The organism is Streptomyces paludis, assembly GCF_003344965.1.
GTDB classification, from domain to species: domain Bacteria; phylum Actinomycetota; class Actinomycetes; order Streptomycetales; family Streptomycetaceae; genus Streptomyces; species Streptomyces paludis.
In genome coordinates, this window is record NZ_CP031194.1 from 171,312 (window position 1) to 286,654 (window position 115,343).

The following is a 115,343-nucleotide window of genomic DNA, read 5'->3' on the forward strand; positions in this document are numbered from 1 at the left end:
GCGGCCCTTGGCGCGCAGCTTCAGGAAGATCGGGATGGCGTACGCGGGGGTGATGCCGATGACGTTGATCGCCGTCACCGCGCCGTACGCGGTCGCGGAGTAGAGCGAGGGAACGGCCAGGACCGCCGCGACGGCGACCGAGAGCCACACGGCGGGGACGGGCGTCTGCGTACGGCCGCTGACGCGCCGCCACACGGCCGAGCCGGGCAGGGCGTTGTCACGGCTGAAGGCGAACACCATCCGGCTGGCCGCCGCGACCTCCGCGTTGCCGCAGAAGAGCTGGGCCACGATCACCAGGAGCAGCAGCGCGGTGGCGCCGCTCGTGCCGAGCGCGTCGATCAGGATCTGCGCGGGCGGCACACCGGTGGCGCTGTCCTGGGCTCCCTTGTAGTCCTGGATGGCAAAGGTCAGCCCGGCGAGCAGGGCGAAACCGGCTATCCAGGAGACCCAGATGGCGCGGACGATACCGCGGGCGGCGGTGACGGACGCGTTGGAGGTCTCCTCGGAGAGGTGCGCGGACGCGTCGTATCCGCAGAAGGTGTACTGCGCGAGCAGCAGACCGATGGCGGCCACATAGAGCGGGTTCTGCCAGCCGGTGTCGTTGACGAACTCGGTGAAGACGAAGGACGCCGACTGGTGGCGGTCGGGGACGATCGCCAGGACGCCGACGATGATGGCCACACCGATCAGGTGCCACCAGACACTGATCGAGTTGAGCACACTGACGAGCTTCACACCGAAGAGGTTCAGCACGGCGTGCAGCAGCAGGATGCAGAGGAAGATCGCGAAGGTGGAGCCGGGGGTGGGCACGAAGCCGAACTGGAGGTTCAGGAAGGCCCCGGTGAAGAGCGCGGCGCCGTAGTCGATGCCGGCTATCGCGCCCAGCAGTCCGAGCAGGTTGAGCCAGCCGGTGTACCAGCCCCACTTGCGGCCGCCGAGCCGGTCGGCCATGTAGTAGAGCGCGCCCGAGGTGGGGTACGCGCTGGTGACCTCGGCCAGGGCCATGCCGACGCAGAGCACGAACAGGCCGACGCCCGCCCAGCCCCAGAGCATCACCGCGGGACCGCCGGTGCCCATGCCGAATCCGTACAGCGTCATGCAGCCGGAGAGGACGGAGATGACGGAGAAGCTGATGGCGAAGTTTCCGAAGCCGCCCATACGGCGCGCGAGAACCGGCTGATAGCCCAGTTCGCGCAGCCGCTGCTCTTCGTCCAACTGTGGCGCCGGCTCGGTCTTCGACCAAGTCGGAGGGGACGCGGACATGGAAATACCTCCGGTGCGGAAATGCAGGTGGGGGACGGGGATATGACGGATGTGGCGAATGCGACGGGCGGAACGGGTGCGGTCGGCGGGACCGGTGTGACTGGCAGGGCAAAAGTGACTGGTGGGGCAAAAGTGACTGGAGAGACAGATGTGACTGGCAGAGCGGGTGTGAATGGCGGGGCTGATGTGACTGGCGAGACGGGAGAGGTGGACGAGAGCATAAGGGGACGGACAGCGGTAACTTCACGGACGTATACGTACGGTGCGGCCGTCGCGGTTCAGCCGGACGGGCCGCCCCGCGCGTCACGGACCGCGCTGAGGCAGCGGCTCCGGGCGCGGACGAACACCTCCTCGGCCTGGGTGGCGTCGTTCTGACTGCGCGTACGGTACGCCCACGGGAGCGTGACGTAGTACGGGCCCAGCGCCTCGAAGACCCGGGCCGCCTCGTCGAACTTGAGGGCGCCCCAGAGGGCGTGCGCGAGATGGCTGAGGTCGAGCAGGGACGCCTCGGCGGGCGGTGTGTGGTCGAACCAGAGGGTCAGCGCGCGCAGCGCGTCCCTGGTGGCGTCCTCGGTGACCCAGTGGAGGTCGAGCGCCTTCTCGTGGCCGTTCTCGCGGCGGTAGCGCTCCACCCGTACGAACAGGGGCATGGCGTGCAGCGCGGAGCCCTCGGGCGCCGAGGAGGCGGCCCACTGGACGAAGTTGACCGCCTCGGACAGCGATCCGTCGGAGCGGCGCGCGTACACGAACTGGAGCATGCGGTGGTACGCCTCGCGGTTGTACGGATCGCGCTTGTCCGCCTCGGCGAGCAGGGCCCAGGGGCCGGGGAAGAGCATCGGGCCCGGCGGGGCGAGCCGGTGTTCCTCCAGCCGCTGCCGGCCGTCCAGTTGGGACAGCGCCAGCAGACACACCCAGGGCACCGGGTCGGCCGGGGAGCGGCGCGCGGCGGTGCCGCACGCCTCCCACGCCTGCTGCCACAGCTCCTGCGTGCGCGCATGTCCCTCCCGGTGGGCGCGGATGGCGCGTTCGACGGAGACCCGGGTGTGCATCACGGTCGCCGCGGCGCTGCCGGGCTCCTCCGCCAGCCACGCCTGCACGGTGTCGGAGCCGGCGGCGACGGCGGCCAGCACCTGGGTGCGCTGGGTCCACAGCGCCCAGCCCTCGGTGCCGGCCAGCAGGTCCCGCATCGACACCCAGCGGCCGGTGCGCAGTTCCTGGACGGCGGCGCGCAACGCGTTGTCGTGGCCCGCCGGGTGGTAGACGGGGCGGAAGTTGTCGTGCGCCATCAGTTCCACTCCCTTTGTCGCGCGCGGGGGGACGGCCGGGCGGCCGAGGCGGCTGCGGCCACTGAGGCGGCTGAAGCTAGCACCAGTCCTCCGCTCCCGGCCGCGACCGCTCCGCGTTCCCTCGCCCCACGGGAGTGCCCACGGGCCCGGACTGCGCGCGAGCCGTACATGTCCGGGCGCGGCCGAGGAGGCGCCCGGATGAAGTGGTCGTCGTCATTGGTCCTCTGGTGACGTGGGGGGTGGAGCGGTCCGGCGTTTACTGCGGAGGCATGGACCTGCCATGCCCGCGGCCGGGGGCCCGGTCGGTCCACCCTGCCGCTGCGGCGATCAGTGTAGGGGGCGTGGAGCGCGACTCGAACACGTTGCTGATCTTTCGCAACTCTCTGTTGATCATGGGGGGTTGTGAGTCACTCGGTGTGTGTGACGCGTAGATTTCGCAGGGACGGGGTCAAGTTGCCGCAAATCGGCCCACTCTGTCGTCCGGTCAGCGAACACTCCGGAGCGGATATGGCCAGAGGGGCTCGCCGTCGGTCAAGAACGTAACCGAACCGGTATCTCTCGAATACGCAGCGCTCACAGCGCCGTTCCCCACGCACGGCCAGGGACGAGGTCGCGGCCGGGCGCGGCAGGTCGCGGACACCATGACGGACCCCATGACGGACACCGTTGCGGGCGCACACACTGACCTATGCCACCGGCACGGAGCGGGGCCCCACCGGCGAAGGGGGAAACGCCGGTGGGGCCGGGCAGGCTCGTACGGCCGGAGGGGGTAAGGCCGCGAGCGTGGCTCCAGAAAGGCGTGTGCCCCCTCCCGCGCGACGTATGCGCCCCCGCCCCGGCGGGCTTCCGGAACCACTCCCTCCGGGCGCGCCCTTCCCGCCGCGGTGAACGGGGAGTGACCGGACCGCGTCCACCGGCCAAGGGGCGGGCGACGGTTCGCCACCCCGGCCGGAACCCGGTGATCCCTGTGCGGTGATGGGCGCGGACCGTTGGAACGTCGTTCATACGCAGGCCACGCCGGATCCCGACCATCGAAGTGCAGCCGGCGGACCGTCCCCGGCGCCCTCAGCGATGTGCCGGCACCCGGGAGACCGCACCATGTCACGTATACGCTCCGCAGTCACCGCCGTCGACCGCCGCTCCTTCCTCGCCGCGACCGGAGTGGCCGGGGTCTCGGCGGGTATCGGGCTGGCGCTGGGCCCGCGCGGCGGTTCCGGTACGGCCGCCGCGGCGCCGGAGGCCGTACCGGCGGGCGTTCCCGCCGCCCGTACCCCCGCCGTCACCCGTCCTGCGCCCACCCGCACCGCGCCCGCCCGGACCACACTGGACTCGGTCGCCGCGCCGCGTGACACCGCGGCGCCGTTCCGGCGGCTCGACGACGGCCCCGGCTGGCGCCGGGTCGTCCGGGAGCAGCTCGCCGCGCCGCGGGCCGGGCGCGCCGGACGCCGTACGGTGCTCAGCTCGTTCGTGCAGCTCACCGATCTGCACCTGGTGGACGTCCAGCACCCGGTGCGCACCGAGTATCTGCGCGCGCGGCAGATCTCCGGGTGGCGGCCGCAGGAGGCGCTGACAGTGCCGGGGGCGGTGTCACTGATCGAGCAGATCAACGCGCTCAAGGAGGGGCCCGCGACGGGGACCCCGCTGTCGTTCGCCGTGACGACCGGTGACAACACGGACAACAACTCGCGGGCGGAGCTGGACTGGTTCCTCACCGTGATGAGCGGGGGCCGGGTCACTCCCAACACGGGTGACGGGCGGCGCTACGAGGGGGTGCAGAACTCGGCGGCGCGGCTGTTCTGGCACCCGGAGGACGAGCTGCGTGACACCGACAAGCGGCTCGGCTTCCCCCGGATCGACGGCTTCCTCGCCGCCGCGATCCGCTCCGTGGACAGCCCCGGCCTGCGGATCCCGTGGTACTCGACCGTGGGCAACCACGACGGTCTGGCCAGTGGCGCCATGGCGGACCGCACGGGCTTCCTGGCGGACTTCGCCGTCGGTTCGAAGAAGCTGTACGGGATCCCCGACGCCGACGCCCAGGAGCTGCTGAAGCTCCTGTCCAAGGGCGGCGACCCCACCGGCGCGAAGCTGATCGAGCTGCTGCGCCGCTCGAAGCGGCTGATGCGCTCGATCACCCCGGACCCCCGCCGGGCGCCGTTCACCCCGCACGACTATCTGGCCGCGCATCTCGACCCGGCGTACACCGGCGCGGGTCCGGCGGGCCACGGCTACACGAAGGCGCACCTCGACAGCGACACGCTCTACTACACGTTCCCGATGGGGGAGAACATCACGGGCGTCAGTCTCGACACCACCGACCGCGGCGGCCACTACACCGGCTCGCTCGGCACCACCCAGCTGAACTGGCTGAAGCGGACCCTCAAGGAGCACCGGGACGGGTACGTCGTCGTCTTCAGCCACCACAACAGCTGGACGATGACCAACACCCACCCCGACCCCGCGCACCCCGGCGAGGCCAGGCACCACGGCGGCGAGGTCGTGGAGCTGCTCCAGCGCAGCCCCAATGTGCTGGCCTGGGTCAACGGGCACAGCCACCGCAACTCGATCCTTCCGCACGGCGGCTTCTGGGAGATCTCGACGGCGTCGCACATCGACTTCCCGCAGCTCGCCCGGGTCATCGAGATCACCGACAACAAGGACGGCACACTGTCGCTGTTCACCACCCTGATCGAGTCGGCCGCGCCGCACCGGACCGACTTCCGGGATCTCTCCCAGACCGGTCTCGCCGCGCTCTACCGGGAGCTGTCGCACAACGCGCCGGGCTCGACGACCGCCCCGGCGGGCAAGCCGGTGGACCGTAACACCGAGCTGCTGGTCAGCCGGTGACCCAGCGGCCGCGCGGGCGTCCCCGGCGGGTGGGCAGGCTGTACACCCCGGTCCTGCCGTCGGGCCACTCCGTACGACCCGGCACACTGTCCCTGGCGGTACCACGTCCGGCCCCGCCCGACGACACCGCCGTGGGAGGCACGATGGCGCTCCAGATCAGCGCGACCAACCCCGAGCAGCCCGCTGTGCTGCTGGACCTGCCGTGGCACACACCGCTCGACGCGTGGCCGGAGGAGTGTCTTGTCGCGCTGCCGCGCGGTATCTCCCGCCATGTGGTGCGCTTCGCGTCCGCCGGGCCCGAGGTGATGGCGGTCAAGGAGATCTCGGAGCGGGGCGCGGTCCGGGAGTTCGGGCTGCTGCGGGATCTGCACCGGCTGGGCATCCCCGCCGTCGACCCGGTGGCGGTGGTGACCGGCCGGCAGGGACCGGACGGCGAGCCGCTGGAGCCCGCGCTGATCACCCGGCATCTGAAGGGGTCGCTGCCGTACCGCGCGATGTTCGAGTCGACGATGCGTCCGAGCACGGTCAAGCGGCTCATGGACGCGCTGGCCGTGCTGCTGGTCCGGCTGCATCTGGCCGGGTTCGCCTGGGGCGACTGCTCGCTGTCGAACGTCCTGTTCCGGCGGGACGCGGGGGCGTACGCCGCCTATCTGGTGGACGCCGAGACGGGCCAGCTCCAGCAGAACCTGAGCACCGGCCAGCGGGACTACGACATCGAGCTGGCGCGGGTGAACATCGCCGGTGAGCTGATGGACCTGGAGGCGTCGGGCGCGCTGCACCCGTCGGTCGACCCGGTGCCGTTCGGCACGGCGATCGTCAAGCGGTACGAGGATCTCTGGCACGAGGTGACGCGCGAGTCGGTGTACCCGGTGGGCAAGCGGCACTACATCGACCGGCGGATCCGGCGGCTCAACGATCTGGGGTTCGACGTGGCGGAGATGCAGATCAAGCGCTCGCCGCAGGGGGACACGGTCACCTTTCTGCCGAAGGTCGTGGACGCCGGCCACCACCAGCGCCAGCTGCTGCGGCTGACGGGGCTGGACGCCGAGGAGAACCAGGCGCGGCGGCTGCTGAACGACCTGGAGAGCTGGATGGCCGGCGAGGACGACTACGCGCCGGGCGATCCGCTGGGCGCCCGGCCGGAGGTGCTGGCGCACCGCTGGGTCCGCGATGTGTTCCGGCCGACCGTACGGGCCGTACCGCTGGAGCTGCGCGGCGACATGGACACGGCGCAGATCTACCACGAGGTGCTGGAGCACCGCTGGTACCTGTCGGAGGCGATGGGGTACGACGTGGGGCTGGAGGCGACGGTCGGGGACTACATCGTGAACGTGCTGCCGCGCACGGTGGCCGCGATGGAGCCGAAGGCGGCGGGCACGACGGACGAGGCGGCGGATCTGTCGCCTTGAGCGCGGGCGCCCGGGCGCGCGTCGTCCCGGGCCGCGCCGGCGGCGCTCGCCAGGGGCAGCCACCGCCTCCGCCACCGAGCCGCGCCGCGGCGTCTGGCACCTGTCACTGAAGCGCGTGTACGGCCGCGCTGAAGAGTGTCGGCAGCCGGGCCGCCGCCGGGACGATCAGGCGGGCGCTCGTCCGGTGGCCGCCGAGCCTGACCAGCACCTCGGTCAGCAGCCGGTGGCGCCGGGACAGCGCGCGCCAGGCGCGTTCGTACTCCTGCGGCCGGCCCGCGCGCAGGCACCGTACGGCCGCCTCCGCCGACGCCAGCGCGAGCGCGACGCCCTCGCCGGTGAGCGCGTCGACATAGCCCGCCGCGTCGCCCACGAGCAGCACCCGCCCCGCCGTTCTGCGGCGCACCCGCCGGCGCAGGGGTCCGGCGCCGCGTACGGCGGTGGCGGGCTCGCCGGCCAGCCGGGCGCGCAGCTCCGGGAAGGCGGCGAGATGGTCGTCGTAGCCGCGCCGGACGGTGCTCAGCACGGCGACGCCGACCAGATCGTCGGCCACCGGAGTCACATACGCCTCCCCCGCCCCGCCCGTCGGCGACCAGTGCACCTCGACGAAGTCGGTCCAGGGCGGCACCCGGTAGTGCCGCCGCTGGCCGTAGCGCCGGGGCCGGTGGTCCGGCAGCTCCAGGCCGAGCCCGCGCCGTACGGGCGAGTGGAGCCCGTCCGCCGCCACCAGCCAGCGCGCCCGCAGCCCGCCCGCCGTGACGGAGTCCGCGCCCTGCTCGACGGCGCCGACCCGGCCGGTGACCGTCCGTACGCCGGACTCCTCGGCCCGGCGCGCCAGCGCGGCGTGCAGTTCCGTACGCCGGATACCGAGCCCCGTACCGCCGTCGAAGGGTGCCTCCGGGCGGTGCGGGCCCTGTACGTAGCGGATGCCGCGCAGCTCGCGGCCGAGGGGGACGCCGACGCCGAGCGCGCGCAGCGCCCGTACGCCGCTGGGCATCACGCCCTCGCCGCACGCCTTGTCCACGGGGGTGGCGCGTGGCTCGATCACGACGGTCTCCAGGCCGGCCCGCGCGGCGTGCACGGCGGTGGCGAGCCCGGCCGGCCCGCCGCCCACGACGAGCAGGTCGATCACGGGGAGAGGCCCGGCGGTACGGCGCCGGCGGCCGTCGGGCCGGGGCCCGGTCCTGGACCTGCCGCGCCCAGCGCGCGGTTCTCGCACCGTACGCGGACGGTCAGCACGACCGCGTTGAGGAGGGTGAACACCAGCGCGGTCAGCCAGGCGCCGTGGACCAGCGGCAGCGCCACCCCCTCGGCGACCACCGCCACGTAGTTGGGGTGCCGCAGCAGCCGGTACGGGCCGCCCTCGACCAGCGGCAGTCCCGGTACGACGAGCACCTTGGTGTTCCAGCGCGGGCCGAGCGTACGGACGCACCACCAGCGCAGCGCCTGCGCGGCCACGACGACGGCGAGCATCGTCCAGCCGAGCGCCGGCGTGAACGGCCGGTCGGCCAGCCGTACTTCCGCCAGAGCGCCCAGCAGCAGCACGGTGTGCAGGGCCACCATCGCGGGGTAGTGCCCGCGGCCGTGCTCGACGGCGCCGCGCGCCAGGCTCCAGCGGGCGTTGCGCCGGGCGACGGCCAGTTCGGCGACGCGTTCGGCACCGACGGCCAGGACCAGCGCGGTGTACCAGATCATGACTGACTCTCCAGAGGTCGCCAAGAGGTCGCTATAGATCGCCACAGGTCGCTACCAGCGGAGCAGGACCAGCTCCGCGCAGAAGCCCGGCCCCATGGCGAGCAGCAGCCCCGCGCTCCCGGCGGGCGGCGGCCGTTCGGCCAGGGTGTCGCGCAGGACGTGCAGGACGGACGACGACGACAGATTGCCGACCGCCGCCAGGGAGCGCCAGGTGAAGTCGAGGGCACCGTCGGGCAGTTCGAGGACCTCCTCGACGGCCTCCAGGACCTTCGGGCCGCCCGGGTGGCAGACCCAGGCGGTGATGTCGGCGCGGGTCAGCCCGTGGTCGGCGAGGAAGCCGTCCACGTCCGCGGCGAGGTTCTTGCGGACGAGGTCGGGGACGCCCGCGTCCAGCACGATCCGGAAGCCGGAGCCGGTGATGTCCCAGCCCATCGCCCGCTCGGTGTCCGGGTAGAGCCGGCTGCGGGTGTCGACGACGACGGGGCCCGGACGCCCGGGGCCGCCGGTGGTGGCGGGCCGCCGGGAGCCGCACGCCACGACGGCGGCGGCGCCGTCCCCGAAGAGGGCGGAGGCGACGAGATTGGCCGTCGAGGAGTCGCCGCGCTGGAAGGTGAGCGAGCACAGCTCGACCGAGAGAAGGACGGCCACGTCGTCGGGGCGCCCCAGCAGATAGTCGTGGAGCCGCCCGATCCCGGCCGCTCCCGCGACACATCCGAGCCCGAAGACCGGCACCCGCCGTACATCGGGGCGCAGGCCCAGCCGGCCGACGAGGCGCGCGTCCACGGACGGCGCGGCGATGCCCGTCACCGAGGTGAAGATCAGCAGGTCAATGTCGCGCGGAGAGAGCCCCGCCGTGTCCAGCGCCCCGGCGACGGCCTCGGCGCCGAGCGGTACGGCGGTGGCGATGAACGCGTCGTTGACCTCGCCGAAGTCCTCCAGACCGCCGTACCGGTCCAGCGGGAGGGCCGTATGACGTGTCGTCACCCGCGCCCCGCGGTGCAGCCGGTCGAGCACACGGCGGTCGGCGCCCGGCGGCAGACAGGTCCTGGCGACCATGTCCGTGATGGTGTGCTGGCTGTGGCGGTGGGGAGCCAGGGCTCCATGGACGGCTGCGATGCGGGTCATCTGCGGTCCGGGGTCGAAGGACGAACGGACGTGCCATCCCTGCCCACGCGACGCGCCGCCACACACGAAGTCGCCTGTACGGCCCCGTCCGGCGGTGGCGCCGCCCTACGATGAGCCGCGTGGACGCCTCCGAGCAGCCGGTGCCAGCGCTGTGGCCGCGCGGGGCCGCGGCCCTGCTGGGCTCGTGTCACCCCGGGCCGACGGCCGCGGTGACGCTGCTGGTCGCCGGGCTCGCCGTGGCGGCCGGGCGGAGCGGGCCGGGCACCGCCCTCGCCGTCGCCGCCGTACTGACCGGTCAGCTGTCCGTCGGCTGGAGCAACGACGCCGTGGACGCGGCGCGCGACACCGCGGCGGGCCGGACCGCCAAGCCCGTGGTGGGCGGGGCGGTCGGCGTACGGACGGTGTGGACCGCCGCGCTGGCCGCGCTGGCGCTCTGCGTCCCGCTCTCCCTCGGGTGCGGGCCGCTCGCGGGCGCGGTGCATCTGGCGGGCGTGGCCGCGGCCTGGGCGTACAACCTCCGGCTCAAGCGGACCGTCCTGTCCTGGCTGCCGTACGCGGTCGGGTTCGCGTCACTGCCCGCGTTCGTGACGCTCGGTCTGCCGGGGCGGCCGTGGCCGCCGTGGTGGGTGACCGCCGCCGCCGCGCTGGTGGGGGTCGGCGCGCATCTGGGGAACGTCCTGCCGGACATCGCGTCCGACCTGGCCCTCGGGGTACGCGGCTGGCCGCAGCGCCTGGGGCCCGACACCGTACGGCTGCTGCTGCCGGTCCCGCTGGTGGCGGCGACGGTACTGCTCGCCCTCGGCCGGCCGGACGCGCTCGGCGCCGCCGCCGTGGCGCTGGCGCTGGGGGCGGCCGTCGGCGGGGCGCTGAGGGGGCGTCACCGGCCGGGGGCGGCGTTCCTCGCGGCGGTCGTCGTGGCGGGCGTGGACGTGGCGCTGCTGCTGGCGCAGGGCGCGGTACGCGGCTGAGCGGGCGCGGTACGAGGATAGGTACCGGGCCGGATTCGGGGCCGCTTCCCGGGCTGAATCAGGCCGTTCCGCCGGGACGGGCACGCGGCGGCGGGTTCGGACGTTGACCGTGGTGTCCTGTGTGACACCTGAGGAGAGATGACGGAATGGCCCTGTGGGACCGGTTCAAGGAATCCGCCGCGACGATGCAGACGCAGCTCGTGGCGAAGAAGAACGACCTCAAGAGCGGTGCCTTCCGCGACGCGAGCATGGCCATGTGTGCCCTGGTCGCCGCGGCGGACGGCTCGGTCGACCCGTCGGAGCGGCAGCGCGTCGCCGCGCTGATCGCCGGCAATGAGGTGCTCCAGAATTTCCCGGCCGAAGACCTCCAGCGACGCTTCGACGACTATCTGAACAAGCTGGCCGCCGACTTCGCGTTCGGCAAGGTCGGTCTGCTCCAGGAGGTCGCCAAGGCCAAGAAGAAGCCCGCGGAGGCGCGGGCGGTCATCCAGATCGGCATCGTCATCGGCGGCGCCGACGGCGACTTCGACAAGACCGAGCAGGCCGTGGTCCGCGAGGCGTGCTACGCGCTGGACCTGCCGCCGCACGAGTTCGACCTCTGATCCGTTCCGGGCCGCGCGGGACGGCGGTGGCGCACCGCCGCCGCCCCGCGTCCCGGTCGGGTCAGCCGCGGTCCTTGCGGAACGCCCAGGCCATCTCGGGCTCCAGGGCGAAGCGGAAGACCCGCCGGACCGGTGGCGTGCAGAGCAGCGTGACGGCCGCGGCGGCCAGGACGGACACCAGGACGGCGCCGGCGGGCTCGCGCACCGGGCCCGCGCCGTACCAGTCCCAGGTGGACGCGCTCTGCGCGAGGAAGCCGTGCAGCAGATAGCCGCAGAGCGTGCCCGCGCCGAGCGGCGTGAACCACGTCCGGCGGCCGGGCACCCAGGCCAGGAAGCAGACGGTCAGGACCAGTGAGCAGCAGAGGAGCGCGAGTGTCATCAGCACCCCGGCCCACCAGGGGGCGCCCAGCTCCTGCGCGCTGTCCCGGTGGAAGAACCACGCCATGTTCATCCGGGTGACCGCCCAGTAGGCGAACACGACGGCGGCGGCGAGGACCGGCACGGCCGCCAGCCGCACCTCCCGGCGCCGTACGAGCCGGAAGTGCTCCGGCCGCAGCAGCAGCCCGAGCACGAAGAACGGCAGGAACTGAAGGACCCGCTGGAGGTCGAGATCGTCCCCGATGTCGGGCGACACGACCGCCAGCACGGCGATCGCCACCGCCAGCGGGAACGGCCACCGGACCAGGCGCCAGATGGGCGCCGTCAGCCGCCAGATGAAGAGCGCGACGAGGAACCAGGTCAGGTACCACGGGTCCAGCAGGGTGATCTCCATGTCCGGATCGTCGTCGGTCCACCGGTGGAAGAGGCTGTAGGCGATCTCGAACACGACGTACGGGACGGCGATTCCGGTGATCAGCCGGCGCACCTGGCCGGGCCGGAGGTCGAAACTCCGCGAGAAGTAGCCGGAGATGACGATGAACGCCGGCATGTGGAAGCTGTAGACGACGATGTAGAGCGCGGAGACCGCCCGGCTGTCGTCGCGCAGCGGCTCCCAGGAGTGTCCGACGGCGACCAGCACGATCGCCAGGTACTTCGCGTTGTCGAAGAACGCGTCACGCGTCCTGGCCGGAGCGCCGGTTCCGGTTCCGGTTCCGCTTCCGCTTCGGGTTCCGGGCTCCGTTCCGGTTCCGGTTCCGGGCTCCGTTCCGGTTCCGGTTCCGGCCTCGGCACGGACGGTGCGTTGATCAGTGATCTGCGTCATATTGCCGCCCAAAGGGAACCTTTGAACGGGACAGCGCCTCTTAGCAAGTTCGTGGGGGAAAACCGCTCAGTACACATTCCCCGCACCCTAACGAAGCGCCCGGCGTCCCCCGCCACCCGGGCGACCGGCACCGCCCGATCCGGCCAGCACCCGATCCGGCCACCCGCCGTCAGAGCCGGAGCAGCTCCGCCGCGAGGCGTTCGATCCTGTTCCGCCACGCGATCGAGAGGGCGTCCGTGACGGATTCCGCCGGGCCGGTCTGGGTGAGCACGAGCCGGGCGCCGTGCCCCGTACCGTCACGCAGTTCCCAGACGACCGTGGTGTCCGGCTCGGCGCGGTACGTGAGGGAGTGCGGCGCCCGCACCTCCGTGACCGGGCCGGCCGTGACCCCGTCGGCGGTGAAGCCCTCCGGGACGGGCAGTCCGGCCACCGGCTCGATGCCCGCCGACAGCGCCGCCCAGACGGTCCCGGCCGGCCGGACGAGCTGCCGCTCGAAGCGGATCCGCCGCTCGCCCGTCTCCCCCAGGGTCTCGACGGTGCCCCGGTCGAGGCCGAAGCGGTGGAGGTACGCCTCGTGCAGCGCGCCCGTGTCCCGGCCGGCCGGGACGGGCTCGCCGTCGAGCGACCGCGCCAGCGCGGCGACGCACAGGTGCCAGCCCGAGGCGAAACTGGCGGCGCCGGGGAGATCCCCGAAGGTGTGGACGAGGGTGAGCAGCGCGCCCCCGCCCTTGGGGGCGACGCTCCAGCGCAGTTCGTCGCCGCCCCAGGTGAAGGCGAGGAGGCGCGGCTCGTCGACCGCCATGACGATGCCCTTGGTCCTCGGGTCGCCGTCCTCGGCGCCGGGAAAGCGGAAGACGATCCGGCCGCCGGGGGCGAGGTCGAGGGTAACCTCGGCGGGGAACCACCGCCCCAGGGCGGCGGGGTCGGTGAGCGCGGTCCAGACCCGCTCGGGCGGGTGGGCGAGCGCGCGCTCGATCCGCAGCGTGGCCCGGCCGTCGGCCGTGGTCAGGGTGGCGTCGTACGGATCCGGCGAAGGGCCGGTGGTGTCGTTCGTGCCGGGGGTGCTGTTCATGGTGTGTCGTCCTCGGTCGCGTGCGAGTGGTGCGTGGGGGGCAGTGTGTGGGGGGGCAGTGTGTTGGGGGGCGGTGTGTTGGGGGCGGTGTGCGCGGAGGTGTTGTGTTCGGGGTGATGTGCGGGGGACCCTGGGGCCCGGGATCCACTCGTACCACCGGCGCGGCGCGTCCCGCCGTACCCGTGCGGCGCGGGGCTCTCGTGTTTCGGCCATCCGGCCCGGCGGCCGGGGGCCGAGACTGGCTGGAACCGGCTGGTGACAGTTGGTCAGCGCTACCCGCATAGTTGGAAGTTCGGGCACTCGGAGGCCGCGCCCCGCCGCATGGCGGGCTGGACCTGCGCGTTCACCCCGCGACCGCGCGACGTCACTGCAAAGCACTGCGGCCCAGGCCACCAGGCACCACAGAACGGCGCAAGGAGAGCGGCCGTGCATGACGAATTCCTGTGCCATGTCACCGCGTACGGCATCTGCGGCGGACAGCGCATCGGCGTACCCCTGGGCACCTACCGCGCCCCGACTCTCGCACTCGCCCTGTGGTGGTTACGGGACCGCGCGACCTGGATCGCGGAGCGGCTCGACCCCAGCCCCGAGAGCAGCCGTATCCCGGTCCGGGCGCTGGCGCCGGTGGCGGAGAACGTACCGGACGTACCGGCCGCGTTACGGGCCTGGCGGGACGATGTGGCCCACCAGGACATGATCGCGGAGCATCTGGCGGCCGGCCGTCTCGTCCGGATCGCCACCCAGGACGACACCACGGAGTACGAGCTGCTCGCGGAGTCCGTGGACGCGCTGCGCATGAACCGGGCGCTGCCGGTCCTGATCACGCCCATGCTCCCCGAGCCGCCGCCGTGGGAGCGCTCCCTCGCCACCTCGTCCCCGCACGCCACGTACGAGTATCCGGCGTGGGGGGACGCAGGGTAGCGGGTCCCGGGCAGCCGGTCGAAGCGTGCCCCGTCGGCACGAGTCCCGCGTCAGCGCGGGGCCGGGGCCGCCTCCGTGTCGCCCTGGGCGATCTCGATGTGGGTGTGGAGTTCGTTCGCGGCCTGGAGCGCCGCGCTGCCGGAGACCGTGAGACAGAGCAGCAGCGCGCCCGCGACGAGCCGGCCGGTGCGCGGCAGGACGGGCCGCCCGGCCTGGCCGCCGTCCAGCAGCGCGGCGACCCGGCGGGGCACGGGGCCCGCGGTCGCCGCGAGGACCGTGGCCGGTCTGCCGGGCAGCGGCGCCTTCGTGGCCAGCGCGGCGCGGGCGATCGCGCGGGCGGCCAGCCGCCGGTCGCCGACGTCCGCCGCGGCGGCCTCGTCGGCGGCGCGCTCCAGGGCGTAGGCGAGCGGGTCGCGCAGGGCGCGCAGGGCGGGGTGGCACAGGGCGGCGAGTTCGGCCGCGACGAGCAGCAGGTGGTGACGGCCGCGCAGATGCGCGCGTTCGTGGGCGAAGAGGGCCTCGCGCTCGGCGGGTTCCAGGGCGCGCAGCATGCCGGTGGTGACGACGATCCGGCCGGGGCGGCCGGGCAGCGCGTACGCGTCGGGCCGGTCGTCGCGGAGCACGGCCAGTTCGTCCGCCGTCCCGCCGGTGGCGGCCCTGGCCCGGCGCAGCTCGGCCCGGTCGCGCAGCGCGGTGGCGACGAGCAGGGGCGTTCGCCAGAGCAGCAGCCCCCCGGCGGCCAGCGCGAGCCCGACCGTGACGGCGGGCGGCCCCACCGTCAGCGGCTCGGCGAGATCACCGAGGACGGCGACGAAGGGCAGGTACGAGGCGCCCGGCACGACGAGCAGCGCGAGCGCGGCGGAGCTGGTGGCGGCCAGCGCGAGCGCGACGGCGGCGAGCAGCCAGGCGGCGTGCCGGGGCGCGAGGGCGGCGGCGACCCGGCGGGCGGCGGGCACCGCGAGGAACGGCATCAGGAGCGGCACCCAGACCAGCGGCGTCCAGAGGAACAGCGTCACCGGATCTCACCGCCGTCCAGCAGGGAGCGCAGCAGCGCCTCGTCCTCGTCGTTGAGCTGGGAGACGAAGCGGGCCAGGACGGCGCCGCGGTCCTCGTCCTTGGCCAGTTCGGAGTGCATCCGGCGGGCGGTGAGCCCGGGGGCGTCCTCGGTGGGCGAGTAGGCGTAGCCCCGGCCGGCCCTGACCCGGCTCACGCTGCCCTTCTCGTACAGCCGGGACAGGATGGTGGTGACCGTGGTGCGGGCGAGCGACACGCCGAGCGCGCGCTGGACCTGGCCGGGTGTGAGCGGCTCGGCCGCCGCCCACAGAGCCGCCAGCACACCGGCTTCCAGCTCCCCCGCCGGCCGCCGCTCCGCGCTCTCGTCCCTCATGGGAACGTCCCTCCCGTTTCCGTCGTCTACAGTGACGTAGACCGTCTACAGATCTGTAGTCAATCGAGTCCATCAGATCGTCAGGCAGATTTCCCCTGCCACCATTATGGGAGCAGCCCTCATATGGCCGTATCCGCGCTCGCCGTGCCGACGCTGCCGCTCGCCGTGAACCTCGCCGTGAATCCCCTCGACGCCGGATCGCTGCTCTCCTCGTTCGGCGCCCTGGGCATCGCCGTGGTCCTCTTCGCCGAGACGGGCCTGCTGATCGGCTTCTTCCTCCCCGGCGACTCCCTGCTCTTCACCGCCGGGCTGCTGTGCGTCCCGGGCATCCGGGGCGCGGTGCATCTCTCGCTCCCGCAGGTCCTGCTCGCCTCGCTGGCCGGTGCCCTGCTGGGGGCGCAGACCGGCTTCTGGATCGGGCGGCGCGGCGGCCGGGCGCTGCTGGCGCGCGGGCGCTCGCGCAAGCTCAAGGAGGGCGCGGCCCGCGCGGAGGAGCTTCTCGAACGGTACGGGCACGGCAGGGCCGTCGTGCTCGCCCGCTTCGTCCCCGTCGTCCGTACGGTGCTCAACCCGCTGGCCGGGGCGCTGAACGTGCCGGCCAGGGTCTTCACGTTCTGGCAGATCGCCGGCGGCGCGCTCTGGACGGTCGGGCTCGTGCTCGCCGGGTACGGGCTGGGCTCCTCCGTACCGAACGTGGACCGCTATCTGCTGCCCCTCGTCGCGCTGGTCGTGATCGTCTCGCTGATCCCCCTGGCGCTGGAGCTGCTGCGCTCGCGCCGGGCCACCGAAGGAGGCACCCGCTGATGACGGGCATGACGGGCGGCATGACGGACCGCTGGTTCGACGACGGCCTGTACACCTCGGTCACCGGGCTGGCCCACCGCTCCCCCGGCTGGCTGGACACGGCCGTCTCCCTCTGGTCGACGTACGGTCTCGGCCTGTTCGGGGCGCTGCTGCTGGCGGCGTGGTGGCGCGCCCGGCACCCCGGTCCGGCCGTACGGGAGGCCCCCGGCGCCCCGCCGGACGTCCGGGCGCCGGCCCTTCTCGCGCTGGCCGCGCCGCTGGTGGTGCTCCTCGCGTTCGCCGTCAGCACGGGGCTCAAGTCGCTGATGCGCGAGCAGCGCCCCTGCCGGACCCTGCACACGGTCACCGTGGAGGCGTGTCCGCCGCTCGGCGACTGGTCACTGCCCTCCAACCACGCCGTCATCGCGGCCGCCGCGGCCGTCACGCTGCTGTTCACCGACCGCCGGCTGGCGGCCCTGGCGCTGCCGGCGGCGCTGCTGATGGCCGCGTCGCGGGTGTGGGTCGGGGCGCACTATCCGCACGATGTGGCCCTGGGCCTGGCCGTGGGGGCCCTGGTCGCGGGTGCCCTGATGACCGCCGCGCGCCGGGCCGCGCCCCTGGCCGTCCGGCCGCGGGAAACCGGGCCGCGACCGCTGGCGGCCGGGCGGTGAGCGGCTTCCCGTCCCCGGAGCGCGGGACCGGCCGGATATCCCGTACGCCCGCACCCGCGCCCCGGCGCGGCCTGCGGACCCCGCCGGCCGCCGTCACGGTGCTCTGCGCGGGGGCCTTCGTACTGCTGGCCGTGCTGGTGACCGGCCGGCACGGAACGCCCTTCCCGCTGGACCGCGACGCGCTCGACTGGTCGTTGCGGCACCGCCCGGACCGCTGGGCGGGCGTGGCCCGCGCCGTCACGGACACGGGCACCGGCGTCTTCCCGTACGCGTGCGCCGTGCTGGCCGGCCTGCTGGCGGCCCGGCACGGCACCCGGCGGCAGGCGCTGGGCGCGGCGGCCGGCGCCCTGGCGTTCCTCCTGGCGGGCCAGGCGCTGCGGTACGGGGTGATGAGCGCCCTCGCCCGCCCCCGGCCGCCGGTGGCCGACTGGGCGACGCACGCCTCCGCCTTCTCCTTCCCCTCCGGCCACGCCTCGACCTCGGCGCTGATGGCGGGTCTGCTGATCTGGGCCGTGGCGCGGCGGGGCCGTACGGCGGCGGTGTACGCGCTCTGCGCGCTCATCGCCTGCTGGGCCGTGGCGGTGGGCCTGACCCGGATCTATCTCGGGGTGCACTGGGCCACGGACGTGCTCGGCGGCTGGCTGTTCGCCGGGGCCTGGATCGGGCTCGGCGCGGTCCTGATCCCGGCGGGACGGCTGCTGCCGCCACCGCGACGGAGGGCGGGCGGCCGGTGAGGGGCCGCCGGCCGGACTGTTGCCCTACTACCGCCGTGCCGTGCTGCCGCCGTGCCGTATTGCCGCTGTGCCGTCAGAGCTTCAAGTGCAGGATGCACAGGCCGACATAGCCCTCGGTGGGGTGGCGGAAGCCCTCGGGAAGGACTCCGATGACCTCGAAACCGAGCGACTCGTACAGCTTCAGCGCGTTCGTGTTGGTCTCCACGACCGCGTTGAACTGCATCGCCCGGTATCCCGCCGTGCGCGCCCAGTCGATCGAGTACTCGCAGAGGGCCCGGCCCACGCCGCGTCCCGATCGCGCCGGGTCGACCATGTAACTGGCGCCGGCGATGTGCGAGCCGTTGCCCTGGTGGTTCCGGTTCATCTTGGCCGTGCCCAGCACCGTCCCCGCGTCGTCGACCGCGACGACCGTACGGTCCGGCGCGGTCTGCGTCCACAGGTCCCGGGCGGCGCTCTCGCTCAGCCCCGACGGATAGGTGAAGGTCTCCCCGTCGTTGACGATCTGTTGGAAGAAGGGCCAGATGGCGGGCCAGTCACCGGGGGTGGCTTCTCTGATCAGCATCGGACCAGAATGACCGTACGGACCCGGCGCCGCCAGTGGTTTTCCCGTCCGTGGAGCGCCTTCCGGGGACCGCGCCGCCCGCCGGGTACTGTCCGGGCAAATACCAGCGAAGTGGACGAAGAGGCGGACAGCGCATGTTCGAGGCCGAGGACATCCGGGAGTGGCGGGGCCACGATGTGGTCGACACCGCGAAGAAGAAGATCGGTTCGCTGGAGTCCGTGTACGTCGATACGGCGACGGACTCGCCCTCGTTCGCGACGGTGACCGTCGGGCTGCCCACCCAGCGCCGGCTGATCTTCGTACCGCTGGGCGACGCCACCGTGGGACCGGGCTATCTGAAGGTCGTCTGGGACAAGAGCCTGGTGAAGGACGCCCCGTCGATCGCCCTTGACGGAGAGCTGCTCGCCACGGACGAACCGGCGGTCTTCGCGCACTACGGCCTGCCCTACGCGACCGGCGCGAACGGTGAACGGCGGCTGGGGCGACGCTGACCGGAGGGGCCGTACCGCGCATGGCCGAAAACCGTCTTCCGCCAATCCGCCGCCCGTCGCCGCCCGCGCCCGTGATCGCGCCCGCTCCGGGGCCGTCCGTATGACCCTGACCCGAAGGCGTTCCGGTGTACGGCGCCGGATCCACCAGGCCGTGGTCCCGTCCGCCGCCCTTCTCTGGACCCGGGGGCGGCGGATGGAGCTGATGCACCGGGCCATGAGCTTCGCGGCGCTCGGCTTCCTCACCCTGGTGCCGCTGCTGATCCTCGTCGCCGCGGCGGACCCGGCCAGCGGCCAGGGCTTCGCCCGCTGGCTGGGGCAGGGGCTCGGTGTCTCCGGCTCGTCGCAGCAGGAGATCCAGCAGCTGTTCGGCAGACCGGGTACGGCGTTGCAGCGGACCACGGCGTTCGGTCTCGCCGCGCTGGCCGCGTTCGGGCTGACGTTCGGGGGCGCGGTGCAGACCGGGTACGAGCGGGTGTGGGAGCTGCCGACGGCCCGCTGGCACACCATGTGGCGGCATGTGCTGTGGCTGGCGGTCCTGGTCGCCTTTCTGGTGATCTTCGTGAACACACCGGTGACCTCGCACTCCACGATCGTGGTGGTGCTCGGCACGGTGGGCGATCTGATCCTGACGTTCCTCTTCTTCTGGTGGTCCCAGCGGCTGCTGCTGGGGGGCCGGGTCCGCTGGGGCGCGCTGCTGCCGGGCGCGGTCGCGATCGCGCTGGGGCTGCTCGGGCTGCGGGTGTTCTCGCGGGTCGTGTTCTCCCCGCTGATCGCGTCGAACGCCGTCACCTACGGCCCGTTCGGCACGGTGCTGGTCCTCCAGTCCTGGCTGGTCGGGGTGGGGTTCGTGGTGTACGGCGGGGCGCTGGTGGGCCGTCAGTGCCACGAGTGGCGCACCCGGCTGCGGCTGCGCCACCAACTCGCCGAGGAGACCGGCACCGGCCCGGACGGCGGGGCCGGGGACCACTGAGCGACGGTCCACCGGCGTCGGCCCGTACATCCGCATTCCCGGACGGGGCGCATATCCGCTTCCCGGGCGGGACGCATATCCGCTTCCCGGACGGGGCGTCCGCGGGTACGGTGATCGCTCCCCGCGCGAGCCGTCGCCGTCTCCGCCGCCCGTGCCCCTCGCGCCCGCTGGAGACCGTCCCCGATGTCGTCGCTCGCCGCCCCGCCCTCCGTACCCCTGCCCGCGCCGCGCCGGGCCTGGCTCACCGATCTGCCGGTCCTGCTGGTCGCGGTGGCCTGGGGCGCCAGCTATCTGACCGCGAAGGGCATCACCACGGGCTCCACGGTGCTCGCCGTGCTCGTGCTGCGCTTCGCGGTGGTGCTGCCCGTGCTGGTGGTCGCCGGGTGGCGCGGGCTGCGGGCGCTGAGCGCGGCGCAGTGGCGGGGCGCCGGGCTGCTCGGGCTGGTGCTGAGCGGGATCTTCCTGCTGGAGACGTACGGTGTCGTGCACACCTCCGCGACCAATGCCGGGCTGATCATCAGCCTGACCATGATCTTCACCCCGCTCGCGGAGGCCGCCGTCACCCGGGTCAGACCGCCCGCGTCATTCGTCGCGGCGGCCGGGCTGTCGGTGGCCGGGGTGGTGCTGCTGACCCAGAGCGGCGGATTCACCGCGCCCTCGGTGGGCGATCTGCTGATGCTGCTGGCCGCGCTGGCCCGTACCGCGCACGTACTGCTGATGTCCCGGAGCCGGGCCGTGCGGGGCGCGGACTCGCTGTCGCTGACGACCGTGCAACTCGGCGGCGCCGTCGCGGTGTTCGCGGTACTGGCCGCGCTGCCGGGCGGCGGACCGGCGCCCTGGACCGTGGCCGCCGGGTTCGGGGTCCGGGAGTGGGCGGCGCTGCTCTTCCTGTCGGTGTTCTGCACCCTGGCCGCGTTCGCCGTCCAGATGTGGGCGGTCCGCCGCACCTCGCCGTCCCGGGTCAGTCTGCTGCTGGGTACGGAACCGCTGTGGGCGGCGGCGGCCGGAATCGCGATCGGCGGTGAACGGCTGGGCGTGGCCGGGCTGTTCGGTGCGGCGCTCGTCCTGGCCGGCACCTCCTGGGGCCGGCGCGCCGCCGACCGCTGACCGCTGCCCCCTGGCCCCTAGCCCCTGGCCCAACGAAAAGGGCCGCCCGGCCGGTGGCCAGACAGCCCCTCCACAGGATTTCCGCCGGTCAGAGGTCGAACTCGGTCGGCGCGATCCCGACCGCGAAGCACGCCTCACGGACGACCGCGCGCTCGTCCGCGTCGAAGTCGCCGTCGGCGCCGCCGATGACGATGCCGATCTGGATGACCGCGCGCGCCTCGGTGGGCTTCTTGGCGACCTTGCCGATGGTCTGGAGAATGGCGACCTTGCCGAAGTCGAAGTCGGCCGTCAGCTTCTGGCAGTAGTCGTTGAACCGCGTCTGAAGATCCTCCGCGGGGAAGTTCTGGAGCACGTCGTTCGTCATGATCAGCGCGGCGACGCGCTGCCGCTCCGACGCGTCGATGGACCCGTCGGCGGCGGCGACGAGCGCGCACATGGCCATGCTCGCGTCCCGGAACGCACCGCTCTTGAGGTCGTTCTTCTTCGCGTTGAGCTGCGTCTGCATCGACGTAGCCGAATCCTTGATGCGGTCCCACAGGGCCACGTGAAGTCTCCTGAATCTGGTGGGGCACCGGCCGGAACCGGCCGGCAGGTCGGGAAAACCGGGACAGAAAATCCGGGACGGCGAAGTCCGGGACAGAAGTCCGGAATCAGACGTCCGGGGTCAGAGGTGCGGGGTGACCGCGGGCATCAGGTCCTGGAAGGTACGTCCCTCGGCCGGTACGCCGATGGCCGCCATCTGCCAGCCGCCGCCCTCGCCGCGGAACACCTTGGCCATGATCTGGGCGGTGTACGCGCCGCCGCCGGTGAGGGTGTGGCGGGCCAGCTCCTCGCCGGTGGTCTCGTCGACCAGCCGGCAGAACGCGTTCTCGATGTCCTCGAAGGTCTGGCCGGTGAACGAGTTCACGGTGAAGACGATCTGGTCGACATGGACGGGCACCCGGGTGAGGTCCACCACGATCGACTCGTCGTCACCGCCCTCGCCCGCGCCGCCGACCCGGTTGTCCCCGGTGTGCTGCACGGAACCGTCGTCGCTGGTCAGATGCTGGAAGAAGACCACGTCCACGGCCTCCTTGCCGGCGAAGAGCAGCGCCGAGGCATCCAGATCGATCTCCGCCGGCGCGGTCAGCCGGGCGAAGAACCCCTTGCGTACGGCCTGCTTCCAGCCCAGTCCCATCCGGACGACGGTGAGTTCACCCCCGCCGGTCTTGGTCAGGCTGATCCGCTGGCCCTTGGCGAGATTGACGCTCATCGTTCGCTCCTGAAGGTGGTGACGGGTCTCAGACGTTCACACCGTAGTCGGACGCGATCCCCGCGAGTCCGGACGCGTAACCCTGGCCGATGGCGCGGAACTTCCACTCGGCGCCGTTGCGGTACAGCTCGCCGAAGACCATCGCGGTCTCGGTGGAGGCGTCCTCGCTGAGGTCGTAGCGCGCGAGTTCGGCGCCGCCGGCCTGGTTGACGACGCGGATGTACGCGTTGCGGACCTGGCCGAAGCTCTGGCCGCGGGACTCGGCGTCGTGGATCGAGACCGGGAAGACGATCTTGGCGATGTCCGCGGGGACGGCGGAGAGGTCGACCTTGACGGTCTCGTCGTCGCCCTCGCCCTCACCCGTCAGGTTGTCGCCGGTGTGCTCCACCGAACCGTCCGGGCTGCGGAGGTTGTTGTAGAAGACGAAGTGCTGGTCCGAGACGACCTTGCCGGAGCCGTCGCACAGCAGGGCGCTGGCGTCCAGGTCGTGGTCCGCCCCGGTGGTGGTCCGGACGTCCCAGCCGAGCGCGACCAGAACGGCGGTCAGGCCGGGGGCCTCCTTGCTCAGCGAGACATTGCCGCCCTTGGCGAGGCTCACACCCATGTTGTTTCCTTCCGTCCGTCCCGAGCCGGACACGCCGGACGCCCGGCGTGCGCGGGATGCCTGACGACATCGGCTCAAATCTACAACACTGTAGAAATTGGCTGTCGTGAAGGTGCGAAGCGGCCACGGCATCGCCCGAAATGCGCCGCGCCCGCGCCTGGTTAGGATGCCCCGGCGCCAGGGCGGCTGGGGCGGCAGTGTGGGAGGAGGCCACTTTCGTGGTCGGGAACAGAGAAGACCGGGACCGGACGTCCCCTGCCCGCAGACGCGGCCAGGGCCAGCTGGAGTCCCAGGTGCTGGCGATCCTGGGGTCGGCGACCGCGCCCGTGGCCGCGACCTGGGTGCAGGAGCGGCTCGACGGGAAGCTGGCGTACACCACGGTGATCACGATCCTGACCCGGCTGCTCGACAAGCAGGCCGTGACCCGCAGCCGTTCGGGCCGTTCCTTCCTGTGGACCCCGGTGGCGGACGAGGCGGGTCTGACGGCGCTGCGGATGCGCCGGCTGCTCGACGAGCGGGACGACCGCGACGCGGTGCTGTCCAGCTTCGTGTCCGCGCTGTCGCCGCACGACGAGCAGGTGCTCCGCGCGCTGCTCAAGGACGCCGGTCCGGCCACCGACGCGGAGAGTTGACCATGGGCGTCTTCGTCTTCCTGCCGCTGGTCCTCCCGCTCACCGCGCTGCCGATCGCCCGGCTGGCGGAGCAGCATCTCCATCCGCGCGGCGCCGCCCTGCTGCTGACGTTCGTCAGCGCGGTGCTGGCCGCGTGCAGCACGTTCTGTCTCGGCTTACTGATGGTGGTGGGCACCGCGCAGCTGCCCGGCAACCCGCTGCCGGACAGCTGGTCCGACCCGGAGGTACGGGACGCCGTGCCGTACGACGAGGTGGCGGGCAAGACGGCGATCGTGGCGCTGGTCGCGGTCGTCCTGGCGTGCGCGCACACCGTACGGCGGCATGTCCGCTTCCGCTCCCGCGCCCATCGCGCGCTGGCCGGGCTGCCGCCGGACGAGGTGGCCGTGCTGGACGACGGACTGCCGTACGCGTACGCGCTGCCCGGGTCGCCCGGCCGGATCGTGGTCTCGGCGGGGATGCTGTCGTGTCTGAACGCGGGTGAGCGCGAGGCCCTGCTCGCCCATGAACGGGCCCATCTGACCGGCCGTCACCATCTGCTGCTGCTCGCCGCGCGGCTGGCCGGGTGCGCGAACCCGTTTCTGCTGCCGCTGCGGGCCGCGGTGGCCTACTCCACCGAGCGCTGGGCCGACGAGGCGGCGGCGCAGGCCACCGGTGACCGGCGGACGACGGCGCGCGCGGTGGGCAAGGCCGCGCTCTTCGCGCGCCCGGCGCCGCCGCCGGGGATGGCCGCCTTCGCCTCGGCGGGGCCGGTGCCGCGCCGGGTGGCCGCGCTGCTCGGTCCCGTACCGCCGCGCAGGAACTGGCCGCCCGCGCTCACCCGGGCGGGGATCGCCGCCTATGTGGCGGCGGCCGGTACGGCCGCGTCGACCATGTCCGCGCTGAACTCCGCCGCCGCGCTGTTCCTGGTCCTCGAAGCGGCGACGCCGCTCTAGGCTTCCCGGCCCGCGCTCCGGCGCGACTTCTACAGGTCTGTAGAAGCAGTAGAGTGCACGGATCGCATCCAGGCGATGCAGGTCACGGAGGAACAGCGTGGGCAGGGAATCCAGGGGACGGCGCGGCCTCGCGTCCGGTACGAGTCACCGCGCGGACCGCCGGGCGGCCCGGGCGGGCGGGGCGCGGCTGACCCGGCGCGGCCGAATAGCCATCTGGACGGGCGGCGCGCTGGCCGTCGTACTGATCGGGGTGTCGGGGGCCGCCGCGTGGGTCTACCAGAGCCTCGACGGCAATATCCACGCGGCGGACGTCGACGGCAAGATCGGCGGCGACCGGCCGGTCAATTCGAGTCCGGGCTCCAAGAACATCCTCGTCGTCGGCTCCGACTCGCGCGACGGCGACAACGGCAAGTACGGCAAGGGCCTGACCACCATGCAGTCGGACACGCTGATGGTGCTGCATCTGGCCGCCGACCGGAAATGGGCCACGGTCGTCTCGCTCCCCCGCGACTCGTGGGTCAACATCCCGTCCTGCGACCGGGGGAACGGCACCACGTCCGACCCGCACCACTTCAAGATCAACGAGGCGTTCGCCATCGGCGGTACGGGCGGCGAGGTCTCCGGCGCCGCCGCCTGCACGATCCGGACGGTCGAGCGGAACACCGGGCTGCGGATCGACCACTTCATGTCGGTCGACTTCCAGGGCTTCAAGGGCATGGTGAACGCGCTGGACGGCATCGAGGTCTGTCCGGAGCAGGCGATCCACGACACCAAGGCCCATCTCGATCTGGAGGCCGGCTGCCAGACGGTCAAGGACGAGAAGGCGCTCGGGTACGTACGGACGCGCTACAGCCTCGGCGACGGCTCGGACCTGGGACGCATCGGCCGCCAGCAGGAGTTCATGGAGGCGCTGGCCGCCAAGGCGCAGCAGAAGCTGACCAGCCCGAGTGCGCTGTACGGCTTTCTGGACTCCGCGACGAAGTCGCTGACCACGGACAGCGAGATCGCCGGGATCAAGCCGCTGACGGCCCTCGCGAACGAGATCAAGAGCGTGCCGGGCGACCGGCTGACGTTCCTGACCGTGCCGAACTATCCGCGCGAGGCCGATGTGCCGACCGACAAGGCGAACATCGTCTGGCAGTACCCGCAGGCGTCCGAGCTGTTCGCCGCGCTGGCGCAGGACAGGGAAGTCGACAAGGAGGCGCTGGAGGCCGACGCCGAGAATCCGGTGTACGCGCACACCGTACGGGTGCGGGTGCTGAACGGGACCGGGGTCTCGGGGCGGGCGGCGAAGGTCGCGGACGAGCTGAAGACGGCCGGGTTCACCGTCACGGAGGTCGGCAACGCGCCGGAGAACACCCAGCGGACCACGGTCGGCTATCCGCAGGGCCAGGAGGAGCCCGCCGAGGTGCTGGCCACCCGGCTGCCGGACAGCACCTCGCGGCCGGACGCGACGGCGACACCGGGCGTGGTGACGCTGACCGTCGGCCCGGACTACGAAGGGGTCCGCTGAGGCCGCGCCTCCGGGGGGCGCGTACCTGCCTGGAGGCACGCCGCGACCGGCCTCCCGGGGGCCGGTTTCCGTCACCCCATTGCACTGCTTTGCGATTCCTTTACTATTGATGGACGGGGCACCCGCCCCGTCCTGAACATCCGACCCAGGAATCCCCCGAACGAGAAGGAGCTGCTCCCGCAATGGGTGAGCCTCCCAGTACGAGCCGTGCCGTCCCCGTCCCGTCGAGTCATGGGCCGGAGGTGGCACGGTGACCGAAGTGCTGCTGCTGCTCGTCGCCCTCGCGCTCACCCTCGCCTGCGCGGTGTTCGTCGCGGCCGAGTTCGCCCTCACCACCGTCGAGCGCGGCGCGCTGGAGCGGGCCGCGGCGGCCGGTGAGCGGGGCGCGGCCGGCGCGCTGGAGGCGGCCAAGCGGCTGACCTTCCAGCTCTCCGGCGCGCAGCTGGGCATCACGGTGACCTCGCTGGTCATCGGCATGCTCGCCGAGCCGTCCTTCGCCGTCCTGCTGCGCGGCCCGCTGACGGCCACCGGACTGCCGGACGGCGCGGTCTCCCCGCTCGCCACCCTGCTCGGTGTCGCGCTCTCCACCGTGGTGCTGATGGTGGTCGGCGAGCTGGTCCCCAAGAACTGGGCGATCTCCAGCCCGCTCGCGGTCGCCAAGGTCGTGGCCGGGCCCCAGCGCGCCTTCACCGCCGCGTTCGGCCCGCTGATCCGCCATCTGAACAACACGGCGAACCGGCTGCTCCGGCGCTTCGGGCTGGAGCCCGCCGAGGAGCTGGCCTCCGCCCGTACCCCCGAGGAGCTGGTCGCGCTGGCGCGGCACTCCGCGCGGGAGGGCGCCATCGAGGCGGACTCCGCCGAGCTGTTCGTCCGGACCCTGCACCTGGCCGAGCTGACCGCGGAGAACGTGATGACCCCGCGGGTGGACGTACGGGCCCTGGAGGCCCATGCCACGGCCGCCGACGCGGCCGTGCTGACGCTGGCCACGGGCCTGTCCCGCTTCCCGGTCTACCGGGACAGCCTGGACGAGGTCATCGGCACGGTCCACATCCGTGACGTACTGGCCCTGGACGAGTCCCGGCGGGCCCTCACCCCCGTCACGGAGCTGATCACGAGCCCGCTGCTCGTGCCCGACTCGCTGCCGGTGGACCGGCTGCTGCGGCGGCTGCGGGACGCGCGGACGATGGCCGTGGTCATCGACGAGTACGGCGGCACGGCCGGGGTCGCGACGATGGAGGACATCGTCGAGGAGGTCGTCGGCGAGGTCCGCGACGAGCACGACCCGGACGAGATCCCCGGGCTGGCCCCGGGCGAGCCCGCCGCGGACGGCCGCCGTGTCTGGGAGGCCGACGGCTCGCTCCGGCTCGACCAGCTGGAGGAGATCGGCTTCGAAGCGCCGGAGGGTCCGTACGAGACGCTCGCGGGGCTGCTCGCGACCCGGCTGGAGCGGCTGCCCGTGCGGGACGACTCCCTGGAGATCGAGGGCTGGCGGTTCGCCGTCCTGCGGATCGACCACCACCGGGCCGACCGGGTCGGTATCACCGCGCCCGCCCCGGCCGCCCAGCTCACCGAGGACGCCCGATGACCGGTCTTCAGCTCGCCATCGGCGTGCTCACCCTGTTCACCAACGCGTTCTTCGTCGGCGCCGAGTTCGCCCTGATCTCGGTACGGCGCAGCCAGATCGAGCCGCTGGCGGCCAAGGGCAGCCGGCGCGCGAAGAGCACCCTGTGGGGGCTGCGCCATCTGTCGGCGGCCATGGCCACGGCGCAGCTCGGTATCACCATCTCCTCGCTGGTGCTGGGTGCCGTCGCCGAGCCGGCGATCGCGCATCTGCTGGAGCCGCCGTTCGAGGCGATCGGGGTGCCCGAGGCGCTGATTCACCCGATCGCGTTCGTCATCGCGCTGACCCTGGCGACGTATCTGCACATGCTCATCGGCGAGATGGTGCCGAAGAACATCGCGCTGGCCGCGCCCGCGCCCACGGCGCTGGCGCTGGCGCCCGCGCTGGTCGCGCTGACCCGGGCGCTGCGTCCGGTGATCTTCGGGATCAACGCGTTCGCCAACGCGATCCTGCGGCTGCTGAAGGTCGAGCCCAAGGACGAGGTCGCCTCGGTGTTCACCGATGACGAACTGGTCCGGCTGGTCGCGGACTCCAGCGAGGCGGGGCTGCTGGACCCGGCGGACGGGGAGCGGCTGCGGGACGCCCTGGAGCTGGGCACCCGCCCGGCGGGCGAGGTGATGGTGCCGCTCGCCCGGACGGTCACGGTCGGCCATACGACCACCCCGGAGCAGCTGGAGCGGGCGGCGGTGTCGTCCGGTTTCTCGCGGCTGCCGGTCACCGGCCCCGACGACACGATCCTGGGCTATCTGCACATCAAGGACGCGCTCGGCGCCACCGACCGGACGCGGCCCTTCCCGCGCGGCGCGCTCCACACGGTCATCCGGGTGGAGATCGACACCCCGCTCGACGACACGATGACGGCGATGCGCGCCGCCGGTACGCATCTGGCCGCCGTCACCGGCGACCGGGGGACGGTCATCGGGTTCGTCACCATGGAGGACGTCCTGGAGGAGCTGGTGGGCCCCGCCGCCGACGCGTCGGCCAGGACATAGCGGTACGGAAGCAACCCGCCGGCGGGTACGGACGTATTCGCCGGCCGGCGGCCGGTGCCCCGCCCCGGGCACCGGCCGCTCATTCCGCTCCTCCTTGTCGTGATGTACACGTAATCTTCACGAGTACACGCAGGTCCGCGAGAAAAACAGGTTCAGCACATGCCCAACGGGACGAGTCCATTACGCTCATCGGCCTTGGCCGGGCGCAGCCGGCGCGTCGTGGAGTCCGACGGTTTCAACATCGCGGTGTTCTGCCTGATCGTCGGCAACGCCGGGCTGCTGGGGGTCGAGACGTACACCGGTGCGGTCGGCCAGTGGCGCGATGAGCTGAAGACCGCCGAGCATCTGTTCCTGGCCGCGTTCACCGCGGAGATCCTGCTGCGCGCCGCCGCCTGCGCGGACCGGCCCCGGGAGTTCTTCCGCGATCCGTGGAACGTCTTCGACCTGGTGGTCGTCGTACTGGCCCTGACGCCGTTCGCGCGCGAGAACACCACCATGCTGCGGCTGTTGCGGCTCGCCCGGGTGCTGCGGGCGGCCCGCTTCCTGCCGCAGCTGCGCATCGTGATCGTCGCGGTCGGCAAGAGCCTGCCGGGGACGGTGAGTTTCGTCCTGGTGGGGGCGCTGCTGCTGTATGTGTACGCGATGGTGGGCTGGGTGTTCTTCGGCCGCGAGGACCCGGAGCACTACGGCTCGCTGGGCCGCGCGGTGCTGACGCTCTTTCTGCTGATGACGCTGGACGGGCTCGGGGACGCGGTCCGCGGCGGGCTGGAGATATCCCGCTGGAGCATCGTCTACTTCGCGTCGTTCGTGCTGCTGGGATCGTTCGTGCTGGTCAATCTGCTGGTCGGGGTGGTCATCACCTCCCTGGAGGAGGCGCGTGAGCTGGAGGACGACCGGGCGAGGGACATCGCGCTGACCGGGCCCGGCGCCGCGGACCCCTCGGCGCTGCTGCTGGCGCGGATCGAGACGGCCCGCCGCGCGCTGGACGAGGTCGAGGCCGCCCTGGCCGCCGCGCGCCCGCGTCCGCGCACCGGCGCGCCGGACGAGCGGCGGGCGGTGGGCGCGCCCGACCGGTGAGGGGCGGCCCACCGGTGAGGGGTGGCGGCCGGTCCGGTCAGGGTTTGCGGGCCACGCCCGCGTAGCTGGACGCCTCCGCGGCCGTCAGGTGCTCGCTGCCGTCGCCGCGGTCGGGGCGCCACCGGTGGGAGCAGACGACTCCGGGGGCGAGCAGCTCCCAGCCGGTGAAGAAGCGCTCGATCTCCGCGCGCTCGCGCGGTCGCACCACCGTCCCCGCGGCGCGGTACGTGGCGACGACACGCGCCATGCCCTCGGGGTCGAACTCGGCCGTGCCGTGCGCGATCGCGAGCGTGGAGCCCGACGGCAGCGCGTCCTTGAGGTGTCCGACGACGGCGTGGGCGGCATCGTCGTCCGGTACGAAGTGCAGCAGCGCGTTGAGGCTGAGGGCGATGGGGCGGGTGAAGTCGAGCGTGGCCCGGACCTGGTCCGCCGCGAGCAGCGCCTCGGGTGCGGTGATATCGCCGTGCACATACGCGGTGCGTCCCTCGGGGCCGCTGCGGAGCAGCGCGCGGGCGTGGGCCAGCACGATCGGGTCGTTGTCGGAGTAGACCACGCGGGCGTGCGGTACCTCCCGCTGGGCGATCTCGTGGAGGTTCGGCGAGGTGGGGATGCCGGTCCCGATGTCGAGGAACTGGGTCAGCCCGGCCGCGGCGAGACGGCGGACGGAGCGGTGCATGAAGCGGCGGTTGATCCGGGCGGCGGTCGGCGCGTGAGGGAAGGCGGCGACGGTACGGTCCCCGGCCTCCCGGTCGGCGGGGAAGTTGGTCGTCCCGCCCAGGTAGTAGTCGTACATCCGCGCGGAGTGTGCCCGGTCCAGCTCCAGATCCACCGCGCCGTCATCCATGGTCCGCCCCCGTTCTCCGCCCCGGCCGCCCCCGGGTAACTGCCCACGGCGCTGTCCGGACAATCGTGCGAGGCGTCAATCCCCTTTACAGGCAGGCCCCATGGGGAGTGAGGTGGAAGAGAGGGGAGCAACACACCTCACCCTCGACTCAGTAGTCGTATCATCACTATCGGCAAGGTACCCCGGGCGTGCCGTGCGTATCGAGGGCGCGTATCGGGTTGGCTGACAGGTGAGAGGACAGCACCTCTCGCGCCGGCGCTCTCCGCCGTGGAGCGGCGCGGCGCCCAGGGAACGGGGCCTCCGTGCAGGTTGATCCGAGCGTCACGGCGGCCCGGGGCTCCGCCCCCGCGGCGGCCCCCGGCGATGTCCCTCCCGGCGACGCGCCGGCCGGCTGTCCCGGCCGGCCCGGCCAACTCCCCGCGCGCCGCCTGGCGTTGACCTTCGACGCCTTCGACGCGCACCACCACACCCTCTGGCTGCGCTACGCGCACACCCAGGTCGGCGGCCGGGCCGACGCCGAGAGCGTGGTGGACGCCACCTGCGCCCGGCTGCTGGAACACTGGCCCCATGTCCTGACCCGGGAATCGGTCGCCCAGTACGCCTGGGCCGTCCTCAAGGAGGAGGTGGCCCAGTGGCTGGAGGAGCGCGGACGCGAACCGGCGCTGGTCGGCACCGCCGCCTTCCGGGCCGCGATCCGCAAGCTCCTGCGGGCCGGTGCGCGCGACCGGTTCACCGTGCTCCAGGGCGAGATCGGGCTGTACGCGGCGATCTCCCGGCTCCCCGAGCGGCAGTACGACGCGATCGTGCTGCGCCATGTCCTGCGGGTGCCGGACGAGACCGTCGCCGAGTATCTGGGCGTCGAACTCGCCACCGTACGCTCCCAGGTACGGCACGCGCGCCGGCGGCTGGCCAGAGAGCTGGACTTACCGGAGACCGGGAACGAGACGGAGGAGTAACACCGTGCGCCGCACCGACGACCCCACCCCCGGTGCCCCCATCGATCTGCTGCTGGACGACGCGGAGGTCCTGCGCGACACCTACGACGAGCGCGACACCGAAGCCGCCCGCGCCCGCCGGGCCGCACACCGCGGGGACCGTACGGACCGTACCGACGGGACGGACACGGCGGACGGTACGGCGGTGCCCCACCGCTTTCCCTCGGCCCATGAGCAGGCCGCCCACGATCTCAGCCTCGCCGTCGCCCTCGTCCTGAACGCCCCCGAGGCGGCCGGCGCGCTGACCCGGCTGGTCGACCACGACCGTATCGACCCGGAGGGCGCCGTCGTCTTCGCGGCGCTGCTCCAGCTGACCGGGCACCACGAGGCGGCGCAGTTCTGGTGGCAGTTCGCCGCCGGCGGGGGCAACCGGACGGCCGCGTTCTGTCTCTTCCTCACCCATCGCCGCAGGGCCGAGTTCAAGGACGCCGCCTACTGGCGCGCGCAGTCCCGCCGACTGCCGGGCCGTCCCGTACCGCCCGGACCACCCGGACCCGGCGCGGCGGCGCCGACGCTCTCGGCGCTGCTGCCCGAGGCCGTCCGGCACGAGCTGCTCGGCCAGTGCCACCGGGGGCGGCACCCGAGTCTGCCCGCCCCGCTGGAGGCCGTGATCAACCGGCTGCGCGTGGACGGCGACGACGAGGACTTCGGCGAGGTTCCGCAGCCCGGCGCGGGGCTGGCGGCCGAGCTGTCCGGCCGCTGAGCGGGCCCGGATCCGCCCGCCCGGCCCGTGCCCCTTACGCCGGTCCCGGCTGGTGCGGCGGCGCGGGGTACGCGTTGATGGGGAGAGGCGTGGCGGAACGTTCCGCCCAGGACCGAGGGGGCCGGCTGCCCGATGCGGGACGAGACGGAGCACGACCGCGCCGGCCGGTGGCGGCCGGGATATCCGGCGGCCGCCGCCGTCTTCGCCGTCGGCATGGCCGGGACGACCCTGCCCACCCCGCTGTACGGGCTCTACCGGGAGCAGCTCGGCTTCTCGGAGCTGATGGTGACGGTGGTGTTCGCCGTCTACGCCCTCGGGGTGATCGCGACCCTGCTGCTGGCCGGGAACGTCTCCGACGAGGTGGGCCGGCGGCCGGTGCTGCTGTGCGCGCTGGGGCTGTCGGCGGCGAGCGCCCTGTGCTTCCTCTTCGAGGGCGGGCTGCCCGCGCTCTTCGCGGGCCGGCTGCTCTCCGGCTTCGCCGCCGGACTGCTGAGCGGCGCCGCGACCGTCACCGTACTGGAGCTGGCGCCGCCCGGCCGGCGGGCGCGCGCGGGGCTGGCCGCGACGGCGGCGAACATGGGCGGTCTGGGGTGCGGGCCACTGCTGGCCGGGCTGCTCGCGCAGTACGCGCCCTGGCCGCTGCGGCTGCCGTTCCTGGCCCATCTGGCGTTGGTGGCGGGCGCGGCCGTACTGACCTGGTCGCTGCCGGAGACGGTCGCGCAGCGGGTGCGCCGGCCCCGGCTCCGGGCGCCGGGGCTGACGGTGCCGCCCGAGGTGCGCGGGGTGTTCGTACCGTCGGCGCTCGCGGCGTTCGGCGGGTTCGCGCTGCTGGGGCTCTTCACGGCGGTGGCGCCGTCCTTCGTCGCGCAGACGCTCGGGGTGCGGAATCTGGCGGTCTCGGGCGCGCTCGTGTTCTCCGTCTTCCTGGCCTCGACCGCCGGGCAGGCGCTGATGGGGCGGGTGGGGGTACGGGCGGGGCTGCCGGCCGGGTGTCTGGTGCTGGTGGCCGGGCTGGTGCTGGTGGGCGCCTCGCTGCTCGTCGAATCGATGGCGCTGCTGGTGGCGGGGGCGCTGTGCGGCGGGCTCGGCCAGGGGCTCGCCTTCCGGGCCGGGCTGACGGCGGTCAGCGGGGCCGCGCCGCCCGAGCGCCGGGGCGGCACGGTGTCGGCGTTCTTCGTGATCGCGTATCTGGGCATCTCCGTGCCGGTCGTCGGCGTGGGCGCGCTGACGCTGTGGCTGGGGCTGCGCGGGGCGGGGCTGGTCTTCACGGCCGTGGTGACCGTCCTGGTCGCGGCCATCGGGCTTTATCTGCTGCGCCGGCCGGCGGCAGAGGACTGACCGGGCCGGACCGCGCATCTGCTTGGCGCGTACGTACGTAGTACGTACGCGTAACGACGCGCCCGGGCCCGCGCGCCGTGGGACGCGCGGGCCCGGGCCCGGTGTCAGCTGACGTTGACCGCGGTCCAGGTGGCCGCGACCGCCTTGTACTCGGCGCTGGTCGTGCCGTACAGGGCGCCCGCCGCGCTCAGGGTCGCGGTGCGCGCCCCGGCGTACTTGGTGGTGGACGTCATGTACGTGGTGAGGGCCTTGTACCAGATCGCGACGGCCTTGTCCCGGCCGATGCCGGCGAGCGTGGAGCCGTCGTACGTCGGGCTGTTGTAGCTGACGCCGTTGATGGTCTTGGCGCCGCTGCCCTCGGCGAGCAGGTAGAAGAAGTGGTTGGCGGGGCCGGACGAGTAGTGGACGTCCACGCTGCCGAGCGTGGAGGACCAGTAGTCGCGGGACGCGCCGTCCTTGCTGGGCTTGTCCTGGTAGCGCAGCGGCGTGCCGTTGCCGTTGATGTTGATCTGCTCGCCGATCAGGTAGTTGCCCGGCGCGGCGGAGTTGGCGGCGTAGAACTCGACGGCGGTGGCGAGGATGTCCGAGGTGGCCTCGTTGAGACCGCCGGACTCACCGCTGTAGGTGAGGTTGGCGGTGGCGGCGGTGACCCCGTGGGTCATCTCGTGGGCGGCCACGTCGATCGAGGTCAGCGGGCGGCTGTTGCTCGCGCCGTCGCCGTACGTCATGCAGAAGCAGCTGTCGCTCCAGAACGCGTTGACGTAGTTGTTGCCGTAGTGGGCGCGGGAGTAGGAGGCGACACCGTTGTTCTTGATGCCGTTGCGGCCGAGGACGTTCTTGTAGAAGTCCCAGGTCTTGCCGGCGCCGTAGTGGACGTCGACACCGGCGGTCAGCCGGCCGCCCGACCACACGTCGCTGGAGTTGGTGAAGAGGGTGCCGGTGCCGGAGGTGCCCTGGTTGAGGTCGTAGGTCTTGTGACTGCCGCGGGTGCCGTCGGTCAGGCTGTACGTGCTGCCGCTCAGGGTCGTGCCGATGGTGACCGTGCCGTTGTACTTGCCGGTGCCGGTGCCGGTCTCGATGGCCTCGTCCCGGAAGAGTTCCGCACCGGTGGCCGCGTCGGTGACGACATGCAGCTCGCTCGGCGTGCCGTCGGGCTGGAAGCCCTCGACTACGGTCTCGTAGGCGAGGACGGGCTTGCCGTCGGCGGCCCAGATCACCTTGCGGGGCGCGTCCTCGGCGGCGGCCTCGGTGGTCTGCTCGGCGGCGGCGGCCTTGAGCGCGGTCGTCCTCGCGGCCTTCGGGGCCAGCTCGGGCGTGGTCGTGGGCACGGATATCCGGGCCGCGACGGCCTTGGTGACGGTGTCCTTGCCGTTGGGGGCGGCGTGGACGACGAGGTCGCCGCCGAGGACGGGGAGTCCGGCGTACGTCCGCTCGTACCGGGTGTGGACCGTGCCGTCGACGTCCTCGATGACGTCCCGGACGACCAGCTTCTCCTGGGCGCCGAGGCCGAGGGACGCGGCCTGGCCGGGGGCGTCCGCCTGGGCCTCCTTGAGGGCCGTCACCCGCTGGGCGGGCGTCAGTTCCAGCGCGGTGGCGCCGATCGCGCGGGCCGTCGCGGCCTCGTCGGGCTGGGCGGTGGCGGTGCCCGACTGCACGCCGACGACGACCATGGCGGCCGACGCGACGAGCGCCGAGACGCGCAGGGTGGTCCTGCGGCGGGTGGTGCTGCGGGGGGTGGAAGCTACGAGTCTCACTCAGTCTCCAAGAGTGCCGGGCCGTTCGATGGGCGGCCCTGTGTGGGGAAGCGGTGGCCTGAGGGTGAGGCCGCCGCCCGTTGGGACATGAATGTGCGGATACCACGGAGCGGCCCGCCGCCCGGTCTACGCGCGGTGAGCCGTCCAGAGAGTGGCATCGAATCGACTCGTTCGGACAGATACGAAACGAGAATTTGACCGTGCCTTGTCAATTCCAGGTGGTGAAAATACATCAAACAGACGTAAAGCAGGGGTACTTGAGGAGTACGTGCGGGGTCCTCGAAACGGCCGGACATGGAGACGGAGGGCCCCGGCGGGCGACAGCCGGGACCCTCCGCGTCAAGGGGCGCGGTTCCTCGCCGCCGCGCTACTCGAAGAGATCCGCGTACGAGCCGAGCGCGAGCGCGATGTCCGCCTGTGCCCAGAAGCGGTGGTAGGTGAAGGTCGGCGCGGCGCCGCCCCTCAGATACGCCTCGACCTTGGACCAGGCCGGGTCGTTCTTGTAGAAGGAGCGGATGGACGCGAAGGTGGAGGCCGAGTTGACCGCGTCACCGTTCGGCATGACGCCGGTCCAGCCGCTCGGCACGTACACCGGCTCGTTGAAGCGGCTGTAGTCGGACCGGGTCTCGGGGACCGCGATGCCCAGGGCGTCCCGGTGGTGGTCCCACATGCCGTCGAGCAGCGCCTTGGCCGTGGTCCTGGCAGCGGTGTTGCCGGACTTCGCCGCGTAGTAGGAGAGGGTCTTGGCGTACGCGGCGGCCACGCCGACGTCGTTCGTGTAGTCGGCGACGGTGACATGCAGTCCGGTGTTGGCGCCCGGCGTCGTCGCGTTCCAGGTGTCGGGCCGGCCGGACCACTGGAGGGTCGAGGGGATCCGGTACGTACCGTCCGGGTTGATGGTGGTCTTGGACAGCGCCCAGCTCACCCACTTGTCCAGCACGGTCTTGGCCGCGCTGTCACCGGTCTGGTGGTAGTACTCCGCGACGCGCTCCATGGACCACGCCTGGAAGCCGAACCACTGGTTGGACGGCGGGTCGTGGTAGACGGGGGCCTCGTCGTAGTACATGCCGTAGAACGTCGGGGTGCCCGCCGGGGGCTGGGCGTGCCGGCCCTGCCAGCTGTTGGTGGCGCCGCCCGCGATACCGCCCTCGGACGACTGGAGCCAGCGGTAGAACTCCACCTGGCGCTTGAGACTGGTGGTCCAGTCCTGCTGGCCGGTGGCCGACTTGGGCTTGAGATCGGCGTACGAGCTGAGTGCCCAGGCCGCCATCGGGTTCTGGTAGCCGCCGTGGGCGTGGCTGGAGCCGATACGCCAGGCCCAGCCGGCCGAGGTGTCGGTGGCGCCGCCCCAGGCGTAGTACCAGGAGAGGAGGTAGTGGGAGCTGTTCTTGCCGCTGCCGGCGGGGCAGGCGGTCTCCCCCACACAGTTGCCGATCCTCTTGAAGTACTTGTCGTACATGGCATAGCGGAGGTAGTCGCCCATCTTGGCGGCCTTGGCGACATTGGCCGCGATCTGGCTGCCCTTGCCCTGTTCCTTGGCCCACTCGGAGGCCCAGTAGGCGGCCTGCACCACACGGGCGTCGGCGTCGGGGGCGTTGGTGAACTTCCACTGCTTGGCGTAGGACGCGTCCTTGGTGAACAGGTCCAGATAGCCGTTCGTGCCGCCGTACTTGAAGGCGTCACAGGTCGGCTGGGTCACGGTCTCCCAGACGCTCTCCTGCGGACCGCGCTGGAAGGTGTTGATGTAGGACGGGCCCTTGTCGGCCGGGCCCGCCTCGCACTTGCCGGGCGAGTTGCCGAAGCCGTAGACGTTGTCGACGTCCTGGATCCAGTGCATGCCGTAGATGTCGTCGGTGCCGTAGGCGCTCTTCAGCTCGGCGGCGATCGGGTCGTTGCCGACCGGGACGTTGCTGTTGAGCTGCGAGGGGTACTGGGAGGGCTGGTCCCACTCGGGCGCGTAGGTGGCCGGCTTCGAGGCGTTGTAGAAGCTGTTGGTCGGCTGGTCGGCGTGGGTGGGGATCATGTACTTCTCCATGATGTCCCAGGCGCCGTTGAACTTGGTCCAGTCGCCGGTCACCTTGCCGTACATGGCCTGGAGCCAGATCAGATAGCTGTACGCCTCCGAGGTCGTCTCGTGGCCGTGGTCGGGCGCCTCGACGATAAGGGTCTCGACCGAGTGGTACGGGACGCCGTCCGGCGAGAAGTAACCGGCGGCCGGGTCGGTGATCTTGCCGTACAGCTCCAGGAACCGCGCGTCATAGGTGCCCGCGGCGGCCAGCTGGGTGACGGTGACATCGGCCTTGGCCTGCCCCGGCGCGGTGGCGGTGAAGGTGGCGGCGCCGGTGCCGGTGGCCGCGGCGGTGATGGTCACCGTCTGCGCGGTGTTCCAGTTGGCGGTGGTGAAGGTGAGGCTCGCGCCACCGGTGACACTGAGGCCGGTGTTGCCCGCGGTGCGGGCGACGGTGACATTCACACTGGCCGTCGGCTGGCTGGAGAGCTTCACCGTGAAGGTGCCCGTCTTCCCCTGCTGCACGCCCAGTTGGGTGGGGGTGGCGACCAGCGAGGGGCCCGCGACGACCCGTACGCCGACCGGGGTCGACTCGGCGGAGGCACCCTGGCCATCGTACGCCTTGGCGTACAAGGAGTGGTCACCCACGGGGACGTTCGTGTAGTCGAAGGTGTACGGCGAGGTGGTGTCGGTGCCCAGGAGCACCGTGTCGCGGTAGAACTCGACCTTGGTGATGCCCGCGCCGTCGGCGGCGGCGGCCGTGGCCGCCAGCGGGATGGTGCCGCCCGCGGTGAACACCGCGCCGGGGGCCGGGCTGGTCAGTACGGCGATGGGCGGCTGATGCGCGCCGGTGCAGGTCACACCGTTGACGGCGAAGACCGTGGGCGCGGCGTTGGCGCCGCTGTAGTTGAAGTTGGCGCCGGTGGTGGCGGCGGCGCCGGGGGCGATCCGGCCGTTGTGCGCGGCGTTCTGGACCGTGACGTTCCGGCCGGACTGGGTCCAGGTGCCGTTCCAGCCGTTGGTGAGCGTCTGGTTGCCGGCATAGGCGTACGTCAGCGTCCAGCCGTCGATGGGGTCCGTACCACGATTGGTGATCGTCAGGTCGGCGGTGAAGCCGGATCCCCAGTCGTTGGTCTTGTAGTCGACGCCGCACTGGACGGCGGCGGCCTGCGCGGGAGTGCTGTTGACCGCGGTGAGACCGAGCGGGAGGGAGAGGGCGGCCGCCAGGGCGGTGAGCAGCCGTCGGGCTCCACGGGGTCGGCGGGGCGTGCGGAAGGGGGCGGGCGAGCCAGGTGGGGAGCCACGTAAACCGAGCATGGAGGGGTCCTCCTCGCGGTCCGGTGCGGGTGGGGGTGGGGATCGAACCAGTGGGAGCGCTCCCAAGCGTTGAGCGGTCCAGTGCACCTGTCAAGACTTTGAACAAGACGCACGTCCAGCCGAGTTCGGCAATAAAAGTATTCAACGGGGCTGTTGACTCACGCCACTTCGGCGCTACCGTCGAACACAACCAGTGGGAGCGCTTCCATCAGTCATACGCCGCGTCAGGCGGCGTATCGGCCCCGAGGAGTCGCTCCATGCGAGCACCACCGCGCACAGTCGCGCTGCTGGCCGCCGCGGCCCTGGCCGTGGCGGGTACCGCCCTGATTCCGCAGGCGGTCGCGTCGGGAACCGCGGCCGCCACCTGCACGGTCGAGTACAGCACCACCAGTCAGTGGAACAACGGCTTTCAGGGCGGCGTCACGCTGACCAACAACGGAGCGCCGGTCCAGAACTGGACCCTCACCTTCGACTTCCCGGGAAGCCAGCAGGTGACCCAGGGATGGAACGGCAAGTGGTCACAGTCGGGCCGGACGGTGACCGTCGTCAACGAGACATGGAACGGCGCGATCCCCACCGGCGGCTCACTCGGCGCCGGCTTCACCGCCACCTGGTCGGGGTCCAACCCCGCCCCGACCGTCTTCAAGCTGAACGGCGCCACCTGCGACGTACCGGGCGGGCCCGGCACCCCCACCGACCCGCCGACCACCCCACCGACGGGCCCGCCGACCGACCCGGCCGGCGTGCCCCCGACGCTCCGGGTCTCCGGCAACAAGCTGGTCGACCAGAACGGCGCCACCCGCCGCATGCTCGGAGTCAACCGCTCCGGCGGCGAGTTCATGTGCATCCAGGGTCACGGATTCTTCGACGGCCCCGTCGACGACGCGTCCGTGAAGGCCATCGCCGACTGGAAGGTGAACACCGTGCGGGTACCCCTCAACGAGGAGTGCTGGCTCGGCCTGTCCCATGTCAACCCGGCGTACTCGGGGGCGAACTACATCGCCGCGGTCAAGGCTTTCGTGGCGAGGCTCAAAGCACACAACATCACTCCGGTGGTCGAACTGCACTGGACCAACGGCACCTACACGGGCGGGGACAGCCACTGCCCGGGCAGTCCGTACGCGACCTGCCAGAAGCCGATGCCCAACGCGCAGTACACACCGGCGTTCTGGACCTCGGTCGCCAACACGTTCAAGGGCGATCCGGCGGTGGTGTTCGATCTGTTCAACGAGCCGTTCCCGGACCGGGCGACCAGCAATCTCACCGCCGCCTGGACCTGCTGGCGCGACGGGGGCAACTGCCCGGGGATCGACTTCCCGGTGGCCGGCATGCAGTCCCTGGTGAACGCGGTACGGGCCACCGGCGCCCAGAACCTGGTCCTGGTGCCGGGGCTGGCGTACGGGAACGACATGCGCCAGTGGCTCCAGTACCGGCCGACCGACCCGGCGGGCAATCTCGCCGCCGCGTGGCACACGTACAACTTCAACACCTGTTCCAACGAGAGCTGCTGGAACGAACAGCTCGCCCCGGTCATCGCGCAAGTGCCCCTGGTGGCGGGCGAGATCGGTGAGAACACCTGCGGGCACTCCTATATCGACCGCGTCATGTCCTGGCTGGACGGCCGGGGCGCCTCGTACCTCGGGTGGACCTGGAACACATGGGACTGTTCCTCGGGCCCCTCTCTGATCAGCGACTACTCCGGCACGCCGACCAACTTCGGCGTGGGACTCCGTGACCATCTGAAGGGAATCTCATGAGCCGCACCACCTCTCCTCCGCGCCGGGCCCGGACGGCGGCCCTGGCCGCGTTCGCCCTGGTCGCCGCGGCGGCCGGCGCCGCGACCGGGATCAGCGGGACCGCCAGCGCCGCGGCGCCGGGCTGCAACGTCGACTACAAGATCCAGAGTTCCTGGTCCGGTGGCTTCGGCGCCGATGTCACGGTGACCAACACCGGTGACGCGATCAGCAGCTGGAAGCTGGAGTGGAGCTTCGCCGGCAACCAGCAGATCACCCAGGGCTGGAGCGCCACGATCACCCAGAGCGGTACGGCGGTCTCCGCCACCAACGCCGCCTGGAACGGCTCCCTGGCCACCGGTGGCACGGCCAACTTCGGCTTCAACGGCAATGTCACCGGGACCAACGCGATTCCCACCACGTTCAAGCTCAACGGTGTGACCTGCAATGTGCCCGGCGGCGGGGGTGGCGGCACCAACCCGCCCACCGGCAACCGGGTCGACAACCCCTATGTGGGCGCCGGGGTGTACGTGAACCCCGACTGGTCCGCGAAGGCGGCGGCGGAGCCGGGCGGCAGCAGGATCTCCAACCAGCCCACCGGCGTGTGGATGGACCGGATCGCGGCCATCACGGGCACCACCGGAGCCCGGGGGCTGCGCGCGCACCTCGACACGGCGCTGGTCCAGGCCGCGGGGAACCCGCTGGTCGTCCAGCTCGTGATCTACAACCTGCCGGGCCGTGACTGCGCCGCGCTCGCCTCCAACGGGGAGCTGGGCCCGACGGAGATCGGCCGCTACCGGACCGAGTACATCGACCCGATCGCCGCGATCCTCGCCGACACCAAGTACGCGAGCCTGCGCATCGTGACGACCGTCGAGATCGACTCGCTGCCCAACCTGGTCACGAATGTCTCGCCGCGGGTCACCGCCACCCCGCAGTGCGACGTGATGAAGGCGAACGGCAACTACATCACGGGCGTCGGCTACGCCCTGAACAAGCTCGGCGCCATCCCCAACGTCTACAACTACGTGGACGCGGGACACCACGGCTGGATCGGCTGGGACGACAACTTCAACGCGTCCGCGCAGATCTTCCGGCAGGCCGCGACCGCGTCGGGCAGCGTCAACAACGTCGCCGGCTTCATCGTCAACACCGCCAACTACGGTGCGACGAAGGAGAACAACTTCACCATCAACGACTCGGTGGCCGGCAAGTCGGTCCGTGAGTCCGCGTGGGTGGACTGGAACCGGTACGTCGACGAGCAGTCGTTCGCCCAGGCGTTCCGCCAGGAACTGATCAGCGTCGGCTTCAACTCGGACATCGGCATGCTGATCGACACCTCGCGCAACGGCTGGGGCGGTTCGGCCCGGCCCGCCGGACCCGGCGCGACCACCACGGTGGACACCTATGTGGACGGCGGACGCTACGACCGCCGGATCCACCTGGGCAACTGGTGCAACCAGTCCGGTGCCGGACTCGGCGAGCGGCCGAGGAGCGCCCCGGCGGCGGGCATCGACGCGTACGTCTGGATGAAGCCCCCGGGCGAGTCCGACGGCTCCAGCTCGCTGATCCCGAACGACCAGGGCAAGGGCTTCGACCGGATGTGCGACCCGACCTACACCGGCAACCCGCGCAACAACAACCACATGTCGGGGGCGCTGGGGGGTGCCCCGATCTCGGGTGCCTGGTTCTCGGCCCAGTTCCGGCAGCTGATGGCGAACGCCTACCCGGCGCTGTAACGCCGTCATGCCGTAACACCGCACCGCTGTCACACCGCACCACCGCGGCGCCGTGAGAACACCGTGAGATCCACGCCGGACCGGCGGGCCCCCTGGGCCCGCCGGTTCCGTGCGTTCCGGGCTCGCGGGACACCCCGGTTACTTGTGCGTAGTCCACGCCGGGGAGGTGACATCGGCGACTGTCCCACCACTCGTCCGAATGAAAACGTTGGCCCTGTCAACAGCCGAGGGGGACCGAGTGAACAAGGGATACGCCGTATTCTGCGACGCGGACCGGCACTTCTACGACGCGCCGCACCGGCTGCCGTCCACCGGTGACGCGGGACACGGAGCCCTGTACGAGGCCGCCCACCGGTCGGCGCCGGAGGGCTGGCAGCGCCACCGCTCCGGGGACTGGCTGGCCTGGCGTCCCGTCGACGCCCAACTCCCCGCGCAGGGCTGGAAGATCCATGTCGCCGCCTGTCTGGACAACGCCGAGTCGGTCCTCGAACGGGTCATGGACTACTGCGTCCCGAGGGGCATCGCCTTCAAGTTCGTGCCGAGCCGGTATCTGCTCCACACCCGTAACGCCAAGTACGCGGACCGCGCCGCCAGCGGGAAGTTCATCACCGTCTACCCGGCCGACGACGAGCGGTGCGGTGCCGTCGCCGAGGAGCTGTCCGTCCTGCTGGCCGGCGAGCCCGGACCGTACATCCTGAGCGATCTGCGCTGGGGCGAGGGCCCGGTCCATCTGCGGTACGGCGGCTTCACCGAGCGGAGCTGTTACGACGCCGAGGGCACACTGCGCCCGGCCGTCGAGGACGCCGCGGGCCGGCTCGTCCCGGACCGGCGCGGACCGGTCTTCCGTATCCCCGCCTGGGTCACACCGCCGGGCTTTCTCCAGCCCCACCTCGACGCGCGGGACGCGACGACCGTCACCGGGCTGCCGTACACCGTCGAGCGGGCGCTGCACTTCTCCAACGGCGGCGGTGTGTATGTCGGCAGGCACCACGGGACCGGCGAGAAGGTGGTGCTGAAGGAGGCCAGACCGCACGCGGGCCTGGCCGCCGACGGGGCCGACGCCGTGACCCGGCTGGCGCGTGAACAGCGGGCGCTGGAAAGGCTGTCGGGGCTCCCGTACACCCCTTCGGTACGGGACAGCCTCACCCTCGGCGGCCACCGTTTCCTGGTGCTGGAGTTCATCGAGGGCAAGCCCCTCAACTCGTTCTTCGCCCGCAGGCATCCGCTGATCGACACCGATCCGGACCCGGCGCGGCTCGCCGAGTACACCGCGTGGGCCCTGCGGATCCACCGGCTGGTGGAGGAGGCCGTCGAGGCCGTCCACGCGCGGGGTGTGGTCTTCAACGATCTGCATCTGTTCAACATCATGGTCTCCGAGGACGAGTCGTCGGTGGTGCTCCTCGACTTCGAGGCGGCGGCCCATGTCGACGACAACAGCCGCCAGACCGTGGCGAATCCGGCCTTCGTCGCCCCGGCCGACCGGCGCGGCTTCGATGTCGACCGCTATGCCCTGGCGTGTCTGCGCATCGCGCTCTTCCTGCCGCTGACCAGCCTCTTCATCGTCGACCGGGCGAAGGCCCGGCATCTGGCGGAGATGGTGGCCGAGCGCTTCCCGGTCGACCGGGCGTTCCTGGACGCGGCGGTGGCCGAGATCCTCCGCGACACAGGCACCGACGCCGACGTCAACACCGGCTCCGAGAGCGACACCGGGAGCGGCTATCTGCCGGTCGGGCCCGCCGACTGGCCGCAGGCCCGGGACTCCATGGTGCGGGCGATCCTCGCCGCCGCCTCACCCGACCGGGAGGATCGATTCTTCCCCGGCGATATCGCCCAGTTCGCCACACCCGGCGGAGGCATGTCCTTCGGCTACGGAACGGCCGGGGTGCTGTACGCGCTCGCCGAGAGCGGCGCCGAGCGCTGTGTCCCGGCCGAGGAGTGGCTGCTCCAGCGGGTGAAGACGCCCGCCTCCGGCACCCCGCTGGGCTTCTACGACGGCCTCGCGGGCATCGCCTGGACCCTGAACCGGCTGGGTCACCCCCAACCCGCCCTGGAAACAGTCGATCTGATCCTGGATCAGCCCTGGGAGTCCCTCCCGCCCGATCTGCACAGCGGAGCCGCCGGGCTCGGCCTCGCGCTCTGCGCGCTGGCGGCGGACACCGGAGACCCCGTGCTGCACGCGGCGGCGGTGCGCTGCGCCGAACTGGCCGCCGCGGCCGTGGCCGGCGGACTGCCCCGCGCGGGCCTGCTGCACGGCGCCTCGGGCGTCGCGCTGCTCCTCGTCCGGCTGTACGAACGCACCGGCGAGGCCGCCCTGCTCGACCTCGCGGCCGACGCCCTGCGCCGTGATCTGGCCCGCTGCAAGCCCGGGATCGGCGGCTCCCTCCAGGTCGACGAGGGCTGGCGCACCATGCCGTACGCCGGCGGGGGCAGTGTGGGGATCGGGATGGTGCTCGACGACTATCTCGCCCACCGGTCCGACGACGGCTTCGAGCGGGCGCGCGCCGGCATCGTACGGGCCGCGCAGTCCCACTTCTACGCGCAGCCGGGGCTCTTCCGGGGCGCCGCCGGCATGGTGCTCCACCTCAGCCGCACCACGGCGACGGGTCCGGGCACCGGTGCCGAGGGCGTACGGCGGCAGATCACCACCCTCGGCTGGCACGCCATGACGTACCGGGGCCAACTGGCCTTCCCCGGCGAGCAGATGATGCGGCTGTCCATGGACCTGTCCACCGGCACCGCCGGTGTGCTGCTGGCCCTGGCCGCCGCCGCGCCCGCCTCGACGGCACACCTGCCGTTCCTCCCGCCGCTCCGGCGGCCCCAGACCGGCTCCAGCCAGGAGCCGTAACCAGCACACCGTCCCCATGAAGGAAAGGAAGAACCATGAACCTTCTCGACCTGCAGTCGATGGAGATCCCGCAGGAGGAGGCCATCGGTGAGACGGCCACCGCGAGCTACGCGAGCCTGCTGCTCTGCTTCGGCAGCGCGCTGAGCCTCCTCACCTGCTGACGTCGCCCCGGCGACCGAGGCCCCGGGCGGTCCGCCGCCCGGGGCCTCACCCCGTCCTCCCCCCTTTTTTTCCGGTCCGCAGGAGGCCCCTCCCCGATGAAGTTCCCTCGTCGTGGAGCCCCTGGCTCACGCGCCGCCGCCCCGACCGGACATGGCCTGCTGCGCGGCGCCGTCCGCCACAGCGCGGGCCGGACCGCCGCCGTCCTCTGCTGCTCGGCCGCGTCGGCGGGCGCCGCCCTCGCAGTGCCCGCCGCACTCGGCCGGGCCCTGGACCTGCTGCTCGACAGCGGCGGCGGCAGTGGCAGCAGCGGCAGTGGCTTCGACGGTGGCAGCGGCTCGGCCCGCTGCTGGCTGCTGGTGTGCGGTGCGCTGATCGTGGCGGTGGTGCTTCTCGACGCGCTGGAGGCCCTGTTGAGCGGGGTGACCAGCGCCAGATCCACGGCCTGGCTGCGCGGGCGTGGCCTGGCCGGGCTGCTCGGCGCGGCGCCGGAGCACGGTGCGCGGCTGCCCCCCGGTGAGCTGGCGACCCGGCTCTCCGCGAACGCGACGGAGGCCGGTACGGCGCCGGTGAGCGCGGCGGCGCTGGCCGCCTCCCTGCTCGCGCCGGCGGGCGCGGTGATCGCGCTCTTCCTCATCGATTTCTGGACGGCCGTGGCGTTCCTCGCCGGGATCCCGGTGCTGCTGCTGGTGCTGCGCGCGTTCGCCCGGGACACCTCCGACAGCGCGGCGCGCTATCAGCGGGTGCAGGCGGACCTCGCGTCCCGGCTGGTGGAGGTGCTGGACGGCGCGCGTACGGTCGCGGCGGCCGGTACGGCGGAGCGCGAGCGCGACCGTATCCTCGCCCCGCTGCCCGAACTCGCCGTGCAGGGACGGCGGATGTGGCGGGTGCACGGCCGGGCCGTGGCCCGTGGCGGGGTGCTGCTGCCCCTGCTGACGACCGGTGTGCTCGCCGTCGGCGGGGTGGCGCTCGCGGCGGGCCGGATCAGCGTGGGCGATCTGCTGGCCGCCTCCCGCTACGCGGCGCTGGCGGCCGGTGTGGGCGCGGGCGCCGGGCTGCTGGGCTCGCTCGTACGCAGCCGGTCGGCCGCCCGCAGGACGGCCGCGCTCGCGGCGCTGCCGCCCCTGGCGTACGGCACCGGACGGCTCCCGGAGGCCGGGCCCGGCGCGCTCGATCTGCGGGGGGTACGGGTCGTACGGGACGGCCGGACCCTGCTCGACGGGGTGGATCTGAGCGTGCCCGGGGGTGTGTCGGTGGCGGTGGTGGGCCGTTCGGGCGCGGGGAAGTCGACGCTGGCCGCCGTCGCGGGACGGCTGACCGACCCGGACGAGGGCCGTGTCCTGCTGGACGGCGTACCGCTGGCGTCGCTGGCGCGCGGGGAGCTGCGCCGCGAGGTCGGGTACGCGTTCGAGCGGCCGGTGCTGTTCGGCGACACGATCGGCGCGGCGCTCGCCGCCGGGGCCGAGCCGGCGTCGGCGGCCCGGGTACGGTCGGCGGCCCGCGCGGCGAGCGCCGACGCGTTCGTCCGGCTGCTCCCCCGGGGGTACGACACCCCGCCCGCCGAGGCCCCGCTGTCCGGCGGTGAACTCCAGCGCCTGGGCCTCGCCCGTGCCTTCGCGCACGCCGGCCGGCTGCTGATCCTCGACGACGCGACCTCCAGCCTCGACACCGTCACCGAACGCCAGGTGGAACGGGCCCTGGCGCGCGACATCACGCCCGGCACCCGGCTGGTCGTCGCGCACCGGCTCTCCTCGGCGGCCCGGGCCGATCTGGTGGTGTGGCTGGAGGAGGGCCGGATCCGGGCGGTCGGTCCGCACCCGGAGCTGTGGCGCGTCCCCGCGTACCGCGCGGTCTTCGCGCCGCCCGGGGAGCACTCCGAGCCCAACGAGCCCACGGAGAAGGGGCGGTGAAGGGCGTGGGAGCGGGGGTGTGGCCCGCCGCGCGGAGGTTTCTCGGGCGGCGGAAGGGCGCGCTGCTCCGGCTCGGCGGCTGGTCGCTGCTGGAGGCCGCGCAGACGTTCCTCGGCGGCTACTGTCTGGCGCGGGCGCTGGACCGGGGTTTTCTGGCCGGGGACACCCGGGCGGGGCTGGGGTGGCTGGCGGTGGCGGCCGGGGCGATCCTGCTGGGCGGGCCGCTGATGCGCGGGGTCTTCGCCCAACTCGCCGAACTGGTCGAGCCGTTGCGGGACGCGCTGGTACGGCGGGCGGTGGACCGGGCGATGGCCGGGGCGCTGGCGGGCCGGGACGGCGGCGGCCGGGACCGCGCTGACGGGCGCGCGGTGTCTCGGCTCACGCACCAGACGGAGATCGTCCGGGACAGCTTCGCCGGACTGGTGCTCACGGCCCGTTCCTTCTTCTTCACGGCGGCGGGCGCGCTGACCGGGCTGCTGGCGCTGGCGCCGGAGCTGCTGGTCGTGGTCGTACCGCCGTTGCTGCTGGGGCTGGCGATGTTCCTGGGGACCCTGGCGCCGATGGCCGCCGCGCAGCGCGCGTTCCTGGACGCCGACGAGGCCCTCACCGACCGGGTCGCCGCCCTCGGCGCCGGGCTGCGCGACATCACGGCGTGCGGTACGGGGGCGGAGGCCGCCGCCCGTACACGCGAGCTGATCGACGCGGCGGCGCGGACCTCGCGCGTGCTGGCGCGATGGGCGGCCGTCCGCACCCTGGCGCTGGGCGTGGCCGGTCAGCTGCCGGTGTTCCTGCTGCTGGCCGCCGCGCCGTGGCTGCTGGACCGGGGGGTCACGGCCGGGGCGCTGATGGGGGCGCTGGCGTATCTGGTCCAGGCGCTGCTGCCCGCCCTGCACACACTGATGACCGCGCTCGGCGCGGCCGGGACGCGGCTGCTCGTGGTGCTGGAGCGCTTCGGGTTCGAGGAACCGGCCGCGCCGGAACCGGGCGCGTCGGAACCGGCCGTACCGGAACCCGCCGTGCGGGAGGCGTCCGTACCCGTACAGCCGGAGCCGCGCACACCGCGCACGCCGCACACACCGTCGCCGCGCGCCGTGCCTCCCGCCGTGGAGCTGCGCTCCGTCACACTGGCGTACGGACCCGGCGCGCCGCCCGTGCTGGAGCGGCTCGACCTGGCCGTCGGGCGGGGCGAGCACATGGCGGTGGTGGGGCCGAGCGGGATCGGCAAGTCGACGCTCACGGGGGTGGTCGCCGGGCTGCTCGCGCCCGACCGGGGATCCGTGCTCCTCGCCGGGGAGCCTGTCGCGGGGCGGGGCGCGCGGGATCTGGCGGCGCTGCGCGTGCTGATCCCGCAGCAGGCGTACGTGTTCACGGGGACGGTCCGGGAGAATCTGCTGCACCTCGCGCCGGACACGTCCGCCCCCGACCTCGTCCGGGCCGTCGACGCGCTCGGCATCGACGCCCTGATCGGCCGGCTCGGGGGACTGGAGGCCCGGGTCGAGCCCGGCACGCTCTCCCAGGGGGAGCGCCAGTCGCTGGCGCTGTGCCGCGCGTATGTCTCCCCCGCCCCGCTGCTGATCCTGGACGAGGCGACCTGCCATCTGGATCCGGTCGCGGAGGCGCGCGCGGAGCTGGCCCTCGCCGAGCGCCCGGGCACCCTGATCGTCGTCGCGCACCGGCTGTCGTCCGCGCGCCGGGCCGGCCGGGTCCTCGTACTGGACGGGACCAGCCCGGCGTACGGGACGCACGACGAGCTGCTCGGCCGGTCCGCGCTCTACCGGGATCTGGTGGGGCACTGGCAGAGCGTCTGACGCGGCGGGTGGGGCGGGGCCGCGGGGTGCGGCCGGGGGGTGAGGAGGGGCCCCGGAGGGCGGCGGTCAGAGCCAGCCCGCGCCCTGCGATATGCGTATCGCGTCCAGCCGGTTGCGCCCGCCGACCTTCCGTATCGCGGCGGCGAGATAGTTCCGTATCGTGCCGTTCGAAAGATGGAGCGAACGTGCGATTTCCTCGATCGGAGCGCCCTCCGCGGCGTGGGCGAGAACACTGAGTTCCCGGGGTGTCAGGGGCATATCCGCGGCCTCAAGGAAATCGAATGCCAGTGCCTCATCGACGAATCTCTCCCCCCGGGCGACTTTGTGGATACCTTCCACCAATCTCCCCGGCTCACCGTCCTTGCTGACGTATCCGAGCGCCCCCGCGTCAAAAGCCCTGCGCAGGGCTCCCGGTTTCCGGGCACCGGCCAGGACCAGCAACGCCGGCTCGTAGCCCAGGTCACCGGGGGTGAGTCCGGCCGGTCCCGCGTACCCGGGTGAGTCAATACAGTCGATGTCCGCCACATAAACATGCGGGGGAACACCGTACGCCCCGCGAAATGCCGTACGCCCCGCGGCGGCCGACACATCGAGCGTCTCCTCGGGCCGCAGTAACGCCACGAGCGCCGAGCGGAACAGACCCATTTTGTGCACCACGAGAACTCGGATCACGCCGTATCTCCTTTTCGCCACATCCGGCCACCGGCCATAGTGGTCATTTACCTACGGCGTGCCGCCCTCAATGCCCGGCGAATACGGTGAGGAACATGACACCGGTAGCACGGGAGGCACTTTCCGGCGCCGCGCGAGCCCCCGCGTACAGCAGTGCGCCACCGTGCGCCCCTGGCGGCGGAGCGTCCGACGCCCTCCCCCGCTTGATCCATATCTTCCGTTTACGCCGTTTCGTGGGAAAAAGAGGAAAATAGCAGCAGAGAGAGCCACAGGAGGCCGAAGATGACGACACGGAACCGCTACACGCCGGACCGCGGTCTGACCACGCGCATGGTCACCACCATGTTCCTGATCGGTCTGCTCTACGTGGTCCTGGTCGGGGTGCTGCTGGCGGTGCTGAACCACGCCTGGCCGATCATCCTGATCGTCGCGGGCGGTCTGTTCATCGCGCAGTTCTGGTTCAGCGACAAGATCGCGGCGTTCAGTATGGGCGCGCGGGAGGTCACTCCGGAGGAGGCGCCCGAGCTGCACGGCGCCGTGGACCGGATCTGCGCGCTGGCCGACATGCCCAAGCCCCGGGTGGCCATCGCCCAGAGCGACATCCCCAACGCGTTCGCGACCGGCCGGAGCGAGCGCAGCTCACTCGTCTGCGCCACCACCGGGCTGCTGCGCCGGCTGGAGCCGGAGGAGCTGGAGGGCGTGCTCGCGCACGAGATGTCCCATGTGGCCCACCGCGATGTCGCCGTCATGACCATCGCCTCGTTCCTGGGGGTGCTGGCGGGTCTGATCACCCGGGTCGCGCTGTACAGCGGGCTGGCCCGCAACAGCCGGAACGCGGGCCCGGCGGGTATCGCGCTCATGCTGATACCGCTGGTCAGCTCGGTCGTCTATGTGATCGGCTTTCTGCTGACCCGGCTGCTCTCGCGCTACCGCGAGCTGTCCGCCGACCGAGCCGCCGCGCTGCTGACCGGCCGTCCCTCGGCACTCGCGTCGGCCCTGACGAAGGTGAGCGGCCAGATGTCGCGGATCCCGACGGAGGATCTGCGCAAGGCGGAGCCGTACAACGCGTTCTTCTTCGTCCCGGCCTTCTCCTCGAAGGAGAGCCTGAGCAGGCTGTTCTCGTCGCACCCGACACTGGAACAGCGGCTGGACCAGCTCGCCCGGATCTCCGCCGACCTGGCCCGCCCGTAACGCCGTACGTCCCGGCGCTCCCGCGTCCCGCGCCCCTGTTCCCCCTCTCACTGTGAGGAGCCGGCCCTGTGGGCCTTCTCGACACCATCCTCGGCCGCAGCAAGCCCGTCCGCCCCAACCTCGACCAGCTGTTCGCCCTGCCGTCCGCGGCCCTCACCCTCCAGGCCGGCGCCGGATACACCCCCACCGGTCTGGGGTCCGTCTGCTTCGCGGGCGTGGAGGGCGGCGGGTTCGCGCGGATCCGGCAGGAGGTACGGGAGCTGCTCGACGCGGACACCGGACGGTCCGGACCGCCCGTCACGTTCAGCCAGGACGGGTACGGCTACACCTGGCTGCTCGCCCAGCGGGCGCCCGACGACCTCGCCGCCCTCGTCAACGACGTACACGCGGTCAACACCCTGCTCCAGGACGGCGGTTTCGGGCCGCAGCTCCTCTGTTCGCTGGTCGGTTTCCGGGACGCGGAGCAGCGCCCGCTCGCGCTCGTCTATCTCTACAAGCGGGGCAGTTTCTATCCGTTCGCCCCGCTGCCCGACGGTACGGAGAAGCGCGACAGCCAGCGGGAGCTGCAGGTCAGGGCGGTGCTCGGGGACGATCTGCGGATCGAGCCGGATCTCGCGCGCTGGTTCCCGGTCTGGGGCGCGCCGGGGCTGTGAGCGGCGGGCGCTCCGGACCGGGTCCGGTTGAACCCGCCGCCGCCCGCCGTCGTCTTCCGCGCTACCCCGCGTACGGCAGCGGGGCGACTCCGCCGATCCCCGGCTCCACGGTGAAGACCGCGCCCGCCGCCGGGTCCTCGCCGTCGGGGAGGTCCTGGCGCGAGGTGGTGATGAACAGCCGCCGGTAGTCGTCGCCGCCGAACGCGCAGGCGCTGACCTGGCGGGCGTCGACCTCGACCACCGCGTCCAGGGCGCCGTCGGCGGCGTAGCGGCGGACCGCCGAGCCGCCCCAGAGCGCGACCCAGACCCCGCCCTCGGCGTCGAGCGTGATGCCGTCGGGGGCGCCGTCGGCCGGATCGATGGTGACCCAGGGTTCGGGCGTCGCGAACCGGCCGGTCCCGGGGTCGACGGTCACCCGGGCGATGGAGTGGGTGGGGGTGTCGACGTAGTAGGCGAAGGTGCCGTCCGGTGCCCAGGCGAGGCCGTTGGAGATGGTCACGCCGGTGTGGGCGACGGAGATGTCGCCGCCGGGGGTGAGGCGGTAGACGGTGCCGGCGCCGGGGCGGATGTCGTAGGCCATCGACCCGCAGTAGAAGTTGCCGGCCGGGTCGCAGCCGCCCTCGTTCATCCGGACCGACTGGTCGCTCCACAGCTCGGCGCCGGTGCTCACCGTGCCGTCCGGGGCGATCAGCGCGAAACCGCGCTCGACGGCCGCCACGAGCCCGCCGGACACGCGGGGCCGCCAGGCCGCGGCGACCTCGCCCACATGGAGCCGCTCGGGCACCCCGGCGCCGTCGAAGGTCAGGATGTCCCCGGCCAGCATGTCGACGGCCCGCAGCCGGCCGATGTGGGGATCCCAGCCGGGCCCCTCACCGTGGTAGGTGACGACCCCGGTCCAGTCCTCCGCGCGCATACCCGTCCCTCTCGCCGTGTCCGCGTGATGATCGACCGCATGCTAAGCACACCGGGCCGCTTGACAGGAACCCATCGATAATCGTTACTATCGATAAGCGATAACAACGAACGTCGATATGCCGATAACGGGGGCACCCATGCGCGTCCTGCGCGAAAACCGACTCATGACACCTCTCCGGAACGCCGGTTGGGACCGGACAGACGGCCGGGCACTGGAGTGGCTGCTCGGCCTGGGGGCGGCCCTGGTGGCCGTGTTCAGTGTGATAATCCCGCTCCTCGGTGTGTTCGGTGTGCTGGACGGCGGGGCCTCCTCCCGGATCGTCGGGCTCCGGTCCGCCACCACCGCCCAGGACACCGGCGGCGCCGACGGGATGACACTCACCGGCACCCACCAGGCGGAACTGTCCTTCGCCCAGCCGGATCTGGCCCAGCGCACCCTGCTCGTGCTGCCCGAGCTGTTCACCGGGGTGATGCTGCTCGTCATCGCGTATCTGCTGTTCTGCACGGTCCGTACCGTGCGGACCGGCGACCCGTTCGTGCCGGCCAACGCGCGGCGGGTGGCGGGCATCGCGGGGGCGGTCCTGGCGATGGGGGTCACCGGCCCGGTGCTCGACATGATCACCACCGCGCAGCTCGTCGGAGGCACGGTCGCCGACCAGCACGTGGTCGCCGAGGGCACGTTCAGCGCGGCGCCGATCCTCCTCGGGCTGCTGATCGCGGCGCTCTCCGAGGTCTTCCGGCGCGGCGCCCGGCTGCGCGCCGACACCGAGGGGCTGGTCTGATGCCGCCGGAGGACGAGCACCGGGTCGCGGTGCATCTGGACCGGCTGCTGGCGGAGCGCGGTATGACGCTGACCGAGCTGGCCGGACGGGTCGGTGTCACCGTCGTCAATCTGTCGATCCTCAAGAACGGGCGGGCCAAGGCGATCCGGTTCTCCACACTGACCGCGATCTGCCAGGCGCTCCAGTGCGGTCCGGGCGATCTGCTGAGCTGTGAGCCGTCGGAGCCGCAGCCCGGTCAGTAGCCGGGGCGGCGGAAACAACAAGGGCCGCCGGTTCGCGGCCGGGCGCCGGGGGGCGGCCCGGCCGCGGACCGGCACAATCTTTACCTGCCCCTCCGATCGGTGGAGAATCCCCGCATGATCCACGACACGACACACGCTTATCTCGCCGGACTGGAAAGCCGGCTGGCGGCCGACGGGTGCGCTCCGCGCCAGGACAACTGGGGAGGCGCCCCCGTGCTGGTCGGGCGGCGCGCGGACTTCCGGCTCCGCTGGATGGCCACCCGGCTGCATCTGTTCACCATCGCGGCGGCGGTCCCGCACATCGACTTCCAGACCATCGCCACCTTCACGAACCAGTCGCTCCAGTACGCCAGGAAGAACAAGGGCGGTCTGCCCGTCGGGCTCCAGACCGGGGTGGCGGTCCTCCCGGTCCTGGTCAGCGAGCGGGTCGATCCGGCGGCGCTCGCATGGGCCCGGGAGAAGCAGCGCAACGAGTTCGCCTGTATCGCCCGGCCCGTCGTGGTGGACTCGGCCAGGGGGGAGATCGCGTTCTTCCGGGGCCACCCGATGATCGGCGGGATCTACTCGTCCCACCTGGTCAAGAAGGGCGACGCCTACCTGGAGTGGCGCGCCTGAGGAGCCGCTGCCCACCCCGCCGGGCAGCGGCTTCCGGTCCCGCTCACGCGGCCGGGGCGGGTGGCGGCGCCGTGCTCTCCCGTACCACCAGCCGGGTGGGGACGAGTGTGGTGCCGTGCTCCTCGGTGTGTTCCCGGATCTGCCGCAGGGCGCCCTCGACACACCGCCGTCCCACCTCGGCGAAGTCCTGGTGGACGGTGGTGAGCGGGGGCAGATACGAGTTGGCGTCGGGGATGTCGTCGAAGCCGACCACACTGACCTGTTCCGGGACCGCTCGGCCCGATTCGTGCAGTGCGCGCAGCAGGCCGAGCGCCATCTGGTCGTTCGCGGCGAAGACCGCCGTGCAGCCGGGCTCCCGGGCGAGCCGCTGCCCGGCGCGGTAGCCCGACTCGGCCGACCAGTCGCCGCGCAGCAGCGGCGGGATCTCGCGGCCGGCCCCGTCCAGGGTGGCGCGCCAGGCGTCGGCGCGGTGCTGCGCCGCGTACGAGGACTCGGGGCCCGCGAGATGCCAGACGGTCCGGTGCCCGAGGTCCAGCAGATGGCGGACCGCCTCGCGGGCGCCGCCCGCCTGGTCGGTGTCGACCACGCTGTAGCGGTCGCCGGCGTTGGAGTCGACCACCACCACACCGACGTTCGGCGGCAGTGCCACGGTGGCCGAGTCCAGCAGATGGACCTCCATGATCACGATGATGGCGTCGACGGCCAGCTCGCCCAACCGCGTGAAGGCGCCGCGTACTTGGTCCTGTGTCGGGACCGCCACCGGGAGCAGTGTGATCGCGTATCCCTGTTGCGCCGCGGAGGCCGCGATGGCCTCCAGTGTGCGGACGTTGCCGGTGGTCGAGAGGGTGAACAGGATGATGCCGATGGTCCGGAACTCGCCGCGCTTGAGCGCGCGGGCCGCGCTGTTGGGCCGGTAGTCCAGCTCCTTCATCGCGGCGAGCACCTGCCGCCGGGTCGCCTCCACCACTCCCGGGTGACCGTTGGAGACCCGGGAGACGGTCTGCGAGGAGACCCCGGCCCGGCGGGCGACATCCGCCATGGACACACCGCGACGGCGGCGCGACGCGGGCGCGGGCGTCTCGGCGGGCGTCCGCGCCGCCCCGGCCGGATCCGCCGTGTGTGACGGTCCGGCCGCCCCAGAGCCCTCCACGATCTTGTCCACCCGTGCTCCCACCATCCAGTCGTCGGTGAGCCCTTCGGCTCAAAACTGACCCCACCGTGAATCTTGACGGCCCACCCAGGCCAATGTAAGCATCCCATCACCAGATGTTTACGTAAACATTTCGCCCCGGGGTAGCCTCCGGCGATGGCCTGTTTACGCGCTTTCCATCCGGCGGCCGGGTGCCGGGTGCCCGAGGACGACCAGCGAGGAACAAAGTCATGACGGCATTGTCACCGCCTTCCACAGCGGGACGACCCGCCCCGCCACGGGGCCCCCGACGCAGGCGGGCCCTGATCGGCTGGGGCTTCATCGGACCGTTCATGGCGGTCTTCGCCCTGGTCTTCCTGGCCCCGATCTGCTACTCGATCTATCTGAGCCTCTTCCGGACCCAGCTGGTCGGCGGCACCTCGTTCGTCGGGTTCGACAACTACCAGCGTGCTCTGGAGGACCCGAACTTCTGGTCCGCGCTGGGCCGGGTGACCCTCTTCCTGGCCGTGCAGGTGCCGGTGATGCTCGGGATCGCGCTGCTGGTCGCGCTGGCCATCGACAGCGGCCGGCTCTACGGCAAGAACTTCTTCCGGATCGCGATCTTCCTCCCCTACGCCGTACCCGCCGTGGTGGCCGCCCTGATGTGGGGCTTCATGTACGGCACCCGCTTCGGCCTGGTCGGCAACATCAACGACGCCTTCGGTGTCACACTGCCCGACCCGCTCTCCTCCGGCCTGGTGCTCGCCTCCATCGGCAACATCGTGACCTGGGAGTTCGTCGGCTACAACATGCTGATCTTCTACGCGGCGCTGCGGGTCATCCCGCACTCGCTGTACGAGGCGGCGGAGATCGACGGCGCCGGGCAGTGGCGCATCATCAGCGCCATCAAGCTCCCCGCGATCCGGGGCGCGCTGGTCATCGCCACGATCTTCTCGATCATCGGAAGCTTCCAGCTCTTCAACGAGCCGAGCATCCTGAAGAACCTGGCACCCAACACGATCACCACGGACTTCACGCCGAACTTCTACACCTACTCGCTGGCCTTCTCCGGCCAGCAGCACAACTACGCGGCCACGGTCGCGATCATCATGGGCATCTTCACCATGATCATCGCCTATGCCGTCCAGCTCCGCGGCATGCGAAAGGAAGCGTGACGATGGGAGCCCCCGCCCCGGCCACCGCCACCCCGGCCGAGGACCGCGCGCCGCGCCCCACCACCGGGCTGCGCACCCCCCGCCCCAAACGACGCGGCGGTGTCAACAGCCCGCGCCGCAGTGTGCTCCTCACCGTGCTGACCGGTCTGATCCTGGTCTACGCGCTGGTGCCACTGGTCTGGCTCGTGATCAACTCGACCAAGACCCAGACCGGTCTGTTCTCCTCCTCCGGGCTCTGGTTCGGCAGCGACTTCGCGTTCTTCAGCAACATCAAGGACACCCTCACCTACAACGACGGTGTGTTCGTCCGCTGGCTGCTGAACACCCTGCTCTACGTGGTGGTGGGGGCCGGGGGCGCGACGTTCCTGGCGGTGCTCGGCGGGTACGCGCTCGCCAAGTTCCAGTTCCCCGGCAAGCGCGGCATCTTCGCGGTGGTGATCGGCGCCGTCGCCGTCCCCGGTACGGCGCTGGCGGTCCCCACCTTCCTGATGTTCAGCAAGATGGGACTGACCGACACCCCCTGGGCGGTCATCATCCCTTCGCTGATCTCGCCGTTCGGCCTCTATCTGATGTGGGTCTTCGCCGCCGAGGCGATCCCCACCGAGCTGCTGGAGGCCGCCCGGATCGACGGCGCCAGCGAGGTCCGTACCTTCTTCACGGTGAGCCTGCCGCTGCTGGCCCCGGGCATTGTGACGGTGCTGCTGTTCACCATGGTCGCGACCTGGAACAACTACTTCCTGCCGCTGATCATGCTGAAGGACCCGGACTGGTACCCGCTCACCCTGGGGCTCAACTCCTGGAACGCCCAGGCACAGACCAACGGTGGCGAAGCCATCTACAACCTGGTGATCACCGGCTCCCTGCTCACCATCGTGCCCCTGATCGCCGCGTTCCTGCTGCTCCAGCGGTACTGGCAGTCCGGCCTGGCCGCCGGAAGCGTCAAGGAGTGAGCCACCCTCGCTCCGTCCACTCCGGGTGATTCCCCCCTGTTTTCCCAGCTGTTCGGCAGTTCTCTGACAACGAAGTGAGATGACTCTGATGTACAACACAACGCGCCGGCGCGGCGTGCGCGGTGCCGGTCTGGCCTCCGTGGTCGCCCTCGCCCTGACCCTGACGGCCTGCGGCGGTTCCTCCGACGACGGCGGCGGCACCGAGTCGGGGAGCGCCGACGACGTCAAGACGGCCCTCGAAAAGGGCGGCAACCTCACGGTCTGGACCTGGGACTCCACCATTCCCAAGGTCGCCAAGGACTTCGAGGCCGCGCACCCCAAGGTGAAGGTCAAGGTCGTCAACGCGGGCACCTCGAAGGACGAGTACACCGCCCTTCAGAACGCGATCTCGGCGGGCAAGGGTGTCCCCGACGTCGCGCAGATCGAGTACTTCGCCCTGGGCCAGTTCTCCCTGGCCAAGTCCGTCGCCGACCTCTCCCAGTACGGCGCGGACAAGCTCGCGGACTCCTACTCGCCCGGCCCGTGGAACGCGGTCACCTCCGGCAAGGCCGTCTACGGTCTGCCGGTCGACTCGGGCCCGATGGCGCTGTACTACAACAAGAAGGTCTTCGACAAGTACAAGATCGCGGTCCCGACCACCTGGGACGAGTACGTGACGGCGGCCGAGAAGCTGCACAAGGCCGACCCGAAGGCGTACATCACCGCCGACACCGGCGAGGCGGGCTTCGCCACCAGTCTGATCTGGCAGGCCGGCGGCCACCCGTACAAGGTCGACGGCACCAACGTCGGCATCGACTTCACCGACGCGGGCAGCGCCACGTACGCCAAGACCTGGCAGAAGCTGATCGACGGCAAGCTGCTGTCGCCGGTCACCTCGTGGACCGACGAGTGGTTCAAGGGACTGGGTGACGGCACGATCGCCACCCTGGCCACCGGCGCCTGGATGCCCACCAACCTCAAGACGGGCGCGCCCGGCGCGGCCGGCGACTGGCGGGTGGCCCCGCTGCCGCAGTGGAAGGCGGGCGAGAAGTCCAGCGCGGAGAGCGGCGGCAGCTCGCTGGCCGTCCCGGCCGCGAGCAAGAACAAGGCGCTCGCCTACGCGTTCACCGAGTACGCCGCCGCCGGCGCGGGCGTCAAGTCCCGTGTGAAGGACGGCGCGTACCCGGCGACCACCGCCGACATGACGTCCAAGGAGTTCCTGGACACGAAGTTCGACTACTTCGGCGGTCAGGAGATCAACAAGGTCTTCGCGCAGTCGGCGTCCGAGGTCGCACCCGACTGGCAGTACCTGCCCTTCCAGGTCTACGCCAACTCCATCTTCAACGACACCGTCGGCAAGGCGTATGTCTCGGGCACCAAGCTGACCGAGGGATTCGCCGCCTGGCAGAAGCAGTCCATCGCCTACGGCACGGAACAGGGCTTCACCGTCAAGTAACGCCGGCCGGCCGGGTGGTGACGGGTGGCGGCGACTGCGCCGCCCGTCACCGCCCGGTGCCCGCGGACCGGTCCCCCGGGGCCGGGCCGCGTATCCACCGGCTCGATTTTTTCCCACGAGGAGCAAGATGACCCGCGTCCCGTCGCCCCGCTGGCTGCGCCGGCCCCACGACGACCCCACACCGCGGTTCGCGTACGGCGCCGACTACAACCCGGAGCAGTGGCCGCGCGAGGTGTGGCCCGAGGACATCCGGCTGATGCGCGAAGCCGGTGTGAACATCGTGTCCCTCGCCATCTTCTCCTGGGCCCGGATCCAGCCCGCCCCCGACACCTGGGACTTCGGCTGGCTGGACGAGATCATGGATCTGCTGCACGAGGGCGGGATCGCGGTGGATCTGGCCACCGCGACCGCCTCCCCGCCGCCGTGGCTGACCACACTCCACCCGGAGATCCTTCCCGTCACCGCGTCCGGCGAGACGGTGTGGCCCGGCGCCCGCCAGCACTGGCGGCCCACCTCACCGGTCTTCCGTACCCACGCGCTGCGGCTCGTGGAGAAGATGGCCGAGCGGTACGGGAACCACCCGGCGCTCACGGCCTGGCACATCTCCAACGAGCTGGGCTGCCACAACATCTACGACTACTCCGACGACGCGGCCCGCGCCTTCCGTACCTGGCTGAGCGACCGCTACGGATCCGTGGAGACCCTCAACCACGCCTGGGGCACGGCCTTCTGGTCCCAGCGCTACACCGAGTGGGACCAGATCCTGCCGCCCCGGCTGGCCGCCTCGCACCCCAATCCCACCCAGCAGCTCGACTTCAAGCGGTTCTCCTCGGACGCCCTCAAGGACTATCTGCGCGCCGAGCGCGACCTGCTGTACCGGCTGACCCCCGACACCCCGGTGACCACCAACTTCATGGTCATGGGCGAGACCAAGGGGATGCACTACGCCGACTGGGCCCGGGAGGTGGACTTCGTCTCCAACGACCACTACACCCTGCCCGGTCCGCAGCGCCTGGACGAGCTGTCGTTCTCCGCGAACCTCACCGGTTCGATCGCGGGCGGACACCCCTGGTTCCTGATGGAGCACTCCACCAGCGCGGTCAACTGGCAGCCCGTGAACCTCGCCAAGCGCGAGCACGACCTGTCGCGCGACTCGCTGCTCCATGTCGCCCACGGCGCGGACGCCGTCTGCTTCTTCCAGTGGCGCCAGTCGGCCGCCGGCGCGGAGAAGTACCACTCGGCGATGGTTCCGCACGCCGGTGAGGACAGCGAGGTCTTCCGCTCGGTGGCCGCGCTCGGCGCGCTGCTGGGCGAGCTGTCCGAGGTCGTCGGCTCCACCGGGCGGCCCGCCCGCGCGGCCGTCCTCTTCGACTGGGAATCGTGGTGGGCCAGCGAGCAGGACTCCCACCCCACCTCCCTACTGCGCTACCGGCAGGAGGCGCTGGACTGGTACTCGGCCTTCCTGGCGCTGGGGGTACGGGCCGATGTCGTCCACACGGGCGCCTCGCTGGACGGCTACGACCTGGTGGTGGCGCCGGTGCTGCATGTGGTGCCGCGCGACCTCGCCAAGGAGCTGACCGGCTATGTGGAGGGCGGGGGCCATCTGGTCACCACCTACTTCTCCGGTGTGGTGGACGAGAACGACCATGCCTGGCTGGGCGGTTACCCCGGCGCGCTGCGGGAGCTGCTCGGTATCCGCGTCGAGGAGTTCGGTCCGCTGCTCGACGGGCGGGACGTCGCCCTCGACAACGGTGCCACGGGCACGCTGTGGACCGACCGGATCACCGTGACGGACGACGCCGTCGAGGTCCTCGCCTCGTACCGTACGGGCGACCAGGCGGGCCGGCCCGCGATCACCCGGCGCCCGGTGGGCGCCGGCAGTGCCGCGTATGTCTCCACCCGGCTGGGCGCGGAGGGGATCCGCGGTGTCCTGGACCGGCTGCTGGCCGGCGCGGGTGTGACCAGCGAGCTGCCCGGGGCCGCGCGCGGCCGGGTGGAGCTGGTGGTCCGCGGCGACGGTGACACCACGTACTGGTTCCTCGTCAACCGTACCGACGAGCCGGTCGAACTGACCGGTGTCACCGGCACATTGCTCGGCGGTACGGCCGGCAGCGAGCGCCGCGGCACCGACGGCCCTGATCCGGCCGGGCCGCTCGTCCTCGGCCCCCGCGGAGTGGCGGTCGTCCGGCGCTGACGGCGACCCGCCGAGGCGTCGGATACCGGGAGGGGGGCTCCTCACCAGGCACAGGCACGTCTGCAGTTCTGTCCCGATGACGCGACACGGACAAGGGAATACCTCAGATGAAGAGAGCACGTACCTTCCGGTATCCGACGGCGGCGCTGGCCGTCGTTCTCGCGGCCGGCGGTGTGCTGGCCGCGGGACCGCCCCTGGCGGTGGCGGCCGACACCTCGGCCGTCACCGTACGGCCCGACCCCTCCTACCAGGGGCAGAAGTTCGAGGGCTGGGGCACCAGCCTGGTCTGGTTCGCCAACGCGACCGGCGGCTATCCGGCGGAGATACGCGAGAAGCTGGCGAAGCTGGTCTTCGGTGACGACGGGCTCGCGCTCAACATCGCCCGCTACAACGTCGGCGGCGGCAACGCGCCCGACGTCAAGGACTATCTGCGGGCCGGCGGCGCGGTCGAGGGCTGGTGGAAGGCGCCCGCGGGCACCACCCGCCAGGACACCTCCTGGTGGTCGGCGGAGAACCCCGCCCACTGGAACGCGAACGCCGACGCCACACAGCGCTGGTGGGTGAACCGGGTCAAGAAGGACGTCACCCACTGGGAGGCGTTCTCCAACTCACCGCCCTGGTTCATGACCGAGAGCGGCTATGTCTCCGGCAACTTCCAGGCCGGGCAGGACCAGTTGCGCACCGACAAGGTGGACGACTTCGCCGCGTATCTGACCGGTGCGGTGGAGCGGCTGGAGAAGTCGAGCCGGATCAAGGTCGACACCATCGACCCGTTCAACGAGCCGAACACCAACTACTGGGGCACCACACTCGGCGCCGACGGCCAGCCGGTGGGCGGCCGTCAGGAGGGCGCGCACATCGGGCCCGAGCTTCAGCAGAAGGTCATCAAGGCGCTGGCCGCGAAGCTGGGCAGGGCGAAGACCGACGCGGTGATCTCCGCGATGGACGAGACCAACCCGACGACGTTCGCCCGTAACTGGGAGTCCTACCCGCAGGACGTACGGGATCTGGTCGCCCAGCTCAACGTCCACACCTACGGCACCGGGGGCCGGACCACCGCGCGCGATATCGCCAAGGGCGCCGACAAGCCGCTGTGGATGAGCGAGGTCGACGGCGACTGGGGCGACGGCCAGGACTTCACCAGCATGCGGCCGGGGCTCGGTCTCGCCAAGCACATCGTGGACGACCTGCGCGAACTGGAGCCCACCGCCTGGCTGTTCTGGCAGCCGGTGGAGGACTACGACAACATGAAGCCGGGCGGCGAGTCCGCGAAGGGCGGCAACTGGGGCTCCATCCAGGTGCCGTTCAGCTGCACCTCCAAGGACACCCTGAAGACCTGCCCGATCCTGACCAACACCAAGTTCAACACGGCCCGTAACTTCACCCACTTCATCCGGCCCGGTGACCGGCTGGTCCGGGTGAACGACACCGCCAGCGCGGCGGCCGTCTCCGCCTCCGGGCGCGAGGCCACCGTCGTCCACGTCAATGACACCGACACCGTCCGCGACGTCACTCTCGACCTCTCGGGCTTCGCCAAGGTCTCCAAGGGCGCGAAGGTGACCCCGGTCGTCACGGACGCCTCGGGCGCCCTGGTCAAGAAGGCCAAGGTGACCGTCAAGAACGGCCGCGCCACCGTCTCCGTCCCGTCCCGTTCGGTGACCACCCTGCGGATCTCGGGCGTCTCCGGCATCGCGAAGGACGCCTCGGCGATCCAGCCGGGTCACACCTTCGCCCTGACCGGCGTGGGCAGCGGCAAGTCCCTCGGCGTCTCCGACGACGCCACCGGCACCGTGATCCGTACCACCGACACGGCCGACGCCGGCCAGCGGTGGCAGATCGAGAAGGTGACCAAGGGCACCGGCAACCGGGAGCGCTACGTCCTGCGCAACGCGGCGGACGGCAGCCGTGTGACCTCGGCCAACGGCGCGGCGGTCCTGGAGAAGGACACCGGCAGGCCGGGCACCGCCGCTCAGTGGATCCTGTCCACCACGGGCGACGGCACCTACACCTTCGTCAGCGCCGCGACCGGCGAACTGCTGGAGGTGGCGGGCCAGTCCACCGCCAACGGCGCCCGCGTCTCGGTCTGGAAGCCCAACTCCGGCACCAACCAGCGCTGGACGGTCACCGACCTGGGCTGACCGGCGTACGGCCGCGCCCGAACCCGCTGCGAACCCTGCCGCGAAACCCCTTCGAGCGCGCACCTGTTGAGCGACTCCGCCCCGCCGGACCCCGTCCGGCGGGGCGGAGTGCTTGCCCGGCGATGTGCCCGGCCGGCCGAGGGCGGGCCGGCCGCCCATGGCGCTGAGGGTGGCGCCGACGACGAGAACCCCGTCGAGATCCTCAGTCTCCTGGGCCCGCAGGGAGAGCGCGCCCATCTCCGCGCCCGGGCCGTACGCCCGAGGACCGGCCCGTGACGGGCCGGTCCTCGGTGTGTTGTGGTGCGGGGAGGTGGGGCGGGGTCAGCCGCGTACGGGGGAGAGCTGCACCCGGTCGATGTTGGGGGCCCAGGCGGAGGGGTTGGCGAGGGTCAGGGTGTTGGCGCCCTGCTGGAGGGTGACCGGGACGCCGAGGGTCCAGAAGTCCTCCCAGCTCCAGGTGTTCTTGAAGGTCACCTTCCGGGTGGTGCCGCCGAGTGTGACGTCCGCCGTGCGGGAGACGATGTCGGTGTTGTAGGCGTGGCCGTTGTCGCGGCGGTCGTTCTGGCCGTAGGTGAGGACGAGGACGTACTTCCCGGCGCGCGGTGCGTCGACGGTGAAGGTAGCGGTAGCGGCGGCGCTGTTGCCGAGCCAGCCGATGTAGCTGCCCTCGGTGGCGTTGGCGCTGGAGACCAGCCGCGCGCCGCCGGCCAGCCGGGCCTGGGCGCCGTCGTAGGTGAGGGTGCCGGTCGTGGAGCCCGTGCCCGTCACGTCGAGCGAGCGCAGGGTGGCCAGGCCGGTGGCGGTGACGCGGTTGTTGCCGGCCACCAGGTACAGGCGCAGGGCCTGGCCGGGGGCGGCGGTCACCGTCTCCTCGTGCAGGGCGAGTTGGACGGCGGCGGAGCCGCGCGAGGTCACCGTGTAGTAGCCGTCGCGGGGCGCGTACACGTCGTAGACCGCCTTGGCGCCCGCGCCGAGCACCAGAGCGCCCGTCCCGGTGCCGGACGCGTCGCCGTAGTCGTAGGACACACTGCCGGAGATATCGGCGAGGGTGGCCTCGTAGGAGGCGGCCGGGGTGGCGCTCGCGGTCAGGTCGATACGGTCCAGGGTGACCTCGCCGGTGCCCTTCGCCAGGGTCAGGGTGTGGGTGCCCGCGGTGAGCGGGACGGTGAGGTCCGCCTTCGCGCGGTACGTCCAGTTCTGGGTGGAGGGGTACGGGACGCTCGTGGTGGCGCCGCCGTCCACGGAGAGCAGCTGGGTGGCCGGGGCGCCGGACTGGTTGCCGTACAGGACCGACAGGTCGTAGCTGCCCGTGGCGGGCACGGTGACGGTGAAGTCGACCTTGCTGGCGGCGGTGTTGAGCGAGCCGACGTCCCTGGTGCCGGAGGTGGCGTAGCCGTAGGGGTTGGTCACCGAGCCCTGGGTGTAGACCTGGCCGCCGGTGATCCGGGCGGCCTCGGCCTCGTAGGACGCGGACCACGGCACGGTGGCGGCGGCGGGGGTGCCCGCGCCGGCCGGGGTGAGCACGATCCGGTAGGCGGACATCTGCTTCATGCCCGTGAGGGGGACGGTCACGGAGCCGTCGGCGGCGACGCTCAGCTTTGTACGGGACAGGACGCGCGGCGCCGCGTGCTGCCCCTCGTAGCCGGACCAGGCGGCCTCGGCGACGGTCGCGGTGACCGAGCTGCCGAAGACGGCCCGGTCGATGTGCTGGACGGCGACATCGGCGTCACCCGACGCGCCGCCGACCAGCACCTGTGCCTGCTTGCGGGTGGTGTCGAGGGAGGCCACGCCCTGGAGTGTGTCGATGGTGTTCGGGGAGGGCGGGGTGACCTTCACGGTCTGCCCGGTCAGCCCGGCGTACCAGCGGAAGAACCACCAGCTCCCGTTGGGGATGTTCGTACGGACGACATTGCCGTCGAGATTGCCGGCGGCGTCCCAGTACGCCTGGTTCGCGTACACCTTGTTGCGCTCGAACATCGACACCCACTGGACCAGTTGGCCCGGTACGGAGAGGTCACGGCGGTTGGCGTACTCGTCGATGTTCACGGTCCGCGGGGTGATGCCGAGGCTCTTCTCGATGGCGCGGTAGTTGTCGTAGTGGCTCTGGAAGTCGCGCAGGGAGGTCGGGTCCAGCTCGTGCCAGGTGGTGACCTCCGGCAGGACGTTCTCCCGCTTCGCGTAGGCGAGGAAGTCGGTCAACAGCCGTGTGTGGTACGAGGATTCATTGGGCCCGGCGATTCTGGCGTCCGGGTCGATGGCGCGGATGCGCTGGTAGACGGTCTTCCAGTCCCTCAGGAAGCGGTCCCGGTTGGCCTCGTACGTCGCCTGGTTGGAGACACCGAGGTTGTACCAGATCTGGTCGGGCTCGTTGAAGGGGACGTAGACGAAGCGTTCGCTGTTCGGCGCGTTCGCCAGGTCACGCGTTACCTTGTCGACCTTGGTGAGGTAGTCGTCGATGCCGAGGTTCTCGTAGGGCCACTGGGAGTACATGTCCTGCATCAGCACGAGGACATCGCCGCCGCCGTTGCGGAAGAACGACTTGGAGACGGTGATGGCGTCGCCGTTGGGGTGCTGGGCGCCGCCCTCGGGCTTCTGGGAGACGCTGGTGAGCTTGAGCGGGGCAAGGGCGGCGTCGCTCGGGACCCCGTCGTCACTCAGCCCGTACAGCGCGCCGTTCGCACCGCGCAGCACGTCGCCCTCGGAGGCGGCGAGGTCGACGGTGAGACGCGTGGCGGCGGCTGCGGCGGCCGGCGCGGCCGAGGCCGCCGGTGTGGCGGGGGCGGCCTGGGCGGCGGGCAGGAATCCGGCGGTCATGGCTGCTCCGAGCAGGGTCACACCGAGGACGGTCGACGCCCGGCGTCGGTGTCTTCCCGCGCTGTGCGCGGGTCGAGTGGGGCGGGGGGTGTTCATTGGACCTCCAGTTGCTACTTCACGGCTCCACTGGTGATTCCGGACACGATCTTGCGCTGGGCCACCAGGAACACGGCGACCATGGGCAGGCTCATCACCACGACATACGCGAAGATGAGATGCCAGTTGTTGAGATAGAGCTGGGCGCTCGCGACCTGGTACAGATTGATCGGGAGGGTCGCCCCGTCTCCGCCGCCGAGGACGAAGAAGGCGTAGAAGATGTCGCTCCAGGCATAGAGCATCACCATGATCGTCGCGGTGGCGATCACCGGCCGCAGCAGCGGCAGGATGATCCGGAGGAAGATCCGCAGCGGTCCGGCGCCGTCGAGACGGGCCGCTTCCTCCAGTTCGGTGGGGATGGCCCTGATGAAGCCCGTCATGAAGAACACCGACGTCGACAGATACATCCCGGTGTAGACCGCGATCATGCCGGGCCGGGTGCCGGCCAGACCGAGCTGGCGCAGCTCCATCACGATCGTGATCACGGCGGGCGGCAGCAGCAGTCCGCTGATCGTGAGGGCGTACGCGGCCGAGACCAGCCGGGACGAGCGCCGGGCGAACACCCAGGCCGCGCCGGCGCCCAGGATCAGCACCAGCGCCACCGAAGGCACCACGACCAGCAGGGAGTTGACGAAGCCGCGGAACATCTCGCCCTGGCTGACGGCGTCCGCGTAGTTCTCGGCCGGCTGCCAGTGGCGCGGTGGATCGAGGTTGGGGCGGACCGCCTCGCCCTGCGGCTTGGCCGAGGTGACGAGCACCAGCCAGAGCGGGACGCCGACGGCGAGGCCGGCCAGCAGAAGGACGAGCGCGGGCCGGCCGTACCGCCACAGCCGGGGCCCGGCCGCGGCGGTCCGCGGCGGCGCCTGAGGCGCAGGGGCCGCATGGGGTGGAGAGGTCACAGCATCTGCTCCCTTCGGCGCAGCCCGACGACCAGCGGGATCGCGATGGCGACGACGATCAGGAAGAGGACCAGGCTCATCGCGGACGCCTGCGCGTACAGCCCCTGTCCGAAGATCCGGAACATGTAGATGTTGAAGACCTCGGTGGAGGCGGCCGGGCCGCCGCCGGTGGTGGCCTGCACGATGTCGAAGGTGTTCATCGAGCCGATGAGCGCGGTGGTCACGTTGAAGGTGAGCGCGGGCGCGAGCATCGGCCAGCGTACGGACCGGAAGGTGCGCCAGGGCCCGGCGCCGTCGACCTTCGCGGCCTCCAGCATGTCGCCGGGGATGCCCTTGAGCCCGGCGAGATAGATCAGCATCGCCAGCCCCATCCACTTCCAGCCGTGGATGACCGAGACCACCACCACGGTCCAGGTCGTGGAGCCCAGCCAGGGAATGTCCGTGCCCAGCGCGGAGTTGAGCGCGCCGTCCTGGTCCAGCAGGGCCTGGAAGACATAGCCGACGGCCAGCGCCGAGATGAGCACCGGCAGGAAGAAGACGGCGCGGAAGAAGCGGTTGAAGCGGGAGTCCTCCTCCAGCAGGAGCGCGAGCCCGAGGCCGAAGCCGTTCTGGAAGAGGGCGGCGAGGGCGGCGTACAGGAGTGTGGTCCTGAGGGAGCGCAGCAGGGAGCCGTCGTCCGCGATCGTCCTGAAGTTGTCGAGCCCGGTGAAGGCGATGTCCGGGTGGTACGAGGACCAATTGGTGAACGGGTAGTAGAAGTTGAGCAGGTTCGGCACCAGGAAGAAGGCCACGAAGACCGCCACCGCCGGCAGTGCGAACCACCAGGGATGGTGGACGGCCGCGCGCGGCAGCCGGCCGGCCCTCTTCTGCCCGCCGGCGGGCGGCGGCGCGGCCCTGCGGGTGCGTATGGCTGTGTCCGCCACGGGTGACATCCCTCGTACGGAGGCGTTGGGGTCTGGGGCTGTGAGGAGGTACGGAGTGCGCAGCGGGTCTGACGGTATGTCAGAAGCCTGGCGCGCCCTGCGCCTTGGCCACCTGGGCGAACTGGTCCTGGATCGCCTGCGCCACCTGCTGGGGGTTCTTCTTGCCGTAGATCATGTCGGCGAGATAGAGGTGGGTGTCGGGCGCGACGATGGCCTTGGCCTGGAACACACCGTTCGCGGTGGGCAGCGCCTTCAGCTGGTCGAGGGAGGTCTGCGGCAGCCCGTCGGGGCTGGGCACGGCCGGCTGGACGGACGGGATCTTCATCGCCTTGATGTAGTCCGCGTAGTCGGTGTCGAGCCAGAAGGCGAGGAACTGACGGGCCGCGTCCTGCCGTTTCGCGTCACCGGTGCGGAAGGCGACGACACCGTTGGTCTGGTCCGGCGAGTACATGCCGGTGGCGTCGGAGTTCGAGACGGGGAACCAGCCGATCTTCTTGTCGATCTCCTCCGTGCTGTACTTCGCCTGCAACTGCGACTGGAAGGAGGTGACATTGAGGACCATACCGGCCTCGCCCTTCCACAGCGCGTCGGCCGATCCGGTGAAGGTGCCGGTCCGGTAGTTCTTCTGGGCGAGCCCGGCGCCGAGGAGCTGGTCCTTGTAAGTGGTGATGGCCTTCACCACGACCGGGTCGGTCCACTTCTCCTCGTTCTTGTTGAGGCCCGCCCACCACTGCTGGTCGAGGTCGGTCAGCTGGACCTGCATCTGCCACTGCATGGGCCACTTGTCGCCGCCCGACTCGTAGAAGGCGGCGGCGTCCGTCGTGTCCTTGACCCGGTGGCCGAGCTTCAGCAGGTCGGCGTAGTTCTTGGGGAACTGGGCCTCGCTGATGCCCGCCTCGCGGAAGACGTCCTTGTTGTAGTAGACGCCGAGCATGGCAGGGCTGGTGACGATCGCCGCGTACCGCTTGCCGCCCACCACACCGAGGGACTTCTCCGTGTCGCCGAGCCTGCTCACCCAGGGCTCGTTGTCGAGGGTGAGCAGATTCTGCGCGGGCTGGATGAAGGGCAGTGTGGAGATCGACGGCTGCCAGAACATCAGGTCCGGCTTGTCGCCCGAGGCCAGCTTCGTGGGGACGTTCTGTTCGTACAGGTCGGGGATGGCCTGTGTCTCGACGGTGGCGCCGGTGGCCTTCTCGAAGGCGTCGATGACCTGCTTGGGGGCGTTGACCGTGTTCTGCGCGGTCCACATGGTCAGTTTCACCCCGTCGAGCTTCGCCGTGGGGTCGACCTTCGCGGCGGGCCCGGTGCCGGTGGCGCTGTTGTCGGCGACCGTGGGGTCACTGCACGCGGTGGCCGTCAGCGCGGTGGCGCATATCAGTACCAGGGCCGGTAGAACTCTCTTCATCGTGAGATCCGCCTCGCTGCGTAGAGGGTGGTGGGGTGTGGTGCGCTACCGCGACCGCCGCGCGTCCTCGCGGGCCGGCGGCGGGCCTGAGCTTTCCCTGACGATCAGTTCCGGTACGGATACGGGGTGCGGGGCCACCCGCGCCGACTGCTCCACCACGTCGTGGAGCAGTCCGAAGGCGGCCCGGCCCAGCCCGGCGAAGTCCAGCCGTACGGAGGTGAGGGACGGGGTGAGGTACGCGGAGCCGGGCGCGTCGTCGAAGCCGGCCACACTCACCTCGCCGGGGACCGCCCGGCCCGCCTCGTGCAGCGCCCTGATCACACCGAGGGCGAGATCGTCGTTGCCGCAGAGGATCGCGGTGACGGCCGGGTCCCCGGCCAGCCGGCGGCCCGCGGCGTATCCGCCGGCCGGGCCCCAGCCGCCCTGGATCACCCGGGGCGCGGACGCGCCGGCCTCGCGCAGCGCGGCGCGCCAGCCCGCGGTGCGCGGGGCGGTGCGGCGGGTGCTGGACGGGATGGCCACGTAGTGCACGGTCTCGTGGCCGAGGGCGAGCAGATGGCGGGTGGCCTCGTGGGCGGCCGCCCGGTCGTCGGTCCACACCCAGGGCCGGTCGCCGCCGGGCGGGGTGGCCGGGGTCTCCACGACACCCACGACGGGCAGTCCGGCGGGCACGGCACGCAGGGCGCCGACGCCGGCCGGGTCGTACGCGATCACCACGAGCCCGCCGCCGGTGTCGGCGGCGCGCTGCACCACGGCCCGTACGGCGCTCTCGTCGGCCGACTCCAGTACGGCGATGCCCAGGGAGTACGCGGAGCGGCGGGCCTCCTCCTCGATGCCCTGGAGGATGGCCGCGTAGCCGTAGTGGGTGGTGTTGGCGGTGAGGACGGTGACCGACCGGGACCGGCCGCTGGCCAGCGCGAGTGCGGTGGCGCTGCGGCGGAAGCCCAGCTCGTCGATGGCGGCGAGGACCCGCTCGCGGGTCGAGCCCTTCACACTGGGGTGGCCGTTGATCACACGGGAGACGGTCTGGTACGACACGTCGGCCGCTGCCGCGACATCTCTGATGCTGGGTCCCGACTTCCCTGTCTTCCCCGGCTTTCCCTGCTCTCCCGTCCTCCCCTGCTCCCCTGTCTCCCCCTGCGTCCCCTTCTTCCCCGGCTTCACGGCCCCGCCTCCCATCCTTGTGTGACCGGTCACATTCATGCCAGGATTGTGACCGGTCACAATGACCACGTCAAGAGACCGTAACGACGGATTCATGGGCCGGACGCAATCCGCTGGTAACGGCGGGATCAGGAGGGGAACGTTGACCGGACAGGCAGCGAACCACACCCAGGTGACGTTCACTTGGGGCCACTCGGCGCTCGAAACGGAGTTCGTCACCACCCCCGGCGGTGTGCTCGGGATGACCCGGCTGGCCCGTCCGGGCGATCCGGCGGTTAACCCCGCCGGCACCGGCACCCCCCTTCCCCTGGTGGAGATATCGGCCCTCGGCCACGGCAGCGGCTGGTCGGGGCAGCGCTTTCTCGACGGTGCGCTCGGCTCCCGGCTGCGGTACCGCGGGCACCGCGCCGTCCGGGACGGCGACTGGCACCGGCTGACCGTCGAACTCCACGACGTGGATACGGGGTTGACGGCCGAGGTGCGCTACTCGTCCCCCGACGGTGTGTCCGTGCTGCGCGGTGAGGTGCTGCTGCGCAACGAGGGGGAGGGGCCGCTGGTCGTGCAGTCCGTCAGCAGTCTGCTCATCGGCGCGCTCCCCTCCCCCGACGCCCTGGAGGTGCACCGTGCGCGCAACGACTGGCTGGCGGAGTGCCGTTGGTACGCGGAGCCGCTGCGTGACACCGTCGCCCGGCTCAACCACGAGGCTCACGAGCACGACAGCCGGGCCGCGCTCTCGCTCACCGGCCGCGGCAGCTGGCCCAGCGACGGCCATCTCCCGATGGGCGGCTTCACCGAGCGGACGGAAGAGGGTACGGAGCCGGGCGGACGCGGCCTCCTCTGGCAGATCGAGTCGGCCGCCGGCTGGCGGTGGGACACCGGCGACCGCGCGGGCTCCTCGTATCTCGCGCTCAACGGTCCCACCGACGCGGAGCACCACTGGCGCGAACGCCTGGGCCCCGGCGACGAGTTCACCACGGTCCCGGCGGCGCTCGCGCTCGGCGACGGCTTCGAGGGCGCGCTGGCCCAGCTGACCTCGTACCGCCGGAGGATCCGCCGGCCGCACCGCGATCACACCGCGCTGCCCGTGATCTTCAACGACTACATGAACACCCTGATGGGCGACCCCACCACCGAGAAGCTGCTGCCGCTGATCGACGCCGCCGCCGAGGCGGGCGCGGAGTACTTCTGTATCGACTCCGGCTGGTACGACGACGACGCCAAGGGCTGGTGGGACAGTGTCGGCGCGTGGCTGCCGTCCGGCCGCCGCTTTCCCGGCGGCGGTATCCGGGCGGTCCTCGACCACATCCGCTCGCGCGGTATGGTCCCCGGGCTCTGGCTGGAGCCCGAGGTCGTCGGGGTGCGCAGCCCGCTGGCCACCACCCTGCCCGACGGGGCGTTCTTCCAGCGCGACGGCGTCCGGATCACCGAACAGGGCAGGCACCAGCTCGATCTGCGCCATCCGGCGGCCCGCGCGCATCTCGACGCGACGCTGCAGCGGATCGTGGGCGAGTGGGGTGTCGGCTATCTCAAGCTCGACTACAACATCAGTGTGGCGCCGGGCACCCAGGCCCCCGGGGACCTCTCGCCCGGCGGCGGGCTGCTCGGCCACGCCCGCGCCTATCTGGACTGGCTCTCCGCCGCGCTGGACCGCTACCCGGACCTGGTCGTCGAGAACTGCGCGTCCGGCGGGATGCGCATGGACGGGGCGTCGCTCGCCGTCGCCCAGCTCCAGTCCACCAGCGACCAGCAGGACCCGCTCCACTACCCGCCGATCGCGGCCTCGGCGCCGACGGCCGTCCCGCCCGAGCAGGGCGCGGTCTGGGCGTACCCGCAGCCGGAGTTCGGCCCGGACGAGATCTCGTTCACCCTGGGCGGCGCGCTGCTCGGCCGGATCCATCTCTCCGGCCATCTGGACCACATGTCACCGGACCAACTCGCCCTGGTCCAGGAGGCGATCACCACGTACAAGACGATACGGAGCGATCTCCCCGGCGCCCTCCCGTTCTGGCCGCTGGGCCTGCCGGAGTGGAGTGACGCGTGGTGCGCGCTCGGCCTGCGCGCGGGCGACACCTCATACCTCTCCGTCTGGCGCCGCTCCGGCTCCCCGGTCCACACCCTGCCCGTACCGCACCTCACGGGCCACGAGATACACACCGAGATCCTCCACCCGTCCGCACCGACGGGCACGGTGGAGTGGCGACCCAAGAGCACAGAACTCACCGTCGAACTACCCCCGCACACCCCGTCCTGCCTACTGATCCGCCTGACCACGACGGCCTCCGGGGGTGAGGGGGCCCAGGGCCTGGCGGACCGGTGACGGACCGGCCTCAGCGCCGCGCGTGGCGGATCGTCAGCCGTCCGAACCCCATCGTTCCGGAGATCCGGATCGTCGGCCCGCCGGGGTGGGAGGGGCGGGCACCCCGCCGCGTCCGGTGGCGCGTGTCCTTCCAGCCGGTCCGCAGACCCTCGACGTCGACGATCGCGTCGCGAGGGACCGTGATCGTGGCCCTGCCGCTGCCGAGCCGCAACTCCAGGTCGACCACCGGATGTTCGAAGTCCGCCCGGGACAGGTCCAGCCGTACCCGGCCGAACGCGGACTCGATTTTCAGGCTCCGCGGTACCCGCCACACACCGCGCCGCCTGATCCGTCCGGCGGCGACGGCGATGGTGGACGCCGTTCCCGCGTTCTCCTCCGGGAGCGAGGCCAGTGCCGACACGAGTTCGCTCCGCGTCATGACGGTGAGCACCCGGTGGAGGCGTTCGTCCAGCTCCTCGTGCGCGATGTGCCCTTCGGCGTAAGCCTGTTGGATCCGCCGTACGGCCGCATCACGGTCGTCCTCACTGATCCGTGGTGGCCGGTCCTCCGGCAGTGCGGTCACCGTCCCACTCTACTTTCGAAAAACTTCGTGCGAATGATCCGTGCAGAACGGTTGACGCTGCGTCGAACAAGTGACAACACTTCGAGACGGCCGTTCCAACAGGAACGCGCAATACCCCACAAGATCCCTCCGGGAGGACCTCCATGCGTCCCCGCACCGCGCGAAGAGCCTTCGTTCCCCTGATATCGCTCTTCCTGAGCCTGCTCGCCGTGCCCGGCGCTCAGGCGCATGCCCAGCCCGCGGGAAGCGCCGACAAGTCCGCGACAGTGCTCGCCGCCGGTGATCTGACGCTGTACGGGCTCGATGATGTGCGTGGCAATATCACTCTGCCCGCCACCGGGACCCACGCCACCACCGTCAGCTGGAAGTCGGAGCGGCCGAAGGTGATCGGCACGACGGGGCTGGTCCACCGGCCCGCGCACGGTGCCGGGCCGGTCCGGGTGAAGCTCACCGCGACCGTCGCCCGGGGCAAGGCCCGTACCACGCGGGCGTTCGCCGCCACCGTGGCCGAGCTGCCGGCGAAGCAGGACTACACCGGCTACGCCTTCAGCTACTTCACCGGCGAGGGGACGGCGGACGGCGAGCAGGTCAGGATGGCACTCAGCCGGGGCAACGACCCGCTGCACTGGCAGGAGTTGAACGGCGGCAAGCCCGTGCTCACCTCCGAGCTGGGCACCAAGGGCCTGCGCGACCCGTTCGTGATCCGCTCCCCCGAGGGCGACAAGTTCTACCAGATCGCCACCGATCTGCGGATGTACGGCAACTGGAACTGGGACCAGGTCCAGCGCACCGGCAGCAAGTCCATCATGGTGTGGGAGTCCACCGACCTGGTGAACTGGACCGACCAGCGGCTGGTGAAGGTCGCCCCCGACACCGCGGGCAACACCTGGGCCCCCGAGGCGTATTACGACAGCACGCTCGGCGCGTATGTCGTCTTCTGGGCGTCGAAGATCTACTCCGTGGACGACCCGCAGCACACCGGCGACACCTACAACAAGATGATGTACGCCACGACCCGGGACTTCCACACCTTCAGCGAGGCCCAGGTGTGGAGCGACCCCGGCTACTCGGTGATCGACTCGACCGTCATCCAGCACGGCGACACGTACTACCGGTTCACCAAGGACGAGCGGAACAACACCTCCACCACCCCCTGCTCGAAGTTCATCACGGCGGAGAAGTCCACCGACCTGCGCGCGACGTCCTACGACTTCGTCGCCGACTGCATCGGCAAGGGCACGGTCAACCAGGGTGAGGGACCGACCGTCTTCAAGTCCAACACCGAGGAGAAGTGGTACCTGTTCATCGACGAGTTCGGCGGACGCGGCTACATCCCCTTCGAGACCACCGATCTCGACTCGGGCAAGTGGACCCTGTCGGAGAACTTCGCACTCCCGGCGAGCCCCCGGCACGGCACCGTACTCCCGGTGACGGCTGCGGAGTACGATCGCCTGCTCGGCGCGTACGGCGCCGCCGACCGTAGCTGACACACCGTCATGCACAGGTGGGCGCGGCCGGGTCGGCCCGGTCGCGCCCACCGCGTGCGGATGGCGGGCGGTGCGTACCGTTACGGTTTGGGCAGTGTGCAGCCCGCGAGGTTCAGATTGATCTGGCTGCCCGCACCGACGCACGAGACGATCCCGTACGTCTGCTGGGCGTAGTTGATGCCGTAGCGGACGGTGACCGTACCGTTCTCGTCCACCTCGCACGGGTTGTTCAGCGTGCAGCGCGCGCCGCTCTCGTTCCCGGTGTTGTTGACCGCGACGACCTTGCCCGTCGCCTCGTCGATGACCGGCGAGCCCGAGGTGCCGCCGATCGTGTTGCAGGAGGAGGTGTAGCGGACCGAGTCCTTCCAGGTCCAGCTGCCCTCCTTCAGCAGATAGGCGAAGCCGTCCACCGAGCAGCTGTAGATGCGCTTCCAGTAGCCCGAGACCACCTTGATGGCGCTCCCCTGGACGGGCCGGGTCGCGCTCAGCTCCAGGGCGCTGATCCCGTACGCGCTCTGTATCTGGGCGTAGGTGCTGGTGAGCTGGTACAGCGAGACATCGGTGTCGGTCATCGTCCCGTACGCGATCTTGCTGGCGCGCAGGGTCGCGACGCCGGTGCCCGCCGAGTTCAGCAGGGTGAAGGTCCGGGTGGACGCGCGGTCGACGATGACCTGGCCGGCGGCCGGGAATCCGGTCTCCAGGCAGTGGCCGTTGGACAGGACGAGCGCGGGATCGGTAGGCAGCGAGGCGGGGGTGCGGACGACGGATCCGGAACAGTTGCTGAGCGCCACCGTTCCGGCGAAGTCGACCGCCGCTATGGACTCCTGGGCCGGAGCGGCGGCCTGGACGGTCCCGGTGGGCGCGGCCGCGTCATGGCTTGTGGCCATCGCGGGGGCGGCGCCCGCGCCGAGGAGCAGGACGGCGAGGAGCGCGCCTAGAAAAGGCTTTCGCACAGTGTGGTCCCCTCTGTGACCGAAGATCTTTCGGTGTTTTGTCATGAGCACTTCGTGTTGCGCATGAGCATTGTTGACTCATGAGGGCCGGGGGGCAACCACGCCTCGCCCCGCTTCGGGCACGGAGAACTCGGACACAGAGAAGCGGGGCGGTGGCACGGACTGGGGAGAGTCCGCGCCACCGCCCCGCGCATCGGACGGTTCGGTCGAGCCGGGCCGGCCGTGGGGCAGGTCCGGCCGTCGGGCCGGTCAGTGCAGCAGGTCGTTACCGGCCTTCACCGCGTCGGAACCGGCCTTCACGGCGCTCTTCACGGCGCCGACCTTCTTGTTGACCTTGTCCCCGGCCAGGGCGTCGACGACCGGCTTGGCCTCCGTGCCGAGGGCGGCGGCGGTCTGCGCCGTACCGCTCAGGGTGGAGCCGAGGTCGGCCTGCTGGGCGGCCTGGGCGACGGGAGCGATGGCGGCCAGGAGCGCGGAACCCGCGGCGGCGGCGGTGAGAATGCGTTGCACGTTCATGTTCGGTGCAACGAGCGTGAGCGCCCGAGGGCACGCGGTCCGACCTGTACGGAGGTATCCCCGCGCACTCAGGTACGGAAGGTCGGCACGTTGTACGACAGGAGCGCGGCCCGGCCGCCGGTCACCCCGAGTTCGGTGACGGCGCAGTTGACCATCCGCGGCAGCACCCGCCGGTACTCGCTCGCCGGAATGGACAGCAGCCGGCACAGCACCAGCCGCAGCAGCGTGTTGTGCGCGACGACGAGCACCCGGCCGCCCGGATGACGGTCCGCCAGCCGCAGCAGGGCATCGGCGCCCCGGGCCGTGGCGGCCCCCGGGTCCTCGCCGCCGGGCAGCGGATGGGCGGCCGGATCGCGGCGGAAGGCGGCGCACTCGGCCGGATGGGACGCTTCGAGTTCGCCCAGGGTCCGGCCCTCGGCGATCCCGAAGTCGGTCTCGATCAGGGCGGGTTCGACGGATACGGCCAGGCCCGTCACGTGGGAGGCGGGCGCGGCGGTCCGCCGGGCGCGCGCGAGCGGCGAGGAGACGAGGGCGTCGAGCCGGGCGTCCCCCGCCCACACCCCGAGCGCCTCGGCCTGCGCGACACCGCGCGGCGTCAGCGCGATGTCGCTGACGCCGGCGTAGCGGTTCTCGTGGTGCCAGACGGTCTCCCCGTGCCGGGCGAGAAAGACGGTGGTACGTGGTGCGTCGGTCATCCGTGCTCCCGTGCGTGGGCGGCCACGGCCGGGGGCAGCCAGCCGCGCGATTCGAGGGCGTCGACAAGGGTGGTGAAGGGCCCGGCGAACCGCGCGCCGACCCGCGACCGGGGTTCCAGGACCGTACGGACCCGGACCATGGACCGCGGCGGGGCCCCGCCCCGTACGCCCCGGGCCGCGAGGACCGCCATACCCAGGGCGGAGTCGGTGTACGCGGGCACCCGGGCGGTCCGGCCCAGGATGTCGGCGCGCAGCTGGTTCCAGTAGCCGCTGCGGGTGGCGCCGCCGGTGAAGGTGACCGGCCCGTCGACGGGCGCGCCCAAGTACCGTACGTACGCGAGGCAGAGCCGCTCGACGAGGGCGACGCCCTGGAGCAGCGCCGCGTACCGGTCGGCGTCGTCGGCGGGCCGGCCGAGGGTGAGCGGCTCCGCGTCCGGGGCCAGGAACGGGAACCGCTCGCCGCGCGCGACCAGCGGATACGCTACGGCTCCCGCCGGTTCCCGGTGCGCGGCGAGCCGGTCGAGATGGCCCAGGTCGGCGCCGGGGAAGGCGTGGGTGAGCGCGCCCGCGCCGACGCTGGAGGCGCCGCCGGGGAGCCAGTTCCCGTCGGGCGCGAGGTGGTTGTAGAGCACTCCGGCGGGGTCGTGGAGCGGGGTGCCGGTGACGCCCTTGAGGACGAGGGTGGTGCCGAGGACGGTGTTCCACTGGCCGATCTCCCAGGCGCCCGAGCCGAGTTGGGCGGCGCAGCCGTCGGTCATGCCCGCGAGGACGGGGGTGCCCTCCGCCAGTCCGGTACGGTCGGCCGCCGCGCGGCACACCGTACCGAGCCGGGTGCCCGGTGCCACCACCGCCGGGAAGCCGAGACCGGCGAGGCCGAGCCGTTCGTGGACGGCGGCGGGCCAGGAGCGGGTGTGGAGGTCGTAGCCGGTCTTGAGGGCGTGGCTGGAGTCGGTGGGCACGGGCCCTCCCACCAGCCGGGTGGTGACGAAGTCCGCCTGATGGCAGACGCGGGCACCGCCACGCCCCCCGAGGCCGCTCCCCTCACTCCCACGCCCCCCGAAGCCACTCCCCTCACCCCCGTGCCCCCCGTACTCCTCGGTGAGCCAGACCAGCTTGGCGAGCGCCCACGTCGGCTGGATCCGGTGGCCGAGCGTCCGCCACACCTCGGCGCCGGCCTCCTGGGCGCGCCGCGCCTGCGCGCCGGCCCGGCCGTCGTCGTACATGAGCGCGGGGGTCAGCGGCTCGCCCGCGCGGTCGGTGAGCAGGACGGTGCCGGACGTGCCGCACACCGCCACCCCTCGCACCCGGGCGGCGGGGACGGTGCGCAGGGCCCGGCGCAGCGCGGTGGCGGCGCCCTCCCACCAGTCGGCGGGGAGCTGTTCGTGCCGGTCGCCGGCGCGGTGGCCGGTGAGGGGGGCGGCGCCCCGGCCGAGGACCTCGCCGCCGTCGGTGACGGCCAGGGCGCGCACGCTCTGGGTCCCGAGATCGACGCCCATCCACACATCCTGACGGCGTGGATCCGTCACAGGGTCCGTCATGGGCTCCGCCTTCTTCCGAACCTCTTGTTCCGGCTGGTGGGGAAGGTGACGATACGTCCGCCGGAGCGTCGGCCGAAGGGTTGACCGGCCCGTGTCCGTGGGGAAAACTGCCGACGATATCAAAAAACCATGTTATATCCTCAGAACTTGATGTTACTGAGGTGCGGACAGGACCGAGGAATGTCAGAGCGAATGCCGGACCACGCGATGCCCCAGGACGAGACCCGGTCCCGGGAGGGGAACCGGCCCCAGGACGCCACCCCCAAGGGCCCCATGCCGCGGCGCCGGGAGATCGCCGCCCATGTGCTGGCCGAGGGATCGGTGTCGGCGGCGGATCTGGCGGAGCGCTTCGGGGTGAGCGTCATGACGGTCTACCGCGACATCGACGAACTCGAACGCGAGGGCGTCCTGCGCCGGTTCCGCGGCGGGGTGACCGCCCGCCCCTCCGGGGTGTTCGAGAGCAATGTCGCGTACCGCAGAAACGCGATGCGGCGGGAGAAGGAGGCGCTCGCCGCCGAGGCGGTGAAGCTGATCGAGCCGGGCATGTCCGTGATGATCGACGACTCGACGACCGCGCTGGAGCTGGCCAGGCTGCTGCCGCGGATCGAGCCGCTGACCGTGGTCACCAACTTCCGCGAGGCGCTGAATCTTCTCGCGGACGAGCGCGGTCTCCATCTGATGGCGCTCGGCGGCGACTACGATCCGCTGCACGACTCGTTTCTCGGGGTGCCCTGTGTGGAGGCCGTCGAGGCCCTGCGGGTCGATCTCTGCTTCGTGTCCGTGTCGTCGGTCCACGGCGACCACGCCTTCCACCAGGAACAGCGCATCGTCGCCGTCAAGCGGGCGATGATCGGGGCCGCCGGCCGGAGCGTCCTGATGATCGACCACTCCAAGCTCGGCCGTACCGCGCTGCACCGGCTGACCCCGCTCTCCGCCTTCGATCTGATACTCGTCGACGACCGCACCCCACCGGAGTCCCTGCGCACGCTCGACGAGAGCGGCGCCCGCTACCGGCTCGCCCCGACCTGACGAGGCACCGCCCCCCTCCACCGCCAAGGAGACCCCCACCGATGAGAATCCTCGCCGCGGGCGACCACTTCGTCGCCCCCGAACTGTTCGTCCGCGAGCTGACGGCCGAGATCGGCGCCGGTCATACCGTCACGGAGCTGCGGCTGCCCTGGCCGCTGACCCCCTTCGGCCCGGTCGCGGAGGTGGACGAGGCGTCCGGCGACGAGGACACGCTCCTCGAAGCGCTCGACGGGGCGCGGGTGTGCGTCACCCAGATGGCCCCGCTGACCCGGAAGGTCCTCGAAGGCTCCCCCGCGCTGCGACTGGTGGTCGTCGGCCGGGGCGGCCCCGTCAACGTCAGCCTCGAAGCCGCCGCCGAGCACGGTGTCCAGGTCTGCAACACACCGGGCCGCAACGCCGCCGCCACCGCCGAGTACACCGTCGGGCTGCTGCTCGCCACCGTGCGCCGGATCCCGGAGACCTCCGCCGCGCTCGCCGCGGGCCGCTGGGCCGGCGAGTTCTATACGTACGGCAACTGCGGCCCCGGGCTGGACGGCGCGCGTGTCGGGCTGATCGGCTGCGGGGCGGTCGGCGGCCGGGTGGCCCGCGCGCTCACCGCGCTCGGCGCGCGGGTACGGGTGTACGACCCGTACGCGGCCCCCGAGGCGCTGCGCGCGGTGGGCGCCGCCCCCGTCGGCGATCTGGACGAGCTGCTGCGCGGCTCCGACATCGTCTCGCTGCACGCCCGGCTCACCCCGGAGACGCGCGGGCTGCTCGGCGCCCGGGAACTCGCCCTGCTGCCCGAGGGCGCGGTCGTCGTCAACTGCGCGCGCGGGGCGCTGCTCGACGAGGACGCGCTGTGCGACGCGCTCGGCTCCGGCCGGCTCGCGGCGGCCGGCCTCGATGTGTTCGCGGTGGAGCCGCCCCCGCCGGACTCCCGGCTGCGCTCCGCTCCCCGGCTGGTCATGACGCCCCATCTGGCGGGTGCGAGCACCGCCGTCGCGCACAACGCGGCGCGGATCGCGGCGGCCGAGGTGGGCCGGTTCCTGCGCGGCGAGCCACTCGCGCACCGGGTGGTCTGAAGCCCCCCTGAAACCCCCCTGACCCCCTGCCCCCTGAACCCCCACCATCCCCACCATCCCCATCGAGCCGGAGGAGACAGCGTGTTCGTCGGACTGGACATGGGAACCTCGGTCGTCAAAGCGGTGGCCTTCGCCGAGGACGGCACCGCCCTGCGCACGGAATCGACCCCGATCGCCCTCGGCGGGCACGGTGAGCGGGTCGAGCAGGATGTCGAGGAGGTGATCGGCGCCGCGACCGGCGTCCTCGCGCGGGCCGCCGGCGGCGCCGCCCCCGCGCTGGTCGCCGTCACCGGACAGGGCGACGGGCTCTGGCTGGTCGACGCCGGCGGCCGGGCCGTACGCCCCGCGCTGTCGTGGATGGACGGCCGGGCCGGAGACCTCGTCGCGGGCTGGCTGGCCGACGGCACCGGGGACCTGATGTACCGGCGTACGGGGAACGTGCTCTTCCCCGGGTCGCCAGGACCGCTGCTGGCCTGGCTGGACCGGTACGAGCCCCGGTCCCTGGACGCCGCCACCACCGCCGCCTGCTGCAAGGACGTGGTGCAGTTACGCCTCACCGGCGAGCGCGGCACCGATCTGTCCGACGCGTCCGTCCCCTTCCTCGATCCGCGTACCCGCGCCTACTCCCCCGAGGCGCTCGCCGCGCTCGGTGTCGGCCACCGGGCGGGGCTGCTGCCGCCCATCGCGGCCACCCTGCCGTACGGCCGGACGCGCGGCGGTGTGCCCGGGCTGCCCAACGGGACGCCGGTCGTCTCCGGCCCGTACGACCTGCCGGCCAGCGCGCTCGGCGCCGGAGTGACCGAGCCGGGCGACGGGCTGCTGATCGTGGGAACGACCCTGGCGTGCCAGGTCGTTGTCGAGCGGGTGGCGTTCGACGCGGATCCCGTCGGCTTCCATCTGGCCACGCCCCGGCCCGACCGCCAGATGCGCGCGCTGCCCGCGATGACCGGGACGGTGGCGCTGGACTGGGTGCTCGGCATCACCGGGTGCTCCCACGGACAGGTGTCGGACCTGCTGGCCGAGTCGCCGCGCGGCGCGCGGGGGGTCGCCGCGCTGCCGTATCTCTCGCCCTCGGGCGAGCGGGCGCCGTTCGTCGCGCCGCACGCGCGGGCCGAGTTCACCGGGCTGGATCTGCGGGTGTCGCGCGCCGATCTGGTACGGGCCATGTGCGAGGCGATCGCGTTCGCGGCCCGGCACTGTCTGGAGGCGGCGGGGCTCACCGGTGAACTGGCCGTCTGCGGCGGCGGGGTGCGCAGCCTCGCCTGGCTGCGGCTCTTCGCCGATGTGCTCGGCAGACCGCTGCGGGTGGCGCGCGGCCCCGAACCGGGCGCGCGCGGCGCCGTGTTGGCCGCCGTCGCGGCCCGGGGCGGGGAGACAGGCCACGCGCTGGACACGGCGGCCTGGACCGCGCCGGAGGCGGTGGTGGACCCGGACCCGGCCGGGGTCGCCTTCTACCAACAGGGGTACGCGGACTATCTGTTCCGGGTGGAGAACGCACGCGCCCGCTGGCGCGGCCCGGCCACCGTACTCACCCCTTGAGGCCGCCCGCGAAGCCCTTGATGACATAGCGCTGGAGCAGCAGGAACACCAGCAGGACGGGCAGCGCCGCGAGGACGAGCCCGGCGAAGACCAGCCCGTAGTCGGAGACGTACTGGCCGACGAAGGAGAACACACCGACGGGGACGGTCTCCTTGCCGGAGCCGCCGAGATAGAGCAGCGGGGTGAAGAAGTCGTTCCAGATGAACACCGCGTTGAGGATGACGACGGTGCCGGTGATGGGCCGCAGCAGCGGGAAGACGATCCGGGTGAACGCCTGCCGGTGGTCGCAGCCGTCGATCAGCGCGGCCTGCGCGTAGTCCGCCGGCAGCGCGCGGATGAAGCCGGTGTAGAGGAAGACGGTGAACGGGAGCTGGATGCCCGTGTAGAAGAGGACCATGCCGTGGTACGTGCCGAGCCAGCCGAGGCCGTCGATCAGCTTGTACAGCGGGATCATGCCGAGCTGGAACGGCAGCACGATCCCCAGCAGGAACAGCACGTAGAGCCCGTAGCCGAGCCCCCGGGCGCGCCGCGCCAGGTAGTAGGCGCCCGTGGAGCCGAGGACGATGAGCAGCAGCAGTCCGGCGGCGGTGATGACCGTACTGCTGACCAGGGCGGGCCCGAGCGACGCGGCGGACCAGGCGTTCCCGAAGTTGGCGAGGGTCGGCGGCAGGGGCGGCGCCAGCGGGGATTCGGCGATCTGCCGGGGGTCCTTGAGGGCCAGCGCGATCAGCGCGTACACGGGGAAGAGAAAGGCCACGGCGACGGCGGTCATGACGAGTTCGAGGCCGTACGTACGGTACTTCGCGGGGCTCACGCGGTGACCTCCCGGGCGCGCAGATAACGGAGTTGGACGAGCGAGACGGCGGCGACGAAGAGGGCGAGGACCAGCGCGACGGCGGTGCTGTAGCCGAACTTCCCGTACACGAAAGCCTCCTTGTAGAGGACGGTCGAGAGGGTCTCGCTCGCGGTGCCGGGGCCGCCGTTGGTCGCCGCGTACACCTGGTCGAAGAGTTTGAGGCCGCCGATGGTCGACAGCATGAGGTTGACGGTGAGGGCGGGGGCCAGCAGCGGCCAGGTGACATAGCGGAAGCGCTGCCAGCTGCCCGCGCCGTCGATCCGGGCGGCCTCGTGGAGTTCGGCGGGTACGCCCTGGAGTCCGGCGAGGAAGATGACCATCGAGTAGCCGGCGTACTGCCACACCACCATCGCGGCCACGGACCACAGCGCGAGCGAGGGGTCGCCCAGCCAGTCCTGCCGCAGTCCGCCGAGCCCGAGGGCGCCGAGGATGCCGTTGAGTCCGGCGCCGGTGTCGGGGTTGTAGAGGTACTTCCAGAGGAACGCGACCATGACCGGGCTGACGACGGCGGGCGCGAAGAAGATGACGCGCAGCAGGGAGCGTGAGCGGATGTTGGCGTTCACCCCGAGCGCGAGCAGCAGTCCGACGCCGTTCTGGACGACCACCACGGCGAGGGTGAGCAGCAGGGTGTTGCCGACGGACTCCCGCGCGCGGTCGTCGTGCAGCAGGGTACGGAAGTTGTCGAGGCCGGTGAAGGAGGAGCCGCCGATGCCCGACCAGTCGGTGAAGGCGTAGCCGACCCCGGCGAGGCTCGGGTAGAGGACGACGACGGCGTAGACCAGGAGCGCGGGGACGACGAAGGTCCAGGGCGGGAGGGTGAGGTCGCGCCCTCGGCCGCCGCGTGTACGGGGCCGGGCGCCGGCCTCGGCGGGGGCGGGCGCGGTGTCGTCCGAAGTGATGCTTCGGGGAAGGGAGTTCACGACTGCTTCCGGTAGGCGGTGTCCAGTTTTCCGAGCGCTCCCGCGACATCGGTCCGGCCGGCGAGCAGCTCCTGTACGGCGGCGAAGTGGGCGGGCTGCACTTCGGCGTTGGGCCAGCTCTGGTCCATGAAGGGGACGGCGCGGCCGGCGTCGACGATGGGCAGGAAGCCGCTGAGGACGGGGTCGATCCGGGTGGCGGCGTCGCGCTTGAAGGGGATGGCGTAGACGTCGGACGCCCAGCGGTTGATGTTCTCCTGCTGCCCCAGGAAGGCGATGAAGTCCTTGGCGCGGCCGGGGTGTTTGGCGTGGGTGGCGACTCCGAGGCCGACGACGATCCCGGCCGGGATCCAGGGCTCGGTGCCGCGCTCGCCGCCGGGGAAGGGAAACATGCCGAGGTCGTCGGGGGTCCGGGTGGCCGCGCGGAAGGTGGCGAGGACGGCGGAGACCTGGACGGCCATGGCGGCCCGGCCGCCGGCGACCAGTGCGGTCTGCTGTTCGAACGTGGTGCCGTTGGGGTTGTCGTTGAAGTAGCCCCGGCGCTGTAACTCCTGGTATTTGCCGAGGGCTTCGGCCCAGCCGGAGGTGGCGAAGCTCGCGCGGCCCGCGGCCAGGTCGGCGTCGAAGCGGGGGGTCTTGGCGTAGACGGCGTTGGGGACGAGGGCGTAGGTGATCAGCTGGGTCACCCAGGGGGTCTGCGCGCCGAGGGCGATCGGGACGATGCCCCGGGCCTTGAGCCGCGCGCACACATCGAGGAGTTCGGGCCAGCTCGTCGGCGGGGCCACTCCGGCCCGGGCGAAGACCTTCTTGTTGTGGATGGCGCCGATGACACTGCTGCCCGCCGAGTAGAGATACGTTTTTCCACCGTAGCGGTAAGCGGCGTCGAAGTTCTTCGGGACGGCGCGGGTCCACTCCTGGTCGCTGAGGTCGGTGAGCAGCCCCGCGCGGGCGAGTTCGACCATGGACATGGCGCTGCCGCTGCCGGGGAACAGCACATGCGCGTCGGGCGCGTTGCCTCCGGCGAGCTGGGTCCGTACGACCGTCTGCACCTGGTCGGTGGGGGCGAAGGAGGTGGCGAAGCCGGCGTCGGGGTGCTGCGCGCGGTAGCGCTTGATGAGCGCTTCGAGGGGTTTCTGCTGGTCGGCGACGCCGACCAGCCGCAGCTTGCCGGAGCCGGCGCCGGAACACCCGCCGAGCAGCGCCGGCAGCGCGCCGGCCGCCGCGGCGGCGCCGCCGGTACGGAGCAGCCCGCGGCGGCTGACCGCGCGGCGGGCGGGAGGTGTCGCGTGGTGTGCGGGGGGTGTCGCGCGGTGGGATCCGCTGGTCATGGCGTGCCCTCCTGGTGGGAGCCGACAAGGGTGAGCGGCTCGTCGGGTACGGGACGCTCCGGGACGGTGTCGGCGGCGGTGAAGTGGTACGTGCCCGAGGCGACCCGGTAGACGGCGTGTTCCGGTTCCGCGGCGAGAAGCGCGACCTGGCCGTCGTGCCCCGGCTCCGCGCCCGACTCACGGACCGACGCGGGGTCGGCGGTGGGCACGTACACCTCGGCGTCGGCGCCCGGCGGCACCCGCAGCCACAGGGAGAACACACCGTCGCGGCGCTCCCAGCGCACCTCGGCCGTGCCGCGCACCGACGCGTAGCGGGCACTCGCCCGGGTCAGTGTGCCGGGGCGCGGCCGGACCCGCAGATGGCGGTAGCCGACGGAGTCGGGGCGCTGGTCGAGTCCGGCGACACCGCGGTGGAGCCACTCCCCGATGGAGCCGAGCGCGTAGTGGTTGAAGGAGTTCATGGAGGGCGCGCGGAATCCGGCCTCGGGGGTCCAGCCGTCCCAGCGCTCCCAGACGGTGGTGGCGCCGTGGCGCAGCGGGAAGAGCCACGAGGGCACTTCCGTACGGCGCAGCAGCGCGTGCGCGAGGTCGGCCCTGCCGTACGAGTCGAGGACGGGCGCGGCGAGCGCGACGCCGAGGAAGCCGGTCCTGAGGGCCGGTCCGGCGGACTCGATCAGCTCGGCGAGCCGGCGGACGGCCGCGTCCGTACGGTCCGCGGGCAGCAGGCCGAAGGCGAGGGCGAGGAGATAGCCGGTCTGGGTGTCGCCCTCGATGACCAGGCCCGCTCTGTCGTTACGGTCCTCGCCACCGGTACGGTCCTCGCCGCCGGTACGGACGAAGCGCTCGGTGAACACGGCGCGGACAGCGGCGGCGAGCCGGTGGTACTCACGCGCGGTCGCCCGCTCCCCCAGCGCCTCGGCGGCGCGCGCGGTGAGATGGGCGCTGTGCGCGAAGCAGGCGGTGGCGACCACCTCGCGCGGGGTGGGGGTGCCGGGGGCCAGCCAGTCCGCGAAGTGCGGGCCGACCTTGTGCCGCCAGACCAGGTCGGGATTGTGACGGCGGATCAGATCGACCCAGGCGCGCATGGCGGGCAGCGCGCGGGAGAGGAAGCGCGGATCGCCGTACGTACGGTAGAGGTGCCAGGGGATGATCACCCCGGCGTCGCCCCAGCCGGGGGCGCCCTCGTCGGCGACCCCGGCGAGGCGCGGCGCGACGTTGGTGAAGCCGCCCTCGGGGGTGCGGGCGTCCTCGATGTCGCGCAGCCACTTGGTGAAGAAGGCGGCGACATCGGCGTTGCGCGCGGCCGTCGGCAGGAACACCTGGGCGTCCGCGAGCCAGCCGAGCCGTTCGTCGCGCTGCGGGCAGTCGGTGGGCACACTGACGAAGTTGGAGCGCTGGCCCCACTCGACACAGCGGTGCAGCCGCTCGACGGTGGGGTCGGAGCAGGCGAACGCGCCGGTCCACGGGGTGTCGCTGTGCAGGGCGACCGCGGTGATGTCCGCGGCGGACAGCTCGGGCAGGCCGTCGATCTCGGCGTACCGGAACCCGTGGTAGGTGAAGCCCGGCTCGAAGACGGTGTGGGGGCGGCCGTCACCGATCAGTACGTCGGTGGCGGCGGCGGTGCGCAGATTGGCGGTGTAGAGACCGCCGTCGTCGTCCAGGGCTTCGGCGTGCCGTACGGTCACCCGGGCGCCGGTGGCGAGCGCGGTGACGCGGAGCCGGACCCGGCCGGCGAGGTTCTGGCCGAAGTCGACGACATGGCGGCGGGCGCCGGTCCGGGTGACCGTGCGCGCGGGCAGCTCGGCCATGGCCCGTACGGGCTCGTCCACGGAGGCGACGAGGAGGCGGTGGTCGGCGTCGGTGACCAGCGCGGGCCGCAGGGCGCGGTCGTCGAAGCCGGGCAGCTCCCAGCCGTCGGCGGCATGGCGCAGATCGTGGCACTCGCCCATGAGCAGATCGGCGTGGCGGACGGCGCCGGTGCCGGTGCGCCAGGTTGCGTCGGTGGCGACGACGGCCGTGCGGCCGTCCGCGCCGGTGAGGTGGAGTTCGGCGAGGAGCTGGGGGAAGGTGCCGTAATGGGCGCCCGCCCGGCGCGGTTCGAAGCCGACGAAGCCGCTCCACCAGCCGTCGGCGAGGGTCGCGGCGAGGACGTTCTCGCCGTCGCGGAGCAGCGCGGTCACGTCGTACGTCTGGTACTGGATCCGGCGGGTGTAGTCGGTCCAGCCGGGCGCGAGTTCGGCGTCGCCGGCCCGGACGCCGTTGAGCCGTACCTCGTAGAGTCCGCGCGCGCTCACATACAGCCGGGCGCGGGTGACGGCGGTGGCGGTGAAGGCGCGCCGCAGGAGGGGGCAGGGGGCCAGCCCGTGGTCGTCGAGGGCGCGTTCGCCCTCGGTGGGGGCGTCCATGACGGGGACGGGGCGCGGGTCGTGGGTGATCCAGGAGGCGCGCCACTCCGGCGCGCCGTCGCCGATGAAGGCGGTCTCGAACCACGAGGTGGCCTCGCCCGGCCCGGCCGCCGCCCCGGTCTCGGTACGGGCCCCCTCCCCCGTACCCGCCGCGCCCCAGACGGTGACCCGCCAGTGGTAGCGGGTACGGGAGCGCAGCGGCGGCCCCGCGTAGAGCACGCCGAGGGCGTCGGGGTCCTCGACGCGGCCGGTGTCCCAGAGCGGGCGCCCGCCGTCGGCGAGGGCGCCGGGGTCCTCCGCGACCCGGACCCGGTAGGCGGCGGGGTCGTCGCCGCGGCGGTCGGCGGCCAGCCGCCAGCCGAGCAGCGGGGCGCGTTCGCCGGTGCCGAGCGGGGTGGTGCGGTGGTCGCAGCGCAGGGCGTGGGGCCGGAGGCCGGACGCCTCCGGCGGCTGCGTACGGCGTGGCTCGGTACCGGACACGGACACGGGCACGTCCTTCCTCGGCGCCGGGCGGACGGCGCGTCACCTGTGGCCGTACGCCGCGGCGCACCTGGCGTGAACCCGACGTGAAGACGGCCCCTCACACATGTGAAATCTAACGCCAATTCTGTGGCGTGGAGACTAAGAGGCGCTCGCGAGGAGTGTCAAGGGTGGCGACGGGGCAGCGTAGCGGTGCCCGCACCACCGTCCCCGGACCTCCTCGGGCCGCCCTCCGGCCACCTCCAGTCACCTCATGGCGCAACTGATCTTCCCTGTACGGCCGCCGTAGAGTCGCCCGTGACAAGCGTTGCCGGCCCGGCGGCGGGTGCTCTTGTGACGTGTGATTCCTCTGTGATATTCACCGTGTGATTACAACATGAACTGACGTTAAATCACGCGGGGATCTCCTCTCGGAACCGCCACGCACCCGCCCCGGGCCGACCGGGATCCCCGCACGACGAACGGACCAGGATTCATGCGTAAGAACACTGGGATCAGCGGCACTTCGGGGCTCGGCACCCGGCTGCCCGGCCCCCCGGGCCTCGGCAGACGCGCGCTGCTCGGGGCGACCGGGACCCTGGCGCTGGCGGTGGCCGCCGGAAATCTCTCGGCCGGCCGCGCCGGAGCCGCCGAGCGCTTCCAGGAGGACCCCTTCGCCCTCGGTGTCGCGTCCGGCGATCCCTGGCCGGACGGCGTCGTCCTGTGGACCCGGCTCGCACCCCGGCCGCTCACCCCCGACGGCAGTGGCGGCATGTCGCCGCGCGCGGTCACGGTGCTCTGGGAAGTCGCCGACGACGAGCGCTTCGAGCGTGTCGTGAGCCGGGGCTGGGCCCGCGCGGTCGCCGAGCTGGCCCACTCGGTCCATGTCGAGGTCACCGGCCTCGCGCCCGGCCGGACCTACTTCTACCGCTTCCAGGCGGGCGGGGTGATCAGCCCGGTGGGCCGTACCCGCACCGCACCCGCGCCGGGCAGCCGGCCGAAGTCCCTCAGCTTCGCCTTCGCCTCCTGCCAGGCGTGGTTCGAGGGCTTCTACACCGCGTACCGGCACATGGCCGAGGAGGACCTCGATCTCGTCCTGCACCTGGGCGACTACATCTACGAGAACCCCATCGACGCGATGGGCGGGGTACGGAACACCCCGGTGGCGGCCGAACTCCGCGGCGAGCCGACGACCCTCGCCCAGTACCGCAACCGGCACGCCCTGCACCGCTACGACGCCGATCTGATCGCCGCCCACCAGGCCCACCCGTTCGCCGTCGTGTGGGACGACCACGAGGTCGAGGACAACTGGGCGGGCGACCGCTCCAAGCACACGGACGTGGACCCGGCGGTCTTCCGGGTGCGCGCCGCCGCCGCGTTCCAGGCGTACTACGAACACCTGCCGCTGCGGCTGCCCAACAAGCCCCGCGGCTTCGACACCCGGATGTACCGCTCGCTGCGCTACGGCCGGCTGGCTTCCTTCCACATCCTCGACACCCGGCTCTTCCGCGACGACCAGGCGTGCGGCGACGGTACGCGGGCCGGCTGCGCCGAGCGCCTCGACCCCGGCCGCACCATCCTCGGCGCCGAGCAGGAGAACTGGCTGTACAGCGGCCTCGGCCGCTCCGACACCACCTGGAACCTGATCCCGCAGCAGATCGCGATGAACCAGGTCGACACCGACCCGGGCCCCGGGCAGTCCTTCGTGATGGACTTCTGGGACGGCTACGCGGCCTCCCGGCAGCGGCTGTTCGACCAGATCGTCGCCCGGAACGTCAGCAACCCCGTTGTGCTGACCGGCGATATGCACCGCCATCTCGTCGCCGACCTCAAGCGCGACTTCGACCGGCCGGACTCGCCCACCATCGGCGTCGAGTTCATCGGCACATCCATCTCCACCAAGAAGGACGGGGTGGACCTGGACCCCTCGGGGGCCAGTCTGCTCGCCGCCAACGAGCACATCAAGTTCACCAACTACCAGCGCGGTTACGTACGGTGCACCGCCACCCCGGAGCAGTGCCGCGCGGACTTCCGGGTGCTCCCCTACGTCACACGGCCGGGCGCGCCCGTGTCGACACGCGTCTCGTTCGCCACCGAGGCGGGCCGGCCGGGCGTCCAGCCGGTGTGAGGCGGGGGCCGCGCGCGCCGCAACGGTGCGCGCGGCCCTCCCTCAGGACGCGGCGCCCGTACCCCCGGCGTCCGTACCCTCGGCGTCCGCGTTTTCAACGGCCTTGCCCTCAGGGCCACTTCCCGTGCCCGTTCCGGTGCCCGCGAGGACCTCGGGGCGCAGCAGGGCGGCCAGGGTAGCGGCGGGCAGCAGTCCGCGCTCCAGCACCAGTTCGGCGACACCGCGCCCGGTGGCGAGGGCCTCCTTGGCGATCTCGGTCGCGGCGAGGTAGCCGATGTGCGGGTTGAGCGCGGTGACGAGCCCGATGGAGTTCTCCACGGTCGCGCGCAGGGTGTCCACATTGGCGGTGATGCCGGAGACACAGCGCTCGGCGAGCGTGAGGCAGGCGGCCCGCAGATGGGTGATGGACTCCGAGAGCGAGTGCAGGATGATCGGCTCGAACGCGTTGAGCTGGAGCTGCCCGGCCTCGGCGGCCATGGTGATGGTGACGTCGTTGCCGATCACCTCGAAGGCGACCTGGTTGACGACCTCCGGGATCACCGGGTTGACCTTGCCGGGCATGATGCTGGAACCCGCCTGCACCGGCGGCAGGTTGATCTCGGCGAAGCCGGCGCGCGGCCCGGAGGAGAGCAGCCGCAGGTCGTTGCAGCTCTTGGAGAGCTTGACGGCGATGCGCTTGAGGACACCGGAGAGATGGACGAACGCCCCGCAGTCCTGGGTGGCCTCGACCAGGTTGGCGGCGGTGACCAGCGGCAGTCCGGTGATCGCGGCGAGATGGCCGCGGGCCGACTCGGCGTAACCGGCGGGGGCGTTGAGCCCGGTGCCGATCGCGGTCGCGCCGAGGTTGATCTCGTGGACGAGCAGGACGGCCTCGGCGAGCCGGCTCTCGTCCTCCTCCAGCATCACCGCGTACGCGGAGAACTCCTGGCCCAGGGTCATGGGCACGGCGTCCTGGAGCTGGGTGCGGCCCATCTTGATGACCTCGCGGAACTCCTCGGCCTTGGCGGCGAAGGCGCGGCGCAGCACGGCCATCGCGTCGAGGAGTTCATGGACGGCGAGGATCGTGGCTACATTGACGGCCGTCGGGTAGACGTCGTTGGTCGACTGGCCGAGGTTGACGTCCTCGTTGGGGTGCAGCGCGGTGTAGTCGCCCTTGGCGCGGCCGAGGAGTTCCAGCGCCCGGTTGGCGATGACCTCGTTGGCGTTCATGTTGGTGGACGTACCGGCGCCGCCCTGGATCACATCGACCACGAACTGGTCGTGCAGCGCGCCGTCCTCGCGGATCTCCCGGCAGGCGGCGGCGATCGCGCCGGCCTTCACCGCGGTGAGCAGCCCGAGTTCCTCGTTGGCGCGGGCCGCGGCCTCCTTGACGGCGGCCAGCGCGTTGATCAGATGGGGGTACGCGGAGATCGGCGTACCGGTGATCGGGAAGTTCTCGGAGGCGCGCAGCGTGTGGACGCCCCAGTACGCGTCGGCGGGTATGTCGCGGTCGCCGAGCAGATCGTGTTCGCGGCGCAGGCCGGCGGTCATGGCGAAGGTGTCCTTCGGGTGGTGGCGGGTACGTACGGGCGGTGCCGCCGGGCGGACCGGCGGGCGGACAGAGAACCACGGGGCGGCGGGGACGGGGCTTTCGCCCCCGCCGCCCCCTGTCATACGGGCCCCGGCGGGGGGCTATGGAGCGGGTTCCTCGGGGGCTCGGGGAGCCAGCGCGCCCGCCGCCCGCAGGCTCCCCACCTCCGCGCCGCCGCCGATGACGGGCGTACGGGCGAACCCGGCGAGGATCCCGGGGTCGACCCCGGCCCGCGCGAGGGCCGCCGCCGTCACCGGCATCCGGGCCCGGTCGGCGCCGTCGGCGATCTTGACGCCGACGGCCCGCCCGTCGGGCAGCGCCGCGACCTGGACGCCCTCGAAGCCGTCCTTGGCGAGCAGCCCCGGCACCGCCCGCATCAGCCGGGCGACATCGCGCCCGGTGCCGGAGACCATCTCCGGGTACGCGCGCATCGCGTGCGCCACCCGGCCCTCGTCGGTGCCGGGCGCGGCCGTCGCCAGCCGGGCGATCGCCCGGGTCAGGCCGTGCAGCGAGACCGAGTAGAGCGGGGCGCCGCAGCCGTCGACGGTGACCCGGGCGATGCGCTGGCCCGTGAGGTCCTCGACGGTCTCGGCGAGGGCGCGCTGGAGGGGGTGCCCGGCGTCGGCGTAGTTCTCCAGCGGCCACCCCCTGGCCTGGGCCGTCAGCACCATGGCCGCGTGCTTGCCCGAGCAGTTCTGGGCGAGCCGGGTCCGGCCGTGGCCGAGCCGCAGCCACTCCTCGCGCCGCTCCGCGCCGTAGGGCAGATCGGGCACGTTGCGCAGGTCGTCCTCGCTGAGCCCGGCGGCGTCGAGGATGCGCCGGGCCGTGGTCAGGTGGCGCTCCTCCCCGGAGTGGCTGGCCGCGGTGAGGGCCAGCGCCTCGTCGTCGAGCGGTGGCAGCCCCGCGCGCAGCAGCCCGACCGCCTGGAGCGGCTTGAGCGCGGAGCGCGGGTAGAACGCGGCCTCGATGTCGCCGGCCAGGAACTCGACGCCGCCGTCGGCGGCCAGGACCACGACCGAGCCGTGGTGGACGCCTTCGATGACCCCGCCGCGTACGACATGGGCGAGCGGGACATGCGCCGGCTCGCGGACCTCGGGCGCCGCCGCGGGGGTGGTGCGGCGAGGGGTGGTGTGCCGGGGGGTGGTGGTGAGGTCGGTCATGCTCAGCTTTCGGTGTGATCGGTGCGATCGGTGTCGCGGGTGGTCCCCGTACGGCCGGCACGCTCCAGCAGGGCGGTGTCCCGTACGGTGCCGACGCGGCCCCGTACGAGGAACCAGCCCGCGACCAGCGCCGCGATGATCACCGGCAGGGAGAGCACGGTGGTCCGGCCGGCGCCGCCGTCCGCGTACATCAGGACGAGCACGGAGGCGAGGAAGACCAGCGTGATGATCTCGGTGTACGGCGAGAACGGCAGCTGGTAGCCGGGGCGGGAGAGCCGGCCGAGCTGGGTCTTCCGCCAGAAGAGCAGATGGCAGATCATGATCATGCCCCAGGTGGACAGGATGCCGATCGCGGCGAAGTTCAGCACGATCTCGAAGGCGTCCTTCGGCACGACGAAGTTGAGCCCGACGCCCAGGACGCAGATGGACGAGGTCAGCAGGATGCCGCCGTAGGGCACGTGGTTGCGGCTCATGGCGCCGGTGAACTTCGGCGCGGAGCCGGACATCGCCATGGAGCGCAGGATGCGGCCGGTGGAGTAGAGGCCGGAGTTGAGGCTGGACATCGCCGCGGTGAGGACGACGAGGTTCATCACACCGCCGGCGGCGGGCACCCCGATGTTCGACAGCACGGTGACGAAGGGGCTCTCGTCGGCCGTGTACTTGTTCCAGGGCAGCAGCATCGTCAGCAGGATGACCGAGCCGACGTAGAAGAGCGCCACCCGCCACATGATCGAGTTGATCGCCTTCGGCATGATCTTCTCGGGCTCGGCGGTCTCGCCCGCCGTGACCCCGACCAGCTCGACCGAGGCGTACGCGAAGACGACGCCCTGCACGACGAGGAGCATCGGGAGCATTCCGGCGGGGAAGATGCCGCCGTTGTCGGTGATCAGCGAGGGGCCGGGGGTGTGCCCGTCCACCGGCTGCTGGGTGACCAGCAGGAAGATCCCGATCAGCATGAAGACGACCAGCGCGCTGACCTTGATGATCGCGAACCAGAACTCCATCTCGCCGAAGAACTTCACGGAGATGAGGTTGACGCTCAGCACGACCGCCAGCGCGATCAGGGCGATCACCCACTGCGGGACATCGGTGAACATGCCCCAGTAGTGGGTGTAGGTGGCCACCGCCGTGATGTCGGCGATGCCGGTGGTCGCCCAGTTCAGGAAGTACATCCAGCCGGCGACGAAGGCGCCCTTCTCCCCCATGAACTCCCGGGCGTACGAGACGAACGCGCCGGAGGACGGCCGGTGCAGCACCAGCTCGCCGAGGGCCCGCACCACGAGGAAGGCGAAGATCCCGCAGACCGCGTACGCGAGGGCGAGGGAGGGGCCGGCGCTGGCGAGCCGGCCGCCCGCGCCCAGGAAGAGTCCGGTACCGATGGCGCCGCCGATGGCGATCATGTTCACGTGCCGGGACTTCAGGGTCTTGCTGTACCCGGCGTCACCGGCGTCGACGTGGACGTCGTCCCGCTGGTGCTGTGGCGCCTCGTACTGTTCCGCCTGCTGGAGTTGCTCGCTCACGCCTGGGCTTCGCCTTCTTGTGGGGGTTTCGTACAGTTCGGGGACCGCACGATGGTGGTCAGCGTCGACTCGACGCGTGCGAGGTGGTGCGTCATGGCCTCGACGGCGTCCTGTTCGGACCGGTCGACAAGGGCCTCGACGATCGCCCGGTGTTCCTGGTTCGACTGCTCGCGCCGGCCGCCCAGCTCGTTGAGGAAGGCGGACTGGCGGGCCAGCGCGTCCCGGATCTCCTCTATGACCCGGCGGAAGACCGGGTTCTGGGCGGCCTGGGCGACCGCCAGGTGGAAGACGGTGTCCATCGCCACCCAGGCGGTGTTGTCCGTCTCCCGCTCCATCCGCTCCAGCAGATGGGACAGCTGGTCGAGGTCCTCGGGGGTACGGCGCAGGGCCGCGTAACCGGCCACCGGGATCTCGACATGGCGGCGGACCTCCAGCAGATGGCTGGCGGTGTAGTCACCGAAGACGGGGTCCTCGACCGGACCGTTGGACACGATGAAGGTGCCCTTTCCGGTACGGGACACGGTGAGCCCCATCGTCTGGAGCGCGCGCAGCGCCTCCCGGAGCACGGGCCGGCTGACTTCGAGGCGGCGGCACAGCTCGGCCTCGGAGGGGAGTTTGTCCCCGACCGCGTACTCGTTGCGTTCGATCGCGCCGCGCAGATGGTTCAGGACCGCTTCCATGGCACTGACACGTCTGGGCACATCGCCAGCTGTCTGGCTGTCTGACAGGTTCACCCGGGCATCCTGAATGGCCCGGGGGAACACTGTCAAGGGGTACAACGGGATGCGAAGCGGATGTGAAGGCGGCGCGAACAGGCCGCTCACGGACAAGGGCGGGCCCCGGTACGAGGGCGGCGCCGCCCGGTGTGTCGTACCGGGCGGCGCCGCGTTGTGCTGTGTTGTGCTGTGTGTCCGGCCGGTGTCCGGCCGCTCGATACAGGTCAGAAGGGCCGGTCACCGACGATGGCGACGCGCTCGGCGACCCGTCGGTGCGGGCGGTAGTCGTTGACCGCGTAGTGCTGGGTGGCACGGTTGTCCCAGAAGGCGATGTCGCCCGCCTGCCAGCGGAACCGCACCTGGAACTCGGGCACATGGGCCTGCTGGAAGAGCAGCCGCAGCAGCCGGTCGCTCTCCTCCCGGCCGAACCCCACGAGGTGGGTGGTGAAGGACGTGTTGACGAAGAGCATGCGCCGGCCGGTCTCCGGGTGGCGCCGTACCACCGGGTGCTCGACCGGCGGGAACCGGTCCTGGAACGCGGCCAGCCGGTCGGCCGGGTAGAAGCGGGCGAAGCCCGGCAGGAAGTCGTGGACGGCACGGGCGCCGTCGATACGGTCCTTCACGTCCTGGGGCAGATTGTCGTACGCCGCCGCCATGTCGGCCCAGAGGGTGTCGCCGCCGGACGGCGGCACCTCGCGCAGCTGGAGGACCGCGCCGAGCGCGGGCCGCTCGCGGAAGGTGACATCGGTGTGCCACACGTTCTCGAAGGTGGGGACGGCGTCCCGGTCGAAGCGCACCACCTCCGGGGAGTCCCCGGCGGCGAGCAGCGGATTGGTCTCCAGCTCGCCCCAGGCACGGGCGAAGGCGCGCTGGGCCCCGGAGGTCAGGTGCTGGCCGCGGAAGAAGAGCACCTTCCACTCCAGCAGCGCCCGGTTGATCTCCTCCCGGAGGGCGGGCGACGGCGGCGCGGAGAGAGCCGGTCCGCGGATCTCGGCGCCGATGGTGCGCGCCAGCGGGACCACCTCGAAGAGGTCGTACGGGCGCTCCCGCCACCCCTCGGGCAGCCGGCGCAGCTCGCGGGGGCCCTCGTACAGGCCGTCGGCGGGGACGCGGTACGGGCGCAGCGGCGCGGCCGCCGGGGCGGCGGAATCGGTGGGCTCGGTGGAAGCGACGGGAGCGGTGCTGATGGTCACGGGTCTCCTCTGCTGAACGGTCCTGCGGACGGACCGGGACGGGGCTGAGCCGGAGGGAGGTTCGTGGAGCGGACGCCGACGACGGCGCGGGCGGAGCCCGGCGCGCGGTAGGCGCGGGCAGCGCGGAAAACGTCGCGTGTCAGCGACAGGAAAGGGCCGGGGGAGATCCCACCCGGCCCCGGCGGCGCAGAAAACTCATGCCGCGGGGCGCGCACTCACCGTGGGGGCCGCTGTGGCGCGGCTCCGCTGCACGGTTCGGGTACGGTCCCATGCGCCGCACCGTACCGCGGACCCGGCCGCGGGCGGCGGCCGGGGTCACTCCGGGAGGTCGAAGCCCAGCTCACGGGCGGCGGCCTCGGGGGTGGGCTGCGGCCAGCGCTCGGCCATGTGGTGCGCGGCGGAGAGCGAGCGGAGTTCGGCGCGGTCCAGGTAGAGGGTCCCCAGCAGATGGTCCGTCTCGTGCTGGACGATCCTGGCCGGCCAGCCGGCGAACTCCTCGTCGGTCTCCCGGCCCCGCTCGTCCAGCGCGCGCACCCGTACCCGGGTCGGCCGGGACACCACCGCCTGCCAGCCGGGGACGCTCAGACAGCCCTCGTAGAACGCGGCGCGCCCGTCGCCCACCGGCTCGTACGCCGGGTTGACCAGCACCCGGAAGGGCTGCGGAACCCGGTCCCGGGCGTCCCGCACCGCCTCGGTGACCTCGGCGGGATCCTCCAGGACCGCGAGCCGCAGCGGAACGCCCACCTGGGGCGCCGCGAGGCCGACACCGGGCGCGTCGTACATGGTGGCGCGCATCGCGCCGACCAGCCGCGCCAGCCGGTCGTCGCCCAGCTGCCCGTCGTACGGGAGGGCGGGCCGGCGCAGGACCGGATCGCCGGCCTGGACGATGGTGAGCGGTCCGGGGGCCTCAAGGAGGGCGTCGACGAGTTCGGTGAGCTGAGCGCGCGTCAGGGCCTGCATGGGCCCAGCTTGCCAGACGGACGGCCCGGCCGACGGAAACAGCCGGGCGGCCCCGCCCCCGTACGACGCGCGTATGGCGCTCGTACGGCGGGCCGGCCGCCCGGCCGTTCGTACCGCTCCCCCGTTCGGACCGTTTGCCTGCTACCGCCTTCCCGGGCACGCGCCCGGGTCGAACACACTCCTCACTCCGTTCACACTCCGGAGACTTCTCGGGTCACGCCTCTGCGGCTGCTTCTCATCGCCGCGCCCGCGCATGCCAGGCCCAGCAGGAAGGTGAGCGCGCCGATGACGACGTTGGCCCAGATGATGCCCTTGTCGGGGTGGCTGCCGACGATCCATGGCGCCACGATCATCCAGACACCGATCGCGCACATCGCCGTGCTCAGACCGGACATCCGTCCCGGGGCGAAGGTGAGTCCGAGCGCCAGCACGGCGAGCGCGACACCGATGATCAGGTTGTGTGTCGCGAGGGCCCGCTGGGCACCGGCGAAGTGAATGATCCACGGTGACAGCGCGCAGAAGAGACCGACGAGGAACACCGGTCCCGCCAGCATCGCCATGTCGCGCCCCCCGCCGAGCATGCGTGCGTACCGCTCGCGCATCTCGGGTACGTCGGGGTGACTGGAGAGGTCCCCCCTGGTCGTCTCTCTCCTGTGTGAGACGTCGGCCATACGACTCGCCTCCTTCATCCGTGCAAGTCCGACCGTGCCGCGCGGCATCGAGCCGCGCATCTCCCAGTTTGCTCGCTTTCTTATCTTTTGTGTAGGTCGATACCCCATAGAAACGGACAATTTTCCGCGAGCCCTCGTAGGGCGCTCGCAGGGCCCTCACAAGGGCCCCCGCACCGTGGATCTCTTGACAGGGGGAGCGCGGGAGCGCTGCAATATATTGCATGCCAGTTCCCACCACTCCGCTCGCCGCCCGGGTGCTGCTGCGCGACCACGCCTTCACCGCGCTCCGGGACGCCATCGTCGACGGGACGCTCCGCCCCGGGGAGCAGTTGCGCGAGGGCGAGTTGCGGGAGTGGATCGGGGTGAGCCGGACCCCGATCCGGGAGGCGCTGATGCGGCTGGAGCGGTGCGGACTGGTGGTCACCCGGCCCGGCCACTCCACCACCGTGAGCGCGCTGGACGCCACGGCGGTCCGCGACGCCCAGCCGGTGGTGGCCGCCATGCACGCGCTCGCCGTCCGGCTGGCCGTTCCGGTGCTGGACGCGGACCGGGTGGCGGCGATGCGTACGCACAACGAGGCGTTCGCCGCGGCGCTGGAGCGCGGTGACACCGACGCGGCGCTGGCGGCGGACGACGCGCTGCACGAGGTGTGTGTGACGGCCGCCGGGAACACCGTGGTCGGCGAGGTGCTGGAGCAGTACTCCCCGCTGCTGCGCCGTGTCGAGCGGACGCGGTTCTCCTCCGCCGCCGGGCTGGAGTCGGTCGCCCTGCACCGCCGGATGATCGACGCCTGCGCGGCCGGTGACCCGGCCACCGCGGCGGACCTCGCGCACACGACCTGGATGACCCTCGCCGACGCGCCGTCGGCACAGCCCGCGGCGGCCGTCTCGGGCGGCCACGGTCTGGTCCGCGCCCCCTGATCCCGCGCCCCTCCGATCCCGCGTCCCTCCCATCCCGCGCACCCGCCCTCCAGGAGAGGAACTCCCCGTGGCCATAGAGGACTTCGACCGCTATCCGCTGCTCTTCGGCCCCAGCCCGGTGCATCCGCTGAAGCGCCTCACGGAGCATCTCGGCGGCGCCCGGATCTGGGCCAAGCGCGAGGACTGCAACTCCGGCCTCGCGTACGGCGGCAACAAGACGCGCAAGCTGGAGTACATCGTCCCCGACGTCCTCGCGCAGGGCGCCGACACCCTGGTGTCGATCGGCGGCCACCAGTCGAACCACACCCGGCAGGTCGCCGCCGTCGCCGCCCATCTCGGGCTCAAGGCCCGGCTCGTACAGGAGAACTGGGTGGACTGGCCCGATCCGCTGAGCGACAAGGTGGGCAACATCCTGCTCTCCCGCATCATGGGCGCCGATGTACGGCTGGACAGCGCGGGGTTCGGCATCGGCATCAAGGACTCCTGGCAGCGGGCGATGGACGAGGTGCGGGCCGAGGGCGGCACGCCGTACCCCATCCCGGCCGGCGCGTCCGAACACCCGCTCGGCGGGCTGGGGTTCGCCAACTGGGCGTACGAGGTGGAGCGCCAGGAGGCCGAACTCGGCGTCTTCTTCGACACGGTCGTGGTGTGCAGTGTCACCGGCTCCACCCACGCCGGGATGATCGCCGGGTTCGCCGGGCAGGACCGGCCCCGCCGGGTGATCGGTATCGACGCCTCGGCCCGGATCGACGAGACCCGCGACCAGGTGGCGCGGATCGCCCGGCACACCGCCGAACTGATCGGACTCGGACGGGAGTTGCGCGACGACGAGATCACGGTGCTCGAAGGATGGGCGGGCGAGCTGTACGGCGTGCCCGTGGCCTCGACACTCGACGCGATCCGGCTGACCGGCGAGCTGGAAGGGGTGATCATCGACCCGGTGTACGAGGGCAAGTCCATGGCCGGGCTGATCGATCTGGTCCGTACGGGCGAGATCGGCGCCGACTCCACCGTGCTCTACGCGCACCTGGGCGGTCAGCCCGCGCTCAACGCGTACAGCGGCGCCTTCGGCTGACCCGGTGGTCCGGCCGCGCGCCGGGGGACAATGAGCCGATGCGGAACCTCTCCCCGTCCCCCGGCCCCGGCTCCACCCCCTCCCCGTCCCCCGCCCGGTGGCCGGTCGCCCTGGCGGCGGTGGCCGGTGTCCTGCTGGTGCTGCTGGCGGGGCGGCTGCTGCTGTTCTCCGTACCGCACGCGCTCGCCGAACGGCGGGACTTCGCCTCGGCGCCCGTCTGCGGCGCGGCGGCGGGCGCCGCGCGGGAGTGCGTACGGTCCCTGCCCGCCACCGTGGACGGGAAGACGGTCGAGAAGACCCCCAGGTCCAGCAGGTACTGGCTCACCCTCACGGAGGACGGCGGTCCCTCCTACCGGGTGGAGACGGACGGACACACGCCCGTCTTCGACGCCTTGTCGACGGGTGACACGGTCACCGTCACGCGCTGGCGGGGCGAGGTCCGCGCGGTGGGGTCCGGGGCGCTGCGCCAGCACACCGTCGCGGCCCCCGCCCTCGGCCACCGCTTCCCCGCCGCGTTCGGTCTCGGTCTGCTCGGGCCGGCCGCCGGGCTCCTGTGGAGCGCATACTGGTACGGCCGCCGGTCCGGCGACTCGCGCGCGCTCCGGCCGTGGCAGATCACCGTTCCCCTGATGTCGGCGCTCTGTCTCGGGCTGATCGGCTTCGCCGCGCCGCTGCTCGTGGACGGGCTGCCGGCGGCGCTGGTCCTCGCCGGCTGCGGCGCCCTGCCGGTGCTCGCGGTGACGGCGTGGCGGATCCGGCACCACCGGCGCGGGAGCACCGGCACGGACACCCTGGAGGTCGCCGCGCGCGTGCTGACGGAGGAGGAGTGCGTCCCGGGGCGGATCATCGGCGAAGTCCCGTACAGCGTGGCCGGGTTCGACCATCTGGTGACCGGCCCCGGGCTGCTGGCGGCGACCCCCGACCCCACGGGCCGGGTCGCCCGCAGGCCGGTGCCGCGCCGTCTCGCGGCGGTACGGGTCAGACCGCCGTACCGTACGGACCCGTCCGGCGCGGCCGGTCCCCGCGACCAGGTGATCGAGTGCCTCGACGGGACGGTGCCCGTGCTGATCGTCGCCCCCGCGGAGCACATCCCTTCGATACTGGGGGCGTTGGCGGGGTGAACCGGGGGCCGGTGTCCTGAACTCTCCGCCGTGGCCGCCGGTTCGCGTCGCGTCCGGGCCCACCGCGCCCGGGCTGCCGCATGATGGGCTCATACCGCGATGTATGGGGGAAACCATGCGTACCCGCACCGACCGCACCCGCCCACCCCGCACCGCCCTCGCCGCTTCCGCCGCGCTCGCCGCCGCCGCGCTCCTCACCCTCACCGCCTGCGAGGGCACCGGCACACCCGGCCCCACCGGCAGCACACAGGCCGACAGCCGTCCCAGCCCCACCGACTCAAGCCCCACCGGCGCCACGACGGCCGTCCTGCCCAATCTCATCGGCCAGAGGCTCGACTCCGCGCGAAAGGCCGCGCGGGAGGCGGGCTTCCCCCAGGTCGGCTCGGACGACGCGCTCGGCCGGGGCCGGGGACAGATCCTCGAACGCAACTGGAGGGTCTGCTTCCAGACGCCCGTGCCCGGCACCCTGCCCAGAGGCACGAAGGTCGGTGTCAGTACGGTGAAGACCGGGGAGAAGTGCCCGGCGAAGGACCCGCGCGAGCCCAACCCCGACGGCAAGATGCCCGACTTCACCGGTAAGTCGGTACGCTTCGCCCGCACGGTCGTGGACCAGTCGGCCGAAGTCACCGCCCGGGACGTGTCGGGCAAGGACCGGACGATCCTGGTGGAGTCCCACTGGAAGGTGTGCGGGCAGGAGCCGGCGCCGGGCGTACGGCTGGGCAACGAGCCCGTACGGCTGGACACGGTGAAGTTCGACGAGAAGTGCCCCTGAGCCCCGGTCAACGGCCGCTCCGCGGATGGGTCCACGGCCGGCGCCCGGTTCACGGCGCCGTCCGGCCACCCCCGCTCCGACCTGGGCCGGAGCCTGCTGAAACGATTGGCTACTTGTCATCCATACCACTCAATGTGGTGATGTATAGCGGTAAAACGACCCATAAGGCTCGCAGGAACGTTGACCCGGGCATGGAACCCAGAGAACTGTGGGAACGTCACGCCGTCCTCGCGGTGGCCTTCTGCGGCAGCGACGACCAGGTGCGGGACGCGCAGGGCATCCTCGACGAGGCCCAGGCGTCCCGCACCCGGATGCTCGCCGCCTTCGCCGTGACCGTCGGCAGTGACGGGGCCGTGGCGGATCTGCTCGGGCTCACGGAGCGCGAGGTGCGGATCGCCCGGCGCACGGTGGGCAAGGACGACGCCCGTACGGTCGCCGAGTGCCTGCTCACCGTGGAGCCGGCCGACCAGGGGTCCCCGCAGCACTCACCCGCCCCGGCGCCCCTGCCCCATCCGGAGCCGGTGCCCGGCGCGCCCGCCGCCGGACCGGGCGCCGAGCCCGTGGAGTTCACGGCCCGGCCGGCGCACGCGATGGCGCCGCCACCCGTACCGGCCGCCGGACAGACCCCCGCGCTGCCCGCCACCGACGGCGCCTGGTCGGCCGCGCTGGACGCGGTGCTGGTCGGCGGCTGGCACACCGGCCTCGATCTGACCGCGCTGGCCTCCGAGTTCGGTCTCGAACTCGCCCATCTGGTGGCGCGCGTCCAGAAGCTGTCCGCCGAGGGCCGGCTCAACCAGCCCGCCCCCCACGAGGACCGCGCGGGCCGGCACCGCCGGCTCGACGCCGCGCCGACGGAGCCGGCCGGCTACTACTCCCCCGGCATCACCTCGGGCCAGACCCTGCCCTACCCGCGGCCGAACGACGATGTCGCCTGGCAGCAGGCCCCGCCGCACACACCGCCGTGGGACAACACCACGACGGCGCAGTCGGAGTGGAACGGGATCGTCAACCACTGGAACGCCACACCCCCGGCCCAGCCCTGGGACTACACCACCCAGCACCACTGACCCCGGCGGCGGGGACGGTCCGCGCCTCTCACCCCTCGGCGGGCTCGAACCAGGTCGGCTCGTCGGCCAGCGCCTGCTTGATCCGGAAGACCGCGAAGTCCTCCAGCTGGGGCAGCGCGTCAACGGGGAACCAGGCCACGTCCAGCGACTCGTCGTCGTTGACCCGGGCCTCCCCGCCGACCGCCCGGCAGCGGATCGTGGTGTCCATGAACTGACACTGGTCCCCGTTCGGATAGGTGACCGGGTGGAGCGTCTGGACGAGCACGACGCGCTCCGCCACACACCGCACGGCGGTCTCCTCGTACACCTCGCGCACGGCGGTGACCGCCGGCTGCTCGCCGGGCTCGGGGATGCCGCCGATGATCGACCAGTTGCCGGTGTCCGCACGGCGGCCGAGCAGGACCCGGCCCTCGTCGTCGAAGACAATCGCGCTGACACCCGGCAGGAAGAGCAGCTGGTGGCCTGCGGTGGCCCGGACCCGGCGGATGAAGTCAGGTGTACCCATGGGCCCGAGCCTATGCGGCGCGCCGGGCCCGTACGGAACGGACCGTCACCCAGCCGAGACCGGCCGCGGCGACCGTCATGAGCAGCCACTCCGGCAGCGCGCCCAGCCGGGTCGCGGGGGTGAGCGAGGTGCGCAGCGCGACCTTGTCGACCAGCGCGGCGGGCGTGAACCACGTCGTCCGCTCGACGACCGTGCCGTCCGGCCGGATGATCGCGCTGACCCCGCTGGTCGCGGAGACCACCACGGCCCTGCTGTGCTCCACGGCCCGCACCCGGGACATGGCGAGCTGCTGGTAGGTCATCTCGCTGCGGTCGAAGGTGGCGTTGTTGCTGGGGACGGCGATGAGTTCGGCGCCGGCCCGGACCGGGTCGCGCACATCGCTGTCGAAGGCCGCCTCGAAGCAGGTGACCATGCCCACCCGGGTACCGGCGAGGTCGAAGACGCCCACCTTGTCGCCCGGGCCGAAGTCGCGCCGGACCCGGTCGACGTCGGAGCTGAAGAGACGGACGAAGGAGCGCATCGGGATGTACTCGCCGAACGGCTGCACATGCCGTTTGTCGTACGTGTTCACCGGGCCCCGCTCGGGGTCCCACTGGATCATGGTGTTGCGCAGCTTGCCCGTGTCGGGCGCGAGCACCGTACCGATCACGGTGGGTACGCCGATCGCCTTCACGGCCTGGTCGATGACCAGCCGGGCGTCGGGGTTGCGGTACGGGTCGAGGTCGGAGGAGTTCTCCGGCCAGAGCACGAAGTCGGGCCGCGGCTCCTTGCCGGCCCGTACGTCGGCGGCGAGCTGCTCGGTGACCCGGGCGTGGTTGTCGAGGACCGCGCGGCGCTGGGCGTTGAAGTCGAGTCCGGCGCGCGGCACATTGCCCTGGATCGCGGCGACGGTCGCGGTGCCGTCCTCGGCCCCGTCGCTGACCAGCGGCAGGGCGGCCAGCGCCGCCACGACCGGGGCCAGCACCGTCGCGGCGGCGACGGCGACGGCGGCGCGCGGCACCTTGCGGGTCTCGCGGTACGCGACGGCCTGCCGGAGCGCCTCGTACAGGCCGAAGCCGCACAGGACGACGGCGAAGCCGAGGACCGGGGTGCCGCCCACGGCGGCGAGCGGCAGGAAGACACCGTCGGCCTGGCCGAAGGCGATCTTGCCCCAGGGGAAGCCGCCGAACGGCACCCGCCCCCGCGCGGCCTCGCCGAGGATCCAGAGCGCGGCGGCCCACACCGGCCAGACGGGGAGCCGGCTCACGGCGGCGATGCCGAGGCCGGTCAGCCCGAGGAACAGCGCCTCGAAGAGGACCAGCCCGAGCCACGGTACGGGTCCGACCTCCTCGCCCGTCCAGACCAGGAGCGGCAGCAGGAAGCCGAGCCCGGCGAGATAGCCGAGGCCGAAGCCGGCCCGGAGCCGGCGCCCGTACAGGCTCCAGGCGAGCAGGGCGAAGCCGGGCAGGGCCAGCCACCACAGGGTGCGGGGCGGGAAGCTCGCGTACAGCAGGACGCCGGAGAGGACCGCCCCACCGGGTCTGACCAGCCGTCGCAGCAGACGCCGCCCACCGCCCGGCACGGAGGCGGGCGAGGTGGGCTCGACGGGGGTGATGGTGGCGCTCACCCGGTGGAGTCTACGGGGCGCGGACCGCGCGGCCGGGGTGGCGGCGGCCACGATGCCCCGCAATCCCTCCACAAACCCCCGTCGGTGCCGATACCGTATGCGCCAGTCCCTGCCACCTGGCCGAATCCGGTCGTCGTGGGACAGGACCTGGCACAGCTCGGGGGTCGACTCGATGGCCGCACCGGCGGAACGGTCCGCGGTACGGGGGGCGGTGCGCGTCCGCCGCGGGGCGTCCGACGTCCTCACCGCCGCGCTGCTCGGCGCCGTCGCCGTCTGGGCGCTGATCAGCGCGGCGGCGGGCGGCGGCAGACCGGAGGGCGTCCTGCTGGCGGTGCTCGCTGTCACCTCGGGGTATGTCTGCGGCCGGATCGGCGGATCGCTGGTGCCGGTCGCCGTCGCGTCCGTCCTGGCGGTCGTGGGGCTGGGCTGGGCGCTCGCATCCGGCCAGGAGACCTTCGGCGGTGCGGCGGTCTCGGCGGCCACTCCGCCGGGTGACACGGGCGCGGTCACCGCGCTGCTGGTGCTGGCGGCCGGGGCGGCGTGCTGCGCGGCCTCGGCGACCCGCCGGGCGGCGCTCCGGCCGGCGCTGCTGCTGCTCGCCGTGGTCATCGCGGGGGTCGCGGGGCTGCTGGGTTCCGTGGTGGGGCTGATCGCGGTGCTCGGTGTGCTGCTGTGCTCGCTCGCGGCGGCCCGGACCCGCCACCGGACGATCGCCCTCGCCGGTTTCGCGCTGGTGACGGCGGTGGTGGCCGGGCTGTCCTGGTCGGTGGCCGAGCGGGCGCTGCCGGAGGGCCTGTCGGTCGCGCTGGAGGGGCAGCTCACCCAGCACCGCGTCCAGCTGTGGCACGACGCGGCCGGGCTGGCGCGGGAGCATCCGCTGCTGGGCGCCGGACCCGACCGGTTCGGCGATCTCAGCCCGGCCGTCGCGCAGTCGATCGACAGCGACGGCAAGCCGCACTCGGCGCCGCTCCAGCTGGCCGCGGAGCAGGGCGCGGTGGGCGTGGGCCTGCTGGCCCTGGTCTACGGCAGGCTGCTGTACGTCCTGGGGCGCTCGCCCTGCTCCACTCCGGTGGTGCTGACGGCGGGGGCCGCCCTGACGGCGCTGGCCGCGCTGGCCTGCGTGGGCAACGCGCTGAGCTTCACCTCGGTGACGGTGGGGGCGGGCCTGCTCGCGGGACTGGCCACGGCGCGCCGGGCGCCGGGTCCGCCGCCCGTACCGCCCGCGACCGGCCCCCGGGCCTGGGGCGACACCGGCACCGGCAGCGACGCCGTACGGTCCGCGCGGGCCTGAGCGGCCCGCGGGGGCCCGAAGGGGCCTCAGGCGGTGGCGGGGGCGGGTCCTGCCGGGCCGGGGGGTGTCTGGAGGCTCAGACGGTTGCGGATGACGCGTACGGCGGCCTCGGCGTCGTCCACCGTCACGGTGAAGGTCCGGCCGTCGCCCAGCGTGAGGACGAGGGCCTCGCCCCGGCGTACCACCACGGCCGTGCCCATCTCGGGCCGCCAGCGGTAGCCCCAGCCGCCCCACTGGCCCGGGGAGACCCGGGGCACGAAGTCGGCGCCCACGATCTGGGCGAGCTGGATCCGGCGGCGCGGCAGCCCCATGTGGCCGCAGCGCACTTCCAGGCAGTCGTCCTCGACCCGGACCGCCACATGGACGAAGGCCAGGGTGCCGAAGAGGATCAGCAGGCCGGCCGCCACACAGCCGACGACGGACATCAGCAGGGCGGCGATGCCGGAGGTCCAGTTGGAGTCGACGGCCAGTTCGATGCCGAGGGCGACGCAGCCGGCGCCCGCGAGGGCCAGCAGCCACTGCGCGCGGTTGGTGGCCCGTCCGGTCCAGGTCTCGGGCAGGGGCTCAGCGGAGTGGCCCTCGTGCCGGGGGTGCTCCCTCATGTCAAGCAGCGTAACCGGATTCCGGCCGGACGGAAGTGCTCAGGACGGCCTTCCGGAGGGCGTCAGCGGGTCCCGACGGCGGCCAGCAGCCGTCCCTCGGCGTAGCTGAGCGCGGCGGCCGGCAGCGCGGACTCGGCTCCGCCGAGCAGCACGGTGAGCCGGGACGCGGATGCGCCGACCGGGTCCGTACCGGAACTTTCGGCGCGCTCGGCGACCCGGCGCAGCGCCTGGGCCGCGACCGCGTCGGCGGAGCCGTGGAAGACGGGGTCCGGCCGGCCGGGGCGCCGGACGGCGGCGCGGATACGGTCGGCGACCAGTTCGTAGTGGGTGCAGCCCAGGACGACGGCGCTCACGTCGGGCGGGGTGAGCGCGGCGGCGCGGGCCACCGCGCGGTCGATCGCGTCCTCGTCGGCGTGCTCGACGGCGTCCGCGAGTCCGGGGCAGGGCACTTCGGTGACCGGGACGGACGCGGCGAAGTCGCGGATCAGACCGCGCTGGTACGGGCTGCCGGTGGTGGCGGGGGTGGCCCAGATGGCCACGGATCCGCCGCCGGCCGCCGCGGGCTTGATCGCCGGGACGGTGCCGATGACGGGGAGCAGCGGTTCCAGCTCGGCGCGGAGGGCGGGCAGCGCGTGGACGGAGGCGGTGTTGCAGGCGACGATCAGGGCGTCGGGGCGGTGCGCCGCCGCCGCGCGCGCGACGCCGAGGGCCAGCGCGGTGACGTCCTGCGGGGTGCGCGGGCCCCAGGGCATGCTGCCGGGGTCCGAGGAGAGGACGAGATCGGCTTCCGGCCGCAGCCGGCGCACCGCGCCGGCGGCCGCGAGCAGCCCGATTCCGGAGTCCATGAGCGCGATCTTCACCCGGTCACCATAGTCGACGGCCCTTGCGGTCCCCGCGCGGTGGTGCAGACTGCGGCGAATGAGTGCCATTGCGTGGATCGCCGCGGTTTCGCTGGCCGCCTGGGGCTGGCTGGCGCTGGGTCAGGGGTTCTTCTGGCGTACGGATCAGCGGCTGCCGGGGCGCTCGGGTCCCCCGGGCGCGGGCGACGCGTACGGGAGCCGGCCGCGCCCGAAGGAGCCGGGCGAGGACGGCGCGGAGCCGCCGTGGCCGTCCGTCGCCGTCGTGGTGCCCGCGCGGGACGAGGCGGCGGTGCTGCCCGCGTCGCTGCCCTCGCTGCTGTCGCAGGTGTATCCGGGCCGGGCCGAGATCTTCCTGGTGGACGACGGGAGTTCGGACGGGACGGGACTGCTCGCCCGTGAACTGTCCGCGCGTTACGGCGGGCTGCCGCTGACGGTGGCGTCGCCGGGCGAGCCGGAGCCGGGCTGGACCGGCAAGCTGTGGGCGGTGCGGCACGGCATCGCGCTGGCCCGTGCCCATGAGCCGGATTTCCTGCTGCTCACCGACGCGGACATCGCCCATGAGCCGGACAGTCTGCGCGAACTGGTCGTCGCCGCCGAGGTGTACGGGCTGGACATGGTCTCGCAGATGGCGCGGCTGCGGGTGGCGGGGGCCTGGGAGAAGCTCGTCGTGCCGGCGTTCGTGTACTTCTTCGCGCAGCTCTATCCGTTCCGCCGGATCAACCGGCCCGGCGGCCGGACCGCGGCGGCGGCCGGCGGCTGTGTGCTGCTGCGCACGGAGACCGCCGTACGGGCGCGGGTGCCCGAGGCGTTCCGGCAGGCGGTGATCGACGATGTGTCGATGGCCAGGGCGGTGCGGCGCGGCGGGGGCCGGATCTGGCTGGGGCTGGCGGACCGGGTGGACAGTGTGCGGCCCTATCCGCGGCTGGCCGATCTGTGGCGGATGGTCTCGCGCAGCGCGTACGCGCAGCTCCGGCACAATCCGCTGCTGCTGCTTCTCACGGTGGCGGGGCTGGCGGTGGTCTATCTCGTGCCGCCCGTCGCGCTCTGCGCGGGGGTGTTCGGCGGGGACCGGGCGGCGGGGCTGCTGGGGCTGGCCGCGTGGGCGGTGATGACGGGGACGTACATCCCGATCCTGCGCTACTACCGGCTGTCGCTGTGGCAGGCTCCGCTGCTGCCGCTCACGGCGTTCCTCTATCTGCTGATGACGGTGGACTCGGCCGTACGGCACTACCGGGGGCGCGGCGCCGCCTGGAAGGGCCGTACGTACGCCCGTCCCGAGGCGGCGCCGGACCGCTGACGAATATCCCGGCGTGCGGGCAGGACCGCTCAGGTATATGAGGTGTCCGGCCGCTGTTCGGCGTAGGTCACTTCCTGCCGGGTGTCCAGTTCATGCCCCATCCATAGGCGTAATCGATGGTGCGCTGCGGACTGACTCCGCGTTCCGGTACCAGAAAGCGCGCTTCGCGCTGGACGACGAGATCCGAGCCGGTATTGGTGATCAGCGCCAGCGCGCAGACCGTCGAAGGGACCGTGCATTCCCCCAGCGAGAAGTCGATCGCGGCGCCGTGCTGCGGCTGGAGAGTGACCGTCGCGTCAAGATCCGCGAAACTGCTGGCGCCTTCATAGATGGTGACGAAGATGACGACGCGGCGCAGCCGGTCCTTGTGATCCAGGTTGATGGTGAGGTTCTCGCCGCTGTCGGACCCGCCGGTGCGGTCGTCGCCGTCGAGATGGATGTACGGGGCCCGGTCGACCGCACCGAAGGCATTGCCGAGGGCCTGGACGACGCCTTTGCGTCCGTCGGTCAGTTCATAGAGGGCGCACAGGTCGAGATCGAGATCGTTGTGCGTGGCGAAGGAACGGCCGAGTTTGGCGCCCCAGCCCTTGAACTGTTTGCGCGACTGCCAGCTGAGGTTGACGCGCATGGCGCCCGAGGTGCCGCCCTGTTTCGTCAGGGAGACGGAGGGGGCCTCCTTGGTCAGCGTCACCTTGCTCAGCCGTACGGGCGCGGGGGCCGGCGCGGGCGGTGCCTGTGGCGGCACGGGCCGCGCGACCGGTGCGGCCGGTGCTGCCGGCGCGGCGGGCGCGGGCTGCGCGACCGGTGCGGCGGGCGCGGCCGGTTCGTCGACGGAGATGCCGAAGTCCGTGGCCAGCCCGGCGAGTCCGCTGTCGTACCCCTGGCCGACCGCGCGGAACTTCCAGCTCCCCTGGCGCCGGTACAGCTCGCCGAGGACGTACGCCGTCTCGACGGTCGCGTCGCTGCTGTCGTACCGCGCGATCTCGGCCCCGCCGGCCGCGTCCAGCACCCGTACCCGGAGGCCGGGCACCTGCCCGAAGCTGCCGCCGTCCGCGGAGGCGGCCAGCACGATCCGTTCGACGTCGGCTTCGACCCGGGTGAGGTCGACGGTGACGGTGTCCGTGAGGTCCGTCCCGCCGGGCCGTTTGCCGTCGTGCCGTACCGCCCCGGACGCGTGCGCGGGCTGGTTGTAGAAGACGAAGTCGGCGTCCGAACGGACCTTGCCGGACACCAGAAGGAGCGCCGAGGCATCGACATCCGGCACCCCCGGTCCGGAACGCCATCCCAATTCGACCTGGACAGCCGGTGCGGTCACCGGAAGATTTGCGCCTTTAAGCATGGACATGATCGCCCCCATCGCGAGTCACGGTGCCCGTGGATTCCCTACCGTCAACCTAATCGCCGGATCGCGCTTCGGACCGCACGGGACCCGCCGGTAACCCCCCGTCAGCTTGCCCTTTACACGATCTGAACATCTTGCGGCGACCGATTTTCCCAAGTTCGCTCGCATTGGGGATCCGAAGTAGCCCACACCTCCCAAAACAAGCCCCATATCCGACTCCCCGAACCGACGCGCCGTGGCTTAACTTATGTTCCATGACCTCCCCCCGCTCCACCTACGGCGGCGGCTACTACTCCGCGCCGTCCTTCCCGGACACCCCTATCTACGACTCCCTGGTCGCGGAGCGGGGCACGCCTCAGATCGCCCCGATCCGAGTGCCCGCCGCCTACGACACGAGCAACAGCTATCTGCCCGCCCTGCCGTCCGCGCTGCCCGCGCTGCCGGCCGGCCCGTCCCAGGCCGCCCCCGCCTACGGCAACTACCCGCAGCAACAGCAGATGCAGCCGCAGCCCGCGCCGCTCCAGCAGACTCCCGCGCCGTACATCCCGCAGCAGGGCGCGCCCCGGGGCTACCCGGGCCAGCAACAGCAGCAGCAGGCGCAGCCCCAGGCACAGCAGCAGCGCCCGATGATGCCCGGCACCGGGTACGAGGCGATGCGCCCCGCGGCGCCGCGCCCGGCGCCGCCGCAGCCCGCCGCCCCGTACGACGACCCGTACAACCGGCAGCAGTACCAGAGCAGAGGGTACTGACCGGGGCGCCACCGATCAGGGGCGGCGACCGGGAGCACCGGCGCGCGGCGGGAAGGTGCCGACCGGCCGGAGGTCAGAAGCCGGTGGCAGGATGGCGTCATGCCCACACCGCACGACGCCGTTCTGCACACCTTGCGGGTCCACCCGGTCAAGTCCCTGGCCGGTCATGAGCCCGGCAGCGCCACCGTGGAGCCCTGGGGACTCTCCGGTGACCGCCGCTGGATGCTGATCGACGGGACGGGGAAGGCGGTCACCCAGCGCCAGCACGCCCGGCTGGCACTCGTCGGCGCCGAGCAGCTGCCGGACGGCGGGCTCCGGCTGTCCGCGCCCGGTGCCGCGCCCGGCGCCGCGGAGGGTCTCGTGCCCGGGCTGGCGCCGCTGACGGTCGCCGTACCGGAGGCGGGCGGCGGGGCGGAGGGCACCGTCGTGACGGAGATCTTCGGGACGAAGGTCGAGGCGGTGTCCGCGGCGTACGCCGCGCACCACTGGCTGAGCAGGTATCTCGGGGTGGAGGTCCGGCTCGTCCATCTCGACGATCCCGCCCGGCGCCGGCCCGTCGACCCGGAGTACGCGCTGCCCGGGGAGACCGTGAGCTTCGCCGACGGCTACCCGCTGCTCGTCACCACGCTGGCATCGCTAGACGCCCTCAACTCCCTGATCGCGCAAGGCGATCACCCGGCGGAGGGGCCGCTTCCGATGGACCGGTTCCGGCCGAATCTGGTGGTGGCCGGGACCACGCCCTGGGCGGAGGACGGCTGGCGGCGTATCGCCGTCGGCGAGGTGACCTTCCGGGTCGCCAAACCCTGCGGCCGGTGTGTCGTCACCACCACCGACCAGCGCACCGCCGTACGCGGCCGGGAGCCGCTGCGCACCCTGGGCACACACCGCCGTATCGACGGCCGGCTGGTCTTCGGCCAGAACCTGGTCCCCGAGCACACCGGCACGCTGCGCGTCGGCGATCCGGTGACCGTACTCGGCTGACTGTTCCCCGCCCCTGCGCCGTCACCGGAACACCGCACGGTGATAAGCCTGTTGAGTGCGGCGGCGTGTTACGTGCAGGGCACAACGAGGTGAGCTTGCTCTCTCTTCCCCGGCATCGTTGCGCGTTCGCCGCGCCACGCGGCTACAACGGAGAGGGAAGGGGGTGCGGAACTGTGCGCACCATCGTGGGACTCTGGCGCTGGCGGCACAACCCCCTGTGCCGCCGCACCGATCTCGTCGAAGCATGGACCGCGCTCACGGCGGCCCTGCTGATCGTGCTGGCCGCGCCGGCGGTGGGCCGGCTCTGCTGGAGCGCCGTCGACTCCTCGCTGCGCGAGACCGTACGGCTCCAGCACGAGGAGCGGCACCGGACGCCCGCCGAGGTCGTCGCCCTCTCCAGGGAGCGCGTCCCCGTCGTGTACGACGTGGAGTCGCCCGGGATACGGGACACCGGCCGCCGGGTGGTCGCCACCTGGCGCGCGCCGGACGGCGGTGAGCGGACCGGCACGGTCGCCACCACGCTGCGCGATCCGCGCCCCGGCGACACCTTCACCTTCTGGACCGACCGGAGCGGCGACGAGGCCCGGGCCCCGATGGACGCGGGCGTCGCCCGGTTCCACGCGCTGCTCATCGGGGTCGGATCGACGGTGCTGGCCGCCGCGTTGGTGGAGTGCGCCCGGCGGCTGGCCGTATGGCGTCTGGTACAACGGCGGTACCGGCGACTGGACCGGGCGTGGGCGAAGGCCGGTCCCGACTGGGGCCGCACCGGCGCGGGCAGCTGATACGGCGGTCCCGGAACCTGCCCCGCCCTTACCCGGACCGGACCAGTGCGGTACTGACGTCAACTCGGCGGTGCCGCGCGCGCTACGGTGGTGCCCGCCCGGTCAGCCGCCCAGGCCGGGATCCGGGGCAGTCACCCGGAACGGCACTGCACGGGCAATCGCACGAGGTGGGGACAGAACAACGCCATGGCACAGGGCACGGTCCAGGTGACGCACACCGGCACATCCCGTTGGCGGCGCCGCACGGGCGAGTACGCCTCGCTCGCCGCCGCCCTGGAGGCCGCGGGCGACGGCGACATCCTCACCATCGCCCCGGGCACGTACCGGGAGAACCTCGTCGTGTCGCGCGCGGTCACGCTGCGCGGACCAGAGGGTTCGCTCGGCTCCGTCCGGATCGCGCCCGCCGACGGCGTCCCCCTGACGGTCCGCGCCTCCGCGACCGTGCAGGACCTCCATGTGGAGGGACAGGACGCCACGGCCCCCGCGCTGCTCGTCGAGGACGGCACCCCCGAGCTGGCGGACCTGCGGATCGTGACCCGCTCCGCGGCCGGCATAGAGGTGCGCGGCGCGGCGCGGCCCACCGTCCGCCGCTGCACGGTCGACAATCCGGCCGGGGTCGGGATCGCCGTGCTCGACGGGGCGGGCGGGGTCTTCGAGGAGTGCGAGATCGTCGCCGCCGGGCAGGCGGGCATCTCGGTGCGCGGCGGGGCACACCCCCGGCTGGAGCGCTGCCGGGTCCACCACGCCTCGGGCTCGGGCCTCTCCGTCACCGGTGAGGGCAGCGGTCTGGAGGCGATCGGCTGCGAGGTGTACGAGATCAAGGGCACCGGCGTACAGATCGCGTCCCGGGCCGCCGCCCATCTCACGGACTCGTCGGTGCACCGCACCTCGGCCGACGGGATAACCCTGGACACCGACGCCGTACTGACCCTCTCCGACTGCGACATCCACGACATCCCGGAGAACGCGGTCGATCTGCGCTCCCGGTCGGTGCTGACCCTGACCCGCTCCACGGTGCGCCGCTTCGGCCGCAACGGTCTGTCCGTCTGGGACCCGGGCACCCGCGTGGACGCCAACCAGTGCGAGATCCACGACAGTACGGGCGACTACCCGGCGGTGTGGATCAGCGACGGGGCGACCGTGGTGCTCGACTCCTGCCGGGTGCACGACGTGCCCGACGCGCTCTTCGTCCTCGACCGGGGCTCGCGCGCCGATGTGGTCGACAGCGATATCTCGCAGGTGCGGAACACGGCCGTCTCCGTGAGCGACGGCGCGACCGCGCAGCTCGACGACTGCCGGATCAAGGAGGCGTCCACCGGCGCCTGGTTCCGCGACCACGGCAGCGGCGGCACACTGAACTCCTGCACCATCGACACCGTGCAGACCGGTGTCATCGTCACCAAGGGCGCCGATCCGACGATCCAGCGCTGCACGGTCACCACCGCCGCCGAGGCCGGGTTCTATGTCTCCGCCGGCGGCCGGGGCACCTTCCACAGCTGCCGGGTGACGGGCAGCGGCGGCTACGGCTTCCATGTGATGGACGGCTGCCGTACGACGCTGACCCGCTGCCGTACGGAGCGGTGCGCGCGCGGCGGTTACGACTTCGCGGAGGACGGGCCGACCGCCGAGGACTGCACCAGCGACGAGAGCGGGGTGCTGACCGCGGAACCGTCCCGGCCGCTCGCCACCCCGCTCCCGCAGACCGCGGCCCGGACCGCCCCCGCGCTGCTGGGCGCGCTCCCGCCGGCCCCGGCGGTCACCCCCGCCGCCGACGACACCCCGGCCACCACGGTCGCGCGCGACTCCGAGGACGTCCTCGGCGAACTCGACTCGCTGGTGGGCCTGGAGAGCGTCAAGCGCGAGGTGCGGGCGCTCACCGACATGATCGAGGTGGGCCGCCGCCGCAAGGAGGCCGGGCTCAAGGCGGCCTCGGTCCGCCGCCATCTGGTCTTCACGGGCAACCCCGGCACCGGCAAGACGACCGTGGCCCGGCTGTACGGCGAGATCCTGCACTCGCTCAAGGTGCTGGAGCGCGGGCATCTCGTGGAGGTCTCCCGGGTGGACCTCGTCGGCGAGCACATCGGCTCCACGGCGATCCGTACGCAGGAGGCGTTCGACCGGGCGCGCGGCGGGGTGCTGTTCATCGACGAGGCGTACGCGCTCTCCCCCGAGGACTCCGGCCGCGACTTCGGCAAGGAGGCCATCGACACACTGGTGAAGCTGATGGAGGACCACCGGGACGCGGTGGTGGTGATCGTCGCCGGGTACACCGCCGAGATGGAGCGCTTCCTGACGGTCAACCCCGGTGTGGCGTCCCGCTTCTCACGGACCATCACCTTCACCGACTACGAGCCGGACGAGCTGCTGCGGATCGTGGAGGGGCAGTCGGAGGAGCAGGAGTACCGGCTGGGCGAGGGCACGTCCGAGGCACTGCTCAAGTACTTCACGGCGCTGCCCAAGGGGCCGGCCTTCGGCAACGGCCGTACCGCGCGCCAGACGTTCGAGTCGATGGTGGAGCGGCACGCGGGCCGGGTCGC

Annotated in this window: 96 protein-coding genes and 2 pseudogenes (2 of these 98 cut by a window edge); 53 read left to right on the forward strand and 45 right to left on the reverse strand. The window is 72.2% G+C overall.

Features of this window, described 5'->3' with window-relative positions; translation table 11 throughout:
* Positions 1–1,263: the 5' portion of an amino acid permease gene (locus DVK44_RS00720; protein WP_114657688.1), read on the reverse strand. It extends 267 nt beyond the left edge of the window; 1,263 of the gene's 1,530 nt are visible here — the first part of the coding sequence; the start codon lies at positions 1,261–1,263; its stop codon lies beyond the left edge, outside the window.
* 278 nt (positions 1,264–1,541) lie between these two features.
* Positions 1,542–2,549, reverse strand: a complete 1,008-nt coding sequence (locus tag DVK44_RS00725) for a hypothetical protein (RefSeq protein WP_114657690.1) — start codon at positions 2,547–2,549, stop codon at positions 1,542–1,544.
* Positions 2,550–3,647: 1,098 nt separating this feature from the next.
* Here DVK44_RS00725 and DVK44_RS00730 point away from each other — a divergent pair.
* The gene (locus DVK44_RS00730; protein ID WP_114657692.1) at positions 3,648–5,393 is read left to right on the forward strand and encodes a TIGR03767 family metallophosphoesterase; all 1,746 of its coding nucleotides are present in this window, start codon (positions 3,648–3,650) and stop codon (positions 5,391–5,393) included.
* A gap of 143 nt (positions 5,394–5,536) precedes the next feature.
* On the forward strand, positions 5,537–6,802 hold the full coding sequence (locus DVK44_RS00735; RefSeq protein WP_114664801.1) for a DUF4032 domain-containing protein: 1,266 nt from the start codon (positions 5,537–5,539) through the stop codon (positions 6,800–6,802).
* 103 nt (positions 6,803–6,905) lie between these two features.
* On the opposite strand, the gene DVK44_RS00740 is transcribed toward DVK44_RS00735, so the two are convergent.
* Genes DVK44_RS00740 through DVK44_RS00750 form a run of 3 tightly spaced genes read right to left on the reverse strand, consistent with a single transcriptional unit; the run spans position 6,906 to position 9,619 of the window.
* Positions 6,906–7,931 carry an NAD(P)/FAD-dependent oxidoreductase gene (locus DVK44_RS00740; RefSeq protein ID WP_114657694.1) on the reverse strand — a complete coding sequence of 342 codons (1,026 nt, stop codon included), beginning with the start codon at positions 7,929–7,931 and terminating at the stop codon, positions 6,906–6,908.
* Positions 7,928–8,494: an isoprenylcysteine carboxyl methyltransferase family protein gene (locus tag DVK44_RS00745; protein ID WP_114657696.1), complete on the reverse strand. Its 567-nt coding sequence runs from the start codon at positions 8,492–8,494 to the stop codon at positions 7,928–7,930. Before DVK44_RS00745 ends, DVK44_RS00740 begins: the two co-directional genes overlap by 4 nt.
* Before the next feature lie 51 nt (positions 8,495–8,545).
* On the reverse strand, positions 8,546–9,619 hold the full coding sequence (locus DVK44_RS00750) for a type III polyketide synthase (protein ID WP_114657698.1): 1,074 nt from the start codon (positions 9,617–9,619) through the stop codon (positions 8,546–8,548).
* Positions 9,620–9,729: 110 nt separating this feature from the next.
* Here DVK44_RS00750 and DVK44_RS00755 point away from each other — a divergent pair, with 110 nt between their 5' ends.
* A complete protein-coding gene (locus tag DVK44_RS00755) occupies positions 9,730–10,587 on the forward strand; it encodes a UbiA family prenyltransferase (RefSeq protein WP_114657700.1) in 858 nt (285 codons plus the stop codon).
* 146 nt (positions 10,588–10,733) lie between these two features.
* Positions 10,734–11,189, forward strand: a complete 456-nt coding sequence (locus DVK44_RS00760) for a tellurite resistance TerB family protein (RefSeq protein ID WP_114657702.1) — start codon at positions 10,734–10,736, stop codon at positions 11,187–11,189.
* A gap of 61 nt (positions 11,190–11,250) precedes the next feature.
* Here DVK44_RS00760 and DVK44_RS00765 read toward each other — a convergent pair whose 3' ends face one another.
* Both DVK44_RS00765 and DVK44_RS00770 read right to left on the reverse strand, forming a co-directional pair.
* Positions 11,251–12,390: an acyltransferase family protein gene (locus tag DVK44_RS00765; protein ID WP_114657704.1), complete on the reverse strand. Its 1,140-nt coding sequence runs from the start codon at positions 12,388–12,390 to the stop codon at positions 11,251–11,253.
* Positions 12,391–12,559: 169 nt separating this feature from the next.
* On the reverse strand, positions 12,560–13,462 hold the full coding sequence (locus DVK44_RS00770) for an SRPBCC family protein (RefSeq protein WP_114657706.1): 903 nt from the start codon (positions 13,460–13,462) through the stop codon (positions 12,560–12,562).
* A gap of 426 nt (positions 13,463–13,888) precedes the next feature.
* On the opposite strand from DVK44_RS00770, the pseudogene DVK44_RS00775 reads away from it, so the two are divergent.
* Positions 13,889–14,293: pseudogene (locus DVK44_RS00775) on the forward strand (hypothetical protein); the annotation flags it as partial.
* Between the two features lie 140 nt (positions 14,294–14,433).
* Here DVK44_RS00775 and DVK44_RS00780 read toward each other — a convergent pair.
* Positions 14,434–15,399, reverse strand: a complete 966-nt coding sequence (locus DVK44_RS00780) for a M48 family metalloprotease (protein WP_228446935.1) — start codon at positions 15,397–15,399, stop codon at positions 14,434–14,436.
* On the reverse strand, positions 15,396–15,770 hold the full coding sequence (locus DVK44_RS00785) for a BlaI/MecI/CopY family transcriptional regulator (protein WP_114657708.1): 375 nt from the start codon (positions 15,768–15,770) through the stop codon (positions 15,396–15,398). Before DVK44_RS00785 ends, DVK44_RS00780 begins: the two co-directional genes overlap by 4 nt.
* Positions 15,771–15,893: 123 nt before the next feature.
* On the opposite strand from DVK44_RS00785, the gene DVK44_RS00790 reads away from it, so the two are divergent.
* The 3 genes from DVK44_RS00790 to DVK44_RS00800 are packed head-to-tail and all read left to right on the forward strand — an operon-like array spanning position 15,894 to position 17,958.
* Complete coding sequence (locus tag DVK44_RS00790; RefSeq protein ID WP_114657710.1) at positions 15,894–16,574, forward strand: DedA family protein; 681 nt, start codon at positions 15,894–15,896, stop codon at positions 16,572–16,574.
* 8 nt (positions 16,575–16,582) lie between these two features.
* Entirely contained in the window at positions 16,583–17,224 is a 642-nt protein-coding gene (locus DVK44_RS00795; RefSeq protein WP_114664803.1) for a phosphatase PAP2 family protein, read from the forward strand.
* Complete coding sequence (locus tag DVK44_RS00800; RefSeq protein WP_228446936.1) at positions 17,221–17,958, forward strand: phosphatase PAP2 family protein; 738 nt, start codon at positions 17,221–17,223, stop codon at positions 17,956–17,958. The genes DVK44_RS00795 and DVK44_RS00800 overlap by 4 nt, the downstream gene beginning before the upstream one ends.
* 73 nt (positions 17,959–18,031) lie before the next feature.
* Here the strand turns inward: DVK44_RS00800 and DVK44_RS00805 are convergent, their stop codons facing one another.
* Positions 18,032–18,520, reverse strand: coding sequence for a GNAT family N-acetyltransferase (locus tag DVK44_RS00805; RefSeq protein ID WP_114657712.1), 489 nt, complete (start codon positions 18,518–18,520; stop codon positions 18,032–18,034).
* 134 nt (positions 18,521–18,654) lie between these two features.
* Here DVK44_RS00805 and DVK44_RS00810 point away from each other — a divergent pair, with 134 nt between their 5' ends.
* From DVK44_RS00810 to DVK44_RS00820, 3 genes are all read left to right on the forward strand, one after another.
* Positions 18,655–19,011 (forward strand): PRC-barrel domain-containing protein, encoded by a 357-nt coding sequence (locus DVK44_RS00810; protein WP_114657714.1) that lies wholly within the window; start codon positions 18,655–18,657, stop codon positions 19,009–19,011.
* Positions 19,012–19,111: 100 nt separating this feature from the next.
* Positions 19,112–19,981 carry a YhjD/YihY/BrkB family envelope integrity protein gene (locus DVK44_RS00815; protein WP_114657716.1) on the forward strand — a complete coding sequence of 290 codons (870 nt, stop codon included), beginning with the start codon at positions 19,112–19,114 and terminating at the stop codon, positions 19,979–19,981.
* Between the two features lie 183 nt (positions 19,982–20,164).
* Positions 20,165–21,088 (forward strand): DMT family transporter, encoded by a 924-nt coding sequence (locus DVK44_RS00820; RefSeq protein ID WP_114657718.1) that lies wholly within the window; start codon positions 20,165–20,167, stop codon positions 21,086–21,088.
* Positions 21,089–21,176: 88 nt separating this feature from the next.
* Here DVK44_RS00820 and DVK44_RS00825 read toward each other — a convergent pair whose 3' ends face one another.
* The 3 genes from DVK44_RS00825 to DVK44_RS00835 all read right to left on the reverse strand — a co-directional run bounded on the left by DVK44_RS00825 (position 21,177) and on the right by DVK44_RS00835 (position 22,944).
* Complete coding sequence (locus DVK44_RS00825) at positions 21,177–21,632, reverse strand: tellurite resistance TerB family protein (RefSeq protein WP_114657720.1); 456 nt, start codon at positions 21,630–21,632, stop codon at positions 21,177–21,179.
* 120 nt (positions 21,633–21,752) lie between these two features.
* Positions 21,753–22,340: a TerD family protein gene (locus DVK44_RS00830; RefSeq protein WP_114657722.1), complete on the reverse strand. Its 588-nt coding sequence runs from the start codon at positions 22,338–22,340 to the stop codon at positions 21,753–21,755.
* 28 nt (positions 22,341–22,368) lie between these two features.
* Positions 22,369–22,944 carry a TerD family protein gene (locus DVK44_RS00835; RefSeq protein ID WP_114657724.1) on the reverse strand — a complete coding sequence of 192 codons (576 nt, stop codon included), beginning with the start codon at positions 22,942–22,944 and terminating at the stop codon, positions 22,369–22,371.
* A gap of 218 nt (positions 22,945–23,162) precedes the next feature.
* On the opposite strand from DVK44_RS00835, the gene DVK44_RS00840 reads away from it, so the two are divergent.
* The 6 genes from DVK44_RS00840 (at position 23,163) to DVK44_RS00865 (ending at position 29,711) form a co-directional block, all read left to right on the forward strand.
* The gene (locus DVK44_RS00840; protein ID WP_228446937.1) at positions 23,163–23,576 is read left to right on the forward strand and encodes a BlaI/MecI/CopY family transcriptional regulator; all 414 of its coding nucleotides are present in this window, start codon (positions 23,163–23,165) and stop codon (positions 23,574–23,576) included.
* Between the two features lie 2 nt (positions 23,577–23,578).
* Positions 23,579–24,508 carry a M56 family metallopeptidase gene (locus tag DVK44_RS00845; protein WP_114657728.1) on the forward strand — a complete coding sequence of 310 codons (930 nt, stop codon included), beginning with the start codon at positions 23,579–23,581 and terminating at the stop codon, positions 24,506–24,508.
* Between the two features lie 97 nt (positions 24,509–24,605).
* Positions 24,606–26,021 carry an LCP family protein gene (locus DVK44_RS00850; protein WP_456243353.1) on the forward strand — a complete coding sequence of 472 codons (1,416 nt, stop codon included), beginning with the start codon at positions 24,606–24,608 and terminating at the stop codon, positions 26,019–26,021.
* A 250-nt stretch (positions 26,022–26,271) separates the two neighbouring features.
* The gene (locus tag DVK44_RS00855; RefSeq protein WP_114657730.1) at positions 26,272–27,606 is read left to right on the forward strand and encodes a hemolysin family protein; all 1,335 of its coding nucleotides are present in this window, start codon (positions 26,272–26,274) and stop codon (positions 27,604–27,606) included.
* Complete coding sequence (locus DVK44_RS00860) at positions 27,603–28,634, forward strand: hemolysin family protein (RefSeq protein WP_114657732.1); 1,032 nt, start codon at positions 27,603–27,605, stop codon at positions 28,632–28,634. The genes DVK44_RS00855 and DVK44_RS00860 overlap by 4 nt, the downstream gene beginning before the upstream one ends.
* A gap of 159 nt (positions 28,635–28,793) precedes the next feature.
* On the forward strand, positions 28,794–29,711 hold the full coding sequence (locus DVK44_RS00865; protein WP_114657734.1) for an ion transporter: 918 nt from the start codon (positions 28,794–28,796) through the stop codon (positions 29,709–29,711).
* Positions 29,712–29,748: 37 nt separating this feature from the next.
* Here DVK44_RS00865 and DVK44_RS00870 read toward each other — a convergent pair whose 3' ends face one another.
* A complete protein-coding gene (locus DVK44_RS00870) occupies positions 29,749–30,555 on the reverse strand; it encodes an SAM-dependent methyltransferase (protein ID WP_114657736.1) in 807 nt (268 codons plus the stop codon).
* A 302-nt stretch (positions 30,556–30,857) separates the two neighbouring features.
* On the opposite strand from DVK44_RS00870, the gene DVK44_RS00875 reads away from it, so the two are divergent.
* The 3 genes from DVK44_RS00875 (at position 30,858) to DVK44_RS00885 (ending at position 33,591) form a co-directional block, all read left to right on the forward strand.
* A complete protein-coding gene (locus DVK44_RS00875) occupies positions 30,858–31,511 on the forward strand; it encodes an RNA polymerase sigma factor (RefSeq protein ID WP_162793617.1) in 654 nt (217 codons plus the stop codon).
* Positions 31,512–31,515: 4 nt separating this feature from the next.
* On the forward strand, positions 31,516–32,253 hold the full coding sequence (locus DVK44_RS00880) for a hypothetical protein (protein ID WP_114657738.1): 738 nt from the start codon (positions 31,516–31,518) through the stop codon (positions 32,251–32,253).
* 132 nt (positions 32,254–32,385) lie between these two features.
* Positions 32,386–33,591: an MFS transporter gene (locus DVK44_RS00885; protein WP_114657740.1), complete on the forward strand. Its 1,206-nt coding sequence runs from the start codon at positions 32,386–32,388 to the stop codon at positions 33,589–33,591.
* 104 nt (positions 33,592–33,695) lie between these two features.
* On the opposite strand, the gene DVK44_RS00890 is transcribed toward DVK44_RS00885, so the two are convergent.
* Positions 33,696–35,261 carry a M4 family metallopeptidase gene (locus tag DVK44_RS00890; RefSeq protein ID WP_114664807.1) on the reverse strand — a complete coding sequence of 522 codons (1,566 nt, stop codon included), beginning with the start codon at positions 35,259–35,261 and terminating at the stop codon, positions 33,696–33,698.
* Positions 35,262–35,712: 451 nt separating this feature from the next.
* Positions 35,713–38,670 carry a glycoside hydrolase family 48 protein gene (locus DVK44_RS00895; RefSeq protein ID WP_114657742.1) on the reverse strand — a complete coding sequence of 986 codons (2,958 nt, stop codon included), beginning with the start codon at positions 38,668–38,670 and terminating at the stop codon, positions 35,713–35,715.
* Between the two features lie 257 nt (positions 38,671–38,927).
* Between DVK44_RS00895 and DVK44_RS00900 the strand changes: the two genes are divergently transcribed.
* From DVK44_RS00900 to DVK44_RS00925, 6 genes are all read left to right on the forward strand, one after another.
* On the forward strand, positions 38,928–40,427 hold the full coding sequence (locus tag DVK44_RS00900; protein ID WP_114657744.1) for a cellulase family glycosylhydrolase: 1,500 nt from the start codon (positions 38,928–38,930) through the stop codon (positions 40,425–40,427).
* Positions 40,424–42,142: a glycoside hydrolase family 6 protein gene (locus DVK44_RS00905; RefSeq protein ID WP_114657746.1), complete on the forward strand. Its 1,719-nt coding sequence runs from the start codon at positions 40,424–40,426 to the stop codon at positions 42,140–42,142. Before DVK44_RS00900 ends, DVK44_RS00905 begins: the two co-directional genes overlap by 4 nt.
* A 238-nt stretch (positions 42,143–42,380) precedes the next feature.
* Positions 42,381–44,987, forward strand: a complete 2,607-nt coding sequence (gene lanKC, locus DVK44_RS00910) for a class III lanthionine synthetase LanKC (protein WP_114657748.1) — start codon at positions 42,381–42,383, stop codon at positions 44,985–44,987.
* A 35-nt stretch (positions 44,988–45,022) separates the two neighbouring features.
* Entirely contained in the window at positions 45,023–45,148 is a 126-nt protein-coding gene (locus tag DVK44_RS00915) for a SapB/AmfS family lanthipeptide (RefSeq protein WP_114657750.1), read from the forward strand.
* A 96-nt stretch (positions 45,149–45,244) separates the two neighbouring features.
* Entirely contained in the window at positions 45,245–47,056 is a 1,812-nt protein-coding gene (locus DVK44_RS00920; RefSeq protein WP_114657752.1) for an ATP-binding cassette domain-containing protein, read from the forward strand.
* Positions 47,053–48,864 carry an ATP-binding cassette domain-containing protein gene (locus DVK44_RS00925; protein WP_114657754.1) on the forward strand — a complete coding sequence of 604 codons (1,812 nt, stop codon included), beginning with the start codon at positions 47,053–47,055 and terminating at the stop codon, positions 48,862–48,864. The genes DVK44_RS00920 and DVK44_RS00925 overlap by 4 nt, the downstream gene beginning before the upstream one ends.
* A gap of 66 nt (positions 48,865–48,930) precedes the next feature.
* Here DVK44_RS00925 and DVK44_RS00930 read toward each other — a convergent pair whose 3' ends face one another.
* Positions 48,931–49,536, reverse strand: coding sequence for a response regulator transcription factor (locus tag DVK44_RS00930; protein ID WP_269439569.1), 606 nt, complete (start codon positions 49,534–49,536; stop codon positions 48,931–48,933).
* A 282-nt stretch (positions 49,537–49,818) separates the two neighbouring features.
* On the opposite strand from DVK44_RS00930, the gene htpX reads away from it, so the two are divergent.
* Both htpX and pspAB read left to right on the forward strand, forming a co-directional pair.
* The gene (gene htpX, locus DVK44_RS00935; RefSeq protein WP_114657758.1) at positions 49,819–50,727 is read left to right on the forward strand and encodes a zinc metalloprotease HtpX; all 909 of its coding nucleotides are present in this window, start codon (positions 49,819–49,821) and stop codon (positions 50,725–50,727) included.
* Between the two features lie 68 nt (positions 50,728–50,795).
* A complete protein-coding gene (gene pspAB, locus DVK44_RS00940; RefSeq protein WP_114657760.1) occupies positions 50,796–51,380 on the forward strand; it encodes a PspA-associated protein PspAB in 585 nt (194 codons plus the stop codon).
* Positions 51,381–51,441: 61 nt separating this feature from the next.
* On the opposite strand, the gene DVK44_RS00945 is transcribed toward pspAB, so the two are convergent.
* Positions 51,442–52,293: an SMP-30/gluconolactonase/LRE family protein gene (locus DVK44_RS00945; protein ID WP_114657762.1), complete on the reverse strand. Its 852-nt coding sequence runs from the start codon at positions 52,291–52,293 to the stop codon at positions 51,442–51,444.
* Between the two features lie 166 nt (positions 52,294–52,459).
* Here DVK44_RS00945 and DVK44_RS00950 point away from each other — a divergent pair, with 166 nt between their 5' ends.
* From DVK44_RS00950 to DVK44_RS00960, 3 genes are all read left to right on the forward strand, one after another.
* A complete protein-coding gene (locus DVK44_RS00950) occupies positions 52,460–53,077 on the forward strand; it encodes a DUF2975 domain-containing protein (protein WP_114664808.1) in 618 nt (205 codons plus the stop codon).
* The gene (locus tag DVK44_RS00955; protein WP_114657764.1) at positions 53,077–53,319 is read left to right on the forward strand and encodes a helix-turn-helix domain-containing protein; all 243 of its coding nucleotides are present in this window, start codon (positions 53,077–53,079) and stop codon (positions 53,317–53,319) included. The genes DVK44_RS00950 and DVK44_RS00955 overlap by 1 nt, the downstream gene beginning before the upstream one ends.
* Before the next feature lie 114 nt (positions 53,320–53,433).
* Positions 53,434–53,934, forward strand: a complete 501-nt coding sequence (locus DVK44_RS00960; RefSeq protein WP_114657766.1) for a levansucrase — start codon at positions 53,434–53,436, stop codon at positions 53,932–53,934.
* 43 nt (positions 53,935–53,977) lie between these two features.
* On the opposite strand, the gene DVK44_RS00965 is transcribed toward DVK44_RS00960, so the two are convergent.
* Positions 53,978–54,973, reverse strand: a complete 996-nt coding sequence (locus tag DVK44_RS00965) for a LacI family DNA-binding transcriptional regulator (protein WP_114664809.1) — start codon at positions 54,971–54,973, stop codon at positions 53,978–53,980.
* 341 nt (positions 54,974–55,314) lie between these two features.
* Between DVK44_RS00965 and DVK44_RS00970 the strand changes: the two genes are divergently transcribed.
* The 5 genes from DVK44_RS00970 (at position 55,315) to DVK44_RS00990 (ending at position 62,955) form a co-directional block, all read left to right on the forward strand.
* Positions 55,315–56,238 carry a carbohydrate ABC transporter permease gene (locus DVK44_RS00970; RefSeq protein WP_114657768.1) on the forward strand — a complete coding sequence of 308 codons (924 nt, stop codon included), beginning with the start codon at positions 55,315–55,317 and terminating at the stop codon, positions 56,236–56,238.
* 2 nt (positions 56,239–56,240) lie between these two features.
* Positions 56,241–57,188 (forward strand): carbohydrate ABC transporter permease, encoded by a 948-nt coding sequence (locus DVK44_RS00975; RefSeq protein ID WP_114657770.1) that lies wholly within the window; start codon positions 56,241–56,243, stop codon positions 57,186–57,188.
* A gap of 88 nt (positions 57,189–57,276) precedes the next feature.
* Positions 57,277–58,623: an ABC transporter substrate-binding protein gene (locus DVK44_RS00980; RefSeq protein ID WP_114664810.1), complete on the forward strand. Its 1,347-nt coding sequence runs from the start codon at positions 57,277–57,279 to the stop codon at positions 58,621–58,623.
* Between the two features lie 127 nt (positions 58,624–58,750).
* Positions 58,751–60,817, forward strand: coding sequence for a beta-galactosidase (locus DVK44_RS00985; protein WP_114657772.1), 2,067 nt, complete (start codon positions 58,751–58,753; stop codon positions 60,815–60,817).
* Between the two features lie 107 nt (positions 60,818–60,924).
* Entirely contained in the window at positions 60,925–62,955 is a 2,031-nt protein-coding gene (locus tag DVK44_RS00990) for an RICIN domain-containing protein (protein ID WP_114657774.1), read from the forward strand.
* A 321-nt stretch (positions 62,956–63,276) separates the two neighbouring features.
* Here DVK44_RS00990 and DVK44_RS00995 read toward each other — a convergent pair whose 3' ends face one another.
* From DVK44_RS00995 to DVK44_RS01015, 5 genes are all read right to left on the reverse strand, one after another.
* Positions 63,277–65,769, reverse strand: a complete 2,493-nt coding sequence (locus DVK44_RS00995; RefSeq protein WP_114657776.1) for a CBM35 domain-containing protein — start codon at positions 65,767–65,769, stop codon at positions 63,277–63,279.
* 110 nt (positions 65,770–65,879) lie between these two features.
* The gene (locus DVK44_RS01000; RefSeq protein WP_114664811.1) at positions 65,880–66,695 is read right to left on the reverse strand and encodes a carbohydrate ABC transporter permease; all 816 of its coding nucleotides are present in this window, start codon (positions 66,693–66,695) and stop codon (positions 65,880–65,882) included.
* 65 nt (positions 66,696–66,760) lie between these two features.
* Positions 66,761–67,687, reverse strand: a complete 927-nt coding sequence (locus DVK44_RS01005) for a carbohydrate ABC transporter permease (protein WP_114657778.1) — start codon at positions 67,685–67,687, stop codon at positions 66,761–66,763.
* A gap of 79 nt (positions 67,688–67,766) precedes the next feature.
* Positions 67,767–69,092 (reverse strand): ABC transporter substrate-binding protein, encoded by a 1,326-nt coding sequence (locus tag DVK44_RS01010; protein WP_114657780.1) that lies wholly within the window; start codon positions 69,090–69,092, stop codon positions 67,767–67,769.
* Between the two features lie 45 nt (positions 69,093–69,137).
* Positions 69,138–70,295 carry a LacI family DNA-binding transcriptional regulator gene (locus tag DVK44_RS01015; protein ID WP_408055278.1) on the reverse strand — a complete coding sequence of 386 codons (1,158 nt, stop codon included), beginning with the start codon at positions 70,293–70,295 and terminating at the stop codon, positions 69,138–69,140.
* Between the two features lie 55 nt (positions 70,296–70,350).
* Between DVK44_RS01015 and DVK44_RS01020 the strand changes: the two genes are divergently transcribed.
* Positions 70,351–72,573 (forward strand): alpha-galactosidase, encoded by a 2,223-nt coding sequence (locus DVK44_RS01020; protein ID WP_114657784.1) that lies wholly within the window; start codon positions 70,351–70,353, stop codon positions 72,571–72,573.
* 10 nt (positions 72,574–72,583) lie between these two features.
* On the opposite strand, the gene DVK44_RS01025 is transcribed toward DVK44_RS01020, so the two are convergent.
* Positions 72,584–73,135 carry a DUF1707 SHOCT-like domain-containing protein gene (locus DVK44_RS01025; RefSeq protein ID WP_114657786.1) on the reverse strand — a complete coding sequence of 184 codons (552 nt, stop codon included), beginning with the start codon at positions 73,133–73,135 and terminating at the stop codon, positions 72,584–72,586.
* 251 nt (positions 73,136–73,386) lie between these two features.
* On the opposite strand from DVK44_RS01025, the pseudogene DVK44_RS01030 reads away from it, so the two are divergent.
* A pseudogene (locus tag DVK44_RS01030) lies at positions 73,387–74,601 on the forward strand (immunoglobulin-like domain-containing protein); the annotation flags it as partial.
* Between the two features lie 101 nt (positions 74,602–74,702).
* Here DVK44_RS01030 and DVK44_RS01035 read toward each other — a convergent pair.
* The 4 genes from DVK44_RS01035 to DVK44_RS01050 all read right to left on the reverse strand — a co-directional run bounded on the left by DVK44_RS01035 (position 74,703) and on the right by DVK44_RS01050 (position 78,324).
* Positions 74,703–75,575, reverse strand: a complete 873-nt coding sequence (locus DVK44_RS01035) for a S1 family peptidase (protein WP_114657788.1) — start codon at positions 75,573–75,575, stop codon at positions 74,703–74,705.
* Positions 75,576–75,824: 249 nt separating this feature from the next.
* Positions 75,825–76,085 carry a hypothetical protein gene (locus DVK44_RS01040; RefSeq protein WP_162793619.1) on the reverse strand — a complete coding sequence of 87 codons (261 nt, stop codon included), beginning with the start codon at positions 76,083–76,085 and terminating at the stop codon, positions 75,825–75,827.
* A gap of 74 nt (positions 76,086–76,159) precedes the next feature.
* Entirely contained in the window at positions 76,160–76,786 is a 627-nt protein-coding gene (locus DVK44_RS01045; RefSeq protein WP_114657792.1) for a histidine phosphatase family protein, read from the reverse strand.
* Positions 76,783–78,324, reverse strand: a complete 1,542-nt coding sequence (locus DVK44_RS01050) for an FGGY-family carbohydrate kinase (RefSeq protein WP_114657794.1) — start codon at positions 78,322–78,324, stop codon at positions 76,783–76,785. Before DVK44_RS01050 ends, DVK44_RS01045 begins: the two co-directional genes overlap by 4 nt.
* 180 nt (positions 78,325–78,504) lie before the next feature.
* On the opposite strand from DVK44_RS01050, the gene DVK44_RS01055 reads away from it, so the two are divergent.
* The 3 genes from DVK44_RS01055 to DVK44_RS01070 all read left to right on the forward strand — a co-directional run bounded on the left by DVK44_RS01055 (position 78,505) and on the right by DVK44_RS01070 (position 81,953).
* Positions 78,505–79,353: a DeoR/GlpR family DNA-binding transcription regulator gene (locus tag DVK44_RS01055; protein ID WP_331461568.1), complete on the forward strand. Its 849-nt coding sequence runs from the start codon at positions 78,505–78,507 to the stop codon at positions 79,351–79,353.
* Between the two features lie 41 nt (positions 79,354–79,394).
* Positions 79,395–80,414: a 2-hydroxyacid dehydrogenase gene (locus tag DVK44_RS01060; RefSeq protein ID WP_114657796.1), complete on the forward strand. Its 1,020-nt coding sequence runs from the start codon at positions 79,395–79,397 to the stop codon at positions 80,412–80,414.
* Positions 80,415–80,495: 81 nt separating this feature from the next.
* On the forward strand, positions 80,496–81,953 hold the full coding sequence (locus tag DVK44_RS01070; protein ID WP_114657798.1) for an FGGY family carbohydrate kinase: 1,458 nt from the start codon (positions 80,496–80,498) through the stop codon (positions 81,951–81,953).
* Here DVK44_RS01070 and DVK44_RS01075 read toward each other — a convergent pair.
* Genes DVK44_RS01075 through DVK44_RS01090 form a run of 4 tightly spaced genes read right to left on the reverse strand, consistent with a single transcriptional unit; the run spans position 81,943 to position 87,945 of the window.
* A complete protein-coding gene (locus DVK44_RS01075; RefSeq protein WP_228446938.1) occupies positions 81,943–82,767 on the reverse strand; it encodes a carbohydrate ABC transporter permease in 825 nt (274 codons plus the stop codon). The two genes, DVK44_RS01070 and DVK44_RS01075, sit on opposite strands and share 11 nt — an antisense overlap.
* Positions 82,764–83,729, reverse strand: coding sequence for a carbohydrate ABC transporter permease (locus tag DVK44_RS01080; RefSeq protein WP_228446939.1), 966 nt, complete (start codon positions 83,727–83,729; stop codon positions 82,764–82,766). The genes DVK44_RS01075 and DVK44_RS01080 overlap by 4 nt, the downstream gene beginning before the upstream one ends.
* Entirely contained in the window at positions 83,726–85,054 is a 1,329-nt protein-coding gene (locus DVK44_RS01085) for an ABC transporter substrate-binding protein (protein WP_114657800.1), read from the reverse strand. Before DVK44_RS01085 ends, DVK44_RS01080 begins: the two co-directional genes overlap by 4 nt.
* Positions 85,051–87,945 carry an alpha-L-rhamnosidase gene (locus DVK44_RS01090; protein WP_228446940.1) on the reverse strand — a complete coding sequence of 965 codons (2,895 nt, stop codon included), beginning with the start codon at positions 87,943–87,945 and terminating at the stop codon, positions 85,051–85,053. Before DVK44_RS01090 ends, DVK44_RS01085 begins: the two co-directional genes overlap by 4 nt.
* 469 nt (positions 87,946–88,414) lie before the next feature.
* Here DVK44_RS01090 and DVK44_RS01095 point away from each other — a divergent pair, with 469 nt between their 5' ends.
* The gene (locus tag DVK44_RS01095; protein ID WP_114657802.1) at positions 88,415–90,046 is read left to right on the forward strand and encodes an alkaline phosphatase D family protein; all 1,632 of its coding nucleotides are present in this window, start codon (positions 88,415–88,417) and stop codon (positions 90,044–90,046) included.
* A gap of 42 nt (positions 90,047–90,088) precedes the next feature.
* Here the strand turns inward: DVK44_RS01095 and DVK44_RS01100 are convergent, their stop codons facing one another.
* The 7 genes from DVK44_RS01100 to DVK44_RS01130 all read right to left on the reverse strand — a co-directional run bounded on the left by DVK44_RS01100 (position 90,089) and on the right by DVK44_RS01130 (position 97,836).
* Complete coding sequence (locus tag DVK44_RS01100) at positions 90,089–91,576, reverse strand: aspartate ammonia-lyase (protein WP_114664816.1); 1,488 nt, start codon at positions 91,574–91,576, stop codon at positions 90,089–90,091.
* A 141-nt stretch (positions 91,577–91,717) separates the two neighbouring features.
* Positions 91,718–92,776, reverse strand: coding sequence for an asparaginase (locus DVK44_RS01105; protein WP_114657804.1), 1,059 nt, complete (start codon positions 92,774–92,776; stop codon positions 91,718–91,720).
* 2 nt (positions 92,777–92,778) lie between these two features.
* Positions 92,779–94,296 carry an amino acid permease gene (locus tag DVK44_RS01110; RefSeq protein WP_228446941.1) on the reverse strand — a complete coding sequence of 506 codons (1,518 nt, stop codon included), beginning with the start codon at positions 94,294–94,296 and terminating at the stop codon, positions 92,779–92,781.
* Complete coding sequence (locus DVK44_RS01115) at positions 94,293–95,030, reverse strand: FadR/GntR family transcriptional regulator (protein ID WP_114657806.1); 738 nt, start codon at positions 95,028–95,030, stop codon at positions 94,293–94,295. Before DVK44_RS01115 ends, DVK44_RS01110 begins: the two co-directional genes overlap by 4 nt.
* 206 nt (positions 95,031–95,236) lie before the next feature.
* Entirely contained in the window at positions 95,237–96,136 is a 900-nt protein-coding gene (locus tag DVK44_RS01120; protein WP_228447551.1) for a TauD/TfdA dioxygenase family protein, read from the reverse strand.
* A 384-nt stretch (positions 96,137–96,520) separates the two neighbouring features.
* Positions 96,521–97,165 (reverse strand): peptide deformylase, encoded by a 645-nt coding sequence (locus DVK44_RS01125; protein ID WP_114657808.1) that lies wholly within the window; start codon positions 97,163–97,165, stop codon positions 96,521–96,523.
* 191 nt (positions 97,166–97,356) lie between these two features.
* Complete coding sequence (locus tag DVK44_RS01130; RefSeq protein WP_114657810.1) at positions 97,357–97,836, reverse strand: SPW repeat protein; 480 nt, start codon at positions 97,834–97,836, stop codon at positions 97,357–97,359.
* Between the two features lie 221 nt (positions 97,837–98,057).
* On the opposite strand from DVK44_RS01130, the gene DVK44_RS01135 reads away from it, so the two are divergent.
* From DVK44_RS01135 to DVK44_RS01155, 5 genes are all read left to right on the forward strand, one after another.
* A complete protein-coding gene (locus DVK44_RS01135; RefSeq protein ID WP_114657812.1) occupies positions 98,058–98,756 on the forward strand; it encodes a GntR family transcriptional regulator in 699 nt (232 codons plus the stop codon).
* A gap of 67 nt (positions 98,757–98,823) precedes the next feature.
* A complete protein-coding gene (locus tag DVK44_RS01140) occupies positions 98,824–99,831 on the forward strand; it encodes a 1-aminocyclopropane-1-carboxylate deaminase (protein ID WP_114657814.1) in 1,008 nt (335 codons plus the stop codon).
* A 38-nt stretch (positions 99,832–99,869) separates the two neighbouring features.
* Positions 99,870–100,952, forward strand: coding sequence for a hypothetical protein (locus tag DVK44_RS01145; RefSeq protein WP_114657816.1), 1,083 nt, complete (start codon positions 99,870–99,872; stop codon positions 100,950–100,952).
* A 115-nt stretch (positions 100,953–101,067) separates the two neighbouring features.
* The gene (locus DVK44_RS01150) at positions 101,068–101,724 is read left to right on the forward strand and encodes a PASTA domain-containing protein (RefSeq protein WP_114657818.1); all 657 of its coding nucleotides are present in this window, start codon (positions 101,068–101,070) and stop codon (positions 101,722–101,724) included.
* Positions 101,725–101,915: 191 nt separating this feature from the next.
* Entirely contained in the window at positions 101,916–102,791 is an 876-nt protein-coding gene (locus DVK44_RS01155; RefSeq protein WP_181957375.1) for a hypothetical protein, read from the forward strand.
* A gap of 28 nt (positions 102,792–102,819) precedes the next feature.
* Here DVK44_RS01155 and DVK44_RS01160 read toward each other — a convergent pair whose 3' ends face one another.
* Together DVK44_RS01160 and lnt are read right to left on the reverse strand one after the other, a co-directional pair.
* Positions 102,820–103,296: an NUDIX hydrolase gene (locus DVK44_RS01160; protein WP_114657820.1), complete on the reverse strand. Its 477-nt coding sequence runs from the start codon at positions 103,294–103,296 to the stop codon at positions 102,820–102,822.
* Between the two features lie 10 nt (positions 103,297–103,306).
* Complete coding sequence (lnt, locus tag DVK44_RS01165; RefSeq protein WP_114664819.1) at positions 103,307–104,902, reverse strand: apolipoprotein N-acyltransferase; 1,596 nt, start codon at positions 104,900–104,902, stop codon at positions 103,307–103,309.
* 172 nt (positions 104,903–105,074) lie between these two features.
* On the opposite strand from lnt, the gene DVK44_RS01170 reads away from it, so the two are divergent.
* Positions 105,075–106,193: an O-antigen ligase family protein gene (locus DVK44_RS01170; RefSeq protein ID WP_114657822.1), complete on the forward strand. Its 1,119-nt coding sequence runs from the start codon at positions 105,075–105,077 to the stop codon at positions 106,191–106,193.
* Between the two features lie 26 nt (positions 106,194–106,219).
* Here the strand turns inward: DVK44_RS01170 and DVK44_RS01175 are convergent, their stop codons facing one another.
* Both DVK44_RS01175 and DVK44_RS01180 read right to left on the reverse strand, forming a co-directional pair.
* On the reverse strand, positions 106,220–106,795 hold the full coding sequence (locus DVK44_RS01175; RefSeq protein WP_114657824.1) for a hypothetical protein: 576 nt from the start codon (positions 106,793–106,795) through the stop codon (positions 106,220–106,222).
* Positions 106,796–106,857: 62 nt separating this feature from the next.
* Positions 106,858–107,655 carry a glutamate racemase gene (locus tag DVK44_RS01180; protein ID WP_228447553.1) on the reverse strand — a complete coding sequence of 266 codons (798 nt, stop codon included), beginning with the start codon at positions 107,653–107,655 and terminating at the stop codon, positions 106,858–106,860.
* A gap of 58 nt (positions 107,656–107,713) precedes the next feature.
* Here DVK44_RS01180 and DVK44_RS01185 point away from each other — a divergent pair, with 58 nt between their 5' ends.
* Entirely contained in the window at positions 107,714–108,952 is a 1,239-nt protein-coding gene (locus DVK44_RS01185; protein WP_114657828.1) for a glycosyltransferase, read from the forward strand.
* Between the two features lie 67 nt (positions 108,953–109,019).
* Here the strand turns inward: DVK44_RS01185 and DVK44_RS01190 are convergent, their stop codons facing one another.
* The gene (locus tag DVK44_RS01190; protein ID WP_114664820.1) at positions 109,020–110,297 is read right to left on the reverse strand and encodes a TerD family protein; all 1,278 of its coding nucleotides are present in this window, start codon (positions 110,295–110,297) and stop codon (positions 109,020–109,022) included.
* A gap of 251 nt (positions 110,298–110,548) precedes the next feature.
* Between DVK44_RS01190 and DVK44_RS01195 the strand changes: the two genes are divergently transcribed.
* The 4 genes from DVK44_RS01195 to DVK44_RS01210 form a co-directional block, all read left to right on the forward strand.
* Positions 110,549–111,043, forward strand: coding sequence for a DUF6643 family protein (locus tag DVK44_RS01195; RefSeq protein WP_114657830.1), 495 nt, complete (start codon positions 110,549–110,551; stop codon positions 111,041–111,043).
* 99 nt (positions 111,044–111,142) lie between these two features.
* Complete coding sequence (locus DVK44_RS01200) at positions 111,143–112,024, forward strand: MOSC domain-containing protein (RefSeq protein WP_114657831.1); 882 nt, start codon at positions 111,143–111,145, stop codon at positions 112,022–112,024.
* 173 nt (positions 112,025–112,197) lie between these two features.
* The gene (locus DVK44_RS01205; RefSeq protein ID WP_114657832.1) at positions 112,198–112,806 is read left to right on the forward strand and encodes an Rv1733c family protein; all 609 of its coding nucleotides are present in this window, start codon (positions 112,198–112,200) and stop codon (positions 112,804–112,806) included.
* A gap of 186 nt (positions 112,807–112,992) precedes the next feature.
* Positions 112,993–115,343: the 5' portion of a right-handed parallel beta-helix repeat-containing protein gene (locus DVK44_RS01210; protein ID WP_114657833.1), read on the forward strand. It continues 154 nt past the right edge of the window; the window shows 2,351 of its 2,505 coding nt (coding positions 1–2,351); the start codon lies at positions 112,993–112,995; its stop codon lies beyond the right edge, outside the window.

Bases quoted from the DNA above. Each gene is read 5' to 3' on its own strand.
- DVK44_RS00725 (WP_114657690.1), bottom strand. From the start codon at position 2,549: ATGGCGCACGACAACTTCCGCCCCGTCTACCACCCGGCGGGCCACGAC.
- DVK44_RS00730 (WP_114657692.1), top strand. From the start codon at position 3,648: ATGTCACGTATACGCTCCGCAGTCACCGCCGTCGACCGCCGCTCCTTC.
- DVK44_RS00735 (WP_114664801.1), top strand. From the start codon at position 5,537: ATGGCGCTCCAGATCAGCGCGACCAACCCCGAGCAGCCCGCTGTGCTG.
- DVK44_RS00745 (WP_114657696.1), bottom strand. From the start codon at position 8,494: ATGATCTGGTACACCGCGCTGGTCCTGGCCGTCGGTGCCGAACGCGTC.
- DVK44_RS00750 (WP_114657698.1), bottom strand. From the start codon at position 9,619: ATGACCCGCATCGCAGCCGTCCATGGAGCCCTGGCTCCCCACCGCCAC.
- DVK44_RS00755 (WP_114657700.1), top strand. From the start codon at position 9,730: ATGAGCCGCGTGGACGCCTCCGAGCAGCCGGTGCCAGCGCTGTGGCCG.
- DVK44_RS00760 (WP_114657702.1), top strand. From the start codon at position 10,734: ATGGCCCTGTGGGACCGGTTCAAGGAATCCGCCGCGACGATGCAGACG.
- DVK44_RS00765 (WP_114657704.1), bottom strand. From the start codon at position 12,390: ATGACGCAGATCACTGATCAACGCACCGTCCGTGCCGAGGCCGGAACC.
- DVK44_RS00770 (WP_114657706.1), bottom strand. From the start codon at position 13,462: ATGAACAGCACCCCCGGCACGAACGACACCACCGGCCCTTCGCCGGAT.
- DVK44_RS00785 (WP_114657708.1), bottom strand. From the start codon at position 15,770: ATGAGGGACGAGAGCGCGGAGCGGCGGCCGGCGGGGGAGCTGGAAGCC.
- DVK44_RS00790 (WP_114657710.1), top strand. From the start codon at position 15,894: ATGGCCGTATCCGCGCTCGCCGTGCCGACGCTGCCGCTCGCCGTGAAC.
- DVK44_RS00795 (WP_114664803.1), top strand. From the start codon at position 16,583: ATGACGGGCGGCATGACGGACCGCTGGTTCGACGACGGCCTGTACACC.
- DVK44_RS00805 (WP_114657712.1), bottom strand. From the start codon at position 18,520: ATGCTGATCAGAGAAGCCACCCCCGGTGACTGGCCCGCCATCTGGCCC.
- DVK44_RS00810 (WP_114657714.1), top strand. From the start codon at position 18,655: ATGTTCGAGGCCGAGGACATCCGGGAGTGGCGGGGCCACGATGTGGTC.
- DVK44_RS00815 (WP_114657716.1), top strand. From the start codon at position 19,112: ATGACCCTGACCCGAAGGCGTTCCGGTGTACGGCGCCGGATCCACCAG.
- DVK44_RS00820 (WP_114657718.1), top strand. From the start codon at position 20,165: ATGTCGTCGCTCGCCGCCCCGCCCTCCGTACCCCTGCCCGCGCCGCGC.
- DVK44_RS00830 (WP_114657722.1), bottom strand. From the start codon at position 22,340: ATGAGCGTCAATCTCGCCAAGGGCCAGCGGATCAGCCTGACCAAGACC.
- DVK44_RS00835 (WP_114657724.1), bottom strand. From the start codon at position 22,944: ATGGGTGTGAGCCTCGCCAAGGGCGGCAATGTCTCGCTGAGCAAGGAG.
- DVK44_RS00845 (WP_114657728.1), top strand. From the start codon at position 23,579: ATGGGCGTCTTCGTCTTCCTGCCGCTGGTCCTCCCGCTCACCGCGCTG.
- DVK44_RS00860 (WP_114657732.1), top strand. From the start codon at position 27,603: ATGACCGGTCTTCAGCTCGCCATCGGCGTGCTCACCCTGTTCACCAAC.
- DVK44_RS00865 (WP_114657734.1), top strand. From the start codon at position 28,794: ATGCCCAACGGGACGAGTCCATTACGCTCATCGGCCTTGGCCGGGCGC.
- DVK44_RS00870 (WP_114657736.1), bottom strand. From the start codon at position 30,555: ATGGATGACGGCGCGGTGGATCTGGAGCTGGACCGGGCACACTCCGCG.
- DVK44_RS00885 (WP_114657740.1), top strand. From the start codon at position 32,386: ATGCGGGACGAGACGGAGCACGACCGCGCCGGCCGGTGGCGGCCGGGA.
- DVK44_RS00890 (WP_114664807.1), bottom strand. From the start codon at position 35,261: ATGGTCGTCGTCGGCGTGCAGTCGGGCACCGCCACCGCCCAGCCCGAC.
- DVK44_RS00895 (WP_114657742.1), bottom strand. From the start codon at position 38,670: ATGCTCGGTTTACGTGGCTCCCCACCTGGCTCGCCCGCCCCCTTCCGC.
- DVK44_RS00900 (WP_114657744.1), top strand. From the start codon at position 38,928: ATGCGAGCACCACCGCGCACAGTCGCGCTGCTGGCCGCCGCGGCCCTG.
- DVK44_RS00905 (WP_114657746.1), top strand. From the start codon at position 40,424: ATGAGCCGCACCACCTCTCCTCCGCGCCGGGCCCGGACGGCGGCCCTG.
- DVK44_RS00915 (WP_114657750.1), top strand. From the start codon at position 45,023: ATGAACCTTCTCGACCTGCAGTCGATGGAGATCCCGCAGGAGGAGGCC.
- DVK44_RS00920 (WP_114657752.1), top strand. From the start codon at position 45,245: ATGAAGTTCCCTCGTCGTGGAGCCCCTGGCTCACGCGCCGCCGCCCCG.
- htpX (WP_114657758.1), top strand. From the start codon at position 49,819: ATGACGACACGGAACCGCTACACGCCGGACCGCGGTCTGACCACGCGC.
- DVK44_RS00945 (WP_114657762.1), bottom strand. From the start codon at position 52,293: ATGCGCGCGGAGGACTGGACCGGGGTCGTCACCTACCACGGTGAGGGG.
- DVK44_RS00950 (WP_114664808.1), top strand. From the start codon at position 52,460: ATGACACCTCTCCGGAACGCCGGTTGGGACCGGACAGACGGCCGGGCA.
- DVK44_RS00955 (WP_114657764.1), top strand. From the start codon at position 53,077: ATGCCGCCGGAGGACGAGCACCGGGTCGCGGTGCATCTGGACCGGCTG.
- DVK44_RS00960 (WP_114657766.1), top strand. From the start codon at position 53,434: ATGATCCACGACACGACACACGCTTATCTCGCCGGACTGGAAAGCCGG.
- DVK44_RS00965 (WP_114664809.1), bottom strand. From the start codon at position 54,973: ATGGCGGATGTCGCCCGCCGGGCCGGGGTCTCCTCGCAGACCGTCTCC.
- DVK44_RS00970 (WP_114657768.1), top strand. From the start codon at position 55,315: ATGACGGCATTGTCACCGCCTTCCACAGCGGGACGACCCGCCCCGCCA.
- DVK44_RS00975 (WP_114657770.1), top strand. From the start codon at position 56,241: ATGGGAGCCCCCGCCCCGGCCACCGCCACCCCGGCCGAGGACCGCGCG.
- DVK44_RS00980 (WP_114664810.1), top strand. From the start codon at position 57,277: ATGTACAACACAACGCGCCGGCGCGGCGTGCGCGGTGCCGGTCTGGCC.
- DVK44_RS00985 (WP_114657772.1), top strand. From the start codon at position 58,751: ATGACCCGCGTCCCGTCGCCCCGCTGGCTGCGCCGGCCCCACGACGAC.
- DVK44_RS00990 (WP_114657774.1), top strand. From the start codon at position 60,925: ATGAAGAGAGCACGTACCTTCCGGTATCCGACGGCGGCGCTGGCCGTC.
- DVK44_RS00995 (WP_114657776.1), bottom strand. From the start codon at position 65,769: ATGACCGCCGGATTCCTGCCCGCCGCCCAGGCCGCCCCCGCCACACCG.
- DVK44_RS01010 (WP_114657780.1), bottom strand. From the start codon at position 69,092: ATGAAGAGAGTTCTACCGGCCCTGGTACTGATATGCGCCACCGCGCTG.
- DVK44_RS01015 (WP_408055278.1), bottom strand. From the start codon at position 70,295: ATGAATGTGACCGGTCACACAAGGATGGGAGGCGGGGCCGTGAAGCCG.
- DVK44_RS01020 (WP_114657784.1), top strand. From the start codon at position 70,351: ATGGGCCGGACGCAATCCGCTGGTAACGGCGGGATCAGGAGGGGAACG.
- DVK44_RS01045 (WP_114657792.1), bottom strand. From the start codon at position 76,786: ATGACCGACGCACCACGTACCACCGTCTTTCTCGCCCGGCACGGGGAG.
- DVK44_RS01050 (WP_114657794.1), bottom strand. From the start codon at position 78,324: ATGACGGACCCTGTGACGGATCCACGCCGTCAGGATGTGTGGATGGGC.
- DVK44_RS01055 (WP_331461568.1), top strand. From the start codon at position 78,505: ATGTCAGAGCGAATGCCGGACCACGCGATGCCCCAGGACGAGACCCGG.
- DVK44_RS01060 (WP_114657796.1), top strand. From the start codon at position 79,395: ATGAGAATCCTCGCCGCGGGCGACCACTTCGTCGCCCCCGAACTGTTC.
- DVK44_RS01085 (WP_114657800.1), bottom strand. From the start codon at position 85,054: ATGACCAGCGGATCCCACCGCGCGACACCCCCCGCACACCACGCGACA.
- DVK44_RS01095 (WP_114657802.1), top strand. From the start codon at position 88,415: ATGCGTAAGAACACTGGGATCAGCGGCACTTCGGGGCTCGGCACCCGG.
- DVK44_RS01100 (WP_114664816.1), bottom strand. From the start codon at position 91,576: ATGACCGCCGGCCTGCGCCGCGAACACGATCTGCTCGGCGACCGCGAC.
- DVK44_RS01105 (WP_114657804.1), bottom strand. From the start codon at position 92,776: ATGACCGACCTCACCACCACCCCCCGGCACACCACCCCTCGCCGCACC.
- DVK44_RS01125 (WP_114657808.1), bottom strand. From the start codon at position 97,165: ATGCAGGCCCTGACGCGCGCTCAGCTCACCGAACTCGTCGACGCCCTC.
- DVK44_RS01130 (WP_114657810.1), bottom strand. From the start codon at position 97,836: ATGGCCGACGTCTCACACAGGAGAGAGACGACCAGGGGGGACCTCTCC.
- DVK44_RS01135 (WP_114657812.1), top strand. From the start codon at position 98,058: ATGCCAGTTCCCACCACTCCGCTCGCCGCCCGGGTGCTGCTGCGCGAC.
- DVK44_RS01145 (WP_114657816.1), top strand. From the start codon at position 99,870: ATGCGGAACCTCTCCCCGTCCCCCGGCCCCGGCTCCACCCCCTCCCCG.
- DVK44_RS01150 (WP_114657818.1), top strand. From the start codon at position 101,068: ATGCGTACCCGCACCGACCGCACCCGCCCACCCCGCACCGCCCTCGCC.
- DVK44_RS01155 (WP_181957375.1), top strand. From the start codon at position 101,916: ATGGAACCCAGAGAACTGTGGGAACGTCACGCCGTCCTCGCGGTGGCC.
- DVK44_RS01160 (WP_114657820.1), bottom strand. From the start codon at position 103,296: ATGGGTACACCTGACTTCATCCGCCGGGTCCGGGCCACCGCAGGCCAC.
- DVK44_RS01170 (WP_114657822.1), top strand. From the start codon at position 105,075: ATGGCCGCACCGGCGGAACGGTCCGCGGTACGGGGGGCGGTGCGCGTC.
- DVK44_RS01175 (WP_114657824.1), bottom strand. From the start codon at position 106,795: ATGAGGGAGCACCCCCGGCACGAGGGCCACTCCGCTGAGCCCCTGCCC.
- DVK44_RS01185 (WP_114657828.1), top strand. From the start codon at position 107,714: ATGAGTGCCATTGCGTGGATCGCCGCGGTTTCGCTGGCCGCCTGGGGC.
- DVK44_RS01190 (WP_114664820.1), bottom strand. From the start codon at position 110,297: ATGTCCATGCTTAAAGGCGCAAATCTTCCGGTGACCGCACCGGCTGTC.
- DVK44_RS01195 (WP_114657830.1), top strand. From the start codon at position 110,549: ATGACCTCCCCCCGCTCCACCTACGGCGGCGGCTACTACTCCGCGCCG.
- DVK44_RS01200 (WP_114657831.1), top strand. From the start codon at position 111,143: ATGCCCACACCGCACGACGCCGTTCTGCACACCTTGCGGGTCCACCCG.